General features: G+C 67.7%; 109 protein-coding genes and 2 riboswitches (2 of these 111 cut by a window edge). Of the genes, 66 read left to right on the top strand and 43 right to left on the bottom strand.

Annotation, left to right across the window (positions count from 1 at the left end):
- Positions 1 to 19, bottom strand: the beginning of a protein-coding gene (locus tag ACIQCY_RS04155) for a hypothetical protein (protein ID WP_400482629.1). Its footprint begins 308 nt before the window's first position; 19 of the gene's 327 nt are visible here — the first part of the coding sequence; its start codon is at positions 17 to 19; its stop codon lies beyond the left edge, outside the window.
- 440 nt (positions 20 to 459) lie between these two features.
- Here ACIQCY_RS04155 and ACIQCY_RS04150 point away from each other — a divergent pair, with 440 nt between their 5' ends.
- Positions 460 to 1,476, top strand: coding sequence for a LacI family DNA-binding transcriptional regulator (locus ACIQCY_RS04150; RefSeq protein WP_400482628.1), 1,017 nt, complete (start codon positions 460 to 462; stop codon positions 1,474 to 1,476).
- A 45-nt stretch (positions 1,477 to 1,521) separates the two neighbouring features.
- A complete protein-coding gene (locus ACIQCY_RS04145) occupies positions 1,522 to 1,815 on the top strand; it encodes a DUF503 domain-containing protein (RefSeq protein WP_400482627.1) in 294 nt (97 codons plus the stop codon).
- Between the two features lie 83 nt (positions 1,816 to 1,898).
- On the opposite strand, the gene ACIQCY_RS04140 is transcribed toward ACIQCY_RS04145, so the two are convergent.
- The 6 genes from ACIQCY_RS04140 to ACIQCY_RS04115 form a co-directional block, all read right to left on the bottom strand.
- Positions 1,899 to 2,630: an HAD family hydrolase gene (locus ACIQCY_RS04140; RefSeq protein WP_400482626.1), complete on the bottom strand. Its 732-nt coding sequence runs from the start codon at positions 2,628 to 2,630 to the stop codon at positions 1,899 to 1,901.
- Positions 2,631 to 2,742: 112 nt separating this feature from the next.
- A complete protein-coding gene (locus ACIQCY_RS04135) occupies positions 2,743 to 3,957 on the bottom strand; it encodes an SAM-dependent methyltransferase (protein WP_400482625.1) in 1,215 nt (404 codons plus the stop codon).
- 9 nt (positions 3,958 to 3,966) lie between these two features.
- Positions 3,967 to 4,725, bottom strand: coding sequence for an ABC transporter ATP-binding protein (locus tag ACIQCY_RS04130; RefSeq protein ID WP_400482624.1), 759 nt, complete (start codon positions 4,723 to 4,725; stop codon positions 3,967 to 3,969).
- Complete coding sequence (locus ACIQCY_RS04125; protein ID WP_400482623.1) at positions 4,722 to 5,678, bottom strand: iron chelate uptake ABC transporter family permease subunit; 957 nt, start codon at positions 5,676 to 5,678, stop codon at positions 4,722 to 4,724. The genes ACIQCY_RS04130 and ACIQCY_RS04125 overlap by 4 nt, the downstream gene beginning before the upstream one ends.
- A gap of 46 nt (positions 5,679 to 5,724) precedes the next feature.
- Positions 5,725 to 6,738: an ABC transporter permease gene (locus ACIQCY_RS04120; RefSeq protein WP_400482622.1), complete on the bottom strand. Its 1,014-nt coding sequence runs from the start codon at positions 6,736 to 6,738 to the stop codon at positions 5,725 to 5,727.
- 32 nt (positions 6,739 to 6,770) lie between these two features.
- Positions 6,771 to 7,715 (bottom strand): siderophore ABC transporter substrate-binding protein, encoded by a 945-nt coding sequence (locus tag ACIQCY_RS04115; RefSeq protein WP_400482621.1) that lies wholly within the window; start codon positions 7,713 to 7,715, stop codon positions 6,771 to 6,773.
- Between the two features lie 327 nt (positions 7,716 to 8,042).
- On the opposite strand from ACIQCY_RS04115, the gene groES reads away from it, so the two are divergent.
- Together groES and groL are read left to right on the top strand one after the other, a co-directional pair.
- Complete coding sequence (gene groES / locus ACIQCY_RS04110) at positions 8,043 to 8,339, top strand: co-chaperone GroES (RefSeq protein ID WP_055768411.1); 297 nt, start codon at positions 8,043 to 8,045, stop codon at positions 8,337 to 8,339.
- A 75-nt stretch (positions 8,340 to 8,414) separates the two neighbouring features.
- On the top strand, positions 8,415 to 10,028 hold the full coding sequence (groL, locus tag ACIQCY_RS04105; RefSeq protein ID WP_400482620.1) for a chaperonin GroEL: 1,614 nt from the start codon (positions 8,415 to 8,417) through the stop codon (positions 10,026 to 10,028).
- Positions 10,029 to 10,308: 280 nt separating this feature from the next.
- Here the strand turns inward: groL and ACIQCY_RS04100 are convergent, their stop codons facing one another.
- Positions 10,309 to 11,943 (bottom strand): ribonuclease J, encoded by a 1,635-nt coding sequence (locus tag ACIQCY_RS04100; RefSeq protein WP_400482619.1) that lies wholly within the window; start codon positions 11,941 to 11,943, stop codon positions 10,309 to 10,311.
- Between the two features lie 393 nt (positions 11,944 to 12,336).
- Here ACIQCY_RS04100 and guaB point away from each other — a divergent pair, with 393 nt between their 5' ends.
- The 3 genes from guaB (at position 12,337) to ACIQCY_RS04085 (ending at position 16,751) form a co-directional block, all read left to right on the top strand.
- Positions 12,337 to 13,863 (top strand): IMP dehydrogenase, encoded by a 1,527-nt coding sequence (gene guaB, locus ACIQCY_RS04095; RefSeq protein ID WP_400482618.1) that lies wholly within the window; start codon positions 12,337 to 12,339, stop codon positions 13,861 to 13,863.
- Between the two features lie 121 nt (positions 13,864 to 13,984).
- Entirely contained in the window at positions 13,985 to 15,814 is a 1,830-nt protein-coding gene (locus ACIQCY_RS04090; protein WP_400482617.1) for an ABC transporter ATP-binding protein, read from the top strand.
- A gap of 94 nt (positions 15,815 to 15,908) precedes the next feature.
- Positions 15,909 to 16,751: a hypothetical protein gene (locus ACIQCY_RS04085; RefSeq protein ID WP_400482616.1), complete on the top strand. Its 843-nt coding sequence runs from the start codon at positions 15,909 to 15,911 to the stop codon at positions 16,749 to 16,751.
- A 77-nt stretch (positions 16,752 to 16,828) separates the two neighbouring features.
- Here ACIQCY_RS04085 and ACIQCY_RS04080 read toward each other — a convergent pair whose 3' ends face one another.
- Positions 16,829 to 17,659 (bottom strand): hypothetical protein, encoded by an 831-nt coding sequence (locus ACIQCY_RS04080; RefSeq protein WP_400482615.1) that lies wholly within the window; start codon positions 17,657 to 17,659, stop codon positions 16,829 to 16,831.
- A 167-nt stretch (positions 17,660 to 17,826) separates the two neighbouring features.
- Here ACIQCY_RS04080 and ACIQCY_RS04075 point away from each other — a divergent pair, with 167 nt between their 5' ends.
- From ACIQCY_RS04075 to ACIQCY_RS04060, 4 genes are all read left to right on the top strand, one after another.
- Positions 17,827 to 18,240, top strand: a complete 414-nt coding sequence (locus tag ACIQCY_RS04075; protein ID WP_400482614.1) for a hypothetical protein — start codon at positions 17,827 to 17,829, stop codon at positions 18,238 to 18,240.
- Between the two features lie 541 nt (positions 18,241 to 18,781).
- The gene (locus tag ACIQCY_RS04070; RefSeq protein WP_400482613.1) at positions 18,782 to 19,276 is read left to right on the top strand and encodes an FBP domain-containing protein; all 495 of its coding nucleotides are present in this window, start codon (positions 18,782 to 18,784) and stop codon (positions 19,274 to 19,276) included.
- Between the two features lie 118 nt (positions 19,277 to 19,394).
- The gene (locus ACIQCY_RS04065; protein ID WP_400482612.1) at positions 19,395 to 20,534 is read left to right on the top strand and encodes a GuaB3 family IMP dehydrogenase-related protein; all 1,140 of its coding nucleotides are present in this window, start codon (positions 19,395 to 19,397) and stop codon (positions 20,532 to 20,534) included.
- Positions 20,535 to 20,551: 17 nt separating this feature from the next.
- Entirely contained in the window at positions 20,552 to 21,043 is a 492-nt protein-coding gene (locus tag ACIQCY_RS04060) for a PTS sugar transporter subunit IIA (RefSeq protein ID WP_400482611.1), read from the top strand.
- A 12-nt stretch (positions 21,044 to 21,055) separates the two neighbouring features.
- Here ACIQCY_RS04060 and ACIQCY_RS04055 read toward each other — a convergent pair whose 3' ends face one another.
- Both ACIQCY_RS04055 and ACIQCY_RS04050 read right to left on the bottom strand, forming a co-directional pair.
- Entirely contained in the window at positions 21,056 to 22,801 is a 1,746-nt protein-coding gene (locus tag ACIQCY_RS04055; RefSeq protein ID WP_400482610.1) for an ABC transporter ATP-binding protein, read from the bottom strand.
- Positions 22,794 to 24,515 carry an ABC transporter transmembrane domain-containing protein gene (locus ACIQCY_RS04050; RefSeq protein WP_400482609.1) on the bottom strand — a complete coding sequence of 574 codons (1,722 nt, stop codon included), beginning with the start codon at positions 24,513 to 24,515 and terminating at the stop codon, positions 22,794 to 22,796. Before ACIQCY_RS04050 ends, ACIQCY_RS04055 begins: the two co-directional genes overlap by 8 nt.
- Positions 24,516 to 24,646: 131 nt before the next feature.
- Here ACIQCY_RS04050 and ACIQCY_RS04045 point away from each other — a divergent pair, with 131 nt between their 5' ends.
- The 4 genes from ACIQCY_RS04045 (at position 24,647) to ACIQCY_RS04030 (ending at position 31,872) form a co-directional block, all read left to right on the top strand.
- Positions 24,647 to 25,543 carry an SURF1 family protein gene (locus tag ACIQCY_RS04045; protein ID WP_400482608.1) on the top strand — a complete coding sequence of 299 codons (897 nt, stop codon included), beginning with the start codon at positions 24,647 to 24,649 and terminating at the stop codon, positions 25,541 to 25,543.
- Positions 25,518 to 26,024, top strand: coding sequence for a DUF3817 domain-containing protein (locus tag ACIQCY_RS04040; protein ID WP_400482607.1), 507 nt, complete (start codon positions 25,518 to 25,520; stop codon positions 26,022 to 26,024). Before ACIQCY_RS04045 ends, ACIQCY_RS04040 begins: the two co-directional genes overlap by 26 nt.
- Before the next feature lie 96 nt (positions 26,025 to 26,120).
- Entirely contained in the window at positions 26,121 to 27,707 is a 1,587-nt protein-coding gene (gene guaA, locus ACIQCY_RS04035) for a glutamine-hydrolyzing GMP synthase (RefSeq protein ID WP_400482606.1), read from the top strand.
- Between the two features lie 91 nt (positions 27,708 to 27,798).
- Entirely contained in the window at positions 27,799 to 31,872 is a 4,074-nt protein-coding gene (locus tag ACIQCY_RS04030; protein ID WP_400482605.1) for a DUF4011 domain-containing protein, read from the top strand.
- Positions 31,873 to 31,917: 45 nt separating this feature from the next.
- On the opposite strand, the gene ACIQCY_RS04025 is transcribed toward ACIQCY_RS04030, so the two are convergent.
- From ACIQCY_RS04025 to ACIQCY_RS04015, 3 genes are all read right to left on the bottom strand, one after another.
- Positions 31,918 to 32,589 (bottom strand): RcpC/CpaB family pilus assembly protein, encoded by a 672-nt coding sequence (locus tag ACIQCY_RS04025; RefSeq protein ID WP_400482604.1) that lies wholly within the window; start codon positions 32,587 to 32,589, stop codon positions 31,918 to 31,920.
- Positions 32,590 to 32,676: 87 nt separating this feature from the next.
- Positions 32,677 to 33,024: an FmdB family zinc ribbon protein gene (locus ACIQCY_RS04020; RefSeq protein WP_400482603.1), complete on the bottom strand. Its 348-nt coding sequence runs from the start codon at positions 33,022 to 33,024 to the stop codon at positions 32,677 to 32,679.
- A gap of 86 nt (positions 33,025 to 33,110) precedes the next feature.
- Positions 33,111 to 33,761, bottom strand: a complete 651-nt coding sequence (locus ACIQCY_RS04015; protein WP_400482602.1) for a 5-formyltetrahydrofolate cyclo-ligase — start codon at positions 33,759 to 33,761, stop codon at positions 33,111 to 33,113.
- A gap of 57 nt (positions 33,762 to 33,818) precedes the next feature.
- On the opposite strand from ACIQCY_RS04015, the gene galU reads away from it, so the two are divergent.
- From galU to sigK, 10 genes are all read left to right on the top strand, one after another.
- Positions 33,819 to 34,721, top strand: coding sequence for a UTP--glucose-1-phosphate uridylyltransferase GalU (gene galU, locus ACIQCY_RS04010; RefSeq protein ID WP_400482601.1), 903 nt, complete (start codon positions 33,819 to 33,821; stop codon positions 34,719 to 34,721).
- Between the two features lie 6 nt (positions 34,722 to 34,727).
- Positions 34,728 to 35,357 (top strand): GNAT family N-acetyltransferase, encoded by a 630-nt coding sequence (locus ACIQCY_RS04005; protein ID WP_400482600.1) that lies wholly within the window; start codon positions 34,728 to 34,730, stop codon positions 35,355 to 35,357.
- A gap of 93 nt (positions 35,358 to 35,450) precedes the next feature.
- Positions 35,451 to 36,497, top strand: coding sequence for a hypothetical protein (locus ACIQCY_RS04000; RefSeq protein WP_400482599.1), 1,047 nt, complete (start codon positions 35,451 to 35,453; stop codon positions 36,495 to 36,497).
- Positions 36,498 to 36,560: 63 nt separating this feature from the next.
- A complete protein-coding gene (locus ACIQCY_RS03995; protein ID WP_400482598.1) occupies positions 36,561 to 37,856 on the top strand; it encodes a phosphotransferase in 1,296 nt (431 codons plus the stop codon).
- 65 nt (positions 37,857 to 37,921) lie between these two features.
- Positions 37,922 to 38,049: riboswitch (SAM riboswitch) on the top strand.
- Positions 38,050 to 38,074: 25 nt separating this feature from the next.
- On the top strand, positions 38,075 to 38,248 hold the full coding sequence (locus ACIQCY_RS03990) for a hypothetical protein (protein ID WP_400482597.1): 174 nt from the start codon (positions 38,075 to 38,077) through the stop codon (positions 38,246 to 38,248).
- A 3-nt stretch (positions 38,249 to 38,251) separates the two neighbouring features.
- Positions 38,252 to 38,695, top strand: coding sequence for a PIN domain-containing protein (locus ACIQCY_RS03985; RefSeq protein WP_400482596.1), 444 nt, complete (start codon positions 38,252 to 38,254; stop codon positions 38,693 to 38,695).
- Positions 38,696 to 38,802: 107 nt separating this feature from the next.
- Positions 38,803 to 38,909, top strand: a riboswitch (SAM riboswitch).
- A gap of 102 nt (positions 38,910 to 39,011) precedes the next feature.
- The gene (locus ACIQCY_RS03980; RefSeq protein ID WP_400482595.1) at positions 39,012 to 39,923 is read left to right on the top strand and encodes a methylenetetrahydrofolate reductase; all 912 of its coding nucleotides are present in this window, start codon (positions 39,012 to 39,014) and stop codon (positions 39,921 to 39,923) included.
- A 53-nt stretch (positions 39,924 to 39,976) separates the two neighbouring features.
- Positions 39,977 to 42,346 (top strand): 5-methyltetrahydropteroyltriglutamate--homocysteine S-methyltransferase, encoded by a 2,370-nt coding sequence (metE, locus tag ACIQCY_RS03975; protein ID WP_400482594.1) that lies wholly within the window; start codon positions 39,977 to 39,979, stop codon positions 42,344 to 42,346.
- A 335-nt stretch (positions 42,347 to 42,681) separates the two neighbouring features.
- Positions 42,682 to 43,503: a sigma-70 family RNA polymerase sigma factor gene (locus tag ACIQCY_RS03970; RefSeq protein ID WP_400482593.1), complete on the top strand. Its 822-nt coding sequence runs from the start codon at positions 42,682 to 42,684 to the stop codon at positions 43,501 to 43,503.
- A gap of 149 nt (positions 43,504 to 43,652) precedes the next feature.
- Positions 43,653 to 44,324 carry an ECF RNA polymerase sigma factor SigK gene (gene sigK / locus ACIQCY_RS03965; protein WP_400482592.1) on the top strand — a complete coding sequence of 224 codons (672 nt, stop codon included), beginning with the start codon at positions 43,653 to 43,655 and terminating at the stop codon, positions 44,322 to 44,324.
- A 48-nt stretch (positions 44,325 to 44,372) separates the two neighbouring features.
- Here sigK and opgC read toward each other — a convergent pair whose 3' ends face one another.
- Positions 44,373 to 46,832, bottom strand: a complete 2,460-nt coding sequence (gene opgC / locus ACIQCY_RS03960) for an OpgC domain-containing protein (RefSeq protein WP_400482591.1) — start codon at positions 46,830 to 46,832, stop codon at positions 44,373 to 44,375.
- Entirely contained in the window at positions 46,829 to 48,091 is a 1,263-nt protein-coding gene (locus ACIQCY_RS03955) for a PP2C family protein-serine/threonine phosphatase (protein WP_400482590.1), read from the bottom strand. Before ACIQCY_RS03955 ends, opgC begins: the two co-directional genes overlap by 4 nt.
- A gap of 482 nt (positions 48,092 to 48,573) precedes the next feature.
- Between ACIQCY_RS03955 and ACIQCY_RS03950 the strand changes: the two genes are divergently transcribed.
- On the top strand, positions 48,574 to 49,038 hold the full coding sequence (locus ACIQCY_RS03950) for a GNAT family N-acetyltransferase (RefSeq protein ID WP_400482589.1): 465 nt from the start codon (positions 48,574 to 48,576) through the stop codon (positions 49,036 to 49,038).
- 250 nt (positions 49,039 to 49,288) lie between these two features.
- On the opposite strand, the gene ppk2 is transcribed toward ACIQCY_RS03950, so the two are convergent.
- Complete coding sequence (gene ppk2, locus ACIQCY_RS03945) at positions 49,289 to 50,146, bottom strand: polyphosphate kinase 2 (RefSeq protein WP_400482588.1); 858 nt, start codon at positions 50,144 to 50,146, stop codon at positions 49,289 to 49,291.
- Between the two features lie 170 nt (positions 50,147 to 50,316).
- On the opposite strand from ppk2, the gene ACIQCY_RS03940 reads away from it, so the two are divergent.
- A complete protein-coding gene (locus tag ACIQCY_RS03940) occupies positions 50,317 to 50,724 on the top strand; it encodes a RidA family protein (protein WP_400482587.1) in 408 nt (135 codons plus the stop codon).
- Here the strand turns inward: ACIQCY_RS03940 and ACIQCY_RS03935 are convergent, their stop codons facing one another.
- Positions 50,725 to 51,150: a hypothetical protein gene (locus ACIQCY_RS03935; protein WP_400482586.1), complete on the bottom strand. Its 426-nt coding sequence runs from the start codon at positions 51,148 to 51,150 to the stop codon at positions 50,725 to 50,727. It lies immediately after the preceding gene.
- Between the two features lie 747 nt (positions 51,151 to 51,897).
- Between ACIQCY_RS03935 and ACIQCY_RS03930 the strand changes: the two genes are divergently transcribed.
- Positions 51,898 to 52,419, top strand: coding sequence for an ankyrin repeat domain-containing protein (locus ACIQCY_RS03930; RefSeq protein WP_400482585.1), 522 nt, complete (start codon positions 51,898 to 51,900; stop codon positions 52,417 to 52,419).
- A 441-nt stretch (positions 52,420 to 52,860) separates the two neighbouring features.
- Here the strand turns inward: ACIQCY_RS03930 and ACIQCY_RS03925 are convergent, their stop codons facing one another.
- The 3 genes from ACIQCY_RS03925 to ACIQCY_RS03915 all read right to left on the bottom strand — a co-directional run bounded on the left by ACIQCY_RS03925 (position 52,861) and on the right by ACIQCY_RS03915 (position 55,044).
- The gene (locus ACIQCY_RS03925; protein ID WP_400482584.1) at positions 52,861 to 53,202 is read right to left on the bottom strand and encodes a GNAT family N-acetyltransferase; all 342 of its coding nucleotides are present in this window, start codon (positions 53,200 to 53,202) and stop codon (positions 52,861 to 52,863) included.
- A 484-nt stretch (positions 53,203 to 53,686) separates the two neighbouring features.
- Positions 53,687 to 54,193, bottom strand: coding sequence for a GNAT family N-acetyltransferase (locus tag ACIQCY_RS03920; RefSeq protein ID WP_400482583.1), 507 nt, complete (start codon positions 54,191 to 54,193; stop codon positions 53,687 to 53,689).
- 329 nt (positions 54,194 to 54,522) lie between these two features.
- The gene (locus tag ACIQCY_RS03915) at positions 54,523 to 55,044 is read right to left on the bottom strand and encodes a hypothetical protein (protein WP_400482795.1); all 522 of its coding nucleotides are present in this window, start codon (positions 55,042 to 55,044) and stop codon (positions 54,523 to 54,525) included.
- Between ACIQCY_RS03915 and ACIQCY_RS03910 the strand changes: the two genes are divergently transcribed.
- Positions 54,964 to 55,338: a pentapeptide repeat-containing protein gene (locus ACIQCY_RS03910; protein WP_400482789.1), complete on the top strand. Its 375-nt coding sequence runs from the start codon at positions 54,964 to 54,966 to the stop codon at positions 55,336 to 55,338. The genes ACIQCY_RS03915 and ACIQCY_RS03910 overlap by 81 nt on opposite strands.
- Before the next feature lie 127 nt (positions 55,339 to 55,465).
- On the opposite strand, the gene ACIQCY_RS03905 is transcribed toward ACIQCY_RS03910, so the two are convergent.
- Both ACIQCY_RS03905 and ACIQCY_RS03900 read right to left on the bottom strand, forming a co-directional pair.
- Positions 55,466 to 56,649 (bottom strand): IS3 family transposase gene (locus ACIQCY_RS03905; protein ID WP_400482582.1). Its coding sequence is split into 2 segments (ribosomal slippage): positions 55,466 to 56,367 and positions 56,367 to 56,649, totalling 1,185 coding nucleotides; the frame shifts between segments, so codons are not numbered across the junction.
- Between the two features lie 427 nt (positions 56,650 to 57,076).
- A complete protein-coding gene (locus tag ACIQCY_RS03900) occupies positions 57,077 to 57,829 on the bottom strand; it encodes a DUF998 domain-containing protein (RefSeq protein ID WP_400482581.1) in 753 nt (250 codons plus the stop codon).
- A 54-nt stretch (positions 57,830 to 57,883) separates the two neighbouring features.
- On the opposite strand from ACIQCY_RS03900, the gene ACIQCY_RS03895 reads away from it, so the two are divergent.
- On the top strand, positions 57,884 to 58,450 hold the full coding sequence (locus ACIQCY_RS03895; RefSeq protein WP_400482580.1) for a TetR/AcrR family transcriptional regulator: 567 nt from the start codon (positions 57,884 to 57,886) through the stop codon (positions 58,448 to 58,450).
- A 93-nt stretch (positions 58,451 to 58,543) separates the two neighbouring features.
- Here ACIQCY_RS03895 and ACIQCY_RS03890 read toward each other — a convergent pair whose 3' ends face one another.
- The 3 genes from ACIQCY_RS03890 to ACIQCY_RS03880 form a co-directional block, all read right to left on the bottom strand.
- Positions 58,544 to 58,846 (bottom strand): transcriptional regulator, encoded by a 303-nt coding sequence (locus ACIQCY_RS03890; protein ID WP_400482579.1) that lies wholly within the window; start codon positions 58,844 to 58,846, stop codon positions 58,544 to 58,546.
- Positions 58,839 to 59,306 carry a hypothetical protein gene (locus ACIQCY_RS03885; protein WP_400482578.1) on the bottom strand — a complete coding sequence of 156 codons (468 nt, stop codon included), beginning with the start codon at positions 59,304 to 59,306 and terminating at the stop codon, positions 58,839 to 58,841. The genes ACIQCY_RS03890 and ACIQCY_RS03885 overlap by 8 nt, the downstream gene beginning before the upstream one ends.
- 119 nt (positions 59,307 to 59,425) lie before the next feature.
- Entirely contained in the window at positions 59,426 to 59,722 is a 297-nt protein-coding gene (locus tag ACIQCY_RS03880; RefSeq protein WP_400482577.1) for a hypothetical protein, read from the bottom strand.
- A gap of 99 nt (positions 59,723 to 59,821) precedes the next feature.
- Here ACIQCY_RS03880 and ACIQCY_RS03875 point away from each other — a divergent pair, with 99 nt between their 5' ends.
- Positions 59,822 to 60,172 (top strand): hypothetical protein, encoded by a 351-nt coding sequence (locus ACIQCY_RS03875; RefSeq protein ID WP_400482576.1) that lies wholly within the window; start codon positions 59,822 to 59,824, stop codon positions 60,170 to 60,172.
- A gap of 302 nt (positions 60,173 to 60,474) precedes the next feature.
- On the opposite strand, the gene ACIQCY_RS03870 is transcribed toward ACIQCY_RS03875, so the two are convergent.
- Positions 60,475 to 61,338, bottom strand: a complete 864-nt coding sequence (locus tag ACIQCY_RS03870) for a lysostaphin resistance A-like protein (RefSeq protein ID WP_400482575.1) — start codon at positions 61,336 to 61,338, stop codon at positions 60,475 to 60,477.
- A gap of 226 nt (positions 61,339 to 61,564) precedes the next feature.
- On the opposite strand from ACIQCY_RS03870, the gene ACIQCY_RS03865 reads away from it, so the two are divergent.
- A complete protein-coding gene (locus tag ACIQCY_RS03865) occupies positions 61,565 to 61,888 on the top strand; it encodes a PadR family transcriptional regulator (protein ID WP_400482574.1) in 324 nt (107 codons plus the stop codon).
- A complete protein-coding gene (locus tag ACIQCY_RS03860) occupies positions 61,885 to 62,409 on the top strand; it encodes a DUF2812 domain-containing protein (protein WP_400482573.1) in 525 nt (174 codons plus the stop codon). Before ACIQCY_RS03865 ends, ACIQCY_RS03860 begins: the two co-directional genes overlap by 4 nt.
- A 72-nt stretch (positions 62,410 to 62,481) precedes the next feature.
- On the opposite strand, the gene ACIQCY_RS03855 is transcribed toward ACIQCY_RS03860, so the two are convergent.
- The 3 genes from ACIQCY_RS03855 to ACIQCY_RS03845 form a co-directional block, all read right to left on the bottom strand.
- Positions 62,482 to 62,667 carry a hypothetical protein gene (locus ACIQCY_RS03855; RefSeq protein WP_400482572.1) on the bottom strand — a complete coding sequence of 62 codons (186 nt, stop codon included), beginning with the start codon at positions 62,665 to 62,667 and terminating at the stop codon, positions 62,482 to 62,484.
- A gap of 102 nt (positions 62,668 to 62,769) precedes the next feature.
- On the bottom strand, positions 62,770 to 62,979 hold the full coding sequence (locus tag ACIQCY_RS03850; RefSeq protein WP_400482571.1) for a hypothetical protein: 210 nt from the start codon (positions 62,977 to 62,979) through the stop codon (positions 62,770 to 62,772).
- A gap of 359 nt (positions 62,980 to 63,338) precedes the next feature.
- Positions 63,339 to 63,935: a hypothetical protein gene (locus ACIQCY_RS03845; protein ID WP_400482570.1), complete on the bottom strand. Its 597-nt coding sequence runs from the start codon at positions 63,933 to 63,935 to the stop codon at positions 63,339 to 63,341.
- A gap of 202 nt (positions 63,936 to 64,137) precedes the next feature.
- Here ACIQCY_RS03845 and ACIQCY_RS03840 point away from each other — a divergent pair, with 202 nt between their 5' ends.
- Positions 64,138 to 64,767, top strand: coding sequence for a hypothetical protein (locus ACIQCY_RS03840; protein WP_400482569.1), 630 nt, complete (start codon positions 64,138 to 64,140; stop codon positions 64,765 to 64,767).
- Positions 64,768 to 65,321: 554 nt separating this feature from the next.
- Here the strand turns inward: ACIQCY_RS03840 and ACIQCY_RS03835 are convergent.
- Both ACIQCY_RS03835 and ACIQCY_RS03830 read right to left on the bottom strand, forming a co-directional pair.
- Positions 65,322 to 66,203 carry a metal-dependent hydrolase gene (locus tag ACIQCY_RS03835; RefSeq protein WP_400482568.1) on the bottom strand — a complete coding sequence of 294 codons (882 nt, stop codon included), beginning with the start codon at positions 66,201 to 66,203 and terminating at the stop codon, positions 65,322 to 65,324.
- 46 nt (positions 66,204 to 66,249) lie between these two features.
- Positions 66,250 to 66,732 carry an Lrp/AsnC family transcriptional regulator gene (locus tag ACIQCY_RS03830; RefSeq protein ID WP_400482567.1) on the bottom strand — a complete coding sequence of 161 codons (483 nt, stop codon included), beginning with the start codon at positions 66,730 to 66,732 and terminating at the stop codon, positions 66,250 to 66,252.
- A 166-nt stretch (positions 66,733 to 66,898) separates the two neighbouring features.
- Here ACIQCY_RS03830 and ACIQCY_RS03825 point away from each other — a divergent pair, with 166 nt between their 5' ends.
- The 9 genes from ACIQCY_RS03825 to ACIQCY_RS03785 all read left to right on the top strand — a co-directional run bounded on the left by ACIQCY_RS03825 (position 66,899) and on the right by ACIQCY_RS03785 (position 75,642).
- Positions 66,899 to 68,140, top strand: a complete 1,242-nt coding sequence (locus ACIQCY_RS03825; RefSeq protein ID WP_400482566.1) for an MFS transporter — start codon at positions 66,899 to 66,901, stop codon at positions 68,138 to 68,140.
- 72 nt (positions 68,141 to 68,212) lie between these two features.
- Positions 68,213 to 69,193 (top strand): N-acetylglucosamine kinase, encoded by a 981-nt coding sequence (locus ACIQCY_RS03820; protein ID WP_400482565.1) that lies wholly within the window; start codon positions 68,213 to 68,215, stop codon positions 69,191 to 69,193.
- 240 nt (positions 69,194 to 69,433) lie between these two features.
- A complete protein-coding gene (locus tag ACIQCY_RS03815; protein ID WP_400482564.1) occupies positions 69,434 to 70,585 on the top strand; it encodes an ABC transporter ATP-binding protein in 1,152 nt (383 codons plus the stop codon).
- A gap of 2 nt (positions 70,586 to 70,587) precedes the next feature.
- On the top strand, positions 70,588 to 71,283 hold the full coding sequence (locus ACIQCY_RS03810) for an ABC transporter permease (RefSeq protein WP_400482563.1): 696 nt from the start codon (positions 70,588 to 70,590) through the stop codon (positions 71,281 to 71,283).
- Positions 71,283 to 72,029 (top strand): ABC transporter permease, encoded by a 747-nt coding sequence (locus ACIQCY_RS03805; RefSeq protein ID WP_400482562.1) that lies wholly within the window; start codon positions 71,283 to 71,285, stop codon positions 72,027 to 72,029. The genes ACIQCY_RS03810 and ACIQCY_RS03805 overlap by 1 nt, the downstream gene beginning before the upstream one ends.
- Positions 72,026 to 73,006, top strand: coding sequence for an ABC transporter substrate-binding protein (locus tag ACIQCY_RS03800; RefSeq protein WP_400482561.1), 981 nt, complete (start codon positions 72,026 to 72,028; stop codon positions 73,004 to 73,006). The genes ACIQCY_RS03805 and ACIQCY_RS03800 overlap by 4 nt, the downstream gene beginning before the upstream one ends.
- An 83-nt stretch (positions 73,007 to 73,089) precedes the next feature.
- A complete protein-coding gene (locus ACIQCY_RS03795; protein WP_400482560.1) occupies positions 73,090 to 74,307 on the top strand; it encodes a pyridoxal phosphate-dependent aminotransferase in 1,218 nt (405 codons plus the stop codon).
- A gap of 62 nt (positions 74,308 to 74,369) precedes the next feature.
- Positions 74,370 to 75,194, top strand: a complete 825-nt coding sequence (locus tag ACIQCY_RS03790; protein ID WP_400482788.1) for a PPK2 family polyphosphate kinase — start codon at positions 74,370 to 74,372, stop codon at positions 75,192 to 75,194.
- 76 nt (positions 75,195 to 75,270) lie between these two features.
- The gene (locus ACIQCY_RS03785) at positions 75,271 to 75,642 is read left to right on the top strand and encodes a VOC family protein (RefSeq protein WP_400482559.1); all 372 of its coding nucleotides are present in this window, start codon (positions 75,271 to 75,273) and stop codon (positions 75,640 to 75,642) included.
- A gap of 208 nt (positions 75,643 to 75,850) precedes the next feature.
- Here the strand turns inward: ACIQCY_RS03785 and ACIQCY_RS03780 are convergent, their stop codons facing one another.
- Together ACIQCY_RS03780 and xseA are read right to left on the bottom strand one after the other, a co-directional pair.
- Entirely contained in the window at positions 75,851 to 76,081 is a 231-nt protein-coding gene (locus tag ACIQCY_RS03780; RefSeq protein WP_400482558.1) for an exodeoxyribonuclease VII small subunit, read from the bottom strand.
- Positions 76,082 to 76,247: 166 nt separating this feature from the next.
- Positions 76,248 to 77,564: an exodeoxyribonuclease VII large subunit gene (gene xseA, locus ACIQCY_RS03775; protein WP_400482787.1), complete on the bottom strand. Its 1,317-nt coding sequence runs from the start codon at positions 77,562 to 77,564 to the stop codon at positions 76,248 to 76,250.
- A gap of 211 nt (positions 77,565 to 77,775) precedes the next feature.
- Between xseA and ACIQCY_RS03770 the strand changes: the two genes are divergently transcribed.
- From ACIQCY_RS03770 to ACIQCY_RS03755, 4 genes are all read left to right on the top strand, one after another.
- Entirely contained in the window at positions 77,776 to 78,615 is an 840-nt protein-coding gene (locus ACIQCY_RS03770; RefSeq protein WP_400482557.1) for a hypothetical protein, read from the top strand.
- Between the two features lie 61 nt (positions 78,616 to 78,676).
- Positions 78,677 to 79,774 carry a 4-hydroxy-3-methylbut-2-enyl diphosphate reductase gene (locus ACIQCY_RS03765; RefSeq protein WP_400482556.1) on the top strand — a complete coding sequence of 366 codons (1,098 nt, stop codon included), beginning with the start codon at positions 78,677 to 78,679 and terminating at the stop codon, positions 79,772 to 79,774.
- Between the two features lie 102 nt (positions 79,775 to 79,876).
- Positions 79,877 to 80,542 carry a class F sortase gene (locus ACIQCY_RS03760; protein WP_400482555.1) on the top strand — a complete coding sequence of 222 codons (666 nt, stop codon included), beginning with the start codon at positions 79,877 to 79,879 and terminating at the stop codon, positions 80,540 to 80,542.
- 240 nt (positions 80,543 to 80,782) lie between these two features.
- Entirely contained in the window at positions 80,783 to 81,556 is a 774-nt protein-coding gene (locus tag ACIQCY_RS03755; protein WP_400482554.1) for a hypothetical protein, read from the top strand.
- Positions 81,557 to 81,617: 61 nt separating this feature from the next.
- On the opposite strand, the gene ACIQCY_RS03750 is transcribed toward ACIQCY_RS03755, so the two are convergent.
- Positions 81,618 to 82,946, bottom strand: coding sequence for a DNA recombination protein RmuC (locus ACIQCY_RS03750; RefSeq protein ID WP_400482553.1), 1,329 nt, complete (start codon positions 82,944 to 82,946; stop codon positions 81,618 to 81,620).
- Between the two features lie 82 nt (positions 82,947 to 83,028).
- Here ACIQCY_RS03750 and ychF point away from each other — a divergent pair, with 82 nt between their 5' ends.
- The gene (ychF, locus tag ACIQCY_RS03745; RefSeq protein ID WP_400482552.1) at positions 83,029 to 84,114 is read left to right on the top strand and encodes a redox-regulated ATPase YchF; all 1,086 of its coding nucleotides are present in this window, start codon (positions 83,029 to 83,031) and stop codon (positions 84,112 to 84,114) included.
- Positions 84,115 to 84,195: 81 nt separating this feature from the next.
- On the opposite strand, the gene ACIQCY_RS03740 is transcribed toward ychF, so the two are convergent.
- Positions 84,196 to 84,699 (bottom strand): DUF4188 domain-containing protein, encoded by a 504-nt coding sequence (locus ACIQCY_RS03740; RefSeq protein ID WP_400482551.1) that lies wholly within the window; start codon positions 84,697 to 84,699, stop codon positions 84,196 to 84,198.
- 54 nt (positions 84,700 to 84,753) lie between these two features.
- On the opposite strand from ACIQCY_RS03740, the gene ACIQCY_RS03735 reads away from it, so the two are divergent.
- Complete coding sequence (locus ACIQCY_RS03735) at positions 84,754 to 85,323, top strand: TetR/AcrR family transcriptional regulator (protein ID WP_400482550.1); 570 nt, start codon at positions 84,754 to 84,756, stop codon at positions 85,321 to 85,323.
- Positions 85,324 to 85,774: 451 nt separating this feature from the next.
- Here the strand turns inward: ACIQCY_RS03735 and ACIQCY_RS03730 are convergent, their stop codons facing one another.
- Positions 85,775 to 86,335 (bottom strand): GNAT family N-acetyltransferase, encoded by a 561-nt coding sequence (locus ACIQCY_RS03730; RefSeq protein WP_400482549.1) that lies wholly within the window; start codon positions 86,333 to 86,335, stop codon positions 85,775 to 85,777.
- Between the two features lie 140 nt (positions 86,336 to 86,475).
- Here ACIQCY_RS03730 and ACIQCY_RS03725 point away from each other — a divergent pair, with 140 nt between their 5' ends.
- A complete protein-coding gene (locus ACIQCY_RS03725) occupies positions 86,476 to 87,102 on the top strand; it encodes a hypothetical protein (RefSeq protein WP_400482548.1) in 627 nt (208 codons plus the stop codon).
- Positions 87,103 to 87,258: 156 nt separating this feature from the next.
- Entirely contained in the window at positions 87,259 to 87,921 is a 663-nt protein-coding gene (locus ACIQCY_RS03720) for a CPBP family intramembrane glutamic endopeptidase (RefSeq protein WP_400482547.1), read from the top strand.
- A gap of 268 nt (positions 87,922 to 88,189) precedes the next feature.
- Here ACIQCY_RS03720 and ACIQCY_RS03715 read toward each other — a convergent pair whose 3' ends face one another.
- Positions 88,190 to 88,585: a PLDc N-terminal domain-containing protein gene (locus tag ACIQCY_RS03715; protein WP_400482546.1), complete on the bottom strand. Its 396-nt coding sequence runs from the start codon at positions 88,583 to 88,585 to the stop codon at positions 88,190 to 88,192.
- A 176-nt stretch (positions 88,586 to 88,761) separates the two neighbouring features.
- Here ACIQCY_RS03715 and ACIQCY_RS03710 point away from each other — a divergent pair, with 176 nt between their 5' ends.
- Entirely contained in the window at positions 88,762 to 89,322 is a 561-nt protein-coding gene (locus ACIQCY_RS03710; protein ID WP_400482545.1) for an ion channel, read from the top strand.
- A gap of 415 nt (positions 89,323 to 89,737) precedes the next feature.
- A complete protein-coding gene (locus ACIQCY_RS03705; RefSeq protein ID WP_400482544.1) occupies positions 89,738 to 91,183 on the top strand; it encodes a hypothetical protein in 1,446 nt (481 codons plus the stop codon).
- Here the strand turns inward: ACIQCY_RS03705 and ACIQCY_RS03700 are convergent.
- Both ACIQCY_RS03700 and ACIQCY_RS03695 read right to left on the bottom strand, forming a co-directional pair.
- Positions 91,180 to 92,241, bottom strand: a complete 1,062-nt coding sequence (locus ACIQCY_RS03700) for an LLM class flavin-dependent oxidoreductase (RefSeq protein ID WP_400482543.1) — start codon at positions 92,239 to 92,241, stop codon at positions 91,180 to 91,182. The genes ACIQCY_RS03705 and ACIQCY_RS03700 overlap by 4 nt on opposite strands.
- A gap of 97 nt (positions 92,242 to 92,338) precedes the next feature.
- Positions 92,339 to 92,653 (bottom strand): hypothetical protein, encoded by a 315-nt coding sequence (locus ACIQCY_RS03695; protein WP_400482542.1) that lies wholly within the window; start codon positions 92,651 to 92,653, stop codon positions 92,339 to 92,341.
- Between the two features lie 553 nt (positions 92,654 to 93,206).
- Here ACIQCY_RS03695 and ACIQCY_RS03690 point away from each other — a divergent pair.
- The 3 genes from ACIQCY_RS03690 to ACIQCY_RS03680 all read left to right on the top strand — a co-directional run bounded on the left by ACIQCY_RS03690 (position 93,207) and on the right by ACIQCY_RS03680 (position 97,532).
- Positions 93,207 to 94,811 carry an ABC transporter family substrate-binding protein gene (locus ACIQCY_RS03690; RefSeq protein WP_400482541.1) on the top strand — a complete coding sequence of 535 codons (1,605 nt, stop codon included), beginning with the start codon at positions 93,207 to 93,209 and terminating at the stop codon, positions 94,809 to 94,811.
- A 148-nt stretch (positions 94,812 to 94,959) separates the two neighbouring features.
- Entirely contained in the window at positions 94,960 to 96,501 is a 1,542-nt protein-coding gene (locus ACIQCY_RS03685) for an ABC transporter permease (RefSeq protein ID WP_400482540.1), read from the top strand.
- Positions 96,498 to 97,532, top strand: coding sequence for an ABC transporter permease (locus tag ACIQCY_RS03680; protein WP_400482539.1), 1,035 nt, complete (start codon positions 96,498 to 96,500; stop codon positions 97,530 to 97,532). The genes ACIQCY_RS03685 and ACIQCY_RS03680 overlap by 4 nt, the downstream gene beginning before the upstream one ends.
- A gap of 8 nt (positions 97,533 to 97,540) precedes the next feature.
- On the opposite strand, the gene ACIQCY_RS03675 is transcribed toward ACIQCY_RS03680, so the two are convergent.
- On the bottom strand, positions 97,541 to 98,164 hold the full coding sequence (locus ACIQCY_RS03675) for a PH domain-containing protein (protein ID WP_400482538.1): 624 nt from the start codon (positions 98,162 to 98,164) through the stop codon (positions 97,541 to 97,543).
- Positions 98,165 to 98,253: 89 nt separating this feature from the next.
- Here ACIQCY_RS03675 and ACIQCY_RS03670 point away from each other — a divergent pair, with 89 nt between their 5' ends.
- The 7 genes from ACIQCY_RS03670 to ACIQCY_RS03640 all read left to right on the top strand — a co-directional run bounded on the left by ACIQCY_RS03670 (position 98,254) and on the right by ACIQCY_RS03640 (position 108,671).
- Positions 98,254 to 100,080, top strand: a complete 1,827-nt coding sequence (locus tag ACIQCY_RS03670; protein WP_400482537.1) for an ABC transporter ATP-binding protein — start codon at positions 98,254 to 98,256, stop codon at positions 100,078 to 100,080.
- Between the two features lie 359 nt (positions 100,081 to 100,439).
- Complete coding sequence (locus ACIQCY_RS03665; RefSeq protein WP_400482536.1) at positions 100,440 to 102,077, top strand: ABC transporter substrate-binding protein; 1,638 nt, start codon at positions 100,440 to 100,442, stop codon at positions 102,075 to 102,077.
- A gap of 135 nt (positions 102,078 to 102,212) precedes the next feature.
- Positions 102,213 to 103,139 (top strand): ABC transporter permease, encoded by a 927-nt coding sequence (locus ACIQCY_RS03660; protein WP_400482535.1) that lies wholly within the window; start codon positions 102,213 to 102,215, stop codon positions 103,137 to 103,139.
- Positions 103,132 to 104,151, top strand: coding sequence for an ABC transporter permease (locus ACIQCY_RS03655; protein ID WP_400482534.1), 1,020 nt, complete (start codon positions 103,132 to 103,134; stop codon positions 104,149 to 104,151). The genes ACIQCY_RS03660 and ACIQCY_RS03655 overlap by 8 nt, the downstream gene beginning before the upstream one ends.
- Complete coding sequence (locus ACIQCY_RS03650; RefSeq protein WP_400482533.1) at positions 104,148 to 105,896, top strand: ABC transporter ATP-binding protein; 1,749 nt, start codon at positions 104,148 to 104,150, stop codon at positions 105,894 to 105,896. Before ACIQCY_RS03655 ends, ACIQCY_RS03650 begins: the two co-directional genes overlap by 4 nt.
- Positions 105,897 to 106,112: 216 nt before the next feature.
- Positions 106,113 to 108,029 carry a translational GTPase TypA gene (typA, locus tag ACIQCY_RS03645; protein ID WP_400482532.1) on the top strand — a complete coding sequence of 639 codons (1,917 nt, stop codon included), beginning with the start codon at positions 106,113 to 106,115 and terminating at the stop codon, positions 108,027 to 108,029.
- A 12-nt stretch (positions 108,030 to 108,041) separates the two neighbouring features.
- Positions 108,042 to 108,671: a hypothetical protein gene (locus tag ACIQCY_RS03640; protein ID WP_400482531.1), complete on the top strand. Its 630-nt coding sequence runs from the start codon at positions 108,042 to 108,044 to the stop codon at positions 108,669 to 108,671.
- Between the two features lie 27 nt (positions 108,672 to 108,698).
- Here the strand turns inward: ACIQCY_RS03640 and ACIQCY_RS03635 are convergent, their stop codons facing one another.
- Both ACIQCY_RS03635 and ACIQCY_RS03630 read right to left on the bottom strand, forming a co-directional pair.
- Entirely contained in the window at positions 108,699 to 109,193 is a 495-nt protein-coding gene (locus tag ACIQCY_RS03635; protein ID WP_400482530.1) for an ArsR/SmtB family transcription factor, read from the bottom strand.
- Positions 109,194 to 109,277: 84 nt separating this feature from the next.
- A complete protein-coding gene (locus ACIQCY_RS03630; protein ID WP_400482529.1) occupies positions 109,278 to 109,505 on the bottom strand; it encodes a hypothetical protein in 228 nt (75 codons plus the stop codon).
- A gap of 144 nt (positions 109,506 to 109,649) precedes the next feature.
- Between ACIQCY_RS03630 and fdxA the strand changes: the two genes are divergently transcribed.
- From fdxA to ACIQCY_RS03615, 3 genes are all read left to right on the top strand, one after another.
- Positions 109,650 to 109,976 carry a ferredoxin gene (gene fdxA / locus ACIQCY_RS03625; RefSeq protein WP_105032768.1) on the top strand — a complete coding sequence of 109 codons (327 nt, stop codon included), beginning with the start codon at positions 109,650 to 109,652 and terminating at the stop codon, positions 109,974 to 109,976.
- Positions 109,977 to 111,131, top strand: coding sequence for a succinyldiaminopimelate transaminase (gene dapC / locus ACIQCY_RS03620; RefSeq protein ID WP_400482528.1), 1,155 nt, complete (start codon positions 109,977 to 109,979; stop codon positions 111,129 to 111,131).
- 167 nt (positions 111,132 to 111,298) lie between these two features.
- Positions 111,299 to 111,475, top strand: partial view of a citrate synthase gene (locus ACIQCY_RS03615; protein ID WP_400482527.1) — the 5' end (the start) only. The gene runs 1,107 nt beyond the window's last position; the window shows 177 of its 1,284 coding nt (coding positions 1-177); it begins with the start codon at positions 111,299 to 111,301; its stop codon lies off the right edge, out of view.

The following is a 111,475-nucleotide window of genomic DNA, read 5'->3' as shown; positions in this document are numbered from 1 at the left end:
TCTCGATGTGCTGCGTCATGGTGTGTGTTCCTTTGCAGTGTCGGAAGCAGTGTCGGAAGCGGTGCCGAAGAAGGACCGGCCGGCGGGGGATGTCCGGCTCGGCGCGGTCGGCCCGGTCGGTGCGGAGGCAGTGCACGCTGCGCCTGATCCGTGTCAGCCTGCGGGGATGGCAGGGGAGGGCGGAGGCGTCAGGACGCCACGGGCGGAGCGGGAGTGTGCTCGGGGAGATCGTGCAGGCGGGATGGGAATCCGGCCGCGTGGGGCTGTGGAAGAAGGGCTTCCTGGTTGTTCATGGTGCACGCTCCCTCTCGGGGATGGTGCTCTGCTTTTGGGTACCCGGCGGACGCGCCAGGGTAACGAAGAGAAGAACCGAAGACAGCCGCCTTCTTCTAGACAACTACCCCCACCCTACGCTTTTTCCGCCCCGCCGGCGCAAGGAGGCTCAGCTACAGTACAGATATGCCCTCGATCCGCCCCCGGAACCGCCGGGCGACCATCAACGATGTGGCGACGGCCGCCGGCCTCTCGCGCGGCACGGTATCGCGGGTGGTCAACGGTGAGAGGTACGTCTCCGACGAGGCGAAGATCGCCGTCGAAGAAGCCATCGCGCGTGTCGGCTACGTACGCAATTCGGCCGCCCGGAACCTGGTCACCCAGGAGTCCCGCGCGATCGCCCTGATCATCCACGAACCCCATTCGCTCCTGTTCGAGGACCCGAACATCGGGTCCATCCTCCTCGGCGCCAATGCGGTCCTCTCGAAGGCCGATTACCAGCTCGTCTCGCTGATCATCGACTCCGACCGCGACAGCCGACGGGTAGCCGACTACCTCCGCGGCGGGCTCGTGGACGGAGCGGTGATCGTCTCCGCACGGGCCTCCGACCCGATCGCTTCCGCTGTACGGGACATCGGCGTCCCCGCGGCCTTCGTGGGACACCCGCCGGGGACGCCGGACCTGCCCTACGTTGCCATCGACAACGCCGCTGCGGCACGCGCCATCACGGAACGCCTCGTGGAGACGGGCCGACGGCGGATCGGCATGATCGCCAGCGCCATGGACCGCGATTCGGGGCACGACCGCTTCACCGGCTTCCGGGAAGCGCTGGGCGAGCGCTTCGACGCCTCACTGGTGGTCGAGTACCCGCTGTACACCTATGCGGCCGGTCTCGAGGGCATGCAGGAACTGCTGCACCGCTGCCCCGACATCGACGGCGTCTTCGCCGCATCGGATGCCGTCGCGGCCGGTGCCATGACCGCCCTGCAGGAATCCGGGCGCAAGGTGCCCGACGACGTCGGGATCGTCGGCTTCGACGACAGCAGCTGGGCCCTCCGGACACGGCCGCAGCTCTCCACGGTCAGGCAGCCCGCGGACCTCCTGGGCAGCACGGCGGCCGAGCTCGTCCTGGCGCAGATCAGGGGACTGCCGAGCCCGGTGCAGGTGCTCGACACCGCCGTCGTCTGGCGGGATTCGGCGTAGCCCTGACGGAGTTCGACACGACGGAGTTCGGCAAGGAGGACTGCCATGTGGATCGGGTTCGTCGAGTTCGACGTCCTGCTCGGCGACGTGCACTCGCTGAAGGGCAAGCGGTCCGTGGTGCGCCCGCTGGTGTCGGACCTCCGCCGGACGTTCGAGCTGTCCGTCGCCGAAGTGGGGCACCAGGACCTGCACCGCCGGGCCGTCGTCGGGGTCGGGGTGGTCGGAGGCGACCGGCAGCACGTGGTGGACGTGCTGGACCGCGTGGAGCGATTCGTCGCGGCGAGGCCGGAGATCGAGCTGCTGAGCGCGCGGCGACGGCTCCTCAGCAGCGAGGACTAGCTGCACTCGGCCGGGACGGCCCGGTCGGCAGGCGCGCGGGCAGACAGGTGCACGCTCCGCACCGGGTGCTGCGGCGACCCGGCTCAGGCCCCGGCGGAGGACGTGGCGAGCCGGTGGAGGGCGCCGTCGTCGAAGGCGTCGAGCAGTGCCCGGATGTCCTTGTAGACCTCGACGGCCCCGGCGTCCCGCAACTCCGCTTCGCTCGTGCCCCCGGAGGCCAGGCCGATGGTCGGGATCTTCAGCTCGGACGCCGCGAGGACGTCCCAGACGGAGTCTCCGACGAACACGGCGTTCGCCGCCTCGAGGCCGCCGGCGTGGAGCGCCGCCTCGAGGATGTCGGGGGAGGGCTTGCTGTTCCCGGCGTCGGAGGAACTGGTCGCCGCGCTGATCGCCTCGTCGGCGTCGATGATGCCGCGGAGGACCCCGAGCTCCTGCTGGGAGGCGGAGGACGCGAGGACCACCGTCAGGCCGTCGTCGGCGCAGCGGCGCACGAGCTCCCCGGCGCCCTCGAAGGAACGCAGTCCGGGCCAGTAGCCCGAGAAGATGGCACCGTGCGTCGAATCGAGCTCGGCGTCCTGCTCGGCGTCGCGGTCCTCGCCGAGGAGGTGCGCCACGAGCTTGTCCCCGCCCATCCCGATGGCCCGGTGGATCTCCGCCATGGGGACGTCGTGCCCGAACCGGCGGAAGGCCTGCCACCACGCGATGGTGTGCTGGTAGTTGGAATCGACGAGCGTGCCGTCCACGTCGAACAGCACCCCGTGCCGTGTGTCCGCCGATCCCGCCGATCCCGCCGATTCCGTGGTGCCGTCCGCCATGTGCTCCGCCCTTCGCGCGTCCTGATGCCTGTCCCTCCCGAGTCTAGGAACACGGATACCGGCGCGGGGCGATGACGGGCAGGTTGCGGCGAGGCGGGAAGTGTGGCTCCCGCTACGGCAGCGTGACGGGCTCGACGACGATCGCCACGCGCTCGTCCCCGATGCGCGTCAGCACGAGGGTGGCCTTCTTCCGCCCTTTGCCCGAACCGGTCAGCAGCTGTTTCCTGACCTCCTCCGGCGTCACGGAGGTGCCGCGCTTCTTGATGTCGAGGACGCCGATACCCTCCGAGCGGACCCAGGCCTTGAGCGCCTTGACGTTGTAGGGGCGCACCTCGAGCACCCGGTACGCCCGGGCGAACGGCGTGTCCGTGAACGACGGCGCGCAGATGTACGCGATCATCGGATCGACCAGGTGCCCGCCGAGCTGCGCGGCGAGGTCCGCGACGAGTTCGGCGCGGATGACGGCGCCGTCGGGCTCGTAGAGGTAGCCGCCCGGTTCACCGACGGCGGCGGTGGGTCCCTCCCCGAACTCCGCTCCCGACACCATCTCCGCCGAACCCTGCGCGCCGATGACGAGGGCCGCCCGGCGCACGCCCTCCCGGCGGAGGGCGTTGAACCACAGGGCCACCTCGGTGACGTCGCCGTCCACGGAGACCCACTGCGCCTCGCACGTCGACGGGATCGAGTCGTGCGGCATCCCGGGGCCCATCTTCACGCCCACGGGCTTGCCGCTGTCCGCGAGTTCCTGGACGAAGGACAGGGGAGGGGAGAACGCCTCGGGATCGAAGAGGCGGGACGTTCCCGACGTCGTCGTCGTCCTGCGTGCCGGGTCGAGCCAGACGCCGTCGTACTCCGTGGTGTCCACGAAGGAGGCATCGGCGTTGACCACCCGGGCGTTGGGGAAGGGCAGCAGGTTCATGGTCGCGGCGGCGGCGGTCGCCTCGTCGAGCTCGACGGCGGTGACCTCGCGCTCGAGGGTGGCCAGGGCCATGCTGTCGGCGCCGAGGCCGCAGCCCAGGTCCGCGATCCTCACGAGGCCGGCGTCCACGAAGCGCTGCGCGTGGCGCGCCGCGACGGACAGGCGGGTCGCCTGCTCCAGCCCTGCCGCCGTGAAGACCATGTGCTCGGCGAAGGGCCCGAACTTGGCGGATCCCTTGGCCCGGAGGCGCGATTGCGTGAGGGCGGCGGCGACCACCTCGGGAGGGTGCCCGGCCTTCCGCAGCTGCTCCGTGAGGCGCATGCTGTCGGCTTCGGTGTAGGGGCCGAGCGAGTTCAGCAGCTCCCAGCCCTCGGGGGTCAGGATGTCCGCGATGTTGTCCGAAGCCATGCAGCCAGCCTAGGCGAAGTAGACGCCGATCCTGTTGCCCCGGATCTGCTCCACCTGGATGTCCACGTCGTACACGTCGCGGAGCACCGCGGGCGTCATGATCTGCTCTGGCGTGCCCTGGTGGATGAGGGCGCCGTCGCGCATCGCGACGATCGTGTCGGAGTAGCAGGACGCGAAGTTGATGTCGTGGATGACCAGCACCACGGTCTTCCCGAGCTCGTCCACGAGCCGGCGGAGCAGGCGCATCATGTCCACCGAGTGCTTCATGTCGAGGTTGTTGAGCGGCTCGTCGAGCAGGATGTAGTCCGTGTCCTGCGCCAGCACCATGGCGATGAACGCCCGCTGGCGCTGCCCGCCCGAGAGCTCGTCGACGAACCGGTCCGCCAGGTCCGTGAGGTCGAGGTAGGCCAGTGCCCGCTCGATGTGCTCGCGGTCCACCACGGTGGGGCGGCCGTTGTTGTGCGGGAAGCGGCCGAAGCCCACGAGGTCCCGAACCGAGAGCCTGACCGTGAGCTGGTTCTCCTGGCGCAGGATGGACAGGGTGCGCGCGAGGGCCGGCCCCGCCGTCGTGCTGACGTCCAGCCCGGCCACCTCGACCGTCCCGGCGTCCAGGGGGAGGAGCCTGCTCATCATGGACAGCAGCGTGGACTTGCCCGCGCCGTTCGGTCCGATGATCGAGGTGACGCCGCCGCTCGGGATGGTGCACGTGACGTCGTCGACCACGGTGGCGGTGCCGTAGCGCTTGGTGGCATGGTCGATGGTGATCACCGGACACGGCCTTTCAGGAGGAGTGCGAGGAAGACGATGCCGCCGGTGAATTCGATCACGATGCTGAGCGCGGTGTCGAACTCGAAGACCTGCTCGAGGACGAGCTGCCCGCCCACGAGGGCGATCACGCCGAGCAGGACGGCGATGGGCAGCACGACGGCGTGCCGGAAGGAGCTGCACAGCTGGTACGCCAGGGCCGAGACGAGCAGGCCGAAGAACGTGGCCGGGCCCACCAGGGCGGTGGAGACGGCGACGAGGACCGAGCAGATGACGAGGACGAGCGTCACCGTGCGCCGGTGGTCGACGCCGAGGCCCACGGCGGTGTCCCGGCCGAGGGCGAGGACGTCGAGGCGGTGGCGCAGGCGCCACGCGGGCACGCACAGACCGGCGACGGCGACCGCGGAGATCAGCAGGAGCATCGGGTCCACGCGGTTGAAGCTCGCGAAGAACAGGTCCTGCAGGATGATGTACTCGCTCGGGTCCATCAGGCGCTGCAGCAGGGACGAGGCGCCCCGGAAGAACACGCCGAACACGATGCCGACCAGCAGCAGGAGGTGCAGGCTGCGTCCCCCGCCCGTGAAGAGCCACCGGTAGAGCAGCCACGAGAAGGCGACCATCAGGGTCACCTCGACGGCGAAGCGGAGGGGCGCTCCGAGCGTCAGGAGCGTCGAGGCCCCGAGGGCGAACGCCAGGACGGTCTGGATGAGGATGTAGAGGGCGTCCAGCCCCATGATCGACGGCGTCAGGATCCGGTTGCCGGTGACGGTCTGGAAGAGCACCGTGGACACGCCGACGGCCACGGCGACCAGCACCATGGCGCCGACCCGGTTGAGCCGGCGGGGCAGGACGTAGGCGAGGTTGCCCTCGAGGCCGACGAGCAGGAAGGTGGCGACGAGCGCTGCCGCGGTGATGCCCAGAACCACCAGCCAGACGGCCGGGGGAAGGGCTTTCACGGGCTTCCGTCCGGACTGCACGACGGCGGTCGGAAGTGCAGTGGTCCTAGCGCGCACAGGCGTTCCTCCGGACGAGCAGGGCGATGAACAGGGCACTGCCGACCACCGAGACGATCACGCCGACCGGCACCTCGTAGGGGAAGCGGATGACGCGGCCGAGGATGTCGCACGCCAGGACGAAGCCTGCCCCGAAGACGGCGATCCAGGGCACCGCCCGGCGCACGTTGTCGCCGATCACCAGGGACACGAGGTTGGGGACGATCAGCCCGAGGAACGGGATGGAACCGACCACCACCACGACGACGGCGCTGATGAGGCTCACGAGCACCAGTCCGAGGTTCATGGTGCGCCGGTAGTTCAGGCCGAGATTGGTGGTGAACTCCTCGCCCATGCCTGCGACGGTGAAGCGGTCGGCGCACACGTAGCCCACGACGGCGAGCACCGCGACGATCCACAGCAGCTCGTAGCGGCCGCGGATGAGCCCGGAGAAGTCGCCGATCATCCAGGTGTTGAGCGTCTGGAGCAGGTCGAAGCGGTAGGCGAAGAACGTGGTCACGGCCGCGATGACCCCGCCGAGCATGATGCCGACCAGGGGGACGATCAGCGTGTTGCGCAGCGGTATCCGCCTCAGGACGGACAGGAAGAGCGCCGTGCCGGCCATGGCGAACAGGGCCGCGATTCCCATCTTCGCCACGATGGGGGCGCCGGGCAGGAGCAGGGTCGCCACGAGGATGCCCGCGGTGGCGGACTCCACCGTGCCGACGGTGGAGGGCTCCACGAACCGGTTGCGGGCCATGAGCTGCATGATGAAACCCGCGATCCCGAGCGCGACGCCGGCCAGGATGACGGCGAGGGTGCGCGGGACCCGGCTGATCAGGAAGGTCTGCCACGCGGCCGCGTCGCCCGCGAGCAGGTCGGCGGGAGACACCTCGGAGACGCCGACGAAGAGGCTGACGAGGGCAAGGAGCAGCACGGCTCCACCGGCCGGCCAGAGGGCGGGCGACCGGGTGGAACCGTGCTGCTGTACCGGCTGCTCGGGCCGGAGGGAGAGTGCTGCCATGGGGGCGCCTGCCGCAGGAGCGGTCGGGCGGATCAGGCCGCGACGGCCTCGTTGACGGCCGACACCATGGCGTCGAGGTTGTTCAGGCCGTACCCGATGAGGTACCAGCTCGCGGAGTCGAGGTAGGTGATGGCGCCGTTCCTGGCGGCATCGGTGCCGTTGACGAGCTCGTTGTCCAGGACGGCGGAGCCGGCTGCGCCGGCTTCACCGACGGCGGCGTCGCGATCGATCACGAACAGGTGGGCAGGGTTGATCTCGGCGATGTACTCGAAGGAGACGGCCTCGCCGTGCGTGCCTTCGGTCTTCACCTCGGCAGCGGGCTCGACACCGAGCACGTCGTGGATCAGGCCGAAACGCGACCCGGCACCGTACGCCGTGAGCTCGCCCGCGCTGGTCATCAGGATCAGGCCGTTGCCCGCGGATGCCGCGGCTTCCTTCGTCTGGGCGATCTTCCCGTCGAGGGCTGCGAGGCGGTCGACGACCTCGTCCTCCCTGCCGAAGATCCGGCCGAGGGATTCGGTGTGCTCGGTGAAGCTCGCGATCGGGTCGGCGGCGTCGACGCTGAGGTCGATGGTCGGCGCGATGTCCGAGAGCTCGTCGTAGGAGTCGGCGACGCGCCCCGAGATGATGATCAGGTCCGGAGCCGCGGCGGCGATCGCCTCGAAGTCGGGTTCCTTCATGGATCCGATATTGGTGATGTCCCCACCCTCGTACGCGGAGAGCTGCTCGGGCAGGGTGCCCTGCGGTACGCCGTCGACGTCGACCCCGAGTGCGTCCAGCGTGTCCAGGGCGCCGAGGTCGAAGGTGAAGACCGTCTCGGGGTCGACCGGGACCTCGGTGGTGCCCTGCGCGTGCTCGACCGAGACGCTCGACGCCGCTGCCGGCTCGTCGGCAGCTTCGGAGGAACCGCCGCACGCCGACAGGGCGAGGGTGGCCGCAGCGGCTGCGGAAAGGACGGCGAGGCGCACGTGTGCCATGGGGTGAACTCCGTGGAGGAAGGGCCGGGCTCGCCGGCCGCCGAGGAAGTAAGGAATGCCTTACCTCTCCGAATCTAGAGGGGAGCTCGGGAATTACGCAACCGAAGCGTGATGTATTCGTTGTGTCGCGTGTCACCCCGCGTCCCGGAAGCCGCCAGGATTGGCACTCGCCTTGACCGAGTGCTAGCCGTTGCATACAGTCGGAGTTGGCACTCACTCCTAGTGGGTGCTAATCCCGAGGGAAGCGTTCGCCGGCACCGCGACGACGGTTCACGCCCAGCCCGACGGCCTACATTCCATTGGTATCGAACGCAAAGGAGAGCCCGAGTGTCGGTCTCTATTAAGCCTCTTGAGGATCGTATTGTTGTCCGCCCCCTCGAAGCCGAGCAGACCACTGCTTCCGGCCTCGTCATCCCGGACACGGCCAAGGAGAAGCCCCAGGAGGGTGAAGTCGTAGCAGTTGGACCGGGTCGCGTCGACGACAACGGCAACCGCGTCCCCGTCGACGTCGCCGAGGGCGACATCGTCATCTACTCGAAGTACGGCGGAACCGAAGTCAAGCACGGTGGCCAGGAGTACCTGGTGCTCTCCGCCCGCGACGTCCTCGCAGTCGTCGTCAAGTAGTACCCCGATTGGAAGAGCCCCGGCCCGCAGTGGCCGGGGTTTTTCTCGCTGCACAAGCCTGAAAGGAACCAACAAATGGCAAAGCAGTTGGAATTCAACGACGCCGCCCGCCGTGCCCTCGAGGCCGGCGTGGACAAGCTCGCGAACACCGTCAAGGTGACGCTGGGCCCCCGCGGACGCAACGTCGTGCTCGACAAGAAGTGGGGCGCGCCCACCATCACGAACGACGGCGTCACGATCGCCCGTGAGATCGAACTCGACGACCCGTACGAGAACCTCGGCGCCCAGCTGGCCAAGGAAGTCGCCACCAAGACCAACGACGTCGCCGGTGACGGAACCACCACCGCCACCGTCCTGGCGCAGGCCCTGGTCAAGGAAGGCCTCCGCAACGTGGCCGCCGGCGCCGCTCCCGGACAGCTCAAGCACGGCATCGAGGTGTCGGTCGAGGCCGTCGCCAAGCGCCTGCTCGAGAACGCCCGCGAGGTGGTCGGCCAGCAGACCGCCAACGTCGCCTCCATCTCCGCCCAGAGCACCGAGGTCGGTGACCTCCTCGCCGAGGCGTTCGACAAGGTCGGCAAGGATGGTGTGATCACCATCGAGGAGTCCTCCTCCACGCAGACCGAACTCGTCCTCACCGAGGGCATGCAGTTCGACAAGGGCTACCTCTCGCCGTACTTCGTGACCGACGCCGAGCGCCAGGAAGCCGTCCTCGAGGACGCGCTCATCCTCATCAACTCCGGCAAGATCTCCTCGCTGCAGGAGTTCCTGCCGCTGCTCGAGAAGGCCCTCCAGGCCGGCAAGCCGCTGTTCATCATCGCCGAGGACATCGAGGGCGAGGCGCTCTCCACGCTCGTGGTCAACAAGATCCGCGGCACCCTCAACGTCGTCGCCGTCAAGGCTCCCGGCTTCGGTGACCGCCGCAAGGCCATGATGCAGGACATCGCCACCCTCACGGGTGCGCAGGTCGTCTCCCCGGACCTCGGCCTGAAGCTGGACCAGGTGGGCCTCGAGGTGTTGGGATCCGCACGCCGGATCACCGTCACCAAGGACGCCACCACCATCGTCGACGGCACCGGCAGCGAGTCCGACGTCGCCGACCGCGTGGCGCAGATCCGCGCCGAGGTCGAGCGCACCGACTCCGACTGGGACCGCGAGAAGCTCCAGGAGCGCCTCGCGAAGCTCGCCGGCGGGATCGGCGTGATCAAGGTCGGCGCGGCCACCGAGGTCGAGCTCAAGGAGAAGAAGCACCGCATCGAGGACGCCGTGTCCTCGACGCGTGCCGCACTCGAAGAGGGCATCGTGGCCGGTGGCGGTTCCGCACTGGTCCACGCGGGCAAGGCCCTGGACACCGATCCCGATGTCCTGGCACTCGAGGGCGACGCGGCCACCGCCGTCGGCCTCGTCCGCCGCGCCCTCGCCCAGCCGCTGCGCTGGATCGCCGAGAACGCGGGCCACGAGGGCTACGTCGTCGTCGCGAAGGTCTCCGACCTCGAGGACGGCCACGGCTTCAACGCCGCGACCGGCGAGTACGAGAACCTCGTGGACGCAGGCATCATCGACCCGGTGAAGGTGACGCGCTCCGCCCTGCGCAACGCAGCCTCCATCGCGGCGCTGGTGCTCACCACGGAGACCCTCGTGGTCGAGAAGCCCGAGGAGTCCGACGACGAGGGCCACGGCCACTCGCACTAGGACGCCGGGGCTCCGGCCCGCGCGGTTTCCAGCACGCTGAAGCACCCCGGTTCCTCGGAGCCGGGGTGCTTCTGCGTTCCCGGCCGGTCAGCCCCGGGCCGCCGGCCGGACGTCCCACCCAGCGGCACCTTCCGGTGGGAATGTTCGAACATTCCCACCCGAACAGCCTGTCCAGTGGGATGGTCCGCCCGGCCGGCACTCCAGTGCGCCACCGGACGACGGAGCCCCGGCACTCTGCGCGAGTGCCGGGGCTCCGGGTGGTGCTGGGTGAGGCGCTGCCCTACGCGTCGACGACGATGGCCGTGACGACCGGCTGGCGGTTGTAGTACCGGCGCATCCAGTTGGCCGTGGCCCGCTCGATGATGTCCTCCGGATCCTGGCGGCGGCCGCCCTGGCGGTTCGACGCGGAGTCGCGGAGGGCCTTCTCGACGGCGGCACCGGCCTTGTCGAGGTCCTCGTCCGAGCAGGAGAAGCCCTTCGTGAAGAACTCGGGGGCCTCGGCGATGTCGCCGTTGTCGGGGTCGATGATCGCGAGGACGGTGACGACGCCCTCCTCCGCCAGGCGGCGGCGCTCCACGAGGTCCTCCTCCGTGATGCCGCCGACGCTGTCGCCGTCGACGAAGACGAGCCCGGCCTCCACCTTGCCCGAGAGCGTGGCGCGGCCGCGCACGAGGTCGACGGTGACGCCGTCCTGGGCGATGACGACGTTCCGGGGATCGACGCCGGTCGCGACGGCGATCTCCGAGTTGGCGCGCAGGTGGCGCCACTCGCCGTGCACCGGCATGACGTTGCGGGGCTTGACGATGTTGTAGCAGTACGCGAGTTCGCCGGCGCTGGCGTGGCCGGAGACGTGCACCTTCGCGTTGCCCTTGTGGACCACGTTGGCGCCGATCTCGGTGAGGGCGTTGATGATGCCGTAGATGGCGTTCTCGTTGCCCGGGATGAGCGAGCTGGCCAGCAGCACGGTGTCACCCTCGGTGATGCGGATGGCGTGGTCGTTGTTGGCCATGCGCGAGAGGGCGGCCATGGGCTCGCCCTGCGAACCGGTGCAGATCAGGACCACCTTGTGGTCGTCGCTGCGCTCGAGCTTCTTGAAGTCCACGAGCAGTCCCTGCGGGATGTTCAGGTACTTGAGGTCCGCCGCGATGGTCATGTTCCGCACCATCGAGCGGCCCACGAACGCCACCTTGCGGTTGTGGCGGTGCGCCGTGTCGATGATCTGCTGGATGCGGTGGATGTGGCTCGCGAAGCTCGAGACGATGATCCTGCGCGGCGCCGTGCGGAACACCGCGTCGATCGCCGGGCCGAGGTCCTTCTCGGACGTCGTGAAACCGGGGACGTCGGCGTTCGTGGAGTCCGTGAGGAACAGGTCCACGCCCTCGGCGCCGAGGCGCGCGAAGGCGCCGAGGTCCGTGATGCGGCGGTCCAGGGGGAACTGGTCCATCTTGAAGTCGCCCGTGTGCAGCACCATGCCGGCCGCGGTGCGGATGGCGACGGCGAGGGAGTCCGGGATGGAGTGGTTCACCGCGACGAACTCGAGGTCGAACCCGCCCATGGTGCGGCGGTCGCCTTCCTTGACCTGGACGGTCTTCGGCGTGATGCGGTGCTCCTTGAGCTTCGCCTCGATGAAGGCGAGCGTGAGCCGCGAACCGACCAGGGGGATGTCGGCGCGCTCCTTCAGAAGGTACGGGACGGCGCCGATGTGGTCCTCGTGGCCGTGCGTCAGCACGACGGCGACGACGTCGTCGAGGCGGTCCCGGATGTAGGAGAAGTCGGGAAGGATGACGTTGACGCCCGGCTGGTGCTCCTCGGGGAACAGGACACCGCAATCGACGATCAGCAGCTTGCCGTCGAACTCGAAGACGGTCATGTTTCTGCCGATCTCACCGATGCCACCGAGAGCGACGATGCGCATGGCTCCCTTGGCCAGTTCCCGTGGTGCTTTCAGTGCGGCAGGTCGTTTATTCACAGATTAGGTTTCTCTCAGTCGGTGCGGGGAGGCGGGGACGAGGCCGTCAGACGTACGTCGTCGAGGCCGGCGATCCCGGCGTTGCCGTTCAGGTGGTCCCCGGCGTTCCCGGGGAGATACTCCTCCTAGGATACGTGGTTCGGCGGCGTCCCGGCGGATGGGCCCTCGCGGTACGTCGCACCGCGTCCGGACAGGGGCTGAAGGCCGCGCCGCGCCGGTGACGTGAGCGCTGTCACCGGAATAGGGCGCCACCGCGAATAGTTCTAGACTGACAGGGCCCGCCGGCGCATCCGCCGAAGGCCCCTACCCCCACCCGGTGACACCGAAAGAGGCGCAGCAGTGAGCGAGCAGTCCGGCCAGAACGAGACCCACGACCCCTTCGGATTCATCGGCCTGACGTACGACGACGTCCTCCTGCTGCCCGGCCACACCGACGTCATCCCCTCCGAGGCGGACACGTCCTCGCGCATCTCCAAGCGCATCACCGTGAAGACCCCGCTGCTCTCCTCCGCGATGGACACGGTGACCGAATCCCGCATGGCCGTCGCCATGGCACGCCAGGGCGGCCTTGGCGTGATCCACCGCAACCTGTCCATCTCCGACCAGGCGGACCAGGTGGACCGCGTGAAGCGCAGCGAGTCCGGCATGATCACGAACCCGCTGACCATCGGCCCCGGGGCAACACTGCAGGAACTCGACGAGCTGTGCGGCCACTACCGCGTCTCGGGCCTTCCCGTCGTCGACGCGACCGGCCACCTGCTCGGCATCGTCACCAACCGCGACACGCGCTTCGTGCTCGAGCGCGACTTCCCGCGCACGCTGGTCCGCGACGTCATGACGAAGATGCCGCTCGTCACCGGGCACGTGGGCATCAGCGGCGACGACGCCATCAGCCTCCTCGCGACCAACAAGATCGAGAAGCTCCCGCTCGTCGACGACGAAGGGATCCTCCGCGGCCTCATCACCGTCAAGGACTTCACGAAGGCGGAGCAGTACCCGCTCTCCACGAAGGACGACGACGGACGCCTTCGCGTCGGCGCGGCCATCGGCTTCTTCGGCGACGGCTGGGAGCGCGCCATGGCGCTCGTCGAGGCCGGCGTCGACGCGCTCTTCGTCGACACCGCCAACGGACACAGTGCCGGCGTGCTCGAGATGATCTCGCGCCTGAAGGCCGAGAAGTCCGCGGCGCACGTCGACATCATCGGCGGCCAGGCGGCGACCCGCGAGGGCGCCCAGGCCCTGATCGACGCCGGCGCCGACGGCATCAAGGTGGGCGTGGGCCCGGGCTCCATCTGCACCACGCGCGTCGTCGCGGGTGTCGGCGTCCCGCAGGTCACGGCCATCTACGAATCCGCCAAGGCGGCCATCCCCGCCGGCGTCCCCGTGATCGCCGACGGCGGGCTGCAGTACTCGGGCGATATCGGCAAAGCACTCGTGGCCGGCGCCGACACCGTGATGCTCGGGTCCCTCCTGGCAGGATCCGCCGAGGCTCCGGGCGAGCTCATCTTCGTCAACGGCAAGCAGTTCAAGACCTACCGCGGCATGGGCTCGCTCGGAGCCATGCAGACGCGCGGCAAGAACACCTCCTACTCCAAGGACCGCTACTTCCAGGCCGATGTCACCGGTGACGACAAGCTCATCCCCGAGGGCATCGAGGGCCGGGTGGCCTACCGCGGGCCCCTCGCCTCGGTCGCGTACCAGCTGGTCGGAGGACTGCGCCAGACCATGTTCTACACGGGCGCGCGCACCATCCCCGAGCTGAAGGCCAAGGGCAAGTTCGTCCGCATCACGGCGGCCGGCCTCAAGGAGTCCCACCCGCACGACATCCAGATGACGGTCGAGGCACCCAACTACGGCTCCAAGTAACCCGACCGCCGGCATCAGCCCCCTCTCCGAGGGGGCTGATGCCGTATGAGCGGCCTCCCGCAGCCCGAGGGGGCTGATGCCGTGTGAGCGGCCTCCCGCAGCCCGAGGGGGCTGATGCCGTATGAGCGGCCTCCCGCAGCCCGAGGCCGCCGCCCGCCGCAAGCTCCGCCTCGGTCCCTACGCCCGCGCCGTCGGGCAGGTGCTGGTAGTCAGCGCGAAGGCGTCACCGGGCGCCGTCGCCATGAAGGTCGCCGGTTCGCTCATCTCGGCGGTCCTTCCGCTGGTCACCACCTACTTCGCGTCGCTCACGACGACGGCGCTCGCCGCCGCCTACGCGGGGGACCCCGACGCCGGGCGCTCCGCCGTCACCTACGTGATCGTCACGGCCGTCCTCGGGCTGCTCTGGGGCGCCTTCACGAGCGTGGACCGGTACATCCAGCAGGTGCTGAGCTTCCGCGTCGGCGCGATCGTGGGGGACCGCATGTACGAGCGGTTCCTGGCGCTCGAATTCTGGCGGTACGACGACAAGGAGACGGTGGACCTCTACGACCGCGCCCGCCGGTTCTCCGACTCCTACGCGAGGGTGCTCGACCGCATCGCCGCGATCTTCACGCAGCTGGCCTCCGTGGTCCTCGCCATCGGGGCGCTGCTGCTGGTCAGCTGGTGGGTCGCGCTGATCGTGCTCGTCGCGATCATCCCGAGCGTCTACCTGCAGTTCCGGCTCTCGCGGGAGCAGATGGCGCACTGGAACACCCAGGTCGATTCCCGGCGGCAACGGCGCATGATCGAGACAAACCTCATGAAGCCGCAGCACATCGCCGAGATGCGCCTCTACGGGATCGTGGGCTATCTGATGGACCTGCGCTCGAGCCTGCGGGACGCCGACGAGAAGCGGCGGCTCGACTTCCAGAAGCGGTACATCCCCAAACAGCTCCTCGCGGATGCCCTGCAGTACGGGGCCGAGCTGCTCGCACTCGTCTGGATCGTGGGGCAGATCATCGCGCGCGCCCAGCCCGTGGGCCAGTTCCTCTACGTCCAGCAGATCGTGAGCCGCGCGCTGAGCACCGCGAACAACCTCGTGTCCTCCCTCAGCTCCATCGACGAGGACCTCGCGAACCTCAAGGACTACGAGCAGTTCATGGACTTCCCGCTGTCCACCGGCGCGTCCGGCCGGCTCGCCGAGGTGCCGTCCGTCGTCGAACTCCGGGACATCCACTTCACCTACGCGGGGAGCGAGGCGGAGGTGCTGAAGGGCATCTCCATGTCCTTCGAGCGCGGGACGCACGTGGTCATCGTGGGCGAGAATGGCGCGGGGAAGTCGACGCTCATCCGGGTCCTCGCGGGCCTGTACCAGCCCGGCAGGGGAGAGGTGCTGCTCGACGGGCGGAACCTGCGGGAGATCGGGATCGACGACTGGCACCAGCACCTGGCCGTCATGTCGCAGGACTTCCTGCGGTACGAGTTCGCGACGGCCGCCGACAACATCTACTTCGGGGACGTCCACCGGCCGCGCGACGATGGTCGAGTGCGCCGGGCCGCCGCTGACGCCGAGGCGGCGCAGTTCATCGGGAAGATGCCGAACGGCTTCGACAACTACGTCAGCAACTGGATGGAGGACCCGCGGGGGCGGAAGGGCAGCGGCCTCTCGGGAGGGCAGTGGCAGCGCCTGGCGATGGCGCGGAACTTCTACCGGGACGCACCCTTCGTCGTGATGGACGAGCCCACCTCGGCGATCGACGCCCTCGCCGAGCACCGGATCTTCACGCGCCTCTTCGCCGACCGGTCCCGGACTATCATCGCGATCAGCCACCGGCTCGCCACGATCGAGAAGGCGGACATCGTGTACATGCTCGAGGACGGGCGGGTGGTCGAATCCGGCACGCATCGCGAGCTGGTGGCCCTGCGCGGCCGGTACTACCGCATGTTCGAGAGCCAGCTCCCGGAGGGCTGACACGCGGACCACCCCTGCCGGCGTCCGGCACCACAGGGACGGCCCGGGACCTTCGACCCTATGGGTTGCCCGCGGACGGAACGATCGTGGTTGCATGACGGACAGCGCCCGATTCCCGGCCGACACCTCCGACATCGAGGCGATCCTCGCGCGCCGCCACGACAACGGCGCCGACTACTGGGCGACGCCGGACGGCCGGATCAGCAAGGGCAGTCTGTTCACCACCCTCGACTGCGCAGTGATGCTGGCGGAGCTCGGGATGGACCCACGCGGGTCGGTGCTCAGTGAGACCGCAGCGCTGATCTTCAGCTCGCAGCGGAAGGACGGCCGGTTCAGGATCTCGCCGCAGGGCGCGATCTACCCCTGCCACACCATCAACGCAACGCGGGCATTATGTCACCTGGGGCACGCCGCGGACCCCCGGCTCTCTGCGGCTTTCGACCACCTGTGGCAGACCCCTTACGACGACGGCGGCTGGCGGTGCCGGAAGTTCAGCTACGGGCGGGGACCGGAGACGAATGCCTCCAACCCGGGCCCCACGCTTGCCGCCCTCGACGCTTTCCGGCTGGCAGGGGACACCGCCCGCGCCGAGGGGCTCCATGCGGCGGTGGAATTCCTGCTCGCCCACTGGACCACCCGTGCACCGCTCGGTCCATGCCACTTCGGGATCGGCTCGCTGTTCCTGCAGGTCTCCTATCCGTTCGCGAGCTACAACCTCTTCTTCTACGTGCATACGCTCTCGTTCTACGCGACCGCGAGGAAGGATCCACGATTCCTGGAAGAGCTGGCTGCCCTCGAAGCGACCATGGTGGACGGGAGGGTCGTCGTGCAGCGGTCGCACCCGAAGCTCGCCGGGTTGAACTTCTGCCGGCCGGGTGAGCCGAGCACCGCGGCAACGGCCCGGTACCTCGAGATACGACGCAACCTCGACTCCTGACGCCGGCGCGGACCACACGGGCAGGAATGGACGGACAGGGGACGCGGCGGACCGCGGCGCCGTCGGCCTCCGTCCGCCTAGCGCCCGTCGAGAGCCAGCGCCCGGGCGAACTCCTCGAGCTCGTGCCCGGTGGCGGGCTCCGTCAGCGGTGCTCCCGGTTCGTCGCCGAGGGCGAGCCTCACCGTCCCGTCGGTGTTCCGCAGCAGCGTCGCCACGCGCGCTTCCGTGCCGAAGCCGTGATGCTTTGCGCGGACGGAGACCTTCGAGACCGGATCGGTGGACTCGAGGTAGTGCTTCGCGACGTCGAGCGCGAACAGGAGGATCGGCTTGTCCTGCGGCATCGGATTGAACGAGTGCACGCCATGCGTACCGGCGCTCATGATGAAGCTGCCGCCCGCCGACTGGACCGCGAACAGCATGTAGCTGGTCTGCGGCGTGCTCACGGCGACTTCGAGCCAACCGCCGGCCGTCGCCATGATTCCCGCGATCTGCTGGACGGCGCCCTGCAGCACGAGGTTCTCACCCTGCAGGACGGCCTGTTCCCGCACCAGCAGGGTGGCCAGGCCGGCGCGGACCAGGGTCTCCCGCTGCTCGGCCCCGGACAGGCGCAGCACGTCGCGGGTGTAGGCGGCAGGCTCGGTGTCGTTGAACGCGAGCAGGGCGAGGATCTCGTGTTCCGTGAGGGACACCGTGGTCTCGGACATCAGGACCTTTCGAGGGGGCAGTGATGGCAGGCGCGGTGCCTCGGTCTCAGCCGGAGGCCCGGTCCAGGCGTCCTCGGCGGCGTCCTTCGCCGATTCCCCGGCATCACCGAGCGTATCAACAGCAGTCCCTGCGACATCGGTGCACAGTTCCGTCACGGGCCGGCCGCGGCGCGCAGCAGCAAGGCCCGGCCAGGCTTCGTGCACGCCCTTCAGCGGCCGAAGCGCGTGTCGGGCCGGGACACACCGCATCTCGGGCCGCATCAGGATCAAGCGCGTGCACGACGCCGCAGCGGTGCCCCTGGCGCCGCCGCCGATGCCGTGCTCTCATTGCTGCACCAGCGACGCAGCAGGACCGACCGCAGGGAGCCGTCATGACCGACACCGATCTCGTCGTCGCTTTCCCGACCCGGCTCGAGCGCGCGCGCCTGCTCGCCGTCGTGACCCGGTTCGTCGCCGTGCTGACCTGGCTCGGAGCACTCGCGGTGGTCGGCGTCACCGGTAGCGGGACGCTCCTGGTCCTGCTGCTCCTGCCGCTCGCCCTCACTGCCGCTGCGGTATGGGCAGCTCGGGCACAGCCGGCCCACGACCCTGGAACGGGTTCGCGGCCGGATGCCCTCGTCGTCGTTCCGCTGGCCTACGCGGCCGTCCTCGCCTGGATCGGCATCGTGTCCTTCGCCCTCGTGACCATCGCGTCGGTCATCCTCCTCGCCATTCCGCTCGTGGCGACCGGTGCTGCCTGGGCCGCCCACCGTCGTATGAAAGCGCTGCCCCCGAGCACTTCCTGACGGTCCCTGCGATCCGGCGCGAGCGTCCTCGCACGGCACCCGCTTCCGCATCGCGATACTCGGCCAGGCATCCAGCCCTGCCTCCGCCTCATGACGGCGCGCAGCAGCACGGCCCGGCCCGGCTTCGTGCACGCCCTTCAGCGGCCGAAGTGCGTGTCGGGCCGGGACACGCCGCATCTCGGGCCGCATCAGGATCAAGCTTGTGCACGACGCCGCAGCGGTGCCCCGTTCCCACCCCTTTTTGCGCGGACCCGCACGGGTCTGGGAGGATGGGCGCGCACGAAGCGTCGACGAACAAGGATGAATGAGCATGCTGCGGACCTCCGGGGACGGTATGGCCATGGTGAGCGGGGTGGCCGTTCCGGCCTGCTGTGCGCCTCGGCCCCGGCCGGCTTCCCCATGGGCAGTGCACAGCTCCTGCAGCTGAATCTCCTGACCAGCGCTTCGAGGACATTCCCCGCCTGGGTCCGGAGCTTCCGCACGCCCTCTGCCGGCAGAACCGATCATTTCCGATCCTCTTCCACCGCAAAGGCGATTCCCCATGCAACCGATCTCCATCCAGGCCATCCGCTCCTCCTTCATCAACGCCACCCGCTCCGAGACGGCGAAGCTCACCCCGCCGAAGAACCTCGAATCCCTGAACTGGGACGACCTCGACTTCCTGGGCTGGCGGGACGAGAAGATGCCGCTGCGCGGCTACCTCGTGATGCCGACCGCGCGGGGTCTCTCGGGCATCCTCCTCCGGGCACCGGAGGGCGGAGCGCGCAAGAACCGTTCGGTGCTCTGTGAGCTCTGCCGGGACGTGTTCTCCAAGGAGGACGTCCTCCTGTGGGTCGCACGCCACGCGGGCCAGTCCGGCCGTGACGGCAATACCGTCGGCACGCTCATCTGCGCCGACTTCATCTGCTCCGCCAACGTGCGGCGGGAACCGGCCGCCAATGAGATCCATCCGGACCCGGCCGCCGTCGTGCAGCGCCAGGTGGGTGAACTGCGCGAGCGGACCGAGCGGTTCATGGCGCGCGTGCTGCAGCGGTAGCCGCTCCGCCCGATACGGCGCGTGCCCGTCCGCGGACCTGCGGACGGGCGCGTGCGGTGCTGGTCACGGGGCGGAACGTACAGCGGGTCGGATGGCCGCGCTGGGCTAACCTAGAGCAGTGACTTACGAGATCGAGATTGGCCGAGGCAAGCGCGGGCGCAGGGCATATTCGCTGGACGACGTGGCGGTGGTGCCCTCCCGGCGGACCCGCGACCCGCTCGACGTCTCGGTGAACTGGCAGATCGACGCCTACCAGTTCGAGATGCCGGTGGTCGCAGCCCCCATGGACTCGGCGATGTCGCCCGCCACGGCCATCGCCATGGGCCGACTCGGCGGTCTCGGTGTCCTGAACCTCGAAGGGCTCTGGACCCGCTACGAGGATCCGCTGCCGGTCCTCGAGGAGATCGCCGGCCTGGGCACCGAGAACTTCAGCCCTGCGGCCACCCGGCGCATGCAGGAGCTGTACGAAGCGCCCATCCAGGCCGAGCTCATCACGAGCCGCCTCGCCGAGATCCGCGAGGCGGGCGTGACCGTCGCGGGGTCGCTCACGCCCCAGCGAACCCAGCAGTTCTACAAGACGGTCCTCGCGGCCGGCGTCGACATCTTCGTCATCCGCGGCACCACAGTCTCCGCCGAGCACGTGTCGAAGAACGAGCAGCCGCTCGACCTCAAGAAGTTCATCTACGAACTCGACGTCCCCGTGATCGTGGGCGGCGCCGCCGGATACACGCCCGCACTGCACCTCATGCGCACCGGTGCCGCCGGCGTCCTCGTCGGATTCGGCGGAGGCGCGACGACGACGACCCGCCGCGCACTCGGCATCCACTCGCCCCTCGCCTCGGCCATCGCCGACGTCGCGGGCGCGCGCCGCGACTACATGGACGAATCGGGCGGGCGCTACGTGCACGTCATCGCCGACGGCGGCATGGGCGCGAGCGGCGACATCGTCAAGGCCATCGCCATGGGGGCCGACGCCGTCATGCTCGGCTCCGCGCTCGCCCGCGCCGAGGAGGCACCCGGCAAGGGGTGGCACTGGGGCCAGGAAGCGCACCACCACGAACTCCCGCGCGGCGACAGGGTCAACATCGGCACCGTCGGGCCGCTCCGGGAAGTGCTGTGGGGTCCCTCTCACCACACGGACGGAACGTCCAACCTGATCGGCGCCCTGCGCCGGGCGATGGCCACCACCGGCTACTCCGACCTCAAGGAGTTCCAGCGGGTCGAAGTGGTGCTCTCGCCGTACGTCTCCACCGACTGACCTTCGAAAGGCACACCGTGAGCGACCTGTCCCTCGAGTTGCACGACGCCGAACTCACCACCCCGGACCTCGTGATCCTCGAGATGGAGGCGTCCTCCAAGGAGGACGCCGCGGCCCAGCTGGCCGGGCGCCTGCATGCCGCCGGTCGCATCTCGGACCTCCAGGCGTTCCTCGACCAGGTCAACTCCCGCGAGCACCAGATGGCCACCGGACTTCCCGGGGGCGTGGGCCTCCCGCATGCCCGCAGCGAGTACGTGAACCAGACGTCCATCGCCGTCGGTGTCACGCGGTTCGGTCACAGCCTGGACTTCGGTGCCGTCGACGGCCCGGCCACGCTCGTGCTGCTGATGGCCACTCCGGCGCAGTCCTTCTCGGAGCACCTCGAAGTGCTCGCCACGATCGCGCGCAGCCTCTTCAAGGAGAACTTCCGGGAGTCGCTGCGCCGGGCCCACGACGCCGAGGTCATCGCCGAGCTGATCAACTCGTCGCTGGTGTTCTTCGACCACTAGGCGCCGCTGCGCCTACTCGCTCCGCCAGGAATTCCACAGGGACGCGTAGGCGCCGTCCAGGGCCAGCAGCTCCTCGTGCGAGCCCAGTTCGGCGATGCGGCCCTCCTGCACCACGGCCACGCGGTCGGCGTCGTGCGCCGTGTGCAGCCGGTGGGCGATCGCGATGACCGTGCGTCCCTCGAGGACGGCGCTGAGCGACCGCTCCAGGTCCCGGGCCGCCTGCGGGTCGATCAGGGACGTGGCCTCGTCCAGCACCAGGGTGTGCGGATCGGCGAGGATCAGGCGCGCCAGGGCGAGTTCCTGCGCCCGGGCCGGCGTCAGTTCGTACGCTCCCGAGCCGACCTCCGTGTCCATCCCCTCCGGCAGCTGCTTCACCCAGTCGAGCGCGCCGACGCTGCGCAGGGCGTCCTCGATCTCGCCGTCGTCGGCGTCCGCCCGCCCGAGCCGCACGTTGTCGGAGACCGATCCCACGAAGACGTGGTGCTCCTGCGTCACGAGGGCGACCTCGCGCCGCAGGTTGTCGAGCGGCCGGTCCACGAGGGGCACGCCGCCCACGGTGACGGAGCCGGACGTCGGCGGGTGGATGCCGGCGATCAGGCGTCCCAGCGTCGACTTGCCGGCACCGGAGGGCCCGACGACGGCCAGCCGCTCGCCGCGCACCAGCGTGAGGTCGATCCCGTGCAGGACGTTGTGGCCGGGCCGGTACGCATAGGTGGCCGCGGACACCACGATGTCCTCGTTCGCCGGTTCCGCCGTCGTCGCCTCGCGGTCGGGCTCGACGTCCTTGATGCCGATGATCCGCGCCAGCGAGGCCGCGCCGACCTGGATCTCGTCCGTCCACATGATGAGCAGGTCCACCGGATCGATCAGGCGCACGGCGAACAGGGCCACCGCCGCGACGGCGCCCGGCGTGACCACGCCCTGCCCCGCCAGCCACCCGCCCCACAGCAGCACGGCCGCGGCGGGCAGCCAGAAGGCGATGTCGGCCGCGGGGAACAGGACCGAGCGCAGCCACAGCGTGTACCGCTCCGCCTGGTAGCTCCTGCCGAGTGCCGCGTCGAGGTCATCGCGGCGCAGCTCGCCCAGGCTCAGGGCGTCCACCGTGCGCGCACCCTCGATGGTCTCGGTGATCGTCCCGTTCACGACCGCGTACGTCTCCCGTTCACGCATGTACCCGCCGGCACTGCGCTTCAGGTACCACCGGGTCACGGGCCACAGCAGCGGCAGGCCCACGAGCAGCGCCAGGGACAGGACGGGCGAGGTGACGACGGCGGCACCCAGGGTCAGGATGATGGTCACCACCGACACGACGACCTGGGGCACGCCGAAGCGCACGGTGTGGGACACCGCGTCGATGTCGTTCGTCGTGCGGGCCACGAGGTCGCCGGTGCCGGCCTTCTCCACGGTGGAGAGCGGCAGGGCCGTGACGTCCGCCAGGAAGTCCTCGCGCAGTTCGGCGAACACGCGCTCGCCGAACACCATGCCGGAGCGGACCGCGTAGCGCCGCAGCACCGACTGCACCGCGAGGAATCCGAGCATCCCGAGCGAGACGGACGCGACGAAGCCCGCCGTCGTGCCCGCGGACACGGCGTCGATCAGGATGCCGAGCAGCAGGGGCCCGGCGAGCCCGGCGACGGCCGATCCGACGTACAGGGCGATCACGGCACCGAGGCCCCGCCGGTGGTGGCGGATCAGCCTCGAGGCCTCGTTCCGGACCGTCCTCGGCTCGGCGACGGGAAGCCGTGCGGTGCTACTCACTGCGGATCACCACGTTCCGGTAGGCGGTACTGGCGGCCATGAGGTCCTTGTGGCTGCCCTGGGCGGTGACGCGGCCGTCCTCGAGGAACACCACGCGGTCCATGGCCCGCAGCATGAGGGGGCTCGCGGTCACGACGACGGTCGTCAGTCCCTCGTGCCGGCGCGCGCCGGCCAGGCGGGCGGCGATGCGCTGTTCGGTGTGCGCATCGACGGCGCTCGTCGGTTCCACCAGCACGAGGTTCTCCGCCTCCGTCAAGAAGGCGCGTGCGAGGACGAGGCGCTGCCGCTGCCCGCCGGAGAAGCCCCTCCCGCGCTCGGTGACCTCGTGGGCGAGGCCGCCCTCGAGCCCGTCGAGGATGTCCAGCGCACTCGCTGCGTCGAGCGCCGCGAGGATCGCGTCGTCGTCGTGCCTCCCCCGGGGGTCGAGCTGGCTGCGGAGCGGCCCGCTGAAGAGCTGGGGGCTCGCCTCGCTCACGACGATCCGCGCACGGATGTCCGCGAGGTCGACCTGGCGGAGGTCGACGGCGCCCCACCGGACCGTCGCCTCCTCGAGGACGGCGTCCTCGAAGCGGCCCAGGCGCGTGACGGCCGCCGCCGACTCCGCAGGCTCCCGTGAGACGACGGCGGTGAGGAGTCCCGGTTCGACGACGACGCCGGACCTCTCGTCCACGAGGGCCGAACCAGGCGGCGGAGCGGGGACCGGCGCACTGCTCGCGCCGACCTTCGCGTCAACCGACAGCACGGCGATGATCTTCCGGGCACCCACGTGGGCGCGGATGAAGCGTGCCACGGAGTCCGCGGCCGCCCGGATCGGCGTCATCAGGAAGATCGAGAAGCCGTACAGGGCCACGAGCTCTCCGGGCGTGATCCCGCCCGCCAGGACCAGGGACGCGCCCACCCAGGTGAAGACGACACTGAACGCGCCCGCGATGAACACCTGGGACGCCTCGAGGTCCGCGAGGGAGTGTGCCACGCGGATACCGGAGTCACGGGTCGCCGCCGACTTGGCCCGGTACCTGCCCACGAAGATGTGCTCACCGCCGATGCCGCGCAGCACGCGCAGCCCGGCGACGGTGTCCGCGCCGACCGCGGTCATCCTGCCCGACGCCTCCCGCTGCTCGCGCTGCCTCGCCTGCATGGGCCGCACCACGAAGAGGAGGAGCCCGCAGCACACGGGGACTCCGGCGAGCACGACGACGCCGAGGACGGGGGAGGACTGCCAGATGAGGACGGTGACGACGAGCCACGCGGCTGCCGCGCCGGCCAGGCGCGTCAGGACCTCGTACACCTCGCCGAGGCGGAAGGCATCCGAGGCGGCCGTCGAGACGACCTCGCCCGTCGAGAGGGCGGTGGGCAGGGCGTCACCGGTCCTGCTGATGGTGTGTCCCACGAGCCGCACGGATCGGAAGGCAGCCTGCATCCAGTTGCTGACGCCCGCACGATGCGTCGCGGTGTCCGAGACGGCCTGCACGACCATGAGCCCGAGCAGCGCGCCCGCCCAGCCGAGGAGCGCCCGGCCGTCGCCGCCGATGACGCCGTCGTCGATGGCCCGTCCCAGCACGAATGGCATGACGGCCTGGGAGGCCATCCAGATGGTGCCGAGGAGGATCCCCGCGGCGAGCGTCCCCTTCTGCTGCCCGCCGAGCCACAGCAGGTAGCGCGCGGGGGAGCGCAGGTCCGGGGGACCGGTCAGGGCATAGGGAAAGGAGCGCACGAGGACCAATCGTAGACGGCATCCGGAGCAAGTGATAGGGATTTGCCAATCAGTCTTGCGGGCTGCCGGCGCCGGGTGTCGGGCGCCGGCGGCATTAGCTCTTCTACAGCGGCACGAAGTACCGTTGAGGGGTGTTGAAGACCGCGCTCAAGCCCCGATGGATCCTCATGCTGATCCTCGCGATGGCGATCGCCGCGGTCTTCGTGCTCCTCAGCCAGTGGCAGTTCAGCTCGTCCAGGGAAGCGCCGCCGCCCGCGCCCAGCACCACCGAGACCGTCCGGCCGCTGACCGGCGTCCTGGCGCCCCTCACTCCGCTGTACGCGGCCGGCGCCGACCAGATGGTCTCGCTCGACGGCGAGTTCCTGCCCGGCACACGGGTGCTGGTCGGGAACCGGCTGCTCGACGGCGAGGAGGGCTTCTGGGTCGTCCAGGGATTCGCCGTCGACGGCTCGTCCGGGGCGCCGTCGGCCCCTGGCGCCGAGAACGCCGCCATCCCCGTCGTCCTCGGCTGGGTGCCGGACGCGGGCAGGGCCGCATCCGTGGCGGAGCAGGAGGGGCCCGCGGCCGTCGTCGGACGCCTCCTGCCGCCGGAAGCGCCGGAGGTGGAACTGCCCGTCGAGGGGCAGGTCCCCACGCTGTCCACCGCCGAGCTCTCGAACCGCTGGGACGTGGCGTCCTACGCGGCCTTCGTGGTGGCCTCCGAGGTGACGGCCGACGGCGCGGACGTGCCCTTCGCCGCCGATATGGAGAAGGTGGTCGTCGGCCCGCAGCCGCAGGAGACGCCGATTAACTGGCTGAACATCTTCTACGCCATCGAGTGGGTCGTCTTCGCCGGCTTCGCCTTCTTCCTGTGGTGGCGCCTCGTCGCGGACGACCACCGCCGCACGCTCGAGGACGACGCCGACGAGGCCGCGGCCGCAGAGGAAGCGCGGGCCGGGGACGCCGGCCCGCACTCCGGCGGGCTCGCCGCCGTCGTTCCGCCCACCCGTTCCGTCCCCGATCATGAAAGCGGTGCCCACCGTGACTGAACCAGCCCTCGACCCTTCCGCAGGAACCGGACGCACGCCGGCCCGGGGAAAGCCGAAACGGCGGTTCGGCGGCACGCACGCGCAGATCCGCTCGGCACTGAAGTTCTACAAGGTGCTCGCCTACGCGACCGGTGTGATGCTTCTGCTCGTGGTGGTCGAGATGGTCGCGAAGTACGGCTACGGCTCGGAGATCATCGCAGGTGGCGGGGCGCCCATCCAGCTCCTGCCCGAGGTGGTCGCGGAGACGGCCGGGGGCTTCAACCTCTCGACCGCCGTGCTGATCGTGCACGGCTGGCTCTACGTGGTCTACCTCATCGCCGATTTCCGGCTCTGGCAGTTCCTGCGCTGGCCCTTCGGGCGGTTCATCCTGATCGCGCTCGGCGGCGTGGTGCCCCTGCTCTCCTTCTTCGTCGAGAAGCGCATCCACCGGCAGGCGGAAGAGGACCTCGCTGCGCACCCCGAAGCGGCGCCGAGGTACTGAACGCGGCACGCGAACACGGGTTCGCTCCCGCGCGGACCGCTTCGGACAGGGCCCGCTGATGTGCGGGTCCCGGTACGCGCAGACTATTGTTGATGGGTGACTACCCCCGAGAACGGCTCTGAACACCGCCCTGTCCTCGTCGTGGACTACGGCGCACAGTACGCCCAGCTGATCGCGCGCCGCGTCCGCGAGGCCGACGTCTACTCCGAGATCGTGCCCCACACCCTCAGCACGCAGGAGATCCTCGCGAAGAACCCTGCCGCGATCATCCTCTCGGGCGGTCCCTCCAGCGTCTACGCGGACGGCGCGCCCCGGGTCGAGGCGGACCTGTTCGAGGCCGGCGTGCCCGTGCTCGGCATCTGCTACGGCTTCCAGGCCATGGCGAACGCGCTCGGCGGTACCGTCGCCAAGACCGGCCTGCGGGAGTACGGGGCCACGGACGTGCGCTCCGACGGCGTATCCCGCTCCATCCTCAGCGGCACCCCGGAACAGCAGAACGCCTGGATGAGCCACGGTGACAGCGTCCAGGCCGCACCCGAGGGCTTCGACGTGCTCGCCAGCACCGCGGGCGCGCCCGTCGCCGCCTTCGCGAACGAGGAGAAGGGCCTCTACGGCGTGCAGTGGCACCCGGAGGTCAAGCATTCCCAGCACGGCCAGGCGGTCATCGAGAACTTCCTCTTCCGGGGAGCCCGGATCGATCCGAACTGGACCACACGCAACATCCTCGAGGAGCAGGTGGGGCGCATCCGCGAGCAGATCGGCGATTCGCGCGTCATCTGCGGGCTGTCCGGCGGCGTCGACTCCGCCGTCGCCGCAGCGCTCGTGCAGCGTGCGGTCGGTGACCAGCTCACGTGCGTCTTCGTGGACCACGGACTGCTGCGCGAGGGCGAGGCCGAGCAGGTGGAACGCGATTTCGTCGCCGCCACCGGCGTGAAGCTCTACGTCGCCAACGAGCAGAAGCGCTTCCTGGACGCGCTCGCCGGCGTCTCGGACCCCGAGACCAAGCGGAAGATCATCGGCCGTGAATTCATCCGGGCCTTCGAGGAGGCCGAACGCGCCATCATGCGCGAGGCGGCGGCCGAGGGCGAGCCCATCCGGTTCCTCGTGCAGGGGACCCTCTACCCGGACGTCGTCGAATCCGGCGGGGGAGAGGGTGCCGCCAACATCAAGAGCCACCACAACGTGGGAGGCCTGCCCGAGGACCTGCAGTTCGAGCTCGTCGAGCCGCTCCGTACCCTCTTCAAGGACGAGGTGCGCGCCGTCGGTGCCCAGCTCGGCCTGCCCGCGGAGATCGTGGGACGCCAGCCGTTCCCGGGTCCGGGGCTCGGTATCCGGATCGTCGGAGCGGTCACGGAGGAGCGGCTCGAGCTGCTGCGCAAGGCCGACGCCATCGCCCGCGCGGAGCTCACGGCGGCCGGACTCGACAACGAGGTCTGGCAGATGCCCGTGGTGCTCCTCGCCGATGTCCGCAGCGTCGGGGTCCAGGGTGACGGGCGTACCTACGGGCACCCGATCGTCCTGCGTCCGGTGTCCAGCGAGGACGCCATGACCGCCGACTGGTCGCGCCTGCCGTACGACCTGCTCGCGCGCATCTCGAACCGGATCACCAACGAGGTGGACGGCGTCAACCGCGTGGTGCTCGACGTGACGAGCAAGCCGCCGGGAACCATCGAATGGGAGTAGGCGGACACGAGCGGGCCTGAAGCCGCTCGTGTCTGCCCGGGCCGCGTTGCTATCCGCGGGGTCCGTTCGCTTTTCGGATAGCTTGGAAGACATGCCAATCTGGTCGAGATCAGCACGTGACAATGCAGGGAAGAAGGCGGCCGTGCCGGAGCAGGACCAGCAGGATGCGGCAGGGACGCCGGCGGAACCGTCGCAGGTGGACCGGCAGGGAGCCGGGCCGCAGCAGCAGCGCCCGGGCCAGGCCGCCGAGACGACGTCCGCCCAGGACTTCCTCGTGCCCTGGCTCGAGGGCCTCGGCTCGCAGGCCAGCGGGGACACGCTCCTCCACTTCCGGCCGTCCGCCGGTACGAGCATCGACCTGACCCATGCCCACCCGTCGGGCCTCGCGCAGCTCCTCGCCGGGCGCCGCACGCGCCTGTCGACCCTCCTGCGGGATCCCGTGCAGTACAGCGCCGCCAAGGCCGCCGCGCGCGCCCTGCGGGCGAAGATCTTCGAGCTCGGCACCGAGCGCGGCATCGACGTCGGCTACCTCGCCGCGGGCACGGCCTCCTGGCGGTCCGTGGACGACACCGGACGCTCCGAGACCCTCAACGCCCCGGTGCTCCTCACCGCGGTGTCCCTGACTGTGCACGCCTCGCAGGACGACTACGAGCTGCAGATCACCGAGCAGGCGCGGATGAATCCGGCGCTCGTCCGCCACCTGCGGAACCAGCAGGGGCTGACCGTGGACCCTGCCAGCATCGCGCGCCTGGCCTACGGCACCGCGCGCTTCGATCCCCACCCCGTGCTCGAACGCATGCGGGCCCTCAGCGAAGGTGTGCGGGGCATGTCGGTGGAACACCGGATCCTGGTGTCGACCTTCGCCGACCTCGCCGGCGTCAAGGGCGATCCGGCGCTTCATCCCGAGCATCCGGTGCTGGCTGCCCTCCTGGCCTCGGCCCGGGGGGACTCCGAGGCCGCCTCGGCCCTCGCAGGGACCGCCGACGGTCTCTCCTTCCCGCCGGCCGACGAGCGGGATCCGGCCGACGACCTGCTCATCCTCGACGCGGACCGGGCGCAGCAGGAGGTGCTCGACCTCGTCTCCGCGGGTATCAGCGTCGCGGTCGCGACGCCTCCCGGCACCGGGCAGACCCAGACCGCGCTGAATGTCGCCGCGAAGGCTGCGGCAGACGGCAGGCGCGTGCTCGTCGCTGCCGAGCGTCGCGGCAGCCTCAACGAGTTCGTGCAGGACCTCGACGGACTCGACCTCGGTTCGCTCGTGCTCCAGCTCGGAAGCCAGACGGGCCCCGCGCAACTGCGCGAAGCGGTCATCCGGGCACTCGTCCGCAACGAGAAGGCCACCGAGCCCCAGCTCGGGACGCTGCACGAGACCCTGACCGGGCACAGGCACCAGCTCATGGAGCATGTGCGCAGCCTGCACAACATCCGCAGCCGGTGGGGGTGCTCGCCCTACCAGGCCATGCAGTCCCTTGCGGGGCTCACCGCCCTGGACCCGGCGCCATCCACCACGGTCCGGCTGAAGCGCAGCGTGCTCGACTCGGTCGCCGACCGCTCGGAACTCACCGAGCGGCTCCGGCGGGCGGCGGAGCTGGGCAGCTTCAGCAAGGCCTCGACCGAGAGCCCCTGGTACGGCGCGCAGCTGCTCAACCGCAAGGAGACCGAGCACGCGCACGGCCTCGCCGAGGAGCTCGCCACCGGGATCCCCGAGCTGCGGGGCAAGGTGCAGCACGTCGCCGAGCACTCGCACATCACCCTCGGAGCGACCTTCCGGGAGTGGGGCGAGCAGCTCCAGCTCCTCGTCGCGGTGCGGGCAAGCCTGGACAAGTTCACCCCCGACATCTTCGACCGCCCCGTGACGGACCTCATCTCCGCCACGGCGCCGTCCTCCTGGCGCAAGGAACGCGACATCGAGATGAGCTCGATGACGCGGTCCAGGCTGCGGCGCGTGGCCAAGGAGTACATCCGCCCCGGAGTGCACATCTCGGATCTGCACACGTCCCTCCTCGAGGTCCAGCAGCAGCGCACGCTGTGGACGCGCTACGCGCTCACCGAACGCCACCCGTCCGTCGCGACGGGCCTGGCCGAGATCCACGCGTCCTACCGCGCGGTCGAGGCCCGGCTGGCGGAACTGACCACCATCCTCCGGCCCACCGCCGGCCACCCGGACCTCGCGTCCCTCGACCTGGACGGCCTCGAAGCACTCCTGCGTGACCTCGCCGCGGACAAGGCGACCCTGGAGACGCTGCCCGAGCGCACCCTGCTGCTCGACGAGATGCGCGAGCAGGGCCTGGGCGAGCTGCTCGCCGACCTGGCGCTGCGTGAGGTGCCGGCCGAGCGGGTCGGACCGGAACTCGAACTCGCCTGGTGGCAGTCGGCCCTCGAGGCGATGATCACCGGGGACGACTACCTCGCCATGTCCGACGGCGACAGCCTGCGGAAGCTCGAGGCGGAATTCCGCCTGGCGGACAACGCGCACATCGCGTCCGGGCCGGCGCGGATCCGCTGGACCCTGGGTGAACGGTGGCGCAATGCCGTCGCCTCCCACGCGGAGGACGCGGCGCGCCTCCGGCAGGAGCTCAAGGACGACACGCTGACCCTCGAGGTCTTCGCAGGCCTCCACCAGGACCTCGTGGCCGCCCTCCTGCCCATCTGGGCCGTGAGCCCCCTGACCATCCGGGGTGCCGTCCCGGAGGGGCACACGTTCGACACCGCCGTGGTGCTGGACGGCGAGTCGATGTCGCTGCAGAGTGCCGTGCCGTGCATCGCGCGTTCCGCGCAGGTGGTCGTGTTCGGCGACGACCGCCTGGCCGGCCCGACCCGCTTCAGCATCGAGGTGCAGTCGGCGGACCGCGCCTCCACCCTCGAGCCGCTGCCCAGTGCGTTCGATTCCCTGCGCGACATCCTGCCCGTCCGCGGCCTCACCCAGATCTACCGCGGCGTCGACCGGAGCCTGGACACCTACCTCAGCGAGTCCTTCTACGACGGCAAGCTCTCCCGCCTGCCGCAGGCCTCCGAGGTCACCGGGGAGGGCCGCGGACTCGTGGTCGAGTACCTCCCGAACGGCACCGGGATGCCGAGTTCGGAGCACGAGGGCGTCGAGAGCGTCGCCGTTGAGGTGAAGCGGGTGGTCGAGCTGGTCTTCGACCACATCCGCCACCGCCCGAGCTTCTCTCTGGCCGTCGTGACCGCCAGCGCCCGGCATGCCGCCCGCGTCGGCGAGGCCATCCGGCTGCAGATGGCCGAGTTCCCGTGGGCTGCGGACTTCTTCACGCCCGGCAGGGAGGCGTTCCGCGTGGTCCCCGTCGAACGGGCGGGGGGCTTGGTCCGCGACGACATCATCTTCTCGCTGGGATACGGGAGGACTCCGCACGGGCGCGCGCTGCATTCCTTCGGTCCGCTCTCCGGACCCGACGGGCGACGCAACTTCGTGATGGCGATGACGCGTGCGCGGCGACTCCAGCACGTCCTGACCTGCTTCGAACCGTCGGACCTCGACCCTGACCGTCTCACCGCGGGTGCCCTCGATTTCTTCGAGCTGCTGCAGCGTGAACTCGGCGCGGACACGGGCGGTGCTCCGGCGGTGTCCGGCGGCAACGAGGACCCCCTGGTCGCGGATCTCGTGGACCGGCTGCGGTACCGCGGGGCGGAGGTATGGGACCACTACGCCGGTGTCCTCGACATCGTGGCCGTGCGGCCCGCCGATCTGCGCGCGGACGGGGGCGCCGCCGCCGTCAGGGACGAGCGACCCGCTCCGCTGGCGATCGAGTCGGACGGCACCGGCCGCTACGGCGCCATGTCGGTGCGGGAACGGAGCAGGCTCCGCCCGCAGGTCCTGGAGCGGATGGGGTGGCGCTACATGCCGCTGTGGACCATCGAGGTCTTCACCGATCCGGACGGGTGCGCCGAACGGGCCTCCGCGTTGATCGGGCTGCCGCCGCGCGAGACCGCCGACCAGCCGAGGACACGAAAGGACGCAGCCAGGATGCGCAAGGACGAGCAGCACCCGGGCCGAGGGACCAACGTGGGGCGCGACTCCTCCGAGGATGCCGAAGCGAGGCCGGTGGTCCCGAAGACCGCGGGAGAGGACGATCCGCGGTCCTGGGGCGACGCCGAGGGAGACCACGACGAGTGGCTCAGGGAGCAGCGGCCCCCGCACTGGGGCTGACGCCGTCGGCGCCGCGCTGGCCCGTGCGGGCATCGTCCTGACCGCTCAGGGTGCCGTGGTCAGGACGAGGTGCACGTCCCCCGAGCTGGAGGATCCGGCAAGCGCCGCGGCGGTGTCGGCTCCCGCTGCGACCACCACGAGCCCGCCGTCGTCCTGGGCTCCGGGCCAGGTGCCGCCGGTGCCGCCGGGAGCTGTCCAGAGGACGGCGACGGAGCGCGCCAGGACCGTCGATTCGGCCTCGACGTCGTACCCGTTGCCGGTGCTGAGGATGACGTCCACGAGCTGGCCGGGGGCGAGGAGCTGGACCGTGGCGGGGTCGGCGGGCCGAAGCGGGACCGCGACCGTGCCGGGTTCGGTCCCGGTGAGCAGTCCGTCCCCGACGAGCGCGGTCGCCTGCACGAGGGAACCCTGGGAGAGGGGAGCGGCCAACTGCTGGCCCACCACCTGCCGCGGCTGCTCGAAGACACTCCCGGTCACGGCCTGCTCGGGAAGCTGGATGATCGCGACGTCGGGCTCCGTCAGGACCGTCCCCACGGCGAGGTCGGCGGCGGCGACGACCACCGGCGTCGTCGGGTAGTCGGTGCCCGTTGCCGCCTCGACGGCCACGCCCGCGGCGGCACTGAGCAGCAGGCAGGCGAGGAGCCGCCTGCGCCGGTGTACCAGCCGGCGGAGGCGGTAGCGGAGCGGGGTTCCCTGGGGACGGCCGGTCGGGTTCATGGACCGACCCTAGGCAGGGCGACCCGGCCACCGTCCGGAAGGCCGTGCTATGTGGACATCAGGCGCGGCGGCGGACGAGCGGCAGCCTCAGGACGCCGCGGCGGACCCGCCGGTCGTCGCGGACGCCGTGCTCCCCGTCGACGAGGCGGAGGAGCCCGAGGATGCCGCTGCTGCCGAGCCGGCCGTGGCCGAGCCCGAGGAGTCGGAGGACGATGCCGACACGCTCGACGATGAGCCGGCGTCCGTGCTCGTCGTCGTCGCCCGGGAATCGTTGCGGTAGAAGCCGGAGCCCTTGAACACGACACCGACGCTGTTGAACTTCTTCCGCAGCCCGCCGCCGCACTCCGGGCAGACGGCCAGCGAGTCGTCCGAGAACGACTGCTGGATGTCGAAGGCGTGGCCGCAGTCCTTGCAGGCATAGGCGTACATGGGCATGGAAATCCTCCTGGACAGAACGTCATGGGCCCCGGATGGCTCTTCCGGGCGACTGCTCTTGGCACTCTCCGGGGTCGAGTGCCAGTCTACACGGGGCGGGCGTCCGCTCCGAAGCGCACCAGACCGTCCGGCGTGAAGGCTCCGGCGAGCGGCTGGTCGTAGGATTCGGCCGGAATGGTGCCCGCGGGCAGGACCTCGGACCGGTATACGACGCCCAGCCGAGGTATCGCTCCCGGCGCGTCCATCGGAAGGTGGGCGAGGAAGCGGTCGTAGTAACCCCCACCCTGGCCGATGCGATGCCCTGATCGATCGATGCCCAGGGCGGGCACGAGGATGAGTCCGACGTCCGGCACCTCGTCGAAGGGGCGTCGAGGCCCGGTCGGCTCCTCCACGGGAGCACGCACGGAGCGCTGCAGGGCGACGCCGGGGTGCCAGGTGGCCCAGGACAGCTGGTAGGCGGGCTCGCAGACGGGCACGACGACGCCGAACCCGAGCCGGTGCAGGTCCTCGAGCAGCGGGACGGTCTCGGGTTCCGGTGCGACGCCGAGGTACGCGGCGACCGTCGGACGTCGCCCTGCCGTGCCCTGGCGGGAGGGGAGGCCGGTGAGGTACTCCACCACCGCGTGGCCGAGTGCCTCCGACTGGCGCTGCCGGTCTGCCGGATCCAGTGCGGCCCGCGCGGTACGCAGCGCCTCGCGCAGGCGGTCCTTGTCCGTATCACGAGGAGAACGAGTCATTCCACCATTGTGCGCATCACCCCGGGAGTTCCGCGCCCGTTATGTAGTGTGGTGGTCATGACTCTGCAATCACGCGTGACGAAGGCCGTTATCCCTGCGGCCGGCCTGGGGACCCGCTTCCTTCCTGCAACCAAGGCGATGCCGAAGGAAATGCTTCCCGTGGTGGACAAGCCGGCCATCCAGTACGTCGTCCAGGAGGCCGTCGACGCCGGCCTGTCCGACGTCCTCATGATCACCGGGCGTAACAAGCGGGCCCTCGAGGACCACTTCGACCGCGTTCCCTTCATCGAGCAGACGCTCGAGGCCAAGGGCGACCACGAGAAGCTGGCCGCCGTCCGCCGCCCGTCGGAGCTCGGAGACATCCACTACCTGCGCCAGGGCGATCCCAAGGGCCTGGGCCACGCCGTCCTCCGCGCGAAGCTGCACGTGGGCCAGGAGCCCTTCGCGGTCCTGCTCGGTGACGACCTGATCGACGATCGCGATGCGCTGCTCGAGACCATGATCGAGGTCCAGGCCAAGACGGGCGGCTCGGTGGTCGCCCTGATCGAGGTGGATCCGCAGCAGATCAGCGCCTACGGCTGCGCGGACATCACGGCGATCGAGGGCGAGGAGTACGTCCGCGTGAACCACCTGGTGGAGAAGCCCGCCGTCGAGGACGCGCCCTCCAACCTCGCCGTGATCGGCCGCTATGTCCTGCACCCGCGCGTCTTCGAGGTCCTGGAGACCACCGAGCCCGGGCGGGGCGACGAGATCCAGCTGACCGACGCCCTGCAGACCCTCGCGGCAGCCGACGGCGAAGGTTCCGGCGTGTACGGCGTGGTCTTCCGTGGCCGCCGCTACGACACCGGCGACAAGCTGAGCTACCTGAAGGCCGTGGTGACGCTGGCGTCGGAGCGCGAGGACCTCGGTCCGGACCTCCGGGCCTGGATCAAGGACTTCAGCAAAGACATCTCGGACTAGCACGCCGTGCGGTCGGCAACCAGCTGGCCCGTGACGCTCAGGGCCGGATCCCTGGTCCTGCGGCCCATCCGCCACAGGGACAAGGCGGACTGGACGGCGTTGCGCCACCGCAACGCCGCATGGCTCGCGCCCTGGGAGGCCTCCAACCCCGATCCGCAGGGTTTCCTTCCCACCTATCACCAGATGGTGAGGTCCCTGACGTCGCAGGCACGGGCAGGTTCGGCGCTTCCGTTCCTCATCGCCGAGCAGCAGCCGGGCTCCCGCGACGCGCGCCTCGTCGGGCAGCTGACGGTGTCCGGGATCACCTGGGGTTCAGCGATGACGGCGACGCTGGGGTACTGGGTGGATTCGGCGCGGGCCGGCCGGGGGATCGCCCCGACGGCGGTGGCCCTGGCCACCGACTACTGTTTCGGGGACCTCGGGCTGCACCGCATGGAGATCAACATCCGCCCCGAGAACCGGGCGAGCCTGCGTGTCGTCGAGAAGCTGCGCTTTCGCGACGAGGGGCTCCGTCCGCGGTACCTCCACATCGCGGGCCACTGGGCGGATCACAGGAGTTTCGCGCTGACGGCTGAGGAAGTCCCGCGCGGCCTGCTGACGCCCTGGCTCGAGCGGGCCCGGCCTTACCAGGGCTGATCGGGCCGTCCAATGCCGCGGCGAGCATATTAGGCTCCGACACGCCCGCCTGAATGCCGCGGCCCGGCGGCACCTGCTCCTACGGTTCTAGGTGTGGTCTTCTCTCTGGATAGCTCGTTGGTGCTCGTCGCGATCGTCGGCCTGTGGCTGGTGTGGGTGGCTCCCTTCGTCCTCCGGAAGACCGCGCCCGCAACTGCCGGCGGTACCCGCCGATCACCCAAGACCGGGACCCGCCGTCCTGGAGGGAGCATGATGACCATGACCGCGCAGGACGAGGCAGACCGTTCAGGAACCACCGTGCAGTCGCACGCCCCGATCCCGCCGAAGGCTACTGTCCCATCCGGCGGGACGTCCGGTCCGAGCCCGTCCTTCACCCCGCGGTGGGGGCGCATCAGTGCTGCCCTCGTGGGCCTCGTCGCCCTCGCCGCCGCCCTGGTCACGCTCGTGCTCGGGGCCTTCGGGATCGTATCCCTCCTCGTGCCCCTGGCGTGCTTCGCCGTCGCCGTCGGCGCCGTGGCCATGTTGAGGTTCCTCGCCGTCCGCGGCCGGGCCGCGCGCGTCAACCGCGCCTTCGCGGCCGCCATGGCGCCGGTCCGTGAGGCCGCAGCGGTACCCGAGGTGCCGGTCGAGCACGCGGCGCCGGCAGCGCCCCGGCGTCCCACCTCGCTGTTCGACGCCGAGGAGGCCGGCGCCCGCCGGTTGAGCCCCATGGAACTGCGCACGGCTGCTCTCGCCGTGGCGCACGGTTCGTCCGTGGTCGACGTGCGCGCGGGGTTGCTGAGCGTCACCGGGACGGAGGCACCCGAGGCAGCCGAGACACCCGAGGCAGCCGAGACACCCGAGACACCCGAGACACCCGAGACAGCCGAGACGCCCGGACCCGCAGGGTCCACTGCCTGGGCTCCGGTCGAGGTGCCGCGGCCCACCTACGTGGACGCAGCGAAGGCCGAACGGCAGGCTCCGGCCCCGCTGGACCTCCCCGAAGCGCCGAAGCCCACGACCCGGACTCCCATCAAGGCCTCCGAGGCTGCTGCCCGCGTCGCTGCGGAGGCGGACGACGCCGCGGACGAGTCGGCGAACCCCGCCCCCTCCACGGGGCGCATCAACCTCGACGACGTCCTGCAGCGTCGTCGCGCCTGACCGGTACCCATGCCACGGGCAGCCGGATGCCGGCCGCGCCCGTGACCGACCCCTGAGGTTCGCATGAGGGCGAAGGACGCACGCATCATCCGCGAGCAGGAGACCATCGCGCTCCTCGAGTCGGACGCGCCGGGCGGGATCCTGCAGCGGGCGCTGGCTCCCGCCGGATGGGAGCTCGAGTCCTGGCAGCTCGGGGCCGTCCACCACCGTCCCGGCGCCGGCGTCACGGGCGTGTACTCCATCGACGTCCGGCCGGCCGGCGACGCCTGCGGCGCGCAGCGCCGCAGTTCTCCGGTCCCTGGCCCGGCACCACTGCCCGTCCCGACGCACGCCTGTATCACCTCCTGCGTCATCCAGCAGGGGGCGGACGCCGTCGCGGTGGTCCACCGCCGCGGCGCCGGGGCGCTCTCGGTCTGGGTGCATCCCTTCGATCCGCTCCTGCCGGGCCTGCCCCTGGCCCTCGACCCGGAGCGCAGCACACCCTTCGCCTTCGGCCCCGGGCTCGAGCCGGGAGACACCCTCCTCGAACTCCGCAGCTACCGCCCCCTGCGCCGGGCCGTGGTCCTGGCCCGGAACGGGGACGAGCGCCGCTACCTGAAGGTCCTGCGGCGCCAGGGCGCGGCGTCGCTCGCGGAACGGCACCGGATGCTCCGGGCCGCCGGCGTGCCCGCGCCGGTCCTCGCCGGCGAGCCGATGCAGGACGTGGTGGCCATGCACCCTGCCCCGGGCACGCCCCTCGCCGAGCTCCTCATGCGGGACGGCGCGACCGACGTCGACCCCGCCGCCCTGGTGCACGTCCTCACCTCCCTGCCGCCCGCGGTCCTCGCCCTGCCCGTACGCCCGCCCTGGGCCGCCCGCGTCAGGGACTACGGCGAAGGTGCGGTGGCGGCCCTGCCCTCCGAGGCCGCCCGGATCCGACGCCTCGCCGCGGCCATCGACGACGCCGTCCGTTCGAGCGACGCCGGCCCGCTCGTGCCCACCCACGGTGACTTCTACGAGGGAAACATCCTCATCACGGACGGCGCCGTGTCCGGGCTGCTGGACGTCGATGCACTCGGACCCGGGCGCTTCGTCGACGACCTCGCCTGCTTCCTCGGCCACGTCGCCGTCCTGCCGGGACTCCACGCCGGATACGCCCACGTGCCGCAGGCCCTCCTGCGCTTCCTGCGGGCCTTCGACGAGCAGGTGGACCCGGCCGCGCTCAGGAGCCGGGCCGCCGCCGTCAGCCTCACGCTCGTCGCGGGAGCGCGGAGCCGCACGGGGGGCGATGACGGTGCCGCGGAGGCGCTGTCCCGGCTGGCCGTCGCCGAACAGTTCCTCACCGAGGCGCGCGCCGTCGCCGGCCGGCGACGGTCCTGACGCGTGCAGCACCATGACCGGGGGCGTTGATGCTGGCGGCCCCTGCGTGGTTATACTTCCAACAGCTTCAAGAACTGCGGCCGCCAAGCTCCGACTGGGCCGCATACCAACCCCGCGCTCATAGGGTGGTTCGGATGACGAAGCGGCCCGCATTCGCCCCTCCCGGGGTATCTGGTACGGGCAAGAGCTCGCGAAAGGACGCGGCCCCGTGCCGTCCCATGACACCCTTCCCAGTCGACGCATCCGCCGCAGAGATCCCGATGGTGGCCCTCAGCATCCAGGACTACGAGGTGCTCACCGCTCCGCGGGAGGCGTTCGTCGCCTTCCTCCTCGTGCCGCCGTCCGGAGGCGGCTCCGCGGTGAGGGCCGGCCGGGGACCGACGGGTAGCTGAGGAATGGCACCGCCGAGCGGGCTCCTCCTGGACACCGACGTCATCGCGGAGCTGCGGAGCCCGAGCCCTCATCCCGCCGTCACCGGTTTCCTCCACCGGCGCCGCCACTTCCGGATCTTCGTCTCCGCGCTGAGCCTCGGCGAGCTGCATTCGCTGGGCCGCCGGAACGAGCACTTCCCGGACCTGGAGGCCTGGCTGCACGAATTCGCTGAGCGGTTCGGGCCCAACATCCTGTCCGTGGATGCCGACGTCGCCGTGGCGTGGGCGCCCCTTGCCGACCACGCCGACGTGGCCCTCGCCGATTCCCTGATCGCGGCGACGGCCCTCCACAGGGGACTCGCCGTCGTGTCGGGGAACACCGAACCGTACCGGAGGCTCGCGGTCCCGGCGATCAATCCCTGGACGGCGGGCGAGCAGCCCGCGGGTCCTCCCGGCGTCGTTCCATGACGTAACGATCGCCCTTTGTGACGGACGCCTGGTCTCACAACGTCACGGGACGCCATGTTGCGTCAGGTTTGCCGCCCGGCACGGCTCGCTGCTTAGAGTGATCCCACCAACCATCAAGAGCGGCCGAGAGATCTGGCTTGTTGACGCCGCAGCAACCATTCGGCTGTGCCCTCGGGGGCAGCGGAACCGGTGCTAATGCCAGAACCGATGGAGACACATCAGTGAACCCACGTGAGGACCCGGCGCGCCCGCGCCCGGTACCACTGGGCCGCGGCATCCTGCTGGTGCACTCCCTCGGCCCTACCGAGGAGTTCGAATGGCATTTCCTGGACACGGAGCGGTACCGCCGTCGCTCTCCTACGAGCTGTACCCGCCGGCCACCCCGGAGGCCGGCGACGCCGTGCTGCGGACCATCGACGAACTCGGAGCCACCCGTCCCGACTACGTCTCGGTGACCTACAGCGGCACACCGGCACGACGACGGGCGTCCGTCGAGCTCATCGGGCACCTGGTCACCAGCACCCGGCTCCGACCGGTGGCCCACCTCTGCTGCGTGGGGGAGACGCGGGAGGGCCTGGACCTGCTGGTGCGGCAGTTCGTCGGGCTGGGCGTCAGGGGCATCCTGGCGCTGCGCGGTGACCTGCCGGCGGATCCAGGGGTGTTCCGCGGCGAGCTGCCCTTCGCCCGGGACCTGGTGGAACTGATCCGCGGGGTCGAGGCCAGGCACGGCGCCTCACTCGCCGGTGGCCGGCTCGCCGTGGGGGTCGCGGCCTACCCGACCAGGCACCTCGAGTCGCCGTCGTTCCTGCACGATGTCGAGGTGCTGATCTCGAAGCAGCGTTCCGGCGCCGATTTCGCGATCACGCAGGTGTACTTCGACCCCGCCGAGTACGTGCGCCTGGTCCTCGCAGCCCGTGCGGCCGGCGTCAGCATCCCGATCATCCCCGGCGTGATGCCCACCGTCAGTGTCCGGCGGCTCGAGCGGCTGGCCCTCATGACCGGCGTACGTCCCGACGCCGGGCTGCTGCACCGCCTGGAAACGGCCTCGAGCGAGGCCGAACGACGGCGGATCGGCGTGCGGGCAGCGGCAGTGCTGGCCCGTGCGGCCTTCGAGGCAGGAGCCCCCGGCCTCCATCTGTACACCTTCAACGACTTCCGCGCGTCCGTCGACGTCGTCGAACAGCTCGACCTCCCGGCGGCTCGCCTCGCCGGCGCCGTCCCGGCCTGAACGCCCCGGACCCACCAGATCCAGACCCGACACCACCTTCGAAGGAGCACCACATGAGTACCACCTTCCCCGCCGCCACGATCCTCGGCTACCCGCGCATCGGGCCGGACCGGGAGCTGAAGAAGGCCCTGGAAGCCTACTGGGCAGGCCGCCTGGACGAGGCAGGGCTGCACCGTGCGGCCGAGCAGCTGCAGGACCGCACGGTCTCACGGCTCGCCGAGCTGGGCCTGAAAGAGGCAGATTCCTCCATCCCCGCGGATTTCGCCCTCTACGACCAGGTGCTCGACGCCACGGCCGCCCTGGGCGCGCTGCCGTCCCGCTTCGCGGACCTGGCCGGCGAGGACGGTTCCGTGGACACCGCGGCCTACTTCACGCTGGCCCGGGGCGACGGCGACCGCGCGCCGCTGGAGCTGACCAAGTGGTTCGACACGAACTACCACTACCTGGTCCCCGAAATCGGCCCGGGGACCACGTTCGCCGCGGTGGCCCACCGCCTGACATCCATCGTTCGCCGGCAGAAGGACCGCGGCGCCGTGCTGCGCCCGGTGCTGGTGGGTCCCGTGACCTACCTGCTGCTGGCCAAGGCCGAGGAGGGGGCGCCCGCCGGGTTCGACCCGCTGTCCCGGATCGACGACGCCGTGGCGGCCTACGCGGGGATCCTCGCTGCGCTGGCGGAAGCGGGCGCCGCATGGGTGCAGCTGGACGAGCCGGGCCTCGTGGGCGACCGCGGCGGCGAGCTGGCGGCGCCGGGCGGGCCGGTGGAGCGGGCGTACCGGCAGCTGGCGGGTGCCGTGGACCGGCCGGCCCTCCTCGTGACCACGGGTTACGGTACCGCCGGTGATCCGGCGGAACCGGGCCAGGCACTGGCAGTGCTCGCCGCGGCAGGCGTGGAGGCGGTGCACGCGGACCTGGTCCGGGGGGCCCGGCCCTCGGTCGGGGCGCTGCGGGCACTGGGCGGCACGCGCCTCGTGGCCGGCGTCGTGGACGGACGGAACGTCTGGGGGAACGACCTGCAGTCCTCTCTCGCCGTGCTGGAGGGGCTGCAGTCTGAGACCGCGCATGCGGTCAGCACGGCGACGTCCACCTCGCTGCTGCACGTGCCGCACGACGTCGCGGCCGAGTCCGCCCTGCCGGACCACCTGCCGGCCTGGCTCGCCTTCGCCGACCAGAAGGTCCGCGAGGTGGTGGTCCTGGCGCGCGGACTCGCCGAGGGCCGCACGGCAGTCGCCGATCACCTCCAGGCTGCGGAGGCGGTGCTGCGCGAACGCGCGCTGTTCGACGGCGTCGTCGTGGACCGGGTGCGTACGCGCACCGGCGGACTGACCGAGGAGGCGTTCACCCGCGGCTCCGCCGCACACCGGGCCGAGCTGCAGCAGGAGAGGCTGGGGCTGCCCCTGCTGCCGACCACCACCATCGGTTCCTTCCCGCAGACCGGTGAGGTCCGCGCCGCCCGTGCCGCGGCCCGCAGCGGCAACATCCCGCAGGCGGGGTACGAGCAGTTCCTGCGGGAGGAGATCACCCGCGTGGTGCGGCTGCAGGAGGGACTCGGCTTGGACGTGCTGGTGCACGGCGAGCCGGAACGCAACGACATGGTGCAGTACTTCGCGGAGAACCTCGACGGCTTCGCGGCGACGGAGCAGGGCTGGGTGCAGTCCTACGGCTCGCGCTGCACCCGCCCGTCCATTTTGTGGGGCGACGTCACGCGCCCGCAGGCGTTCACGGTCCCGTGGATCAGCTTCGCCCAATCGCTGACCGAGCGGCCGCTCAAGGGCATGCTCACCGGCCCGGTCACCATCCTGGCCTGGTCCTTCGTCCGCGACGACCAGCCGCTGGGCGAGACGGCCAACCAGGTGGCGCTCGCCCTGCGGGACGAGATCGCGGACCTGGAGGCGGCCGGCATCGCGATCGTGCAGGTGGACGAGCCGGCCCTGCGCGAGCTGCTGCCGCTGCGCGCCGCTGATCAGCGGGCGTACCTTGACTGGTCCGTCCGCGCGTTCCGGCTGGCGACGTCCGGTGCCGCCGACCACACCCAGGTCCACACCCACCTGTGCTACTCCGAATTCGGTGAGGTCATCTCCGCGATCGACGGACTGGACGCCGACGTCACCAGTATCGAGGCCGCCCGCTCCCGGCTCGAGGTGGTCGCGGACCTGGCCGGCTTCGGGTACTCGCGCGGGATCGGCCCGGGGGTCTACGACATCCACTCGCCACGCGTGCCCTCCGAGCCGGAGATCTCCGGCCTCATCGAGACGGCGCTGGCCGCCCTCCCGGCGCAGCAGTTGTGGATCAACCCGGACTGCGGCCTGAAGACCCGCGGCTACGACGAGACCGTCCTCTCGCTGCGGAACCTCGTCACCGCAGCGAAGGCGGCGCGCGCGAGCACCGCCGTCCAGCGGGCGGAGCAGGCCCTGGCCGGCTCCTGACCGCCGCGCGGCACACGGATCTCCCGGGTGCCGCGCCGCTTCCGGGCAGGACCACGGTCGTGGCCCTGCCCGGGGCCGTTCGGGCCGGTGGCTGAGGGGGCCTTCGCTGTCGCGGCGCGTGGACGGTGAAGGGGCAGCACGCCGTTTCGCCGTCCGAGCAGCTGGAAAGTGGTGGAATGTCGCAACCTTCGCTCAGTTTTGGGTCAACTCGTCACCTGGCGACAGGGTGGTGACAGGACGGCTGTTAGCGTCACTTTGAAAGATGCCGCCGGACAGCGCCACGGACTGCGCGAGCTGGTTCGCATGTCCTTCGAAGCCAGCTGGGGAGCTTGCTCATGCATTCACGTGACCGTGAAGAACTCATCGTCGACAACCTGCCACTGGTCGGGTATCTCGTCTCCGCCCTGTGTGCGCGTGCGACGCACCTGTCCAGGGAGGATCTCGCCTCGGTGGGTGCCATCGCGCTCATCACCTCGGCGGATTCGTTCGATCCCACGCTGGGCGTTCCCTTCGGCGCCTACGCGCGCCGCCGGATCACCGGCGCCTTCGCGGACGAGATGCGCGCCAACGACTGGGCCCCGCGATCGGTCCGCCGGCGCATCGGCGACACCCTTGCCGCCCAGGGTTCCCTCGCCGCCTCGCTCGGTCGCACACCCACGACCGATGAGCTCGCCGTCACGCTCGGCCTGAGCCGCCAGGAGGTCCAGTCGGCGCTCGACGACGCCGGCCGCTCCGTGCAGACCCTCGACGAGACCGTCCTCGACATCGTCCCCGCCGTCGATCCGCTGCCCGAGGCGTCGCTCCTGGCCGACGAGCAGGTACGCCACCTCCGCGCCGCCGTCGCCCACCTGCCGGGCCGCATGCGTCACATCATCGAACAGGTCTTCTTCGAGGGCCGGTCGGTGACCGAGGTCGCGGGGGAGCTGGGGACCACGCACTCGGCGGTGTCCCAGCAGAAGTCCGAGGCGCTCCGCCTCCTGCAGGATGGCCTCGCCACGCATTATGCCGACGGCGCCGATGCCGCACCTGGTCCGGTGTCGCGGATCTCGCCGAAGCGCCGGGCCGAGTACCTCTCGACGCTGGGGGCCGCGCTCACACCGCGAGCCCATGACTACACGACCAGCGCCCGGCCGCGGGCCCTCACCCTGGCGTCCTAGCCGGTTTCGAACGTCTTTCAGCGCTTCGCTGTTGAAGATGGGACAGGTGTGGTTGGATTTACCTAGGTTACTTAGCAATCAGATGGTTCCGTGCCTGCGGTGTCGTGATCATCGGGTTGAACGCGGGGGTCCCAGAAGGTCTCAGTCATATGCTCACTGCTCAACTGCCCATCCTTTCCGCCCACGTACGTCCCGCTACTCCAGGTGCCTCGAAGGCGTCGGCCCGTACCGGCGCCGACGGGCAGGCGTGTGATGTAGGGGCTTTGCTACTCCGTGTGGCCGACCGCGAGGTGCAGGCGTTCGACGAGCTCTACGCGTGCACCTCACGCCGGGTGTACGGGCTTGTGCGCAAGGTACTGGTGGATGCGGAGATGAGTGCCGAGACGACGCAGGACGTGTTCCTCGCTCTCTGGCTGGGCGGTGCAGCCCGGTTCGACCCCGCCGTGGGCTCGGGGATGTCCTGGATCATGACGCTCGCGCACCGCCGCGCCGTGGACAAGGTCCGGGTCGAGGAATCCCATCGCGCCAGGGATCTGCGGTGGGGTATCAAGAACCACGACGTCGACTACGACCAGGTCGCGGATACCGTCGTCCAGCGAGCTGAGATGGACGCAGTCAGGGCATCCTTGAGCGTGCTCTCCGGGGTGCAGCGTGAAGCCATCGATCTCGCCTACTACGCCGGCATGACCTATGTCCAGGTCGCCGACCATCTAGGCGTCCCTGTTCCGACAGCGAAGACCCGAATCCGTGACGGCATCGCTCGCCTTCGCGCCTGCCTGCAGGATCCCGCGCCCGATCCCCTGCCGCCAGCGCCCCGATAATGAGGGAGCGGTTCACTTCAACCACCTCACCAGCCGTGGCGTGAATGATCAGCGGGGGATGACGCGGAACAGGAAACGGGTCCTGACCATGGTCCACAGGAGGGCGAGGATCAGGATGTAGGCGGCGGTGTTGAGCCAGATGTCACCCTGTCGCAGGGCCGGGATGTTCGCTGCGGCGAGGATCAGGAAGACGTGGAGGATGAACACGTAGAGGGTGGCTTGACCCAGGGGTGCGAGGAACCAGCCCAGGGTCCGTTCGAGGGGTTTCCAGTAGGCGGTGAGCAGGGCATATCCGGTGATGATCACCAGCACAACATTCAGTAGCCGGCCGGGTCCCAGGTAGGTGCGCTCGAAGAAGCCGTCGTAGACGGTGCGGAAGGTCTGCTCGGGTAGCAGCGCGAGCCTGACGTCGTAGGCGTTGGTGAAGTAGGGGCTGGTCCAGGAGAACACGGCGAGGGTCACTGCGAGGAGCGCACAGGTCCACAGCAGCACTCTTCGGTGGGGATGGGAGAACCAGGCCACGATCCGGCGGCGGTGGTAGCCGGCAGTCATCCCCAGGACGAACAACACCTGCCAGACCAGCAGGGGGAAGGAGTCCTCGAACTGCGAGGGCAGCAGCCGGACTTTCGTGACGGTGCCCACGGCGTAGAGGGCCAGGCTCGAGGCGAGCACGAGCCACGTCCTGCCACGGCTGAGCGCCAGCAGCACTATCGGGCTCAGGGCCAGCAGGATCACGTACAGGCCCATGATGTTGAACTGCCAGGGCCCGACCTGCAGCAGGAACAGGTCCGGGACGAGGTGTGAGGGCACGGGGAACTGGAACAGACCCGCCATGCCGGCGTAGAGGTCGTAGACCGTGCCGGCGCCCCCGGTCCCGGCCGCTCCCGTGCCCTGGTCCGTGAACGTGGTCACAGCCGTGGCATCGAGGAAGGGCAGGCGGCTCAGTGCCAGGACGAGCAGCACCACGACCAGGGCGGTGACGTAGAGCTTCCAGGCCCGTTTGCTCGTCCGGTCCACCACGTCGCCCAGCTGGTCCCTGATCCGGGGCCCGTACACCAGGCCCAGGACGGCTCCGGAGAGCAGCACGAACAGTTCAGCACCGGAGACGACCCCGATGGTCTCCTGCGTCAACAGCTGGAACAGCGAGGTGAGCCCGACATGATTGACGACGACGAAGATGATGGCCACTCCGCGCAGCATGTCGATGCGCGGGTCCCGGGAGGCGGAGCCCGCATAGGCCCACTGCCGCGCGGGCCCTGACAGGGGCAGCAGGCACAGGGCCAGCGCCGTGGCGAGGACAGCGGCGGCCGTTGTCCACGCGGCGGTCCCGTTCAGTACGGTGCCGGTGGCGGGAGGTGCCACGCCGTCGAGGGCGGACTCGGCGATCACGGGTCCGGTCACGGTGTCGCTGTCCTCGACCCGCTGGGCGAAGGCGGATGCAAGGCCCGGCTCGGCAGTGACCCGCCAGTCCACGCTGACCGCGCCGTCCTGGCGCTGTTCGATCGTCTCGTTCCACACCACGGCGCCGATCCGGTCGTACCCGTTCCCGGGGGTGGCGAGCACCTGATCCCACCAGGCACTCTTGACCTCCGCCTCCGAGGCCCCGTCCTCGACGTCGGGGCTGTAGAAGGCGGCTGTCTCCACCAGCAGCGGCCGGTCACGACCGGCCGCATAGGTGGCGTAGAAGTCCTCCGGCAGGGGCAGCCCGGCCGGGGAGGCGGGGCCGAGCAATGCCTCGAACTCGCCGCGCTCGGGAACAGCGTTCGCCATGGAGGCCCCGTCCGTCTCGTCATGGTAGGCGGACAGGCCGACCCAATCGACGACGTCGTCGCCGGGGTAGTAGGGGGCGTACGCGTCGTCGTCGAAATCCCAGGTCCCGTTGCCGTCGGTATCCAGCATCCCGAGGGCGCCTCCCGACGGCGATGTCTTGGCTTGGTCGCGGAAGGGGTAGTCCTCGGCGGCGGTCGGGGACCAGACCATCACCGGATCCTCGAGCTCATCGTCCATCGCGGCCGCGAGGATGCGGAATGCTTCGCGGTAGGCCTCGGGCTGTTGCCCCCACGGCACCCAGGGGGCGTTCATCTGCGGGGCGAAGCGCACGAATACGATGCCCTCGTAGCCTTCGGTGACGTCGGCTACCTGTGCTGCCAGGGCCGAGGCACGGGGATCGTCCACGTCGCCCAGGGGAACGTCGGGGCGGACGGTGAGCAGGGCGTGAGCACCTTGATCGGCTACCTGCCCGACGTAGGCGCGCAGGTAGCCCTGCTCCTGCTCACTCATCGGCAGCGGTACCGTCCGCCCGTACAGGGCAGCCGGCGTCCCGAGGCGCTCTGCATGGTCGGTGGTCGAATCGGTGGCCCAGTCCAGCAGTGCCCCCAGGAATGGGCCCTCCTCCGATGGCATGAGGGTCTCGGCAGGGTCGGCAGCATGGGCTGGAGCCGCGACCATGAGGAGTAGTGCCACGAGCAGCGGCGCGAACAACCGCGTCCATCCCCATGTGCTCTTCACAGTCGATCGCTTTCGGGAGAGGTGGTCCACAGGGGCAGCGGAGCCGGCAATTCAGCGGTCGGCCCCTGCTCCGGTGGCTGATGCAGGCTCCGCCGTACCACGAGGAGTGTGAGGTCGTCCGAAGGGTGGGATGGGGCGTCGATGAGCGCGTGGATCGACGCCTCGATGTCGGCGCCGGCTCTCGTCACGGCCTGCAGATCCGACTGGAGCTGGTGCAGGTCGTCGTTCGCCAGTTCGAGGATGCCGTCGCTGGGGATGATGAGGCTGCCTCCGGGCTCAAGGACGAGGGTGGTCGTCTCCCAGTGGCAGTCCGGGATGATCCCGAGGGGAGGGCCGCTTGCCGGCAGCTTGGAGACTGTCCCGTCGGCCGTGACGTGATGGGCGATGCTGTGCCCGGCATCCGAATAGCGGACCGCTCCCGTCCGGACATCGAGAGTGGCGGTGAAGGCGGTGACGAAGACATCCTCGAGGGCCAGGTCGTTCTCCAGCGCCTCCGAGACTGCGGTGAGGGCCTCACCGGGCTCCACAGGTCCGGTCGAACGCAGCCGCGACTGGACGGTGGCGGCGAGGATCGCGGGACCGGCTCCTTTGCCCATGACGTCCGCCACGGTGAACCGCAGGAACCGGCCGTCGAACTGCCAGTCGTAGAAGTCCCCGGACAGGTCACCGGCAGGCCGGGTGGCGGCGTGCACCTCGTACCCGGGAAGACCGGGCAGCGGAGCCGGCCGATGCGCACGTTGGATCTTCGCCGCGTTGAGCATGTCGGTGCTGACGGAGATCTCGCGTTGAACGATCGCTGCGAGGTCGCGCAGTATCTGTTCCTGCTCGGGAGTGAAGGCCCGAGGGTCCTGATCGATGAGGCACAACGTCCCGATGTTCCACCCGCCGGGACCCTGGAGGGGCTGGCCGGCGTAGAAGCGGATATTCGGTTGCCCCAGGACGAGGGGGTTGGAGCGGAAGCGGTCGTCCTGCCGGGCGTCCTCGACCACCAGCGTGTCCCTGGACGCGATGGTGTGGGAGCAGAAGGCGGCAGCTCGAGGGATGACCGTGTCCAGCGTGCCGGCCAGGGACTTGAGCACCTGGCGGTCATCCGCGATGAGGGCTACGGTCGCGGTGCTGACACCGAAGAGTTTCTGCGCCAGGCGGGTGACCCGGTCGAATCTCTCCTCGGGGGGACTGGCGAGGAGTTCGGTGGACGCCAGCGATGCCAGGCGTTTCTGTTCATCCCCCGGCGCTATCCCGGATGCCGGACCGTTCATGGGGCATGCCTTCCTGCGCCGACTTGCGCGGCGCCCTCATCTCACCCCCCATCCCGTTCCCGCCTCGAGTAGTCCGATGAACCGGCGGCAGATCATCCGGAACACCAACTCCCGCCCGGTGCGCAGGGCTTCAGTCACTTACTCAGCTATGGACACATGTCGGCCCTCGTCAGCGTCCTGGTCCGCGGTTTCTGCTTCATAGCCCTCACCCTAGAAGCTCGAGAACACCGGCCGTGCAGTAGGTGATACCCGATTCCAGCCATTGACCACCTGTGCCACCTCGACTAGCAGGACACCGAACTTCGAGGCAACCGGGAGGTAACGGGGGTGGCCTCTACCGGGCAGTAGCGGAAGGAAGGAGCTCGATCGGGAAGGGAGAGCGCGGTGGAGACCGGCTTTCGGACAGATTGAAACCTCTTAGCGCTATCACTCCACAGTCAATCAGGACTGCGGGTGACCGCAACTGCGCTTATCGTCGTGGCATGGAACTCGCGTCCCTGACTCCGGAGAACCTCGGTAAGGCCGTCAGCATCATCCTTCGACCCGAACAGGAAGCGTTCGTTGCACCAGTTGTGCAATCGATCGCCGAGGCCTACGTGAACCCCACGGCCTGGCCGCGACTCGTGATGGACGGCGACGACGTACTGGCCTTCATCATGGGCAACTTCGATCCCAACCACGAAATCGAAGCATTCCGTGCCGGCATCTGGCGACTCAACGTGGCCGCATCCGCGCAAGGGCGCGGCGTAGGACGGTTTGCCGTCGCGGAGTTAGAAGAGGAAGCACGTGCCCGCGGTGTGAAGCGCATCTCTGTGTTGTGGGAACGCGGCGAACACGGTCCGGAAGGCTTCTACCTCAAACTCGGTTTCGTTCCCACCGGAGAGGAACTCTTCGGAGAGGTAGTCGCGTTCAAGGACCTCAGCGCCCGCGGAACAGAGTTCCCCTGACGGATCGGGTGTCAAACATTTTTTCGTCGATTGTTCTGGGTGCTGACCGGTAGGCAACGGCCGTGTTGAGCCGCCTACAGGAGACTGGGTTGTTGCTACCCGCGGGCATCCGGCGAAATGGAGATAAGTCGTCCGACGGTATGGTCATCTTCGGCACAGTCTTCTGCGCATGTTCGTCGCGTGTTCAGCGTCGGCACGAACGAACCAGCGCGCCAGGCATCTATATACAGCCAGTAGTCGACCGCTGAGGCTAGGTGGAATTTGTCCTCTTGCCCTTCCGGGCTTCTTCCGACTTCCCGATCTCGTAGCGTTGGGGTACGAATCGTTGGCGGTCCAATGGCGGCCGCTCATAGGGCCGGTCCTGGCGCTCGGGCAACTCGATGTCCGGCAACTCCGGCTGCTCATAGGGCAACAGCGACAACAGATGGGCTATCAGGTTGAGCCGGGCTTCCTTCTTGTTGTCGGCGTCCACCACATGCCACGGGCTGCGCTCAGTGTCACTGAACTCAAACATCTTGTCCTTCGCCTCGGCGTAGTCGACCCACCGGGCCTGTGCCTCAAGGTCCATAGGGCTCAGCTTCCAACGCTTCGCCGGGTTATCAATGCGGGCTTGGAATCGACGTCGTTGCTCAGAGTCGGACAGGCTCAACCAGTACTTCACCAGAACGATTCCATCGGAGATCAGCGCCTCTTCAAGCATGGGCACGGTGTCGACGAAGTCGGCATACTGTTTGTCGGTGCAGAACCCCATCACCCGCTCCACCCCGGCCCGGTTGTACCAAGACCGGTCGAACAGCACAATCTCACCGGCCGCCGGCAGATGGGGAATGAAACGCTGGAAGTACCACTGCGATCGTTCGCGTTCCGTCGGCGCCGGAAGTGCAACAACCCGGCACGAGCGCGGGTTCAGCGCACCGCTGATGCGCTGGATCGTTCCACCCTTACCGGCCGTGTCGCGTCCTTCGAAAAGGACAACCAAGCGCGTCCCGGTCTTGCGCACCCACTCTTGCAAGGCGACGAGTTCATCCTGCAACCGCAGCAGTTCCTTGTCGTAGTCCTTCTTGGAGAGGACCTGGGGGCTCGCCTCATCGGGCGTCTTCTTGACCACACCCCACATCCTGCCTTAGACCACACCAATTGAGGAGGGTGCTTCCCGGAAACAGGGGCGGCATCTGTGCGATTAGAGGCGCCCGAGCAGACCCCACACGGATCCTCGTCGGTGTTGCGCGGGAGGTGGGAAGCTGGAGCTTCGTCGGTACAAGGGAAAGTTGGGCTCCAATGGCTTCAGCAGTGACTTTGATTCGGTCCACCGTATTGCCTGAGGCTGCGCAGTATGCTTACGCGGCCACTGCGCCGGCAGATGCGCGACTCATCTTCCTCGCAGGGTCCTGCCCCCTCGACGCAGCCGGAGCGACGGTGGGTAAAGGCGATTACGCACTCCAAGCAGAACAATGCATCAGGAACATGACGACAGCTCTCCGAGAAGCTGGAGCCACTACCGAGGACGTGATCAGTACTCGCGTGCTCGTGGCATCGACTGATCGGAGTGATCTTGTCAGTGCATGGGAGGTTGTACGCCGAGCGTTCGGTGCCCATGATGTCCCGAGCACCCTGTTAGGTGTGACAGTTCTTGGCTACGAGTACCAGCTCGTAGAGATTGAAGCCGTGGCCGCTGTTCATGATTGATCATTCATCAGCAGCGTCCCGCTGAAGGATCCTTGGGTTCTTGCGGTGATTGCAACACTTAGCGGATGGGTGTTGAAATGGCGGGCTATTCCATCTTCTTGAGACCGGATCTGCTGCAGGTGTTTTGGGCCGGGATGCAGGCTGGTGATCAGCGTTGCTGTCCTTCGGCGACGGGACGAGACGGATCACGTCGTCGGTGTTGACGCTGACTATTCCGCCCCAGCTCTCTCCGTCAGAATCAAGAACCGAAACAGAACCGTTGGACCAGCCCCACTTCTCTGATTTGTGACGGCTGATATTTGCGCTCAAGATGAAGGTCTTCGCTTCGCCCGTTGGCTGCTTAATCGGCGCGTGAACGATCTGTGCCAGGCTCACGACATCGCGGCGCAGTTCGAACTGGGTATCGACGACCTTGTAGCTGCTCATCCGGTCATTGTGCACCACACAGGTTGCCACCGTGCACGCCTAATCGCCCCAACCGCGCCCCACTGGGGGATCCTGCAGCGGGCACTCTTCGTTGCGAGTGCGTCACGCTTGTGCCGAATTGAAACCGCAGCCCGTGGCGTTCGGTACTCTCAGCGAATGAGAGGCCGGGGTACAGGGTTTGCCTTAGTTGCCCTTGTCGCGTGCGCCCTGTCGGGGTGCGGGTACGGGTCCAACAGTGTTTCTTGCCCCAGCTGGGCTGGCTTTCCCACAACGCAGGAGAAGTACGACGCCGCCGACCTCGTTGTTGTAGCGACCACCACCGTGCGCGATGGAACAGCGCCGATCTTCAAGACCTCACCCACTCGCACGAGATCCGCGTGGGTGAGGTCTTGAAGGGCGATGTTGACGGAGGTAGCGTACGCATCTCGTCGATGCCCGACTCCTGCAGCGGAGTGGCGGAGTATCCGGAGGGCGACCCCCTGAATACATCCCAACCTCTTCTCGTCTTCGCCACTCAGCAGGATGGCGAATGGTTCACCTTGACGCCTATCGACGGAACAGTGCCCTTCACGCAGGAAACAGTCGACGCCATCGCGTAACTGACCCCATCGCCGCGAGGTGCTGTTCGTTTGTCGATCCACTTACGGACGGCGTGTACTTTTCTGGGTGTTGACTCACCCACCTGCAGCCTGGGCGGCCCCGCCAATTGTGCAGCAGGCTGCTGCATAACTGCCGTGGGGTCACATCATGGTCCTCATCGGTAAGCTCATTCATAGCTTCGTCACGCAGGCACCGCCTCGCGGGGCCATTCGCGGCGTAGTTGCGGAGGTTGAAGGGTATGGATTCGGGCGAGAGGGCGCGGGCAAGATGAACGAAACCACGGCGAAGCCCGACTTCACCGACGCCGAACTGCAGTTCCTGGACTCGGTTTTCCAACTCGCAAGGGAAGGACACACACGTGAGCTCATGAGTCTTGTGAGTTCGGGTATACCGGTCAACCTGACGAACTCTCGAGGTGACACACTGCTCATCCTCGCTGCATACAATCGACGCGCGGACACGGTCTCAGCGCTCCTCAGTGCAAGCGCGGACACCAGCCGGGTGAATGACATGGGTCAGACCGCACTTGCAGCGGCGACGTTCCGCCGCGATGCGGGGACAGTCAACGCTCTGCTCCGAGCCGGCGCAGATCCACACCTCGGACCCCAAAGCGCGATCGCTGTCGCCCAGCAATTCGGTCTGACAAACATGGCGACCCTATTCACTTGATCGCCGGTGCAAGAACTAGGCATCGCCAGGAAGTATTGACTGTTTCTAACCCTCAGCCCTCCCAGGACGCAATATCCCTGCTAGTGCGCGCAGGTGGATCCCCTTTAGTTCCTCAACCGCTCTGCGATGATGATCGGTGAGTCTTCCAGAGCAGAGGAAACACAGCAATCGTGGACTTTCCCCCTACCGCGTTCGAGCGGCAGCGCAGAATGAAGCGCGTGGCGAGATGCTTCTTCGCTTTGGCCGCGTTGACGGTATTAATGCCTTGGATTCTTGGGCTCTTCGACCAGAACACAATGCTGCCGATCGGTCTCATCGTCACAGCTCTGATGATGATCGGGGTTGTCATTCGAGCCAGGTCGGACCCGGCTTACGCGCGGCGATCGGCGGACACAGAGTAATCCACACGGGGATCCTTAGCGGGACACTTTCGCCCCGTTATCAGTTGAGTTGATTCCGAAGCGTGCGGCGCATGACAACGCGAGGCCAGGCATCTAGCCCAGCAGATGCTTCGTGTTGCCGAATCTCCCGCAAGCCAGGAGTGATCTTGTCCGATGGGATGATTTCGAAGCCCAGGCGCGCATAGTAGGGCGCCTTCCAAGGGACGTTAGCGAAAGTGGTGAGCGTCAGCATCGCGTGCCCCTGCTGTTTCGCCCAATCCGCTGCGGCCTCGATGAGCTGGTGGCCCTTGCCCCGACCTGCATGGGATGGATGTACCGAGACTTGCTCGATGTGTGCAGAGCTGTCGATGACATGTAGGAGGAGGTAGGCGATCGACCTCATCGGTGTCGACCCATACTCTGCCCGCACGTTGGTACCGGAGCAGTTCGGGAATCGGCATCGTGTCGCCGTCAGCGACGGTCGCCATTCCTTCACTATGGAACAGGGCATCAGCGGCCCGCTCGATGTCGGACAGCGACTTGATGTCGTCCATCTGCGCGAGTCGGATCATTGACCCATTGAACCGCACGGCCCCTAGTGACTCCTGCCCGCAAAATGATCGTCCGTCGTGCTACTTCCTTGGACGCCGCCCCCTGGCCTTATCGACGCGATCGACGACTAGTGCCCCAACTACGACCAGAACGATCACGGCTACGCCTATGCCTGTGATCAGAAGAGCAAGGTTGACCGGCATCGCATCCGTGTTAATCCGAGTGGGGTACATGAACTGATCCAAGCCTGAGGGGCCTCCAAACACAAGCAACGGAGCATGAGCACCTATCGCCGGGACTGGAGGAACCCACTTGGCCATCTCTTTACCGCTTGATTAGCTTACGGACGATGTGTCGATCCAAAAGCGAAGCTCACCCTCGTCGTTTTCTCCATCAGCAACTCCTCCATTGCGGCGCATCACCACAAGTGAAGCGGCGTTCTCAGGAGCAATCGTCAGGAGGGCACTCTCAATACCCAGAGCCGAACACTTCAGGAGAGCATCCCGAAGCATCTGGGTGGCATGGCCCTGGCGCTGCCACGGGTAGACGACGTGATAGCCGATGTGGCCGCCGCCCGCGTCGTCAGTCAAGTGGTGACGGATGACAAGGGAGCCGATGTAGTACTCACCGGAGGTGAACCAGAACAGCTCAGAAGGAACGCCCCACCTTTGTCGTATACCCACTCTGTCTGCCACGAACCCATCGAAATCGCGACTTGCCGCCGCTAGCCAAACCGTGTCTGATCCTCGGTGCAATGTGTCAGCTTGCTCGCCGATAAGGTACGACGTCTTGACCGTCCTTGATGGACGAGACAGCGTAGGCGGCACTGGCAGGTTGATCATGAAACAAGACGTTACCGAAGGATTTCATCAGTGATCGGCGGACCGTATGCCGATCTCTCAGCGCCCCGCGGAGGACCGGCTATCGGGGCAGGTCGGACGCAATGCTAAATTGACGGCAGTGACATTCTTACTTTCTCTGTGACCCAGAGTCGACGTAGCGTTTCCCGCTCGCTTCCCTCGGAAGCGGTGATTCCGTGCGCCCTCGGAGGGAACTCCGTCGTCGAGTTCCCCACGCACCCGGTCCTTCACCGAACTCCTCCAGAGAAGATCACATGCCCTTCACTTCGAACGACTCCACCGCGCCCTCCTCACCCGTCCTTGATCGGGGATCACTGCGTCCCGATTGCGGTAACTGCTTCGCTCTCTGCTGCACCGCCCTGGGCTTTTCCCGCAGCACGGACTTCGCCATCGATAAACCAGCAGGAACTCCCTGCCAGAACCTGGCCTCCGACTTCTCCTGCACGATCCACGACAGCCTCCGCCCGCGAGGCTTCCGAGGCTGCACCGTCTTCGACTGCTTCGGAGCCGGACAGAACGTCTCCCAAAACCTTTTCCAAGGCATCAGCTGGAAAGCCGACCCAAGAACAGCGAAGACCATGTTCCCGGCGTTCAAGGTCGTCCGGCAACTCCACGAAATGCTCTGGTACCTGACAGAAGCCACCGATAGGACCTTCGACCCGGACACCTCGACCCAGGCCGATGACCTTCGACTGGCTATCGAGAAGGCGATGGGCGATGCGCAGCAGGTCCTGACCCTGGACCTCGGCGACATGCACGTCCGGGTTCGGTCCGTGCTGATGGACGTCAGCGAAGAAGTCAGGTTTTCCTACCTCGCCACCGGGGATGATCACCTGGATGCTGCGCTTGTCCCGGGAGCGGACCTTATAGGAAAGAGGATGAGGTCTAGGTCACTGTGTGGGGCGGATCTTCGAGGCGCCTATCTCATCGCCACGGACCTGCGAGGTTGTGACCTTTCCGGCGCTGACCTCCTCGGCGCTGACCTCAGAGACGCCCGCCTCGAAGGGGCCGATCTTTCCAAAGCCCTCTATCTGACACAGGCCCAGCTCAACGCCGCTCAAGGCAGTGCACACACGCGCCTACCTTCCGGCCTTGACCGTCCTACCCACTGGCCCAACGACAGCTAAGGACAACGCGTCGGTGCTCACCGGCAGGCAACTGCATACGGCAGTTGCCTGCCGGTCAGTACCTAAAAACATCGACAAGAAAGTGTTCGATAGCCGATCGGCGTGAGGACATGGGACTGCTGAAGGTTTAGTTTCCAGTTGGGTGTTGTTGGTTTCGGGCCGCTGTGGTGGCGGCTTGTCCTAGTATCTCGAACTCGACCGGGGTCATTCGGCCGAGTGCTCGCTGCCGGCGTTTGCGGTGATAGGTCCTCTCGATCCAGGTCATGATGGCGAGCCTCAGGTCTTCTTTCGTCGCCCACCTTTGTCGGTCGAGGACGTTCTTCTGCAGGAGCGCGAAGAACGACTCCATCGCGGCATTATCACCGCACGCTCCGACCCGCCCCATCGACCCGGTCAGTCCATTGTTCTTGAGCGTCTGCACGAAGACCTTCGATCGAAATTGCGACCCTCGATCCGAATGCAGAATCGTATCGACCGGTCCGCGGAGCCGGAGCGCATTGCGCACAGCGGACACGGCCAACGCCGAGGTCATCCGATCATCCATCGAGTACCCGACGATGCGCTTGGAATGCACGTCCTTGATCGCGCAGAGGTAGAGCTTGCCTGCATCGGTCCTGTGTTCCGTGATGTCCGTGAGCCAGAGCTGATTCGGACGATCAGCCCGGAACCGGCGGAGCACGAGATCATCGTGCACGGGAGGCCCTGCTTTCCTGGTGAGTCCGCGTTTCTTCGCGTGCAGGGACCACAGGCGCTGCTGCGAGCAGATCCTCCAGATGCGCCGCTCGGACGCTCTCGCGCCCTGCTCGGCGATCTCGTCGGACACGAACCGGTACCCGAACGTCGGGTCGTCATGGTGAATGTCGTGGGCGAGGTTCGTCAGGTGAGCATCCTCCCAGTCCCGCTGTGACACGGGATTCCGCCGCCACTTGTTGAATCCCTGGGGTGAGAAGCCCAGCACCCGACAGGCCACCGCGACGGGGATACCGTCAGCGGCAAGATCGCGGACCAACGGGTACGTCATTTTGGGGGCAGCTCACGGGCGAAGAACGCCGCCGCCCTGCGCAGGATCTCGTTCTCCTGCTCAAGCAGGCGGTTACGCTTCTTCAGCTCGCGGAGCTCGCGGAGCTCGGCCGCGTCGGCCTGCGTCACTCCTGGCCGGACACCGTCCTCAACGTCCGCGCGTTTCAGCCAGTTGTTCAGAGTGCCCTCGCTGATCCCGAAATCCTTCGCGATCTGAGCCAGCGGGGCTTCGTGCTTCCGCGCGACGGACACGACGTCGCGACGGAACTCTTCCGGATACGGCTTTGCCATGATGGCCATCCTTCCAGGAGGACACAGTCCTCAGAGGCTAGATGGAAACCGAACCTTCAGCAGTCCCGGGGCCCCGCCTGTCCTCCGATCAGGACCTGCCCACCCAGGGCCGCAATGATCCCTACGATTGCGACCAGTCTCATCATCCTCAACGGGGGAAGGGCAGCCCGATGACCGGAAACCCAGGCCTCGTCGGATGCCTGCGTGTACCTGGTACGGATTCCCGCTGCTGCCTTCCGGCCGATCAAACCGGAAGCGGCTTGGCGGGTGACGAACAGGCAGATGACCGGCAGGAAAACCACGGTAAGGAGCAGGATGCTCAGGGCGATGTACTCTTCAGGCACAACCCACCGGCCCTGACATTTGCCCCCCCTTGTCATGCTCACGAGTCCAACTAGTGCCCCCAGCGGTCCCACAAGGCGATTCTCTACACGGCCGAAAACTCCCCGGCGCTAGTGCGTGGCATGGTGGCGTGATGTCTGGGCGTTGAAGAGGACTGCTGCTCGCCTTGGCTTGAGGTGGTGTGATTCTTGCTGAGTGTTGTCATGAGCAGGATCAACCCCAGTGCGGCGCCCCATATCGTGAAGGTATCGAAGGCGAGGCGTTCGGTGATGCCGAGGCCCAGTGAGATTGATGGTCCGCCTCCGATTGCGTCGATGAATAGGATGAATCCGGCGATCGAGAATGTGAGGCTGACCAGGGTCAGGGCTGATGCCCACCGTGCTGCCGCACCACCTTTGAGTGCCGTTGCGAGGATGAGCATTCCTATCCATTGGACTGCGGCCTGGGCCAGTGCCGCTACGTTGTGACCTTCGGGCTGCAGGTTCCAAGGCAGGAGGCCGACCGCTGCCACGAGAAGACCGCCCAACGCGAGGAAGACCATCGCCGCCCGCCCGGTTCGTCGTCTTGGCCATGCGGACCAGAGAAGGATCGCTCCCACGGCCAGCAGGACGCCGTTGGCAACAGTCGCTCCGTTGGCTAAAAGGTTCGCAGGTGAGCAGATGTACCGCTCGACACGGGTGCCGGTGTCGTAGATGCCGCAAACAGTCACGCCGAGATCGCTGATGAGGTTCGATGACCACGAGTACGGGCTCGGCCACTGGGCGGCAGCGATCACTTGCGCTGGAAATGTCAGAAGGCAAAGGACCCATAGCGTGGCACCCAGGCGAAGTCGCGTCATGCCAACGACCATACAATACGTTTGTATTGTTTTGATGTGCAGTAGCCTCGGTTCATGACCTCCGCGGGCGCCCAGCGCATCCTCACGGCCGTTCAGGACATCCTGATCGAGCGAGGCATTGAGGACGTGACAATCCGCAACGTCGCTGCAGCCGCTGGCCTCTCTATCGGCGCTGTTCAGCATCACCACAAGACAAAAGACGATCTGATCATGGCGGCCATGAACGAGGTCTCCAGGAATTTCATCGAGCGGGTGAGCGCCGCGCTGCAGCCGGAAGCGCCAGCGCGGGAGAACCTGGGCGCGGTATGCAGGATCCTCGGTGGCGTGGATGATGAGTCCCGCACCGCTTCGGTCATCTGGTTGGCGTACGCCTCGAAAGCTACAACAAGCAGCGCAGTTGCCGACGCTCATAGAGCGTCCTGGCGCCTTATGGAGGAAGGCCTGACAACTTTGCTGCGGCGATGGAATCCGGCCCTCGGCCATGATGACGCCGCCATGCTCATGGCGCTACTCGATGGAATCGCCATCGCCAGGGCAACCGAGACCGATCGCATGACATTCGACCGAGCTCAGCTCCTCATCGACCAATACCTCGACAGGCTCAAACCTCCGCCTCGCTGAAAGGCTGGTCCAGGAGCGACTACAGCACCTCGCAGCATGCCTCGGATTCCCAGTTGATGTTGAGGCGCCCGCTCATGCATCGGTCATGGCGCATCAGACCGTGCCGGCTATCTCCCGAAGGGCCCGTATATGGGCGTCGAAAGCCGACTTGCCAGCCCGAGAGAGCGAAAGCCACATCACCCTGCGCGCATCAGCCCGGTCCACTGACGCGGTTTTGTCGGAGACAACATATCCAGCCACGATCAACGTCTTCACGTGCTTGGACAGAGTGGCATCTGAGATGTCCAGCGCGTCCCGCAGAACCGCGAAGTCAAGTCGGTCTACCGGACGGAGAAGCCCGCAGATCCGCAGGCGCAGCGGCGCGTGAATGACTTCGTCGAAGTGCGCCTCATCCACGACGGAGTTTGCGGGCTGCGGAACGATACGCCACTGAAGCCAGCCATGTCGTGAGAGCGAACGCCATAATGCTCGTGAGAGTGACGGCCCAGTGCAGGCCGAAGGACACCAAGCCGAGTGAGATGCTGAACAGCGCCAGGCAGCTGGCGACGATTCCGGCCAGGGCCAGCCCGGCCTGCAATCCCATACTTCTGAACCGCACACCTGTCTCGCGCTGAATCAGATAGAGGATCACGAGCACGATGGCCAGGACCAGCCCACCCATTGCCGGCGGCTCGTAGTTCTCGCCGGGAGATGTCGCAGCGGCAGCGCTGACCCACCACGCAGCCACTGCCCCAAGACCTGCAAGGAGTGACCAGGGGGCCCGGATACTTGCCGCGAGTCGATCGCGGTCCGCTGAGAGCCCACTCAGCATTTCAATGGCCTCGTCGCGTGAAGGTCCCTGAAAGTTAGTTTCCATGATGGAAAGACTAAGGAATTGTTTCCGATACGGCAAGCGAATCGATGACTACACGAGTGGCATCTACCGCGCCGCGGAACATGAAGTGCGATGGGACCCTCATGCCGATCCGCTGGCGGTCACTGGCGGTCGCGGGCCCGGATATGGTCCGGCCAGGTCTCACCGATGCCTCCTGGTTCGTACACGTGCTCGACGAACCCTCGTACTTCCGCCACGAGCTCTTCTCGTGTCATGCGGGCTGCATCGTCCGAGGTGATCCCTCCCGTCCCGAGAATGGACCGTCCGACCGTGAAGCCGTATGTCCCACCGGATGGTCCGTTGACCCACAGCAAGTCGTAGGACAGCGCCCCACCGGACTGGCGTCGCTCGCTGACGCGGAACACTCCGTGCTCGACCGTGACGTCAAAGGAATCCATCCGGTGATCCTAGGACCCGCTCCTGCATACTGGGGCACTATGGGGAAGAACTGGATCATTGCTGTCCTGGTGGGAGTGCCACTGATTTGTGTAGCGGGCATGATCTATTGGTTCACACACCCCCAACTCACCCTCACGCTCGAGGACGTGATGGACGCCGGATATACCGGGAAAGACGTCACCACCGACGTCGTGGAGATCACCGATACGGCGTGTAACAGCGACATCAAGTGCGTCGAGGCGTACAGCACGGCTGAAGCCAACTACTACCGCTTCCGGACCCACGCCGCGGCGACGGACTACGAGGCAACCCTCGACGACGGATTCAGCGTCAACTACTTCGTCATGGACTTCGCTGGCAAAGACGCATCCGTGGACGACCAGCTGTTCGCGATGCAGATCCTGGCCGGCATGTGGAACGACTACGAAGGCGACTTCCCCACCCGCTGATCGATCCCTCGGCGCGCGTCTCGAAGCGAGCCAAGGGTCGGCTTCCATACGCTATTGCTCGAGCGCGGCTCGTAGGAGGCGAATGGCTTTCGGCCCAACTCCGTGAAGCGCCGCGAGGTGATCAAGACCGACGCCCTCCGCATCATCCAGGCTTCGTACCCCCGCCGCCGCTAAGGCCCTGACAGCGGGAGCACCAATGGCCGGGAGAGGTCGCGGGGCGTCCATAGATTGGAGAATACGCTTCGTATCGACCGCCGGTACGCCGATCGCTCTATGAGCACCATGGGTGGGGTTCGTTCTGGTTATCGGAGCAATGCTGCGGCTACGGCCCAACCATTGCTGATGATATGAACAGTGATGATGGCGGTGAGGTTGCGGTATCGCCACCACATCACACCCACGAATAACCCGAATGACCCCTGAACGACGATGACGCGGGCTAGGTCCACAAGCGGGGCACCGGTGCCGTGGGAGCCCAGGTGCATGAGCGCGAAGGCAAGAGAAGTCATCACGATCCCCGGCCAGGCCCCCAGAAGGGCCTCCAGACGTGTTTGTAGCCAGCGGCGGTAGAAAAGCTCCTCACCCACGCCCGCGGTGATGGCCGTCGCGATCGCCGCCGTGAGAATGAAGGCCATATCGAAACCCACCGGGTCGAAGACCGGATTCCACGGGGCGACCTGAGACAACAACGTCCACACCACGATCACGATGGCCGGGGCCCACCAGCGCGAAGAATCTCTACGCCCTGTGATGCTTACGCTCCCCCGCACGACGAGCAGCAGGATCGCCGGCACGATCACGAACAGGACCAGCTTGCCCAGAACATAAGCCTCACCCATCAGGGGTACAGCCACCGTTGCCAGCGGAAACAGGACAGCCAAGACAACGAGACCGGTTGTCGTCACACGAAAGGACTTCCAAGAACTGACTTCGACGGGCCGAAGTGGTGAGGAAGAACCAGGAAGGATGAGAGTAAGGGCGATCCCTACGGCAAGAGGTGTCAATGTCACCCAGTACGGCACCGCCTGTGCGCTCGGATCACTGGATATCTCCGTACCTGACGGTGACGTGACGATGAGTGATATGAGGCTCAGGAGCCATAGAACAGCTCCACCAATAACGATTCCCGATGCCGTAGCGCGTCCGGTATTCCCCCAAGTTTTCATGGGACCGACTGTAGATCCTTTCAAAACCTCAATCTGCCCTGCGGAGTTATGAATACACCCCAGCCACCTGAAGTCTCCACGCACGCTCGAGGATGGGCTTGCGGACACCACGGTGATGCTCGGAGAGCATCGAGGTGATCTTCGGTCTGGCCTCCGGCAGGCTTTCGTGCTTATATATCAATCATGGATACATCATTTAATGATGCTTCGACTACAGGGTGCGAGCATGGCGCGTAGCTCAGGCTTCGAGAGTGGCGATCTGGCCGATGCTGCTCTATACGTCCTGCTCGCCCTGGTCCGACCACGTCATGGCTATGCCGTGATGCAGTTCCTTGACCGGGAGAGCAGGGGAACCATCGCGCTCGGACCCGCCTCGCTCTACACGACGCTCAAGAAGCTCATCGGGGCTGGCCTCATCGAGGAACTCGACGGTGACGATTCGCGACGCATCTACAACCTCAATGCGAAGGGCCACGAGGTCCTCGTCCGCAACATCGAACGTCGTCGCCAGCTACTGGCGATGGCCGACCACATTATGGAGGAAGCATGACCACCACCAGCAGGATGGGCAACGGTCTGGCCTTTAGTCCGGAAAAGGATCTGGCCATGTTCGCGGACATGGCCCGTCGGGGACAACACCTGAACGGCGTCGCGAAGCTGGGACACGGATGGAGCTTCGTCGACGGAGCCCCCGAAGAGGCCGTCTTCGACCTTGCCTACGAAAGCAATGCATCGTCGGACTACTTTGATATCTTCCACGCGGCCGGCTGGGCGCCCGTGCTCTCACTGGGAGACGCACACATCTTCAAGGCAGCACCGGGAACGGCGCCGATTCACACCGGCACCGATTCACGGCGCGACGAACTTACCCGAAATCGAGATCGTTACCTTCGCTACAGCGCAATCGCGTTGGCTGCCTTCCTGCTCGTCAATCTGGGGACCCATACGGGTTCGTGGAATGAATGGCTGGAACTGGTCCTGCTGGTGGTGTTCGTAATGCCCGTCGCCTACACCATAGTTCCGCTCGTCGGATACTGGCGTCACCTCAACAAGCTAAATCACTCAAGCTGATCAACTCGGTTCGATTGATCATCACCGTCCACTGAGGGATCGCGCAGCGGGCGGTTGGCCGAGCTCGTCGCTCTAGAGCAGATCGGCGATTTCCTTCTCGGTGAGTTCGATTTCTTGGCCGTTATCGCCCAGCCAGTAGTAGGCATGCTGGTCAGGACCAGAGCGTCGTCGCTTGACGACCGTGTACGTTGCACCGTTCTGCACTTTCACGCGACGAGCAGCTTCATTGTGTGCCTGTTCATCTGTCCCCATATCCATGCCCGTGAGTCTAGCGACGCTCTCGGGGTATGCCACTGAAACTGCGGCAACTGGGCCCGGTTCCGCTGCCGGTGTCGGATCTTTGGAGGGGGACGCCCTGGACTACCGGGGGAGCAAATGCTCAGAAGTATTGACCATCACGCGCCCGCGTCGGTATTCCAGGGCGGAGCTGACGAGGAAAGCGGAAGCACCCAGAACCATGACGAGAATCGACACGGGCCCACACCATTCCGGCACCTGCTCAGCGAGCATGGTCGTGCCCACGCCGAAGACGATCGAGGCCCCAAGCAGGTAGCGGCTCCACTCAGTCATATTCACAGCCTAGTTGCGGCAGAGATTCCAAGACGATGCGCCCGCAAGCCCGTCCTTCAAGGGGTTCTGCTGATAGGACCACGACGAGTTAGGCAGAAAGTGAGTCGAAAGCTAGGTAGAGCCCAAGGACGATGAACAGAGCGCTGCCTTAACAACACAAAGTTCATCACCGTCGCCCAACACCTCACCAGCACCGGCGAACTAGCCCTCCAAAAACACTGACCTCGCTAAGATATCGCAAGTGAACACCTTCAGAATCACTTGGCAACAACGGCCGAAAAAGAAGAGTGCCTGCCCCTCCTAAAACTGAGGGGCAGGCACAGAAACAAAGACTATCTCGTCGGGGGGGGGGGCAGGTTTCAGTAATTCTGAGCTGCACCAACATTCATTTGATACATAGTGTCGGTAGTTTTTCCTGGCCCCATGGTCCACGGGGCCGAGCTTCCGATCTCATACCAACGTGCGCTCATGCCAGTGGCCGTGCTGACGCGGTACACATTGTACCAAGATCCGTAAGTGAGCTCGTACCCGTTAATGCCGACGGCATTGGCGACTCTCCTGTACATGCAGAAGTTACCTCCCGGCGAGCATCCCCAAGGACTTACGCTCATCATGATCATGTCAGTAGCTGGATCGACGTATGTGACGCCTTGCTCTGCGTATAGAGCTTTCTTTTTGTCCTTGAATTTATCTACGGGGCCTGTGCCCATGTAGTAGGTCTCCCCGGTGCGGTTGTTGATAACGAAGTTATGCGTCTCGCCTTCCACTGGTGTCCCAAATTGATCGGACGTCAGGAGCTCAGGAGCACCCTTTAGGACATAGTGTTTCGATTCCGGCTCGGTTTTCGAGGCCGCTGATGCGGGCACGGACGCTGTTCCAAATGTCATCGCAAGAACCGCCGCGACGGCAGCCAGACGAGTGGAAAACTTACGTACAACTAACTGCTTACTATTCATCTCTCCCCCATGGAGTTGGTTATACGGAGCGGACACCCCAGGGAACGGTATCGGGAAGCTGGCTACTAGGGAATGGTTCGACATCGAATTGACCCATGAATCGTGTGCACTCTCAACCCCCCGGTGTTTTGAGAGTAGTGCGGGGAACACGCGGAAGGCGCGGTTCCGACCGCACTCGTCGTACGCCGCTTACTGTTGATTGATGGGTGAGAGTACAGATTCGAGCGACACTGGGTTGCGGCCGGCCGTTAAAATTGTTGATCTTGGAGCGGTACCCGACACTGAGGACCCGGGTGATGTCTCTGAGCAGGACCGCCCAACTTCGCGTCGACGCATTGCTTACGTCCTGAGTGCCGCTGTGGTCTTGCTCAGTGCGATGGCTTTGTTGCCTGATGGTGGTGCTCCAGATGCCTCTAGCAGCTCTAAGTCAGCGGGGAAGAAGCCTGACGTTTGCGAAGTGGTAATGCGAGCGAACGAAGCTGAAGCGAACCAGGGCGAGCCGGATCAGGCCGCCGTGGGACCGGATTCCAGCAGATACCGACTCATCGCGACATGGCCGCAGGGCTCGACCTATGCCGTTAGCTATGGCTTCATCTACTCGGATGAGAGCATCCAGATTTGTGGGAATCCGGAAGATTTGGCGAACGTTGGAATCCCTTCACAAGTGCGCCATGAGGAACTGGGCGACCTGCCCGCGGGCATGTCCTATGCATATAAAATCCGCTCATCAGGTTCACCCAATCAGGAACTGGAACTCTTGGGAGTTCGCCTGCCCGATGACTCAGTAGTCGAAGAGGTTGTTCTACCTAACGGCGAAGTAAGACCGCTATGAGTGGCTGGCAGCATATCCGTGACAGCACGGGGTATCTGGTGAACCTCAAGTTGGGGTTGAAAGCATCAATCGGATTATGAGAAGGCGTCGTCGTCAAGTGGTTGTCCCGCTAAGCAGTACCTGCGGACGTTTACATACAGCGCGATGATGCAAGGGATCGGCAGGGAACACGAAGTCGCCGCGCCTTTGGGTGAACCAGATGAAGAATCCCCAGCTAATCGGTTCTACCGCCCGCAAGCCGGTCCTCGAGCGCGACGCCTATGACTGGTTCTGAGCAAATTACTTTGCTCTACTCGCGCCTGTACGGAACCATTCCCATAAGACCCGCCCGAGAAAATGCCCGGTGAAGGGGCGCTAAGAGCAACACCTGAAAACCCTTATTCCCTGTCACACCGAGTCGCACCCCCAGGAGCCTTCTGCGTGCCAAGCCTGCTGACCGAAGCCAGGAAGCCCCAAAACCTCAGGGGGGTCTTCGGCCAGATGCGTAGGACACCTGACAGCAGAACTGGGGCAAAGCCGACGAAGGCGCGCCCCTCCACAAGGCAATCCCGACCTCAGGCAGGAACGGGCACGCCGACCCGCGTGTCCATCCGCAGCACGGGAGTCCCGTCCGCGTCGGCCAGTTCGAGCCGCACGGTGACGTCGGTCCCGGCGAGGGAGCCCAGGTGCGTGCCACCGCAGGGGATTTCGGCTCGCTCCCCGGGGAGGTCGCAGATCCACCGGCGACGGTCCGTCAGGCCGGGGCCGTCCACCGCGATGCCGATGGATGCCTCCGTCGCCGTCCATTCCGCGAGCGTCGCGTTCACGGCGGCGGCCGTCGCCGCGGTGTCCAGGTCCGCCGTGCTGAATCCCTTCCGCCGCAGGGACTTGCCGAGGCGATAGGTGTCGACGGAGCCGAACTCGCCGATGACCGTCGTCTCGATCGCGAGCGCGTCGAAGTTCGGAGCCCCGAGGGCATCCGGCGCCACATCCTTCTTCCACCGATCCGCCAGGGCGCGGTTCAGGGCCAGCGAGGCGAGGTGGCAGCCCGTGTGCCCGGCGGATACCGCTGCGCGGTACGCGGAATCGACGCGGACGACGACGTCGTCGCCCTCCGCGGGCCCGTCCCCGTCCGTGCCCTCGATCAGGTGCACGACGACGAACGCCCACCCCTCCGTGCCCTTCCGTACGGGCGACTCCGCGCCGAGGTGCAGGGCCGTCCCGTCCGTGGCGCCGACGACGCAGTCGACGACGGTCCACCGACGGGCGCCGGTCACGAGTTCACCGCGGTCGGGGCCCTGGTCGGGCCACGCGTGGTCCACCGGGTGGAAGGCCGTGGTGTCGAGCAGGACCGCGCGCCGGCCGTCGTCGCGGACCTCGACGTGGAGCACGCGGGACGCCGACTCGACGGCGCCCTGCGGGTAGGTGACGCGCGTGTCGGTGATGGGCAGGGCCATGGTGCGCTCCTCGAAGGTGGTGCGTGGTCGGTTGTCGGATGCCCGTTCAGGCGTCGGAGGGAAGCTGCGCGAGTCGCTCGAGCAGCGGTTCGGTGCGGTAGGGGATGTGCTCGTGCAGGGCGAGCACCGTCTCGGTGCGGATGACGCCCTTGATCCTGAGGACGGACCGCAATGCGGCCTGCAGGTTGTGGGTGTCGGTGGCCGCCACGCGGCACCAGACGTCGCCACGGCCGGAGATCTCATGCACCTCGAGGACCTGGGTCAGGGTACGCAGCCCGGCGATCACGGCGTCGAGCTCGCGGTGCGACACCTCGATGGTGATGAAGGCGACGACGTCGTACCCGAGGGCCTCGAGGTCGAGTTCACGCCCGTTCCGGCGCAACGTCCCCGCGCGGAGGAGCCTGCGGATCCGGCTCTGCGCCGTGTTGCGGGCGACGCCCAGCCGTTCGCTCAGCTCGCTCACCTGCGCACGGGGGTCGCGCACCAGTTCGAGCAGCAGGCGGAGATCGAGATTGTCCAGCTTGCTCACGAAGCTCACTTCCCGTCAGTCGGCGCCGCCCGTGTTGCGCAGGGCGCTCAAAAGCGGCACCAAGATCACTGCAGGGCGGTCAGTCGATCCCATCCTATAGACATCCGGGCAGAACGGCGCCCGGTGCAGCGCCTAGTCTGGGCGCGTGCGATCGAGGAGGAGTGGGATGAGCGTCATCAACGAGCTGCGCATGAGGCCGGCCGCCGCCGAGCGGCGCAGCTGGGATGCCTCCCTGGCCGTCCGACTCGCGCTCGCCGTGACCGTGATCTCGACCCTCCTGGTGGGAGCCAACCTCGCCACACCGATCTACCCGCTCCTCCAGGCGGACCTCGGCCTGACGCCCTTCGCCGTCACGATCGCCTTCGCGTCCTACGTCGTGGCGCTGATCGGCGGACTCGTCCTCGCCGGACACTGGTCGGACCACATCGGGCGGCGTGCGGCGCTGGTCCTCGCCGTCGTCCTGGGCCTGCTCGGAGCCGCGCTGTTCGCCGTCGCCACCTCGCTGCCGATGCTCGCCGCCGGACGGGCGCTCCAGGGCGGCGCGGTGGCCCTTGCCACCGGTGCGAGCGCCGCAGCCCTCCGCGACCTGCTCCCGACCCGGCCCGACTGGGCGTCCCGCTTCACACTGATGGCCTCCGCCGGGGGAGTGGCGGCGGGGCCCGTGATCGGCGGGCTCCTCTCCCTCCTGCCCGCGCCCACCAGGACGCCCTTCATCGTCTACCTCGTGCTGCTCGGGAGCCTCCTGGTTCCCCTCGTGCTGCTCCGGGCACGGCCCGCGATCAAGCCGGCTGCCGCCGACAATCCGCTGGCCGCGCTGCGCCCCCGCCGGCCGGCGGTGTCGCGGGACGCCCGCCGATCCTTCTGGACGGCGTCCTCCGTCGGGTTCCTGAGCTTCGCCGTCTTCGGCTTCACGCTGAGCCTCGCGCCCACCTGGTTCGCCGGGATCGCCGGCACGTCGTCGCGACCGCTCATCGGCCTGCTCGCGGCCCTCGTCCTCGGGTCGTCCGCCGTCAGCCAGCTGGTGTCTCCGCGCGGCCGCTTCGTGGTGCCCGTGGGCCTCGCGGCCATGGCGCTGGGAGTCGGCCTGTTGCCCCTCGCCGAAGGTACCGGCAGCCTGCCCCTGCTCGTCGGCGCATGCGTCGTCGCCGGTTTCGGTCAGGGGATGGCCTTCCGGGTGGTCTTCAACGAGGTGTCCGTGAAGGTCGATCCGGCACTGCATGCCCAGACCATCAGCGCCGTGTACGTGATCACCTATCTGGGCAGCGCCGTCCCCGTCCTGGGGCTCGGCGCCGCTGCCGGGATCTGGGGCCTGAACGCCTCGGTGACCGTCTTCGCGCTCGCGGTCTCCGGGGTCTGCGCGGTGCTCGCGGCGGGATCGCTCGTCGCCCGCCTCCGCGCTGCTCGATAGGATCCGCGCTGTCAGACAGGATCCGCGCTGCTCGCTAGGGCAGGCCGTCCCTGCTGTTTGTAGGCTGGAGGCATGTCGAACACCCCTGAGACCTCCGGTCCGCGCGCTTCCTCCGGCGCACGCCAGCTGGACGGAGGAGAGCCGGTCGGACAGGGTGAGCAGGTCGTGGTGGGTCTCGATATCGGAGGTTCCAAGACCCACGGAGCCCTTTGGCGCGGCGGGGTGCTCGTTGCCGAGGCCAGGGCGGGAAGCGCGAACGTCCAGAACGTGACGCCGGATGCAGCCGGGCGGAACCTCGGCCGGCTCTTCGGTGATCTCCTCTCCCGCGAACCCGGCGGCACAGCCGGTGTCGAGCGCGTCGTTGCCGGGTCGGGTGGAGTGGACACGCCCGCGGACGCCGATCGCCTCCGCGCCCTCATCGCTCCCTACGCGCCGGGAGCCCCCGTCGACGTCGTGCACGACACGCGGCTCATCCTCGCGGCCGGCGGGGCGAGCACGGGTATCGCCGTCATCGCAGGGACAGGCTCGGTGGCGTGGGGCGTGGGGGAGGACGGCAGGGAGGCGCGTTCGGGCGGCTGGGGCTACCTCCTGGGGGATGAAGGCAGCGGCTACTGGGTGGCCCGCGAAGCCGTGCGCCGGGCACTCCACCGGCATGACATCGGCGCGCAGCCCGATGCCCTGGACACGGCGGTCCTCGCACGGAACGGCATCGCCACCCCGACCGAACTCATCGGGCTCTTCCACTCCGGAGCAGGCCGGACCTACTGGGCCGCGCAGTCCGGCGCGGTCTTCGACGCCGCGGCCAAGGGCCACGGGGACGCGGCAGGCATCATCGACCGTGCCGCAGCCGACCTCACGCGCCTCGTGCTCGACGTCGTGGGCGTGATCGGCGTGTCCGGTCCGGTGGTGCTCGGTGGAGGCCTCGCCATGCACCAGCCGGACCTGCAGGCGAACCTCCGGACACGTCTGGCGGCCGAGGGCATCACCGACGTCGTGTTCCTGCACGAGGACCCGGTGATGGGCGTCCGGTTCCTCCTGACCGGGCGGAAGTAGCCGCGGTCCCGAGCGCGCAGGCTTCCCGAACCGCCGCTGCCACAGCGGAACGAATCCCCGACCCATATGCACCCTTGCCTGCTCCGAACACATGGTTAGACTCAGAACTCCGACAGCTTGAACTGACCGCTGCGCTCCGAGCCCAGCACACGACCAGACGGCAAGCCGGAACCGCATCTCGTGCGGCCCGTGCGGGCGCAGCCCGGCCGAGAAGCTCCTGCCATGAAAGGCGCTGCTGCCATGACCACCCCCGAGCACTCCTCCGGCCGCTCCATGATCCAGTTCCGCAACGTCACGAAGACCTACGACGGCGGGCGCCCGGCGGTGGACGACCTCAGCATGGACATCGACCGCGGGAAGATCACCGTGTTCGTCGGTCCCTCGGGCTGCGGCAAGACCACCTCCCTGCGGATGATCAACCGGATGGTCGAGCCGACCTCGGGCCGGATCCTCCTCGACGGAGAGGACGTCTCCCGGCAGAAGGCGGCAGAACTGCGGCGTTCCATGGGCTACGTCATGCAGTCCTCCGGGCTGCTGCCGCACCGGTCGGTCCTGGACAACATCGCCACGGTCCCGCGTCTCAACGGCGTCGGGAAGGCGGAGGCGCGCAGGCGGGCGCAGGAACTGCTCGACGTCGTCGGCCTCGCCCCGGAGCTGGGCCGCCGGTACCCCGGGCAGCTCTCGGGCGGACAGCAGCAGCGCGTCGGCGTGGCCCGCGCCCTCGCCGCGGACCCGCCCGTGCTCCTCATGGACGAGCCGTTCAGCGCCGTGGACCCCGTGGTACGCGCGGAACTGCAGGAGGAGCTGCTGCGCCTGCAGCGGGACCTCGCCAAGACCATCGTCTTCGTCACCCACGACATCGACGAGGCCACCATCCTCGGCGACAAGGTGGCCGTCTTCGCCGTCGGCGGGCGGCTCGCGCAGTTCGCGGCACCGGAGGAGATCCTCCGCGCGCCCGTCGACGACTTCGTGGCGGGCTTCGTGGGACGCGACCGAGGCTTCCGTCACCTCTCCTTCCAGGAGGGTGACCGGGTGACCATCCATCCGATCGAGACCATCGAGGTGGACCGCCTCGCCGATCCGACCGTCTCGGTGCTCTCGCCCTGGGCACTGCTGGTCGACGCCGAGGGCCGCCCGCACGGCTGGGTCCCGCGGGCCACGCGCGGAAGCATCACGCGGCAGGCCGAGGCGGTTCCCGGAGGTTCCCTGTATACACGCGGGGACACCCTGCGGCGCGCGCTGGACGCCGCCCTGTCCTCGCCCTCGGGCCTCGGCGTGACGGTCGACGACGACGGCCGGGCTGTCGGCGTCGTGCGTGCCACCGAGATCCTCGAACTCATCGAAGCCGCGAGGCTCGACCGGGGCCGGGCCGACCACAACACGGCGGTGTAGGCGTGGACTGGTTCGTCTCCAACCTCGACTTCATCTGGCTGCACACCCGCCTGCACCTCTTCCAGGCCATCGTCCCGTTGATCCTCGGCGTCCTCGCCGCGGTGCCGCTGGCCCAGCTCGCACGGCTCAATCCGGTGGTCGGGTCCGTCCTGCTGACGGGTTCGTCCATCCTGTACACCATCCCGTCGCTCGCGATGTTCGTGTTCCTCCCGGTGGTCCTCGGCACCAAGGTGATCGATCCCGTCAACGTCATCGTCGCGCTGGCCGTCTACGCGTTCTCGCTGCTCGTCCGGTCCACGCTCGACGCACTCGATTCGATCGACGACGACGTGCGGCAGGCCGCCGTCGCCATGGGCTACCGGCCCGTGCGGCGGTTCCTGACCGTGGACCTCCCGCTGTCGCTGCCCGTGCTGTTCGCCGGGCTGCGCGTGGTCTCGGTCACCAACATCTCACTCGTCAGCGTCGGCGCGCTCATCGGCGTCCCGAGCCTCGGGACGCTGTTCACGGACGGCCTGTTCCGGTCCTTCCCCACCGAGATCGCCGTCGGGATCGTGATCATCCTGCTGCTGGCCCTCGTGATGGACCTCGCCCTCGTGCTCGCGGAACGCCTGCTGACCCCCTGGGCGCGCAGGGCCCCGGGCAGCGGCAGGCCCGGCGAGGAGATCGTGGCGCTGGAGGCGAAGGTGGCGGGCGCCTGATGGACTACTCGAGCAACAATCTCCTCGTCCAGATGGGGGAGTGGCTGACCGCTCCCGCCAACTGGGAGGGCGACCGCGGCATCCCCACGCGCGTCGTCGAGCACCTGGGCTACACCGGCCTGACCATGCTGATCGCCCTCGTGATCGCGGTGCCGATCGGGCTCTACGTGGGGCACACGGGTCGCGGCCGCGTCGTGATCGTCTCCGGCGTGGGGATCCTCCGCGCCCTGCCGACGCTCGGCATGGTGTTCCTGTTCGTGCTCCTCGCGGGCCTCGGCCTCATGCCGCCCATCTGGGCACTCGTGCTCCTCGCGGTCCCCCCGCTGCTGAGCGGGATCTACGCGGGGATCTCCTCCGTGAACCGCACCGTGGTGGATGCCGCACGGAGCATGGGCATGAGCGAACTCCAGATCCTGTTCCGGGTCGAGGTGCCCAACGGCCTGCAGGTCATCCTCGGCGGGGTCCGCGCAGCGGTGCTGCAGGTCATCGCGACCGCCGCCGTCGTCGCCTTCATCAACCTCGGCGGGCTCGGGGTCTTCCTCGTCGAGGGAACACAGCTCGCGGACTACGGGCGCCTCTTCGGCGGCGCCGTCGTCATCACGGTCCTGGCGATCGCCGTCGATCTGCTGCTGGGACTGCTGCAGAAATTCGCCATCCCACGGGGACTGCGCGTCTCCGGCCCGGGACGGGCCCAAGGATCTGGCCGGCAGAAGGCCGTCGCCAGTGCACAAGGAGGAACAACATGAAGAACCTGTCAGCACAACGCGCCAGGCGGCGCGCTTTGATGGGACTGGCTGGCGGCCTGACGGCCGCGCTGGCGTTGACTGCCTGCGGTGCCAACAGCGACCCCCAGGGTGAATCAGAGGATCCCGCGTCCGCGTCCGCCGAGGCGGGCGGCTCCGTCGTCGTCGGTTCGGCTGATTTCCCGGAGAGCCAGATCATCGCGGAGATCTACGCCGGAGCGCTCAACGCAGCCGGCGTCGAAGCGACGACCCAGCTCAACATCGGGTCGCGGGAGATCTACTACACCGCCCTCGAGGACGGGTCGATCGACATCATCCCGGACTACAGCGGCAACCTGCTCTTGTTCGCTGATCCTGCCGCCACGGCGGAATCCGCCGAGGACATCGTGGCGGCACTGCCCGATGCGCTCGCGGCGAAGTCGCCCGACGTGAAGCTCGGCGTGCTCGAGCCCTCCGAGGCCGAGGACAAGGATGCCCTCGTCGTGACGGCGGCCACGGCCGAGAAGTACAGCCTGAAGTCGATCGCCGACCTGGCGAAGGTGTGCGGCGAGATCACCATCGGCGCGCCGAGCACCTTCCAGGAGCGCGCCTACGGCCTGCCCGGCCTCAAGGCGAAGTACAACTGCGAGCCCGGCGGCTTCGAGGCCATCAACGACGGCGGTGGGGACATCACCCTGCAGGCGCTGCTGAACGACGACGTGCAGGCGGCCGACATCTACACGACGACGCCGTCCATCGCCGACAACGACCTCGTGGTCCTCGAGGATCCGGAGAACAACTTCATCGCCCAGCAGGTGCTGCCGCTCATCAACACCGACACGGTGGCCGAGGAAGCGCGGAACGTCCTCAACGAGGTGTCGGCACAGCTGACCACCGAGGACCTGCTGGCCCTGAACCGCGAAGTCAGCGGCGACGAGAAGCGGAACCCCGCGGACGCCGCGGCCGACTGGCTGGCGGAGAAGGGGCTCGCCGACCAGTAGGCGCTGCCCGATCCGTCAGCAGGGGCCCGGCGCACGGCATTGCTATGCCGCGTGCCGGGCCCCTGCTGTGGCATCCTGATCCAATGGCCACGTACAAGCAGTCGGAAAAGCTCCGTAACGTCCTCTACGACATCAGGGGGCCGCTGCTCGAACACGCCATGATCATGGAGGCCCAGGGCCACCGGATCCTCAAGCTCAACATCGGCAACCCGGCGCCCTTCGGCTTCGAGGCGCCGGACGCCATCCTCGTGGACATGATCCGTAACCTGCCCAAGGCGCAGGGCTACAGCGACTCCCGTGGCATCTTCTCGGCACGCACCGCCGTCGTGCAGTACTACCAGGGCCGTGGCATCAACTCGATCGACGTGGACGACGTCTACCTCGGCAACGGCGTGAGCGAGCTCATCACCCTCTCCATGCAGGCGCTGCTCAACGCCGGTGACGAGATCCTGATCCCCACCCCGGACTATCCGCTCTGGACCGCCTCCGTGGCGCTCGCCAGCGGTACCCCCGTGCACTACCTCTGCGACGAGGACAACCACTGGTGGCCGGACCTCGAGGACATGGCGTCGAAGATCACGCCGAACACCAAGGGCATCGTCCTCATCAACCCGAACAACCCCACCGGCGCCGTGTACCCGCGGCCCATCCTCGAGGGCATCGTCCGCCTCGCCCGCGAGCACGGGCTGATCCTGTTCGCGGACGAGATCTACGAGAAGATCCTCTACGACGACGCCGTCCACATCAACGCGGCGTCGGTCGCCGGTGACGATGTCCTGTGCCTGACCTTCAGCGGACTCTCCAAGGCCTACCGGATCGCCGGGTTCCGCAGCGGCTGGATGGCCATCTCCGGGCCCAAGCGCGACGCCGCGAACTACATCGAGGGCATCAACCTCCTGGCCAACATGCGCCTGTGCGCGAACGTCCCCGCGCAGCACGCCATCCAGACGGCCCTCGGCGGGCACCAGAGCATCAATGACCTGATCCTGCCAGGTGGGCGCCTCAAGCAGCAGCGCGACAAGGCCGCCCAGATGCTCAATGCGATCGACGGCGTGAGCTGCGAGGTGGCGCAGGGCGCGCTGTACCTCTTCCCGAAGCTCGACCCCGAGGTCTACCCGATCAAGGACGACGAGAAGTTCGCCCTCGACCTCCTCAAGCAGCAGAAGATCCTGATCTCGCACGGCAGCGCCTTCAACTGGATCAATACCGACCACTTCCGCATGGTCACCCTGCCGAGCGTGGAAGTCATCGAGGACGCCATCGAACGGCTCGCCGACTTCCTGTCGACCTACAAGCCCTGACCGCTGCCCGCCCGATCGCAGGAGGACCCGTGGACCCGAGCGCTGACAGCACTGCCGCCGAGATGCGGCGCCTCCTGATGGCGGGGCCGGACTTCTCGCTGGCGGCGGTGGATCCGCCCTCCACGCCGGGGTTCGACGGCGGCAAGAAGGAGGGCGCAGCGGCGCTCGCCGCAGGGGCGGACGTGCTCTCGTCCCTTCAGGAGAAGCTGTTCGCTGAGAGCCGGGCCGGGCGCGAGATCGCCGTCCTGCTCGTCCTGCAGGGCATGGACACCTCGGGCAAGGGCGGGATCCTCCGCCACGTCGTCGGGCTCGTGGACCCCCAGGGCGTGCAGCACCACGCCTTCAAGGCACCGACCGAGGAAGAGCAGCACCACGACTTCCTGTGGCGCGTCCGCCGGCGGCTCCCGGAGCCCGGGGTGATCGGCGTCTTCGACCGGTCCCACTACGAGGACGTACTGATCCACCGCGTGCGGGGTCTCTCGGCGCCGGACGAGGTGGAGAAGCGGTACCCCGCCATCCGGAGCTTCGAGGAGGAGATCGCCACCTCCGGTACGCGCGTGCTGAAGGTCATGCTGCACATCAGCAAGGACGAGCAGAAGGCACGGCTCGCCGAACGCCTCGAACGCAAGGACAAGTACTGGAAGTACAGCCCGGGCGACGTCGACGAGCGCGCGTACTGGGAGCAGTACCAGGAGGCCTACGAGGCGGTCGTCGAACGGACGAGCACGCCGGACGCACCCTGGTATGTCGTCCCCGCCGACCGCAAGTGGTACGCGAGGCTCGCCGTGCAGCAGCTGCTCACCGCCACGCTGGAGGACATGCAGCTGAGCTGGCCGCGGGCGACGTTCGACGTCGAGGCGGAGAAGCGGCGTCTCGCAGCGTCCTGATGGCCTTGCTCGGCAGCGGACCGAAGCTGACCGCGTTGCGTCCTACCGTGGAGGCTCCACCGATACGGAGGCTCTCATGGACTGGAAGATCGAACTCATCGCCGTTCCCGTCAGCGACGTCGACCGCGCCATCGCGTTCTATCGCGACCAGGTCGGCTTCACCCTGGACCACGACCATCGCGTCAGCGAGGGCCTCCGTTTCGTGCAGCTCACTCCGCCCGGTTCCGCCTGTTCCATCGCCCTCGGGGAGGGGATCAGCGACAGGGCGCCGGGCTCGCTGGGCGGCATCCAGGTGGTCGTGGCAGATGCAGCGCGGGCGCGATCCGAACTCCTCGAGCGCGGCGTCGAGGCCAGCGAACTCGACGAGCAGCCGTGGGGGAGATTCCTGTACTTCGCGGACCCTGACGGCAACACCTGGGCCTTGCAGGAGCTGATGCAGCGCTCCTAGCACCGGTGCAGGTGGAGTCAGGGCTGTGAGCCGTGCGCGGACAGCCGGGCCAGAACCATCGCCTGGTCGTGCCTTTCCCCGTCACGAGGGCTCCGGACGAGGGTCGCCTCGATCAGGAATTCCTCCGGGTGCGAGGACGCGGCGGAACTCCGCGAAGACCTCCGGCAGGCCGTCCGGATCGGCGCTGAGGGCAGCTGGGGCGGACCTGCTACTGGCCTTCGGCCTTGTCCCGCGCGGCCGCCAGCCTTGCCTTCGCCCCTTCGAGCCATGCCTCGCACCGGTCAGCGAGCGCTTCTCCCCGCTCCCACAGCGCGAGTGATTCCTCGAGGCTCACACCGCCGGCCTCGAGACGCGCCACGACGGCGACGAGCTCTTCCCGCGCCTGCTCGTAGGACAGCGTCTGCACGTCCGCCGGCTGCGTCTGGTTGTTCTCCGTCATGGCATGTTCCTCGTTCCGTGAGTGGCTCTCACCCTGGGCAGGGTCATCGACACGCTGGCTGGTCGATGGAGCGGTTGGCTTCCTGGACGCCATCGGGCGGCTGCCGCGGCGGGGCTTCTCGGCCGGACGCCTCGCGGCCGGACGATCAGTCGTGACGGGGGCGCCGTCATGGCGGTCCTGCCTGGGTGTGAGTTTCGGGTGCCGGTGCCTCCGGCGTCCGTGCCTCCTGGGACACAGCACCGAACTGCCCGCCGGCAACGCGGACCCGCAGTCCCTCCCCGGGCCTGACGTCGGCTGGAGTCCGGACGACGTGGCCGTCGGCCTTCTGCACCACTGCATATCCGCGATCCAGGGTCTTCTGCGGGGACAGCGAGCGGACGCGTTCGCGCAGGTGCCGGACGGAGTCCGCTTCCCGCTCCACCGCTGCGGACATGCACCGGAGGGCACGGGACCGCAGCCGCTCGACGTCGGCCTCCCGCACGTCGATCATGCCTTCCGGCTTGGCCAGCGACGGGCGGGATCGCAGATTGGCGAGGCTCTCACTCTCGCGGTGCACGAGCATGCGGATGGACCGCTCCAGCGCCGAGCGCGCCTGGCCGATGCGGCCGAGTTCCTCCGTTACATCCGGAACGACGCGCTTCGCGGCGTCCGTGGGCGTCGAGGCGCGGAGGTCGGCCACTTCGTCGAGCAGGGGCCGGTCCGCTTCGTGCCCGATGGCGCTGACCACCGGCGTCACGGCCAGGGCGACTGCCCGGACCAGCGACTCGTCACTGAAGGGCAGGAGGTCCTCGAGGGCGCCACCGCCGCGCGCAATGATGATGACGTCGACGTGCGGGTGTGCGTCGAGCTCGGTGAGTGCCGCGGTGACCTGGGCGACGCTGCTCACGCCCTGCACCGCGACCTCGCGCACCTCGAATTCGACGGCCGGCCAGCGCAGCGCCGCGTTGCGCATGACGTCCTTCATCGCGTCCGAATCGCGGCCGGTGATGAGCCCGATCCGATGCGGGAGCAGCGGCAGTTGCTTCTTCCTCGCCGCTGCGAAGAGCCCCTCCGCCGCCAGTGCCTGCCGCAGGCGTTCTATCCGTGCGAGGAGGTCCCCGATGCCCACGGGCCTGATATCGATGGTCTGCATCGAGAGGCGCCCCGTCTTGACCCAGAAGTCAGGTTTGAGGCGGGCGACCACGCGCGAGCCCCGCTCCAGCGGTGAGGACACCCTGTCCATCACGGAGCCGTAGACCGAGAGGGACAGGGAGACTTCCGTGTCCACGTCGCGCAGCGTGATGTAGCACATGCTGGAGCGTCGGTTGAGTTCGATGACCTGCCCTTCGACCCACGCGGCGGGCGCGCGGTCGATGTGGGCCTTCAGCTTCTCGGACAGCAGGTGGAGCGGCCAGGGGGAGTCGGGTGAGGTCTCGGCCGCCGTCACGGGCAGGGTGGTCGCCTGCCGGGGCGTGCCGTCGATGCCGGCGGGTTGCGCCCGCATTCCCTCGCTCGTCATGGCCGTCCTGTCCTCGGGAAGATCCGTGCTCCCGTTCTTGGAGATTGCACTGTCCATCTCTACCACTCCCGACCCCCAGGGGCTGTCCCGAGCCGTGCCATGTGCGTTGCGGTAGCGGTGGAACACCGGGGACCCGCCATGCCGCCGAACGGGGGAACAGGCATAATCGGGAGTTCGCCCCCAACACGAGGACTCCATGCGCACTGTCGTCTCTGCCTTCCTGGCCCTGCTCGCGCTCGTCGTCATGGCTGCCGGGCTGGCGTCGGCCTGGCTGGACGAGAACCTCGTGGAGAAGTCCGGTTTCGTCGCGCTGGCTGCGCCGCTTGGCGACGACGCCGACTTCCAGACGGCGCTCGCCGATTCCCTCGCTCAGGACTTCGCGGCGAATACCGGGCTGCCCGAGCAGTTCGACTCCTTCGTCGAACCACTCATCCGCGATGCCGCGGGCACGGTGACGGGGGCCCCCGGCTATCTGGTGGCCTGGGCGGAGACCCTGCGTCTGTCGCACGCCGTCACCTTCGCGAAGGCACCCGATCCGTCGGAACCCGCGCCTGCCGTCCTCACCCTCGACCTCGCGCCGGTCGTGGGACTCCTCGCGGACAGCCTGGACGGAAGCCTGGGCCTGGAGGTCCCGATCCCCGAGGACACCACGATCGACATCGGCTCCCTGGAAAGGGGAGGGCTGCTGAGCGGTGCCGCCGCCTCGGTGCAGCCATGGCCCCTGTTCCTCGCGGGCGCGGCGGTGCTGGCATTGCTGGCACTCGTCATCGCACGACGGCGCGGCACCACGCTCGCGCTTCTCGGCCTCGGAGTGGTGGGGATCGGCGTGCTCGGATACCTCGCCGCGGACTGGGTTCCCGCGATGGCGGCCAGGGCGCCCGGGACGAGTGCGGTTGCCGATGTGTTCATCCGGGGCCTCGCGCAACGGGCCGGAGCGGACATCGCCGCTTCCAGCGCACCCGTGATCATCGGCGGCCTGATCGCGGTCGTGATCGGCGTCGTCGGGCAACTCGCCCTCCGCCGGCGTAGGGCTTAGCTCACAGCGGAGCAACGCCGGATCAGCCGGTCGCGAGTGGCCGACCCGGTAGAATCGGCTCATGACCAGTACCACCGTTCAGGTCCCCATGCCCACCATTCCACGCAGGCGCCGCTCCCCGGAGGACGTGCTCGCTGCTGCGCCGGTAGCGGGGGACAAGAAGGTGCTGCTCGCGGCGCCCCGCGGCTACTGTGCGGGCGTTGACCGCGCCGTCATCGCCGTCGAGAAGGCGCTGGAGCACTACGGCCCGCCCGTGTACGTGCGCAAGCAGATCGTGCACAACCTGCATGTCGTCTCGACGCTCGAGTCCAAGGGTGCAATCTTCGTCGACGAGACCGATGAAGTCCCCGAAGGCGCGCTCCTGGTCTTCTCCGCGCATGGTGTCTCACCCGCCGTGGTCCGGTCCGCGGAGGACCGCGGCCTGCGGACCATCGATGCCACCTGCCCCCTCGTGACGAAGGTGCACAAGGAAGCGCAGCGCTTCGCGCGCGACGACTTCGACATCCTCCTGATCGGCCACGAAGGCCACGAGGAAGTGGAGGGAACCGCCGGCGAGGCTCCCGACCACATCCAGATCGTCAACGGGCCGGAGGACGTCGACAAGGTCCGGGTGCGCGATCCCGAACGGCTGATCTGGCTCTCGCAGACCACGTTGAGCGTCGACGAGACCATGCTGACGGTAAACCTCCTGAAGGAGCGTTTCCCGACGCTCCAGGACCCGCCGAGCGATGACATCTGCTACGCCACGTCGAACCGCCAGGCGGCCATCAAGAAGATCGCGCCGGAGACGGACCTCGTCATCGTCGTCGGCTCTGCCAACTCCTCGAACTCCGTGCGCCTGGTGGAGGTCGCCCTCGAGTACGGCGCGAAGGCGGCGCACCGCGTCGACTTCGCGAACGAGGTGGACGAGTCCTGGTTCGAGGGAGTGTCCACGGTCGGCATCTCCTCGGGTGCCTCGGTTCCGGAGAACCTCGTGCAGGACGTGCTGAGGCTGCTCGCGGAGTACGGCTACGGCCAGGTCGAGGAGGTCGTGACGGCCGAGGAGGACATCATCTTCTCGCTGCCGAAGGAGATCCGCGCCGCGCTCAAGGCGATGGGTGATCCATCGCAGGGCCGCGGCGGCCGCGGCCCGCGGCAGGACCGCACCTCCCTCAACTGAGGATCCGGACGAGTCCACCATCGGGACCTGCGACGGGGGCAGGCAGCTATCCTCGGGAGTACCAGTAACAGCAGTACGCACTGATCGGACGCCCCTCATCCCATGATTGGTCCACGCAGTGACGGCGGCAGGCTCTCCCTGGTGTCTGCGGCCGTCACCCTCCTGATTCTCACCGGCTGCGCGAACGCCCCCGCAGAAACCGGCATCGGAGCTTCAGGTGGCGCATCGCCCTCGGCATCGGGCCAGGCGTACCCGGAAGCCGACGGCAGCGCTGCGCCACCACAGGTCGCGGCGTCGGACCTGCCCGCGGTGCTCACCGAGTCACCGCCACTGTCCTTCGCGATTCCCTCCACCGGCGCATCCTCGAAAGTCTTGAGTACCGGGCTGCGGGAGAACGGGACGCTCGAGGTGCCACCTGATGGTCCAGGCGCCCCCGCGAGCTGGTACAACCAGTCGCCGACACCAGGCGAGCGAGGGCCCGCGGTGTTTCTGGGGCATGTCAACGCCACCGATGGCGGCCCCGGCGTCTTCGCCGACCTGCGGGCCCTGAGGGCGGGGGACACCATCGAAGTACTCCGGGATGACGGGACAACGGCGGTCTTCGCCGTGGACCACGCCGAGCAGTACCCCAAGGACTCGTTCCCGACCGCCACTGTGTACGGCAATACGGAGGGTTCCGAGCTACGTCTCATCACGTGTGACGGCTACGATCCGGACACCGGAGAGTTCGATGACAACTACGTCGTCTATGCGAAGCTCGTCACCTGACAGGGCCGGCCCGGCCAGCGGAAGCTCGCGAACGAGAAATCGGTGTTTGTAAAGAGGCTGTCCCGAACCGGGCGGGATCTGCCACGTTCCGAGGTGCTGATGGAGGATGAGGCACGAGGGCGCTACGCGGCGGGATCCTGAGCAGGGTCCGCAGGTCGAAAGCATCATGCAGTGGCGAAGCGCCCCCATGCGGACCCGGTCCGGGTCCGTCCTCATCGCACAGTGAAGGATGTATATCCCATGAACAAGATGCGCCTCCTTGCAGTACCCGCCCTCGCCATCGGCGCCGTCGCCCTGGCAGGCTCCCCAGCAATCGCCGCAGATGGCAGCTACTCGTCCACCCTCGGCCAACTCAACGGCACCACAGGCACCGGTACCGTCACCCTCGATGTCGTCGGTGACCAGGCCACCATCAACCTGCAGGTGTCCGGCCTCGCCCAGACCTTCCAGGGCGCGCCCTACCCCCACGTACAGCACATTCACGGCGGAGCGGCGGGAGTATGCCCGACGGCGGCGAACGACGTCAACGGTGATGGCATCATCAGCGTCACGGAGAGCGCCGCCGGCTACGGTGGCATCCTGGCGACGGTGACGACCTCGGGACCGACGACTCCTGCTGAAGCACTGAACCTCCAGCTCGGCGGCCAGGGCGGGACCTACGCCGTCCAGCGCTCCTTCACCATCGATGCAGCGACGATGGCGGCGCTGGAGAACGGTACGGCGGTCTTCAACGTGCACGGGCTGGACCCAGCGACCACGCCGGCCACACCGGAGGCCTTCAACGCACCCAGCGACCTGGATCCGGCGCTGCCCCTCGGAGCGACGTCGCCTGCACTGTGTGGCACCCTCGTCAGGACGCAGATGGGACAAATGCCGTCCGGCGGGGCCGACACCGGTGCCGCCGTCGAGCCTTCGTCTAGTTGGACCGGGATGATCGCCCTCGGAGGCGGCCTGGTGCTCGCGGCGGCAGCCGGCGGTACCTACGCAGTCCGTCGGAGCAACGCACGGGCGTAACGCCTGACCCCGGTGCGATTCCTTCCCCGGGCGCCGGTAGCCGAGCACTGACGGCACCGGGCTACCCGTCGGTGCCGTCGAGCAGTTCGTGGGCGGTCAGGGAGCGGGGCGTCGCGTCGATCGCCGCCGCTGCCTGGCCGGCCGGTCCTGCGGTGCTGCCGGCACGCTGCGCGCGGGCCGCCCCGAGGAGGCTCACATCGGCGCCGTCGGCACCTTCCGCCGCGGCGTCGACGACGTCCAGGGACGCCGAATCGAACGCGCCGATCCGGCGGGCCGTCGGAAGGACCCTTGATTCGAGCGCGCCGACGAAGGAGTTGTAGCGCTCCACCGATGTCTTCAGGGACGCCCCGAGCCGCGTGACGTGTCCGCCCATGGTGCCGAGGCGCTCGTAGAGCTGCTTCGAGAGGTCGAAGAGCTCGCGGGCGTTGTCCGTCAGCACGGCCTGCCGCCAGCTGAACGCTGCACCCTTGAGGATGCCGAGCAGCGACACCGGCGACGCCAGGGCGACGTTCTGGGAGAAGGCGTAGTCGAGCAGTTCCGGATCCGCCCGCAGTGCCTCCGAGAGCACGGACTCGACCGGGATGAAGCAGATGACGAGCTCGGGGGAGTTGGCGGCGCCTTCCCAGTACTTCTTCCGTGCGAGGGCGTCGATGTGCGCGCGGAGGGCCTTTCCGTGCTGCTTGAGCAGTTCGGCGCGTCGGGCGCCGAGGGCACCGACGTCCTCGGCTCCTGCGGAACCGTCACCCGGGGCCGCGAGTTCCTGTGCGGAGAGGAACGCGCTCAGGGGCACCTTGGCATCGATCACGATCTGCTTGTCGCCCGGCAGCTGGACCACCATGTCCGGCCGCGCCCGCTCCCCGTCGTCCCCGGCGGCGAAGGACACCTGCTCCAGGAAATCGACGCGGGAGATCATGCCGGCCGCTTCGACCACGCGCCGCAGCTGGACCTCGCCCCACTGACCGCGGGCGCTGTTGCTGCGGAGGGCGCCCGCGAGCGAGTGGGTCGTGGAGAGGAGCAAGGCATCCGCCTCACGTGCCTCCTCGAGCTGCCGCGCGAGCTGACCGTACTGCTCCACGCGGTCGCGTTCGAGCAGACCCACCTGCCGCTGCACCTGGGTCAGCTTCTCGGCCACGGGGGCCAGGGCACGCAGGACGTCGTTGTCGGTCGACGTCTTGCCCGTCAGCTCGCGGTTGTGCTGCTGCAGCAGGTCACGCTGGGCGACGGCCGCCGCGAGGTTCGTCGTCGTGCTTCCGAGGCGTGCCGTGGCGTCGTCGAGCTCGGACCGGAGTTCGAAGGTGCGGGCACGGAGGGCGCGCGCCACCACGAAGGCGCCGACGGCGCATCCGAGGACGAAGGCGAGGAGGACGAGGAGGACGGCTGTGGTGCTCATGACCACACTGTCGCAGGGACCTCCGACATTCAGGCCTCGCTACCGCCGGACGGTGTGTCGGCGCCCGGTAGACTTGTCTCCCGTGGCTCTTACTATCGGCATCGTCGGACTGCCCAACGTCGGCAAATCAACCCTCTTCAACGCGCTGACGCGCAACAACGTCCTGGCGGCGAACTACCCGTTCGCAACCATCGAGCCGAACGTCGGCGTGGTCAACCTGCCCGATCCGCGCCTCGCGCAGCTGGCCGAGGTCTTCGGGTCCAAGCAGATTCTGCCCGCGACCGTGTCCTTCGTGGACATCGCCGGCATCGTGAAGGGTGCATCCGAGGGCGAGGGCCTCGGCAACCAGTTCCTGGCGAACATCCGTGAGGCCGAGGCAATCGCCCAGGTCATCCGCGTGTTCGACGACCCCGATGTCATCCACGTCGACGGCAAGGTGGACCCGCGCTCCGACATGGAGACCATCAACACCGAGCTGATCCTCGCGGACCTCCAGACGCTCGAGAAGGCGATCCCGCGCGTCGAGAAGGAAGTGAAGATCAAGAAGCGCGAGGCCGCACAGCTCAGCGCCATGCAGGCCGCGCAGACCGTCCTCGAGCGCGGGGATACCATCTTCGCGTCCGTCACGAGCGACAAGCTCGAGATGGAGCACCTCCGCGAGCTCAGCCTGCTCACCGCCAAGCCGTTCATCTACGTCTTCAATGTCGACGACGCCGTCCTCGGCAGTGCGGAGCGCCAGGCGGAACTGCGCCAGCTCGTCGCACCCGCCGACGCCATCTTCCTGGACGCCAAGCTCGAAGCCGACCTCGTGGAACTCGACGAGGCCGAGGCCCGCGAGATGCTCGAGATGAACGGCCAGGAGGAGTCAGGCCTCGACCAGCTCGCGCGCGTCGGCTTCCACACCCTCGGCCTGCAGACCTACCTCACGGCCGGTCCGAAGGAGAGCCGGGCCTGGACCATCAAGAAGGGCGCGACGGCGCCCGAGGCCGCCGGCGTCATCCACTCCGACTTCCAGCGCGGCTTCATCAAGGCCGAGGTGGTGCACTTCGGTGACCTGATCGACGCCGGGTCGATGAGTGAGGCCAAGTCTCGCGGCAAGGTGCGCATCGAGGGCAAGGAGTACATCATGTCCGACGGCGATGTGGTGGAGTTCCGCTTCAACGTGTAGCGGCAGCCGGGCGGCATGAACTGTGGCTCGCGTGCGCCGAACTGACCCGGGGCATGCTTCGCCAGGCCTCGCGGAGACGGCTCATTCGGGCACACGCCGCCTGACCTGGTCCGCCTTCAGGCGCTGGCGTGCGGTGTTCAGTCCCGCTCCTATCGGTACGTGGCCCATGGCCGTTGCCAGCCCGAAGACCGGCATATCGCTGTACACGCTTTCCCTGCCGCCCGGCATCGTCTCGTAGGTCTCGTGCCATACGCCGACGTCGCCGGTGCCGGCGGATTCGCGCATGAACCGGCGCCAGGGCTCGAGGTGCGGCGCTGACCGGTCGGCCGCGAACCGCTGCAGATGCTCCGGGCTTTTCCAGTAGCTGACCATGATGGTCGTCCGCCCGAACCATTGCTGGTAGCTCAGCAACCCGGCCTCCGGCGTCGCGGCCAGGTGGGCAAGCATCTTGGGCATGGCCGCCCCTACCCGCGCCACCTTCCCGAACTTCCACCACCGGTTGGCGCGCATCCCGATCAGGAAGACCGTCACCGGGCCACCTTCGGGATCGGCGGTGAAACGTCCCGTGTGCACTTGCTTCGACATGGAATTGTCCTTTCATAACGCTGTTACGGAACAGTGTTATGGAATACTGGTCCTATGGCAAGACCCGTAGTCCACGATGAGACCCTGCGTCGCAGGCTGCTCGACACCGCTGCCTTCCTCATCGCCCGCGACGGCGCCGGCTCAGTATCGCTGCGCACTATTGCCGCTACCGCCGGAACGTCGACGACGGCGGTGTACTCGCTCTTCGGTGGCAAGGCGGAACTGTTGACTGCCGTGCTCGACGACGGCTTCGCTTCCTTCGCCGCCTCCCAACAAGATGCCGCCGCCGCCGGCCTCGAATCCTTGGGCCGGGCCTACCGGGCCTGGGCGCTGGAGCATCCGATCCTTTACGGTCTTATGTTCGGCGGCTCATTGGCCGGTCGGGTGCCGTGCCAGCCGACGCCGGGTGCCGCTGAGCCATCGATCGCGCCGCTGTTCGGAGCGGTTGCCGCAGCGCTGCCTGGAGCGGCTGATGAGGAGATCGCCGCCATGGTCGGCGTCGTGTGGGGCCAGGTCCACGGGTTGGTGTCACTTGAGCTGGCCGGCGCGCCGGCGGCGGGCTGGACCTGGGACGCAGCCTACGATGCCGCCATCCGGCAGATCGGCTGCTCGCTGGGGCCCTAGGGACGATCAGTCCTCGGAGAGCCGGTGGGCCAGGTGTCGACCGGAAGCCATCCTGGGGGCCTACCTGCTTTTGATCGCCGTCGTCGGCCTCATGCTCTATGTAGTGGTCCGCTTCGCTGTGAAGCACGGCACGCGGTCCTATCATGCAGAGGCTGCCCGTCGCCCTGGTTCGGGAAGCGAAGCGTGACGGGATGCCGACCGTGAATGTCTCCGGCATCCTGGTATTCGGGCTCGCTATCGCGCTGACGTTTCTCATTCCCTTCGCGTTGGTCAAGCTGGCACGGAAGCCCGCAAGGACTAAGACATCGCGGGGACGGGACGACGGCGGCGGCGGGCCGGCCGCGGCTGTGGGAGCTGCAGCCTTCTTCGGTGGTAGCGATGGAATAAGCGGCGGTGATGGAGGCGGCGGTCGAAGGTGTCCTCGAGTGATCCGCCAACTGCCATCGAAGTGTCAGTCGCGCACGCTGGAGTACAGCAGCATGTCGCGTCGTCGACCGGAAATCTCCTGGTGGGACCTGAGCAGGCCTTCGCGGAGGTACCCGGCTCGCTCCGCTGTCCTGATGGAGGGCGTATTCCAGGGCTCGATGTAGAGCTCGAGGCGATGCAGCTCGGGAAGTGTCCAGGCGAAGGTCGTGACCGCGCAGAGTGCATCAGATGCACGATGCCGGCCCCTGCAGGACGGGGCAATCGCGTAGCCGATCTTCGCGCGGCCGGCGGGCAACTCGCGCACCCACAACCCGACGAATCCAGCGCAGCGTCCTTCGTCGATGGTGTCGACGACGGCGAACGAAAAGCCGGTGCCGGCTGTGTGCCGGGTCTGCTGGCGGTATATCCATCGCTGTGCCTGAGAAGCAGTGGCGTTGAGGGCCAGGGTCCCCATCGCGGGGACGTAGGGATCCCGGGAAAGCTCCATGGCCATGCTGGCGTCCTCAGGGCGGAAGGCGCGTAGGGTCACGGTCCCGAAGGCAGGGTCAAGAGCAGGCCACCGGTCAGCGATCTCGGGCACGTCCATCGTCTGAGTCTGTCAGAGGAGTGCCGTCGGAACGGGATCCGACGGCCGAAACCGGACCAAAGTCCCTGTTCCGCATGATCACGCAGGCGTAGCTTCGAAGTGCGGTCCCGCAACGGGGCAGGGCCGCACCAAGGAGCATCATGAGCAGGCTGTCGGCATTCCGCGTTCTCGGGCTCTCCAGCCTGATCGTGCTCACGGGCTGTTTCGGCCCACCCACCGCTGCCCCGACAAGCAGCCCCGCTGCTCCAACCACAGTTGGCCCGTCCGTCACGACTGCACCGACACCCACAGCTGCCGTGCCGTCCTCCCCCGCGAGCCCGCCCGCGACGGAGGACACAACACCCTCGGGACTCCCGGAGCAGGTGGCTCCGCTCACCATCTACTACGTGGCCGTCGGTGACAACGGTGTCTCGGGAACCATGATCGGCTGCGGTGACAGCCTCATCGCCACGACCACGGCCCCCGTCCGATTCACGGACCAGGTGGGTCCCAGCATGGAGACCCTGCTTGCGAACAGGAGCCGCGACGTCGGCATGTCGGGGCTCGTGAACGTCCTGTACCAGTCGAGCCTCACGTACGTCGGCGGCGAGCTGAACGGCAGTACGATCTCGATCTGGCTCACCGGGCAGTTCCTGCTCGGGGGTGTCTGCGACATACCGCGCGCGAAGGCGCAGCTGGAGTACACCGCCATGGGCGCTGCCGGTGCCACAAGTGCCCAGGTGTTCGTCAACAACCGCCCGATCGACGAGGTGCTCAGCCTCAAGTGATGCACGGCTTCGGGATCGGCGGAAGGAGGCAGTGATGCTGGGACGCGGGGTTCGCGGCGATGACGGCTGGAGCGGATGCCCCAGCCCTGAGCACTTCCACCTGGCAGGATCATCACTGTCCGGCCCCTGCCTCCCCGCGTCCGTTGAAGGCCCACCATGAAGAAAGCGGCCACCTGGCGCCGCGCCGCGGCGACAGTGGTGCCGGCAGCGCTTCCTGCAGTGATGCTGCCGGTTTTCAGATACACGGTCCGACGGTTCGGACAGGAGCGCGGGTACCAGGCAGGGTTCGCCGTCTACTGGGCCCTGTGTTGGTGCCTGGCTCTTCCAATCGCGGGGAACAGCCGGCTCGTGGGACTGTGGCGGGCGGGCAATGGTTCCCCGGCCCAACCCGCCGTGCTGCTGTGGAGCGTCCTTGTCATCCCGCCGGCCGGCGCCGTCGCCACCGAGCTGATCCCGAACGCCAGGAAGACCAGCCTGCCGATAGCGCTCGTGGCAGTGGGTGTTGGCCTCACCAACGCCCTCGCTGAGGAGGTGCTGTGGCGGGGTGTGCCCCTGGCGGTCTTCCCGGGCCGGAGAGTTCTTGGTTGGCTCTGGCCTTCCCTGTGTTTCACGGCGTGGCACCTGGTCCCGTTGTCCGTGCGTCCCCATCCCCACGGACGCTGGCCGGTGTTGCTCGGCGCGGGCCTGATCGGACTGGGGTATGGCTGGGCCGCCCAACGCACCCGGTCCCTGCTGGCGGTGTCCATCGCCCACGCTGCAACGGACGCCTGTGGCGTCCGCGTCGCCCGCGATGTCTGGCTTCCCGCGATCAGGGACTGAGGAAGGAGGTTGCGAACCGATCCTGCCCCACAGCGCTGAACGTACGGCGGTGCAGTTCCTTGCCGCTGTCCATGACCGACACCGCTGTCCATCACCGACCCCGCCCTGGCCGCCGAGCGGGTGCTGGTGCAGCTGGCGCCACCCCGATCATGATCGGCGTGATCATGGCCAGGGTGGGCACCTCGGCCTGGCTGACGAGTTCCGGGCCTCACGGCCCTCCTGAGGAAGGAAACGTCTGTGTCGCGGATTCGTCGTCGTCGTCGGGGGCTTACGCTTTGCCGGCGAGTGCCCGGTCCTTCAGTACTGTGAACTCCGGCCCGGAGATGGTGCCTGAGTCCAGAAGCGTCTTCGCCCTCGCGATCTCCTCGGCTGAACTCGGTGCCGACAGGCCGCGGATGTAGTCCTCCGCCGCCTCCTGTGCAGCCCCGGCACGTGCCGCCTCGCGGCTGACCATTCCCGAACCGCGGCTCAGGAGGTAGGCCAGGACAGTCAGGAACGGGAGGAAGACGAGGAAGATCACCCACAGCGCCTTCGCCCATCCACTGATACTCCGATCCCGGAAGAGATCGATGACGACCTGGAAGAGGACGATCAGATAGGCGAACATCGCAAAGAACCAGAAAAACAGCCAGAAGACATCCCAGATATTCTCCACAACATTCATTGCTCTACTCCTGTTGACTGTGTCACCATGCCGCGCCACGGGGAGGTGGCCGACTCTGATGCGTCAAGTCTGATGACCCGCGGAATCGGTCAGAAGGGCCCAAAGTCCCCTCGCCGCACGTCCCCCACCCGCCGCATCGGACCGGCTGGGCGGCGAAGCCGGCGTTATCATCGTCCATGGATTCGAACAGCGGGTTCGAGGACCGTCCGGTGTATTTCCGTGAGCTCGACCGCGCCGGACGTCGTCGGGCGGTAGTCCGCGCGCTCGTCCGCTCGCTGGTCGTGACGGTGGTCGTCCTTGGCTGCTATTTCCTCATCCCCGTCGGGGGGTTCGATGGGGGTGGGGCCGTGGGCGCGTGGATCAGGCTGGCCGGTGTCGTTCTGGTCTTCACCGGCGCCCTGGCCCTTCAGCTGCAGATGATCATGGCGGCGCACGTCCCCCAGATCAGGGCTGCAACGGCGGTCGGTGAATCCGTCCTGATCTTCCTATGCCTCTTCTCCCTGCTCTACCTCTCGATCTCCGTGACAGACCCACTGTCCTTCAGCGAGTCGCTCGGCAGAATCGATGCCCTCTACTTCACGACGTCTACGTTCGCCACGGTGGGATTCGGTGACATCACGCCGTCGGACCAGCTTGCGCGCACAGTCGTCACTATTCAGATCATCGCCGACCTGGGCGCGCTCCTCCTGATCGCGAAGGTGACCTTCTCCACGGCGTCGCGGAGACTTCACCGATGACCCTGCTCATCTTCGGATCGTCGCCACGGCTTCGACGGTGGGTGTGGTCGATGACCAGCAGGATCACGGGCGGTGGCCGAACGGTTCGTGCGCGAGCTGACGGACCCGCGGAGTCCCGCGACACGCCCGCGACACCGCAGGTCGGGCACCACGCATCCAAGGAGGGGCCACGTCAGGTCTTTCGACCCTAGCGGCGAAGAGTGACGAGTGGGATGGTTCGGTCATCCTTCGAATAAGGGGGGCCATCATGGCCGGCCTTGGTGATCTTCGACCTGGCCGCCGCTCCCGGGCATCGACGCTCCGGTTCCTGGCGGTTCTGCTTGTGCTCGCACTCGGCGTGCTGTTCGCTGCACCCGCCCGAGCAGCCGACTACGGACATGACGTTTCATGGCCACAGTGTCCGGGCGGTCTTCCGATGCCGCCGGAAAGCACGGAGTTCGTGGTCGTGGGGCTGACGAACGGACTTGCGTTCACCGAGAACCCCTGCCTGGACGGGCAGTTCCAGTGGGTGCTCGATCGAGGCGTCCGGGCTCAGGCCTACGCCATGGCCACGTTCCCCACCACAGCGCAGTACGACACCTACGGCGACGACGGACCCTGGCCCGCGAGCACCAGACCGGACCGGCTGCGCAACGTCGGGTACGCCGAGGGCCGTGCGGCTCTCGCGTCACTCAATGGGGTGGGCTGGCGCCCGGAGAGAATCTGGGTCGACGTCGAGCCCCGCCCGCGACAGCCCTGGCCCAGCTCGACAGCGGGCCAGCAGCAGGAGAACCGGTACGTCATCTCCGGGCTCCTTGCCGCACTGGCGGACGCGGGGTATCCGTACGGGATCTACTCCTATTCGAGCGGTTGGGAGGCCATCACCGGGTCGTGGCAGCTTCCCGACGTGCCGGTCTGGTCACCGGCAGGGCGTCTCGACTTCGCCAGCGAAGCATCCGACCTCTGTGTGAACCGCAGCTTCTCCGGCGGCACCGTCCACATCGCGCAATGGACCGACGGCACCTACGACTTCGACATGACGTGCATCGGGGTCTACCAGGCCCACGTCGCGACCGTCGGCTGGCAGTCGAGCGTCTCGGACGGCGCCACCGCAGGAACGACCGGCCGATCACTGCCGATGGAGGCGTTGCGCCTGTCGGTGGCAGGAGACCGCCTGTCGGGCGACATCCTGTGGAGGGGGCACGTGCAGAACATCGGCTGGCAACCATGGACGACGTCGGCGTCGCCGATCGGAACGACCGGCCGCGGTCTGCGCCTGGAGGCGTTCGAGCTGCGGTTGACGGGGGAGCTGGCCTCTCAGTACAGCATCAGGTATCGGGCCCACGTGCAGAACGTCGGCTGGCAGCCGTACGGGCTCGACGGAGCCACGGCCGGCACCGTCGGGCAAGGTCGGCGGGTGGAGGCCGTCACGATCGAGCTGGTTCCGAAGGTCGCACCGACTTTCACTGCCGTGTACGCCGCCCACGTCCAGAACCTCGGTTGGGTGGCGAACGTTTCGGATGGAAACGTCGCCGGGACCACGGGTCGGGCCCTTCGGGTCGAGGCGCTGCGCCTCAACGTGTCCAGCACGGCCTATACCGGTGACATCCAGTGGCGGGGGCATGTGCAGTCGATCGGCTGGCAGCCGTGGACATCCTCGGCCAATGCCATCGGCACGGCCGGGCAAGGGCTGCGCCTGGAAGCATTCCAGATCAGGCTGACCGGTGAGATGGCGAACCGTTACAGGATTCACTACCGCGCCCACGTGCAGGATCTGGGCTGGCAGTCATGGGTCGCCGACGGCGGAACGGCGGGCACGTCGGGTATGGGCAAACGGATCGAGGCCGTGCAGATCCTGCTCGCCCCCAGAACCGGTGGCTAGCACGGCGGTGTCTTCCCGATGCCGTTCGGAGTCCATCCCAGCGCAGGCCCCAGGTTCTCGGCGATGTCGGTGAGGATCTGGACGTAGTCCTCGTGGTCGAAGCTGAAGGGCAGGGCGAACGCCACCTCGTCGACCTCCTGGAACCCGGCGTGCGCGTAGAGCTGCTCGGCGATCTCGTTGCTGGTGCCGATGATGTCCGGGGCGAACAGCATCCCCTTGGGTCCCTGCGGAGACCGGGTGCGGGGCAGTCGCTGATCGACGTACCGCTGGTACTTCTCCCGCTGGTTCGACGACGCCGAGTCGGTCGGGATCACCACCAGGCCCTGCGAGACCCGTGCCGGCCCATGGGCCCCGGGTGACGCGCTGGCCGCATCGCGATAGGCGCGGATCTGCGACTGCTGGATCCGGGCGAAGTCCGGTTCCTGGTCCTCGTCGGGGAAGATGACGCTGCTGGAGAGCAGGTTGAAACCATTCGTCCCGGCCCACGCGGCCGATCTGCTGCTGCCGGCCCCGTACCAGAGGCGTTGACGCAGCCCGGGGGAATGCGGTTCGACACGGTTGGAGAACTCCTCGACGACTCCCTGCCTGCCGGAGAATTCGCGGACCGGTTCCCCTGCGATCAGGCGGGCCAGCCGTTCCACACGGGCGTAGCTGAAATCCTCGAGGTCCGCCGAGTCCGGGTACAGCTCGTCCTTCACCGTGTCGTAGTGCATGGGTTCACCGACGCTCAGGCCCGGGTTGATCCGCCCGCCGGCGAGCAGATCGACGGTGGCGAGGTCCTCAGCCAGGCGCAGGGGATTCTCCCAACCCAGCGAGGTCACGGCGGTTCCGATCTCGATCCTGGAGGTCCGCTGGCTGGCGGCGGCCATCATCGCGATGGGGGAGGAGATCCCGTACTGCAGATGGCGGTGGCGGAGCCAGGCGCTGTCGAACCCGAGCCGCTCGCCGAGTTCGATGACCTGCAACGTCGATTCGTGCCCCGCGGCCGGGTCCGCGGGATCGAACAGGCCGATCGTGAGGAAGCCGAGCCTGCGCAGCGGGCGGGTGGAGTCGGGCATGGGCTTCCTTCTCGGGAGGGGCGTAGGGCTGGTCCCAGACTAGGCGCCGGACGCATGCTCCTCGATCCTCCGACGTCACGGAAACCCCGCCGCAGCGTCACCACATCCGGCTGTTCGTCTCCGAGACGAAGCCCCGGCCGTCCGAGAACCAGTGGATGGTGGAGCTGTTTCGCGCGGTCGGTGTGGTCAGTGCGGAGAAGAGGTCCGCGTTGAAGCGGTTGCTCAGTTCCGGAGAGCTGAGCACGGTCTCCTTCGTGATGACGAAGACCGGCCCCTTCAGCCCCCTGCTCTGGATCGACAGGTGAACCTCTGCGTGCTGGTCGAGCCGGACCTTGAGTGCGCCGATGGCGGCCTGGACGTCGGCGTCGTCGTCCCAGACCGCCGCGTGCTTGTCGACGAAAAGCCAGGCCATGATGCTTCCCTCTGTCTGAGCGCCAGTCCGCGTTTCCAAGCGGTACTCGGGTATTGCCGCAACCGCTCCGCCGGGTTCCCCTAGCAAAACATCGACGCCAGCGCCCGATCAAGCATCGGTTCGTCCAGGATCGAGCCTCCAGCGAGGAGGGGATGCGCTGCTGGGGGGAAGCTGGAGCAGTCCGATGAACGTTTGGTTGCAGCTCGGTAACAACCCGCGGTGGCCTTCCCCATCGATACCTGTTGGTAACAAAGTGCACTTAGGCTTTTGCTCACGTGAGTGGCGTCACCCTTCCGGTGGCGTATCGGCTCTCATGCAACACCGCGTGAAGCTGGAACCACACTATGAAATAGGAGGCGGAATGCGTTTCGGACGTACTTCCAAAGCTTTGGGAGTTGCTGCTGTCGCAGCACTCGCATTGAGCGCCTGCGCTGCCAACACGGGAACTGAAACACCCGAGGAGAGCGCCGAGGGCGAAGCAACGGGCGGAAACATCCGTGTCGTAGAAGTGAATGCCTTCAGCTCGTTCAACTCGAGCACATCCGAAGGCAATGTGGACATCAACGGAAAGATCGCCTACGCGACCCACTCCGGTTTCGTCTACATCAACAACGACCTCGAAGTTGTGAAGAACGAGGACTTCGGCTCCATGGAGGTCCTTTCCGAGGATCCGCTGAGCGTGAAGTACACGGTCAACGAAGGCGTCAACTGGTCCGACGGCGAACCGGTTGATGGCGGAGACCTGCTGCTGGCCTGGGCCATCGAGTCCGGCTACTTCAACGATGCCAAGAGCGACGACGCCGGTGAAGTCGTGTCGGGAGCCACCTACTTCGACTACGCCGGTGACACCGGTGGCCTCGGGCTCACCGAACTTCCGGAGATCGGCGAGGACGGCCGCTCGATCACCCTGAACTACTCGGAGCCCTTCGCCGACTACGAGGTCGCCTTCGGTTTGATGAGCGAGGGTGGCATCGATACGCCCGCCCACGTCCTGGCCGACAAGGGTGGCCTGGCTGATGAGGATGCGCTGATCGAGCTCATCAAGACGACGCCCGCCGGCGATCCGGAGAAGCCTGTAGAGCGTCCCGAGATCCAGGCTCTGGCGGACTTCTGGAACACGGGCTTCGACACCAAGTCGCTCCCCACCGATCCGTCCCTGTACCTCTCCAACGGTCCGTTCATCGCCTCGGACATCACGCCGGACCAGTCGATGACGCTGACCCGCAACGAGGACTACAGCTGGGGTCCGATGCCGAAGGTGGACGAAATCACCGTCCGCTACATCGGTGAGGCTCCCGCGCAGGTCCAGGCGCTGCAGAACGGTGAGGTGGACATCATCGCGCCGCAGGCATCGGCCGATACGGTCGAGCAGCTCGAAAGCCTCGAGGGCGTCACTGTGGAGCAGGGCAACCAGCTCTCCTACGACCACCTGGACCTCAACTTCAGCGGCGTCTTCGAGGACGAGAGCGTCCGCGAAGCCTTCATGAAGACCGTCCCGCGCCAGCAGCTCGTCGACACGATCGTCAAGAAGATCAACCCCGACGCCGAGCCGCTCGACTCGCAGCTCTTCCTCACCGACCAGGAACCCTACGAGGAGTCCGCCGGCAACAACGGGTCCGAGGCCTACGCCGAGGTCGACATCGAAGGGGCCAAGGAGCTGCTCAAGGGAGCGACCCCCGAGGTCCGCATCATGTACAACCGCGACAACCCGAACCGCCTCAACTCCTACACGCTGATCGCCGAATCCGCCGCTCAGGCCGGGTTCAAGATCGTCGACGGCGGCCTCGGATCCTCGGACTGGGGAGCCGCGCTCGGTAACGGGACCTATGACGCCACGATCTTCGGCTGGATCAACTCGGGCGTCGGCGTGTCCGGCGTGCCGCAGATCTTCAAGTCCGGCAACGGGTCCAACTTCAACGGGTTCTCGAGCCCCGAGGCGGACAAGCTGATGGACGAACTCATCGTGACCACGGATCCGGCCGAGCAGGACAAGATCCAGATCCAGATCGACAAGCTGATCTGGGACGCGAAGTACGGACTGCCGCTCTTCCAGGTGCCCGGAGTCGACGCCTACAGCGACAACGTCACCGGCATCGAGTACATGCCGAACCAGACCGGCGTCTGGTGGAACTTCTGGGACTGGCAGGTCGTCCAGTAGTTCCGGTTCCGGAACACGTTCGACGGTAGACGGAAGGCGCCGGGACGGGGAACTCGCCCGTCCCGGCGCCTTTCTCTGTGCCCCTGAACTACACTTCTGCGATATCACGGGAATCCCCCACCCGATCCAATCTTGAGGCCTGAGACCTATGGTGACCTACATCGTTCGGCGTCTGGTGACTGCCGTCCTCATCCTGTTCGGCGCATCGTTCGTCGTGTACCAGCTCACCGCACTGTCGGGCGATCCGCTCGAGGACCTGCGGGCGAGCAACGCACCGAACCGGGACGAGCTCATCCAGGCGCGCACCGAGTTGCTCGATTTGAATACGCCTGCACCCCTGCGGTACTTCGGCTGGCTCGCCGGAGCGGCCAAGTGCATCATCCCCTTCGCCGCCACCTGCGACCTCGGGGCCAGCATCCAGGGGGAGGCCGTCACCACCTCACTGGCCCGCGCCATGGGCAACACGATCACGCTCGTGACCACCGCCACGGTGCTCGCGATCATCATCGGGATCTCGCTCGGCATCATCACGGCCCTGCGCCAATACAGCGGCCTGGACTACGGCGTGACCTTCATGTCCTTCCTGTTCTTCTCGCTCCCCATCTTCTGGCTGGCCGTCCTCCTCAAGGAGTTCGGGGCCATCGGTTTCAACAACTTCCTGGCCGATCCCGACATACCGGCCTCCACCATCGCCGTCGTCGCACTGGCGAGCGGGCTGATCTGGGCGCTCTTCGCGAGCAGGTCCTGGAAGCGCAAGGGCATCGCGTTCATCCTGGGAGCCGTCGTCGCGGCTGCGCTGCTCTTCCTGCTCGACCTGGTGGGCTGGTTCGCGAACCCCGGTCTGGGTCCGATCATCATCCTCCTCACGGGCGTCGGCGTCGCTTTCGGGATCGTCCTGCTCACGGCCGGCCTGCGCAACCGCAAGGCCCTGTACTCCTCGCTGATCATGGTGGCCCTCGGCCTCGTCGCCTACTACGTCGTGAACCCGATCCTGAACGCCGCGACCGTCTGGATGATCCTCATCTTCGCGGTCATCACGGTGCTCGTGGGCGTGGCGGTCGGCTACTTCATGGGCGGCTATGACCGGACCCAGAGCATGCGTGCGGCGGCGCTGACCGGCCTGCTCATGGGATTCCTGATCATGATGGACCGCTTCATGGTCACGTGGCCGTCCTACGTGAGCAATCCGCGTGTCCGTGGAAGGCCGATCGCGACGGTCGGCGCTGAAACACCAGGGCTGGACGGGACGTTCTGGATCAACGGCCTGGACACCTTCACGCACCTGCTGCTCCCCACCCTCGCGCTCCTCCTCGCGTCCCTCGCGAGCTACAGCCGCTACTCCCGCGCCTCCATGCTCGAGATCATGAACATGGACTACATCCGCACCGCCAGGGCAAAGGGCCTCAGCGAGCGGACGGTCGTCATGCGCCACGCGTTCCGCAACGCGCTGATCCCGCTCGCAACCCTCGTGGCCTTCGACATCGGCGCGCTGATCGGTGGCGCCATCATCACCGAACAGGTCTTCGCCTTCTCCGGCATGGGCCAGCTCTTCGTCCAGGCCCTCCAGCGGACGGATCCCGACCCCATCATGGGGTTCTTCCTGGTGGCCGGCATCCTGGCACTGGTCTTCAACCTCGTCGCCGACATCGTGTATTCGTTCCTCGATCCTCGCGTAAGGGTGAAAGCATGAGCATCCAAACTCCCTCCGACTTCCCGAACAGTGAGACGGCAACCGTCACGGGACCCGGGCGTCCGGTGAACGAACACGAGGCGAAGGGGCTGTCGCAGGGGCAGATCGTCCGCAGGAAGTTCTTCGACAACACGGCGGCCATCATCAGCCTCGTCGTGTTCGCCATCGTGTTCCTCCTCGCGTTCACGTCGGTCGGATTCGCCGGCATCCCCGGGTGGTGGAAGTACAACCACACCGAGTTCCTGCCCCTGGTCGACGGTGGCGCGCCGACCGTGACGGGCCCCTTCAGCTGGGGGGATCACCCGTTCGGGCAGGACTCGATCGGCCGCGACTACTTCGCCATGACGATGCGCGGCACCCAGAACTCGATCATCATCATGATCATCATCGGCGCCCTCGCCGGACTGGTCGGGGTCATCATCGGTGCCTGCTCCGGCTACTTCCGGGGCTGGCCCGAGGCCGTGCTCATGCGCTTCACCGACGTCATCATCATCATCCCCGTCGTGCTCGCCGCCGCGACCCTGGGCGAAGGGGTCAACCGCCTCGTGGGCGCCGGCGCGCAGATCTGGCTCCTGGGGCTGTTCCTCGGACTCGTGCTCTGGACCGGCCTGGCGCGCCTGGTGCGCGGCGAGTTCCTGACGCTGCGCGAGCGCGAGTTCGTCGACGCGGCGAAGATCGCAGGGGCATCGAACGCACGGATCATCTTCAAGCACATCCTGCCGAACGCCGTCGGCGTCATCATCGTGAACACCACGCTGCTGATGTCCTCGGCCATCCTGCTCGAGACCGCGCTCAGCTACATCGGCTTCGGTGTGAAGGCGCCGGACGTGTCCCTGGGCCTGATCATCAGCCAGAACCAGGAGGCGTTCCAGACCCGGCCGTGGCTGTTCTGGTTCCCGGGCCTGTTCATCGTGCTCATCTGCCTGTGCATCAACTTCATCGGCGATGGCCTGCGTGACGCCTTCGACCCGCGGCAGAAGAAGTTCAACGCCGGCCGGGCCAAGGAGTCAGAGAAGCCCGCAGCCGCGTGAAGGTGACCCTAGGAGCCGAGGCCCTGCGACACGGCGCCGACCGCCAGCAGTACGACGGCTGCCGCGATGTGCGACCAGTTCCAGGTCCGGTGCGCGCGGCCCGGATGGTCGACGTCGAGCATTCCGCCCTCCACCAGCTCCTGCCAGCGCGAGCGGACGAGGTAGGCGGCGTAGCCCGAATCGGTGTTCTTCAGGTCTCCCGGGCGCACGGACCCGCCGGGGCCGTAGCTCGTGGACGGCAGGTTGGTGACGTGTTCGGGCTTCCCGGCGTGGGTGCCCCAGACGCCGGGAGCCGGTGCCGCCCAGGCCGTGAAGGCGCCGGACGGCGTGACCAGCTTCAGGGCGTACTTCGTGTCGACGTCGATGAGCGCGGACCAGGGCACCCGGATGGTCGCCAGGGGGTTGCGGAGGGTGACGGAGTCCTCGGCGATCACCACCGCGGGGTACCAGAAGAGCCACCAGCCACCGTAGGCGATGCCGATCAGCGGCCAGCCCGCGAGCAGGCCGGCGGCGCCCCCGGTCGCCACGACGGACACCAGCCCTCCCGCGGCGACGAGAACCGCGCCGCCGGTGAACCAGACACTGGTGCGCGGCTTGAAAACAGTGGCCCCGGCCACCTTCGAGCTTTCCATGGCTCAATAGTCCCAGCACCGCTGCCGCTCGCGGCAATCCAGGAGTACCCGCCATCCCGCGGGACCTCCATCACGAAGGAGAACCCCTCATGAGTACTCAGGTAATCGGCGGCACCGGAGGCACCGGCGCGGATCGGCCGGCGTCCCAGGGCCCCGTACTCGAGGTCCGGAACCTCAGCGTCGATTTCGGCGTCGACAAGAAGTGGGTCCCGGCTGCGATCGATCTCAACTACGAGGTTCGGGCCGGCGAGGTGCTGGCGATCGTGGGTGAGTCCGGATCCGGCAAGAGCGCCAGTTCCATGTCGCTGCTCGGGTTGCTGCCGTCCAACAGCCGGGTCACGGGCGAGGTCCTGCTCAACGGGAAGTCCGTCCTGACGATGTCCCCGGCCAAGCTGCGCCAGATCCGCGGCAACGACGTCGCGGTGATCTTCCAGGAGCCCATGACGGCGCTGAACCCCGTGTACACCGTGGGCTTCCAGATCGTGGAGACCCTGCGCCTGCACAACGAGATCTCGCCCGACGAGGCCAGGCAGCGCGCCCTGCGGCTGCTGCAGATGGTGGAGTTGCCGGATCCGGACAAGGCGTTCAGGTCCTACCCCCACCAGCTGTCCGGCGGCCAGCGCCAGCGCGCCATGATCGCGCAGTCCCTGTCGTGTGATCCGAAGCTCCTGATCGCGGACGAGCCGACGACCGCCCTCGACGTCACGGTGCAGGCCGAGATCCTCGACCTCATGCGCAACCTCCGGAACCAGCTCAACAGCGCGATCGTCCTGATCACGCACGACATGGGCGTGGTCGCGGACCTGGCGGACCGGATCGCGGTGATGCGGAAGGGCCGCATCGTGGAGACCGGCACCGCGGAGCAGATCTTCAACAACCCGCAGCACGAGTACACGAGGGCACTCCTCGCCGCCGTGCCCCACCTAGGGCAGGGGGACGGGAACGACGACGTCGACATCACCGCCGCCCTGGCCGCGGCCACCCACACCGAATTGCAGACGGTGGACCGCGACGAACTGGAGCGGCGCGAGCAGGAGGTGCTCGCCCATCTGGGGGAGGGCGCGGCGGCGCGGCCGGCTGCCGATCCGGTGCTGGAGCTCATCGACGTCGCCATCGAATACCCGAAGCAGGGCCGTGTTCCTGCCTTCCGGGCGGTCGAGGGGGCGAACCTGACGGTCTACCCGGGCCAGGTGATCGGGCTGGTCGGAGAGTCCGGGTCCGGCAAGACGACCATCGGTCGGGCCGCGGTCGGCCTGCTGCCGGTGGCCCACGGCTCGCTGAAGGTCGTGGGGACCGACATCTCGGGTTTCCGGCCCACGTCGAAGGAACTCGTGAAGGTCCGCCGGCACGTCGGCATGGTGTTCCAGGACCCGTCGTCGTCGCTGAATCCCCGGCTCCCCATCGGTGAGAGCATCGGGGAGCCGATGTTACTCGCGGGCGAGGCCAAGGGCGGCGAACTGCAGAAGCGCATCGAGGTGCTGCTCGACCAGGTGGAGCTGCCGCGCTCCTACCGCAACAGGTATCCGCACGAGCTCTCCGGCGGCCAGAAGCAGCGGGTGGGGATCGCGCGGGCGCTGTCACTGAAGCCCAAGCTGATGGTCGCGGACGAGCCGACTTCCGCGCTGGACGTGTCCGTGCAGGCCAAGGTGCTGGAGCTCTTCCAGAACCTGCAGCGGGAACTCGGCTTCGCCTGCCTGTTCGTCACCCACGATCTCGCCGTCGTGGACGTGCTGGCGGACTACATCTGCGTGATGAAGCGCGGCCGCATCGTGGAGCAGGGAACACGCGAGCAGATCCTGCGCAGCCCCCAGGATCCCTACACCCAGCGTCTCCTGGCCGCTGTGCCCCTGCCCGATCCGGCGAAGCAGCGCGAGCGTCGCGAACTCCGCGCGAAACTCATGGCCTCGACCGACTAGGCGCCTGCGCGAGCGTTCGCGAGGGAAAGCCCGTCCTGCAGGTGAGCAGGGCGGGCTCTCCTGTATCACCATCCCTCGGCCCGGGATAGGTGGTCCGGCTCCCGATGTACAGTGCTCGAGGACCTTTTCGCCGACTCGTTATCAAAGCGTGATGCTTTCCCGGACCTCCGTGCTGGCCTGCGGAAACGCGCTCGTCCTGCATCAGGCTGAAAGCTTGCTGGGAGCCCCTCCCACCGGGATGTTCAGGGAAGCAACAGAACGGGCATATGATTTTCCGGTGTGAGTTGGCTCTCGCTCTCTGCGGGACCACTAATCCGGCAACATCAGCGCCGGAACGACCCAGATAACTAGGAGGCGGAATGCGTTTCACGCGCACTTCCAGAATGCTCAGCGTCGCGGCCATCGCCGTCCTGTCGCTGAGTGCATGCGGCGGCGGAAGCACTGAATCCAGCACGGGTGGCGGCACCACCGACGCCGTCATCGTGGTGGATGGCTCCGAGCCCCAGAACCCGCTGATCCCCACCAGCACCAACGAGGTGGGTGGCGGAGCGATCCTCGACCTGATCTTCGCGGGCCTCGTCAGCTACGACGCCGACGGCAAGCCCCAGAACGAGATGGCGGAGTCCATCGAGACCGAGGACGCCCAGAACTACACGATCACGCTCAAGGAAGGCAAGACCTTCACCAACGGCGACCCCGTCACCGCGAGCTCCTTCGTGGACGCCTGGAACTACGGCGCAGCCGCGAAGAACGCGCAGCTCTCGAGCTACTTCTTCGAGAGCATCGAAGGCTACGAAGAAGCCAGCGCCGAGGGCTCCACCGTGGAGACCATGAGCGGCCTCGCGGTCGTCGACGACCGGACGTTCACCGTCAAGCTGTCGCAGCCCGAGTCCGACTGGCCGCTCCGCCTCGGCTACAGCGCCTTCTTCCCGCTGCCCGCCGCCGCGCTCGAGGATCCCGCCGCCTTCGGCGAGAACCCGATCGGCAACGGACCCTACAAGTTCGCCTCCGAAGGTGCCTGGCAGCACAACCAGCAGATCGAACTCGTCCCCAACGACGAGTACGAGGGCCCCCAGGCCGCGCAGAACGCCGGCGTCACGTTCAAGATCTACCAGAACGACACGACGGCCTACCAGGACCTGATCTCGGACAACCTGGACGTCCTCAAGACGATCCCGACGAGCGACATCAAGAACTTCAAGAACGACCTCGGCGAGCGCTCCATCGAGTCGCCGTACGCAGGCAACCAGACCATCGCCATTCCGTACTACCTCCCGAACTGGGACGGCGAGGCCGGCAAGCTCCGCCGCCAGGCGATCTCCATGGCGATCAACCGCGACGAGATCACCGAGGTGATCTTCAACAACGGCCGCACCCCTGCCAAGGACTTCACCGCACCCGTCCTCGACGGCTACAGCGAGGACCTGCCCGGCAGCGAGAACCTCGAGTACAACCCGGAGAAGGCCAAGCAGCTCTGGGCCGACGCCGAGAAGATCGCACCCTACGACGAGTCGCAGCCCCTGACCATCGGCTACAACGCCGACAAGGGCGACCACAAGACGTGGGTCGAGGCCGTGGTGAACAACGTGAAGAACAACCTCGGCATCGAGGTCGCGGGCAAGCCGTACGCGACGTTCAAGGAAGCCCGTACGGAGGCCACGGAGGAGACCCTCACCGGTGCACTGCGTGCCGGCTGGCAGGCCGACTACCCCTCGCTGTTCAACTTCCTCGGACCCATCTACGCCACCGGCGCCGGGTCCAACGACGCCCGCTACAGCAACCCCGAGTTCGACCAGGAGCTGACCGACGGACTCGCCGCCAGCTCTGTCGAGGAGGGCAACGAGGCCATGAACAAGGCCCAGGAGCAGCTCCTGGAAGACCTCCCGGCCATCCCCCTCTGGTACCAGGTGGCCCAGGGCGGCTGGAGCAACAACGTGGACAACGTCGAGTTCGGCTGGAACGGTGTTCCGCTCTACTACGCCATCACCGGCAAGTAACCCGTAACGGTCTCGGGGCCTGCCCGGCACAGGGCAGGCCCCTTTTCCGTGCTCCAACGAAAAGGTCCAACACCCCATGAGCAACCCCCACCCGCGTCCCGTCCGGACGCACGCCGCGCCGGGAGGTGCGCACTGATGGCCTGGTACATCGTCCGACGCTTCCTGCAGCTCATCCCGGTCTTCCTCGGCGCCACGCTGCTGGTGTACTTCCTCGTCTTCAGCCTTCCGGGTGACGCCACTGCCGCGATCTGCGGTGAGCGGGGCTGCACCCCCGCCGTCGTCGCCGGCCTGCGCGAGCAGTACAACCTCGACCAGCCCTTCTGGATCCAGTACCTGCTGTACCTCAAGGGCGTGCTGACGTTCGATCTCGGCACGAACTTCTCCGGCCGCCCCATCGCGACCATCATTGCCGAGGTCTTCCCGACCACCGCGAAGCTCGCCGTCATGGCCCTGGTCATCGAGGCCGTCTTCGGGATCGTCTTCGGTCTCATCGCCGGCCTGCGCAAGGGCAGGATCTTCGACTCGTCGGTCCTCGTCCTGTCGCTGATCGTGATCGCGGTGCCCATCTTCGTCCTCGGCTTCCTGATGCAGTTCCTGATCGGCGTCAAGCTGCAGTGGACCAACCCGACCGTGAGCGGCGACGCCACGTTCACGGAGCTCCTCCTGCCGGCCGTGGTCCTCGGGCTCGTGTCCTTCGCCTACGTGCTGCGCCTGACGCGCACGAGCATCATCGAGAACGTCAACGCCGACTACGTGCGCACGGCCACGGCCAAGGGCCTCAGCCGCCGTCGCGTCGTCGTCGTGCATGTCCTGCGCAATTCCCTGATCCCCGTCGTGACGTTCCTCGGAGCGGACCTCGGCGCCCTCATGGGCGGCGCGATCGTGACCGAGGGCATCTTCAACGTCAACGGCGTGGGCAACACCCTCTACCGTGCCGTGCTGAACGGTGACGGACCGATGGTCGTCTCGATCGTCACGTTCCTGATCCTCATCTTCTGCCTCGCGAACCTGCTGGTGGATCTCCTGTACGCGTGGCTGGACCCAAGGATTCGATATGCCTGAACCACTTTCCCCCCTCGACGCGGCCGCCCCCCGGGAGGCTCCCGTTCCGGCAGCACGCACCAAGACGTCCGCGTACCCGATCGAGCACTTCGTCGCCGACCCCGACGAGACGCCGGTGCGGGCCACGGACAGCGCCGTGTCCGACGCCGCGCCCCGCAGCCTCTGGAGCGAGGCGTGGCGCAGCCTGCGGAAGCAGCCGCTGTTCATCATCAGCGCCATCCTGATCCTCGCGGTCATCTTCGTGGCACTGTTCCCCGGTCTCTTCACGAACGAGCCGCCGAACGAGAACTGCCTGCTCGAGAACTCGGACGGCGGCCCGGCTCCCGGGCACCCCCTGGGCTTCACGGTGCAGGGCTGCGACATCCTCTCCCGCGTGGTCCACGGCACGCAGTCCTCCCTGACCGTCGGCCTGTTCGCCACCCTCGGCGTCGTCCTCATCGGCGGCCTGATCGGTGCGCTCGCCGGGTTCTTCGGCGGCTGGGTGGACGCGGTGCTCGCCCGCGTGGGTGACATCTTCTTCGCCCTGCCGCTGATCCTCGGGGCGATCGTCGTCGTGCAGCTCCCGGTCTTCCAGCAGAACCGCAACGTGTGGACGCTCGTCGTCATCCTCGTGGCGTTCGGCTGGCCGCAGATCGCCCGCATCACGCGCGCAGCGGTCATCGAGGTTCGCAACGCGGACTTCGTCACGGCAGCGCGCTCACTCGGCGTCTCGCCCCTGGGCGCCCTGGTCAAGCACGTCATCCCGAACGCGCTCGCGCCGGTGATCGTCATCGCGACGATCTCGCTCGGCACGTTCATCGTCGCGGAGTCGACGCTGTCGTTCCTCGGCATCGGACTCCCGCCGGATGTCATGTCCTGGGGGAACGACATCTTCTCGGCGAAGCCGTCGCTGCGCAGCAACCCCATGGCCATCTTCTGGCCGGGCCTCGCGCTGTCGATCACCGTTCTGAGCTTCATCATGCTGGGCGACGCCCTGCGTGACGCTCTCGATCCGAAGGCACGCAAACGATGAGCCACAGCACTGGAAACGAGAAGGGCGGCCGCCGCGCCGCCCGCACCGCAACGGTGGCGGATACCTCGGCGTCGGGAGGCGTCCGGCCGCTGCTCGAGCTCCGGGACCTCGCCATCACGTTCTCGACGTCGAACGGGGACGTCCCGGCGGTGCGCAACGCGCACCTGACCGTGATGCCCGGCGAGACGGTCGCGATCGTGGGGGAGTCGGGCTCCGGGAAGTCCACGACGGCGCTGGCCGCCATCGGCCTCCTGCCCGCCAACGGCAGGGTCTCGAACGGCAGCATCATCTTCGACGGCGAGGACATCACCTCTGCCTCGGAGAAGCGGATCATCGAACTCCGCGGCTCCTCGATCGGCATGGTGCCGCAGGATCCGATGTCCAACCTGAACCCCGTGTGGAAGATCGGGTTCCAGGTGAAGGAGACCCTCCGCGCCAATGGCCTGCCGAGCGGTCCCCAGGACGTCGCGAAGGTGCTCTCGGAGGCGGGGCTGCCCGACGCCGCATCCCGCGCCAACCAGTACCCGCACGAGTTCTCCGGCGGTATGCGCCAGCGTGCCCTGATCGCCATCGGCCTGTCCTGCCGGCCGCGCCTGCTCATCGCCGATGAGCCGACGTCGGCCCTTGATGTCACCGTGCAGCGGCAGATCCTGGACCACCTCGACACCATGACGGAGGAGCTCGGCACGGCCGTGCTGCTCATCACGCACGATCTCGGCCTCGCCGCCGAGCGCGCGCACAAGGTGATCGTCATGTACAAGGGACAGGTCGTGGAGGCCGGCCCGGCCCTCGAGCTCCTGACGAACCCGCGCCACCCGTACACGCAGAAGCTCGTGGCATCGGCACCCTCGATCGCGTCGCGCCGCATCGAGTCGGCGAAGAAGGCCGGCATCGAGACGGAGGACCTGCTCGCTCCCGCAGCGCCGAAGGGCGCCTCGCTGGACAGGGTCATCGAGGTCGAGGACCTGACGAAGGTCTTCAAGATCCGCGGTAGCTGGGGCAAGTCGACCGATTTCACCGCGGTCGACAAGGTCTCCTTCTCGATCGCGCGCGGCACCACCACCGCCGTCGTCGGCGAGTCCGGCTCGGGAAAGTCGACCGTGGCGAAGATGGTGCTCGGACTGGAGGGCGCGACGTCGGGCAGCATCCGCTTCGACGGCGTGGACATCACCACGCTCGGACGCAAGGAGATGTTCGACTTCCGCCGCCGCGTCCAGCCGATCTTCCAGGATCCCTACGGCTCGCTGGACCCGATGTACAACATCTACCGGACCATCGAGGAGCCCCTCCGTGTCCACGGGGTGGGCGACGCGAAGAGCCGGGAGAAGAAGGTCCGGGAGCTCCTGGACCAGGTGGCACTGCCGTCCGCGATGATGCAGCGCTTCCCCAACGAGCTCTCCGGCGGGCAGCGCCAGCGCGTGGCCATCGCCCGCGCACTGGCACTCGACCCGGAGGTCGTCATCTGCGACGAGGCCGTCTCGGCGCTCGACGTGCTGGTGCAGGCCCAGATCCTGAACCTGCTCGCGGACCTGCAGTCGGACCTCGGCCTGAGCTACCTGTTCATCACGCACGACCTCGCGGTGGTCCGCCAGATCGCCGACCACGTGGCCGTGATGGAGAAGGGCAGGCTCGTGGAGCAGGGCACCACCGACGAGGTGTTCGAGAACCCGAAGACCGCGTACACGCAGGCACTGCTCGCAGCGATCCCCGGCGCGGGACTCGTACTGCCTCCCGAGGTCGCGTAGCGGCAGGACCCGCGGCGCGCACACCGCGCGGATCGGCGGAACGACGGCGGCGACCCCTCGGAGGGACCGCCGCCGTTGTGCGCCCACAGCTGATTCGGGCCGTCCTTGACACCGTCCATTAGGTCTGTTTTTGTCCAGCGCCTAGACTGGTAAGAGGGCGTGCACTGCAGCCGCCGTCAATTTTCCCGCAGTAGATACTGAATTGAGTCATTACGCATGTCTGAAACCACAGGCAACACCGCTGTCCGCAGCGATCTCCGCAACGTAGCCATCGTGGCTCACGTTGACCACGGAAAAACCACCCTGGTCGACGCCATGCTGAAGCAGACCAACTCGTTCGCTGCGCATGGCGACGTCGCCGACCGCGTCATGGACTCGGGCGACCTCGAGCGCGAGAAGGGCATCACCATCCTCGCGAAGAACACCACGGTGTTCTACGACGGCCCCGCGGCCAAGGGCGAGACCATCACCATCAACGTCATCGACACCCCGGGCCACGCCGACTTCGGTGGCGAGGTGGAGCGCGGCCTGTCCATGGTCGACGGCGTCGTCCTCCTCGTCGACGCGTCCGAGGGGCCCCTGCCCCAGACCCGCTTCGTGCTCCGCAAGGCCCTCGCCGCCAAGCTCCCCGTCATCCTGCTGGTCAACAAGACCGACCGCCCCGACTCCCGCATCGAGGAGGTCGTCAGCGAGTCGATGGACCTCCTCCTCGGCCTCGCCTCGGACCTCGCCGACGAGGTCCCCGACCTCGACCTCGACCTGATCCTGAACGTGCCCGTCGTCTACGCCGCAGCGCGTGTCGGTGCCGCGTCGATCGAGCAGCCGGCCGACGGCACCGTGCCGACGAACGACAACCTGGAACCGCTGTTCCAGACGATCGTCGACCACATCCCGGCGCCCCGGTACAACCCGGACGGCGTGCTGCAGGCACACGTCACCAACCTCGACGCCTCGCCGTTCCTCGGCCGCCTCGCGCTGCTGCGCATCTTCAACGGCACGCTCCGCAAGGGCCAGACCGTCGCCTGGGCCCGCCAGAACGGTGAACTCAAGACCGTCAAGATCACCGAGCTGCTCGCCACCAAGGCACTCGACCGCGTACCCACCGATTCCGCCGGTCCCGGCGAGATCGTGGCCGTCGCCGGCATCGAGGGCATCACCATCGGCGAGACGCTCACCGACGTCGACAACCCCCAGCCGCTGCCGCTGATCACCGTCGACGATCCCGCCATCTCGGTGACGATCGGTATCAACACCTCGCCGCTGGCCGGCAAGGTCAAGGGCGCCAAGGTCACCGCGCGCCAGGTCAAGGACCGCCTCGACAAGGAGCTCATCGGCAACGTGTCGCTCCGCGTCCTGCCCACCGCGCGCCCCGACGCGTGGGAGGTCCAGGGCCGTGGAGAGCTCGCGCTGGCCATCCTCGTCGAGCAGATGCGCCGCGAAGGCTTCGAACTCACGGTCGGCAAGCCCCAGGTGGTCACCAAGACCATCGACGGCAAGATCCACGAGCCGATGGAGCACATGACCATCGACGTCCCCGAGGAGTACCTCGGCGGCGTCACGCAGCTCATGGCCGCCCGCAAGGGACGCATGACCAACATGGCCAACCACGGCACGGGCTGGGTCCGCATGGAGTTCATCGTCCCCGCGCGAGGCCTCATCGGGTTCCGTACGCGCTTCCTCACCGACACCCGCGGTGCCGGCATCGCGGCGTCGATCTCCGAGGGCTACGAGCCGTGGGCCGGCGACATCGAGTACCGCACCAACGGTTCGATGATCGCCGACCGCGCCGGAGTCGTCACCCCGTTCGCGATGATCAACCTCCAGGAGCGCGGCTCCTTCTTCGTGCAGCCCACCTCCGAGGTGTACGAGGGCATGATCGTCGGCGAGAACTCGCGCGCCGACGACATGGAGGTCAACATCACGAAGGAGAAGAAGCTCACCAACATGCGAGCGGCCTCGTCCGACACCTTCGAGAACCTGACCCCGCCGCGCAACCTCACGCTGGAGGAGTCCCTCGAGTTCGCCCGCGAGGACGAGTGCGTGGAGGTCACCCCGGAGAGCATCCGCATCCGCAAGGTCATCCTCGACGCCAACGAGCGCATGCGCGCATCGCGTTCACGCGCCCGCGCATAACGCCAGCAGCACGTGGCACACGACGACGCCGGCACCTCCCCAGCAGGGGCGGGCCGGCGTTCGGCGTCCGGGGGCCATGACGCCGGCGGCCGCAGCCTTCGACCGGGCGTGCGGGCGCCGGCGGCCCGGCTGCCGCGGACCGTTGCCTCCGGACCGGCCGACGATGCCGGACCGGCCGACGACGCCGGATCGCCGGCAGGGCCTGCAGCGGCTCCGGGCAGCGGGCGCGGTCGGCCCGTCGCGGCGACCGCACCGCGGCGGCCCGTGGCTGTGGTCGGGGCAGTAGGGGCCGGCATCGCGGCGGGGGTGTTCGGAACGCTGCTCCACGCGCACCTCGTCGTCGTCGCCGGCACGGCCCTTCCCGCGGGTGCCCTGGCAGCTCTCGTCCTCGCCGGCAGCCTCTTCCTGCTCTGCGGGCTCTGGGCGCGGAACATCGTCATGACGGCGGTCGCGGGAGGTGTGGCCTACAGTGTGGTGGCCCTGCTCTCGACGTCGTCGAAGACGCTGATCCTCACAGGCTCGTCGGAGGCCGCGCCGGGCACGGCCCTGGCAGGCAATCTCTGGCTCTTCGGGGTGCTCGTGGTGACGCTCGCCGCGGTGGTGGCCGGGGCCGTCGTCCTGAGGCCTGCGCGGCGCCGATAGCACTCGGGCCGCCCTCCTCGGCAGCAGTCAGTCGGCCGCGCGGTCCAGGTGGTGCGCGAGCATGATCGAGGTGGCGGTGCCGTCCTCGTCCGGACCGCGTCGGGCGTAGTCCTCGAGGACCTCCCGGATGCGCTCCATCATCTCGGCGCGGTGCTCGTCGTTGAGCCGTACCCCGAGGCGCCAGACGTCGATCTCCGAGGGCTGCAGCCCGTCGATCTCCTGCAGGAACGTCTCGATCAGGACGGGCGCGGAGTTGGGGATGCGGCTGTGCCAGGACAGCCCGGTGGCACGGTAGGGGATCTCCTTCGCCCCGCGGTTGCCCGTCCGCGCGTCGTCGGCGGCGAGGAAGCCCGTGGAGAGCAGGGTGCGCACATGGTGCAGGGCGGTGGCGGGATTGAGGTCCAGCGTCTCCGCGATCTCCTTGTTGGTCCGGGGCCTGTGCAGGCACAGCCGGAGGATGCGGAGCCTGACGGGGGAGCTGAGCGCCCGGCCGCGGGCCTGGAGGTCCTCGTCTGTTTCCATGCCCCGATTCTACGGGAGACGACCCTATCGATTGACAGGTCCCAATCACTGTTACGCCCCGCGACGGGGGCGCGTCGTCCCTGCCTAGCGGCGCGGCGCGCGGCGGGGCGGAGCGGGCGGGACGGGTTTCGCGGCCGTGATATCGGCGAGGAGCACGACGTCGTCGCCCTTGCGCGTACGGATGGTGCAGGTGACCCGGTCGAGCGCCACCAGGTCGCCCAGCGAGTCCGTGAAACCGTCGTCGAGCCGGCGCCTCACCACCACCCTCGTGTCCAGGGGGAGTGATGCGAGAAGGGCCGCCGGAGTCTGCACCCGTCAAGGGTAGGCTCTTCCCCCGGCCGGTGGGGCGGTGACCGGACCCGGGCCGGTGGTCCTGCCGCCGCGGGCCGTTGCGTTAAGCTGGAAACCGCACCGAGGGTGCGGCAGTCGACCCGGTTCCACAGAAAGGCGTGGGAAGTGACCTACGTAATCGCGCAGCCATGCGTGGATGTCAAGGACAAGGCCTGTATCGAGGAGTGCCCTGTCGACTGCATCTATGAGGGCGAGCGGTCGCTCTACATCCAGCCCGACGAGTGCGTCGACTGCGGCGCGTGCGAACCCGTGTGTCCCGTCGAGGCCATCTACTACGAGGACGACACCCCCGAGCAGTGGGCCGAGTACTACAAGGCGAACGTCGAGTTCTTCGACGACCTCGGCTCGCCCGGCGGCGCGGCGAAGGTCGGCAACACGGGCTTCGACCATCCGATCATCGCGGCCCTCCCGCCCCAGAACCAGCCTGCATAGGTGGCGGCCGGGGAGCCGAAGCCTTTCGGCCTGCACCTGCCCGACTACCCGTGGGACGCCATGGCGCCCTACCAGGACATCGCGTCCAGGCATGCCGACGGCGTCGTCAACCTGTCCATCGGCACGCCCGTCGATCCGACGCCGCAGCTGATCAGGTCCGCCCTCGCCGCGGCGTCCGACGCGCACGGCTACCCGACCACGCACGGCACGGTGGCCCTGCGCGAGGCGATCAGCTCCTGGTTCGCGCGCCGCCGGGGAGTACCCGGGCTCGATCCCCTGGACATCCTGCCCACCGTGGGGTCCAAGGAGCTCGTCGCCTGGCTCCCCCTTCTGCTCGGACTGGGCGCGGGCGACGTCGTCGTCCGCCCCACCGTCGCCTACCCGACGTACGACATCGGCGCGCACCTCGCCGGCGCGACGCCGGTGCCCGCCGATTCCCTCGCCGAGCTTCCCGAGGATGTCCGGTCCCGTGTCCGCCTCGTGTGGATCAACTCGCCGGGCAATCCCACAGGTGGGGTGCTCGACGTCGACGGACTGCGGGCCATCGTCGACGACGCCCGCTCGCTCGGAGCCGTCGTGGCGTCCGACGAGTGCTACGGCGAGCTCGGCTGGGGCCGGTGGGACCCCGCCGAGGGCGGCGAGCCCGTGCCGAGCGTCCTGGATCCGCGGGTCTGCGGCGATTTGCACGAACTCCTCCTCGCGGTCTACTCGCTGAGCAAGCAGTCCAACCTCGCCGGGTACCGGGCGGCCTTCACGGCAGGGGATCCCGCCATCATCGCCAACCTCGTCAACTCGCGGAAGCACGCCGGCATGATCGTGCCCTACCCGGTGCAGGAGGCGATGCGGGTCGCGCTCGGCGACGACGCGCACGTGGCCGGGCAGAAGGACCTGTACCGCCGTCGTCGTGCGGTGCTCGTCCCCGCGCTCGAGGCCGCCGGCTTCACCATCAGCGGCTCGGAAGCCGGACTCTATCTCTGGGCGTCGAACGGGAAACCCACCTGGGAGACCATCGGCTGGCTCGCGGGTCTCGGGATCCTCGCCGGCCCCGGGACCTTCTACGGCGAGGCCGGTGAGGGCTTCATCCGCGTGGCGCTCACGGGCAGCGACGAGAGGATCGAGGCGGCGGCGGACCGCCTCGCCGCGGCGGTCCACTGACCTGCAGGCCCTGTTGCCGTTCCACGACGAAGGACAGCAGGATTAGTGCTCAGGGCTCGCTGACGGTAGCGTTTCAGCTGAATGTGCTTACGCAGGGGTGACGTGTGTCCTCCTGCGGGGCGATGATTTGTGGCGACGACCTCGCTCCAGCTCCTGAAGGAGAATCAATGACCGAGCAGAATGCTGCTTCCCTGCACTACGACGGCGGGGAACTCAGCCTGCCGCTGGTGCCCGCTGTCGAAGGCAACAACGGCTACGACGTGTCGAAACTGCTGAAGCAGACAGGCCAGGTGACCTTCGACCCCGGCTTCATGAACACCGCGGCCACCAGCTCCGCGATCACC

The sequence above is a fragment of the Arthrobacter sp. NPDC092385 genome (assembly GCF_044755105.1).
Classification (GTDB): Bacteria; Actinomycetota; Actinomycetes; order Actinomycetales; family Micrococcaceae; genus Arthrobacter_D.
This window is presented reverse-complemented; position numbering and strand designations above follow the sequence as displayed.

Excerpts from the sequence above, each read along its gene's own strand:
- ACIQCY_RS03760 (WP_400482555.1), top strand. The coding sequence starts at position 79,877 with ATGATTGGTCCACGCAGTGACGGCGGCAGGCTCTCCCTGGTGTCTGCG.
- ACIQCY_RS03765 (WP_400482556.1), top strand. The coding sequence starts at position 78,677 with ATGACCAGTACCACCGTTCAGGTCCCCATGCCCACCATTCCACGCAGG.
- ACIQCY_RS03880 (WP_400482577.1), bottom strand. The coding sequence starts at position 59,722 with ATGGATTCCTTTGACGTCACGGTCGAGCACGGAGTGTTCCGCGTCAGC.
- ACIQCY_RS03720 (WP_400482547.1), top strand. The coding sequence starts at position 87,259 with ATGAAGAAAGCGGCCACCTGGCGCCGCGCCGCGGCGACAGTGGTGCCG.
- ACIQCY_RS03665 (WP_400482536.1), top strand. The coding sequence starts at position 100,440 with ATGCGTTTCACGCGCACTTCCAGAATGCTCAGCGTCGCGGCCATCGCC.
- ACIQCY_RS03780 (WP_400482558.1), bottom strand. The coding sequence starts at position 76,081 with ATGACGGAGAACAACCAGACGCAGCCGGCGGACGTGCAGACGCTGTCC.
- sigK (WP_400482592.1), top strand. The coding sequence starts at position 43,653 with ATGCTCACTGCTCAACTGCCCATCCTTTCCGCCCACGTACGTCCCGCT.
- ACIQCY_RS03985 (WP_400482596.1), top strand. The coding sequence starts at position 38,252 with ATGGCACCGCCGAGCGGGCTCCTCCTGGACACCGACGTCATCGCGGAG.
- galU (WP_400482601.1), top strand. The coding sequence starts at position 33,819 with ATGACTCTGCAATCACGCGTGACGAAGGCCGTTATCCCTGCGGCCGGC.
- ACIQCY_RS03755 (WP_400482554.1), top strand. The coding sequence starts at position 80,783 with ATGAACAAGATGCGCCTCCTTGCAGTACCCGCCCTCGCCATCGGCGCC.
- ACIQCY_RS03710 (WP_400482545.1), top strand. The coding sequence starts at position 88,762 with ATGGATTCGAACAGCGGGTTCGAGGACCGTCCGGTGTATTTCCGTGAG.
- ACIQCY_RS03800 (WP_400482561.1), top strand. The coding sequence starts at position 72,026 with ATGAAGAACCTGTCAGCACAACGCGCCAGGCGGCGCGCTTTGATGGGA.
- ACIQCY_RS03920 (WP_400482583.1), bottom strand. The coding sequence starts at position 54,193 with ATGATCAACCTGCCAGTGCCGCCTACGCTGTCTCGTCCATCAAGGACG.
- ACIQCY_RS03845 (WP_400482570.1), bottom strand. The coding sequence starts at position 63,935 with ATGAATAGTAAGCAGTTAGTTGTACGTAAGTTTTCCACTCGTCTGGCT.
- ACIQCY_RS03850 (WP_400482571.1), bottom strand. The coding sequence starts at position 62,979 with ATGACTGAGTGGAGCCGCTACCTGCTTGGGGCCTCGATCGTCTTCGGC.
- metE (WP_400482594.1), top strand. The coding sequence starts at position 39,977 with ATGAGTACCACCTTCCCCGCCGCCACGATCCTCGGCTACCCGCGCATC.
- xseA (WP_400482787.1), bottom strand. The coding sequence starts at position 77,564 with ATGCGGGCGCAACCCGCCGGCATCGACGGCACGCCCCGGCAGGCGACC.
- typA (WP_400482532.1), top strand. The coding sequence starts at position 106,113 with ATGTCTGAAACCACAGGCAACACCGCTGTCCGCAGCGATCTCCGCAAC.
- ACIQCY_RS04150 (WP_400482628.1), top strand. The coding sequence starts at position 460 with ATGCCCTCGATCCGCCCCCGGAACCGCCGGGCGACCATCAACGATGTG.
- ACIQCY_RS04135 (WP_400482625.1), bottom strand. The coding sequence starts at position 3,957 with ATGGCTTCGGACAACATCGCGGACATCCTGACCCCCGAGGGCTGGGAG.
- ACIQCY_RS03860 (WP_400482573.1), top strand. The coding sequence starts at position 61,885 with ATGACCACCACCAGCAGGATGGGCAACGGTCTGGCCTTTAGTCCGGAA.
- ACIQCY_RS03740 (WP_400482551.1), bottom strand. The coding sequence starts at position 84,699 with ATGTCGAAGCAAGTGCACACGGGACGTTTCACCGCCGATCCCGAAGGT.
- ACIQCY_RS03685 (WP_400482540.1), top strand. The coding sequence starts at position 94,960 with ATGGTGACCTACATCGTTCGGCGTCTGGTGACTGCCGTCCTCATCCTG.
- ACIQCY_RS03900 (WP_400482581.1), bottom strand. The coding sequence starts at position 57,829 with ATGACGCGACTTCGCCTGGGTGCCACGCTATGGGTCCTTTGCCTTCTG.
- ACIQCY_RS04040 (WP_400482607.1), top strand. The coding sequence starts at position 25,518 with ATGAAAGCGGTGCCCACCGTGACTGAACCAGCCCTCGACCCTTCCGCA.
- ACIQCY_RS04090 (WP_400482617.1), top strand. The coding sequence starts at position 13,985 with ATGAGCGGCCTCCCGCAGCCCGAGGCCGCCGCCCGCCGCAAGCTCCGC.
- ACIQCY_RS03700 (WP_400482543.1), bottom strand. The coding sequence starts at position 92,241 with ATGCCCGACTCCACCCGCCCGCTGCGCAGGCTCGGCTTCCTCACGATC.
- ACIQCY_RS03735 (WP_400482550.1), top strand. The coding sequence starts at position 84,754 with ATGGCAAGACCCGTAGTCCACGATGAGACCCTGCGTCGCAGGCTGCTC.
- ACIQCY_RS03750 (WP_400482553.1), bottom strand. The coding sequence starts at position 82,946 with ATGAGCACCACAGCCGTCCTCCTCGTCCTCCTCGCCTTCGTCCTCGGA.
- ACIQCY_RS03795 (WP_400482560.1), top strand. The coding sequence starts at position 73,090 with ATGGCCACGTACAAGCAGTCGGAAAAGCTCCGTAACGTCCTCTACGAC.
- ACIQCY_RS03995 (WP_400482598.1), top strand. The coding sequence starts at position 36,561 with ATGAGGGCGAAGGACGCACGCATCATCCGCGAGCAGGAGACCATCGCG.
- ACIQCY_RS03820 (WP_400482565.1), top strand. The coding sequence starts at position 68,213 with ATGTCGAACACCCCTGAGACCTCCGGTCCGCGCGCTTCCTCCGGCGCA.
- ACIQCY_RS03990 (WP_400482597.1), top strand. The coding sequence starts at position 38,075 with ATGACACCCTTCCCAGTCGACGCATCCGCCGCAGAGATCCCGATGGTG.
- ACIQCY_RS03935 (WP_400482586.1), bottom strand. The coding sequence starts at position 51,150 with ATGAGCAGCTACAAGGTCGTCGATACCCAGTTCGAACTGCGCCGCGAT.
- ACIQCY_RS03770 (WP_400482557.1), top strand. The coding sequence starts at position 77,776 with ATGCGCACTGTCGTCTCTGCCTTCCTGGCCCTGCTCGCGCTCGTCGTC.
- ACIQCY_RS03675 (WP_400482538.1), bottom strand. The coding sequence starts at position 98,164 with ATGGAAAGCTCGAAGGTGGCCGGGGCCACTGTTTTCAAGCCGCGCACC.
- ACIQCY_RS03835 (WP_400482568.1), bottom strand. The coding sequence starts at position 66,203 with ATGGCCCTGCCCATCACCGACACGCGCGTCACCTACCCGCAGGGCGCC.
- ACIQCY_RS04145 (WP_400482627.1), top strand. The coding sequence starts at position 1,522 with ATGTGGATCGGGTTCGTCGAGTTCGACGTCCTGCTCGGCGACGTGCAC.
- ACIQCY_RS03715 (WP_400482546.1), bottom strand. The coding sequence starts at position 88,585 with ATGAATGTTGTGGAGAATATCTGGGATGTCTTCTGGCTGTTTTTCTGG.
- ACIQCY_RS04100 (WP_400482619.1), bottom strand. The coding sequence starts at position 11,943 with ATGCGCATCGTCGCTCTCGGTGGCATCGGTGAGATCGGCAGAAACATG.
- ACIQCY_RS04030 (WP_400482605.1), top strand. The coding sequence starts at position 27,799 with ATGCCAATCTGGTCGAGATCAGCACGTGACAATGCAGGGAAGAAGGCG.
- ACIQCY_RS03655 (WP_400482534.1), top strand. The coding sequence starts at position 103,132 with ATGCCTGAACCACTTTCCCCCCTCGACGCGGCCGCCCCCCGGGAGGCT.
- ACIQCY_RS03660 (WP_400482535.1), top strand. The coding sequence starts at position 102,213 with ATGGCCTGGTACATCGTCCGACGCTTCCTGCAGCTCATCCCGGTCTTC.
- ACIQCY_RS03840 (WP_400482569.1), top strand. The coding sequence starts at position 64,138 with ATGGGTGAGAGTACAGATTCGAGCGACACTGGGTTGCGGCCGGCCGTT.
- ACIQCY_RS03705 (WP_400482544.1), top strand. The coding sequence starts at position 89,738 with ATGCCGCCGGAAAGCACGGAGTTCGTGGTCGTGGGGCTGACGAACGGA.
- ACIQCY_RS03940 (WP_400482587.1), top strand. The coding sequence starts at position 50,317 with ATGGCTTCAGCAGTGACTTTGATTCGGTCCACCGTATTGCCTGAGGCT.
- ACIQCY_RS04140 (WP_400482626.1), bottom strand. The coding sequence starts at position 2,630 with ATGGCGGACGGCACCACGGAATCGGCGGGATCGGCGGGATCGGCGGAC.
- ACIQCY_RS03670 (WP_400482537.1), top strand. The coding sequence starts at position 98,254 with ATGAGTACTCAGGTAATCGGCGGCACCGGAGGCACCGGCGCGGATCGG.
- ACIQCY_RS04020 (WP_400482603.1), bottom strand. The coding sequence starts at position 33,024 with ATGCCCATGTACGCCTATGCCTGCAAGGACTGCGGCCACGCCTTCGAC.
- ACIQCY_RS04085 (WP_400482616.1), top strand. The coding sequence starts at position 15,909 with ATGACGGACAGCGCCCGATTCCCGGCCGACACCTCCGACATCGAGGCG.
- ACIQCY_RS03695 (WP_400482542.1), bottom strand. The coding sequence starts at position 92,653 with ATGGCCTGGCTTTTCGTCGACAAGCACGCGGCGGTCTGGGACGACGAC.
- ACIQCY_RS04075 (WP_400482614.1), top strand. The coding sequence starts at position 17,827 with ATGACCGACACCGATCTCGTCGTCGCTTTCCCGACCCGGCTCGAGCGC.
- ACIQCY_RS03825 (WP_400482566.1), top strand. The coding sequence starts at position 66,899 with ATGAGCGTCATCAACGAGCTGCGCATGAGGCCGGCCGCCGCCGAGCGG.
- ACIQCY_RS04115 (WP_400482621.1), bottom strand. The coding sequence starts at position 7,715 with ATGGCACACGTGCGCCTCGCCGTCCTTTCCGCAGCCGCTGCGGCCACC.
- ACIQCY_RS04025 (WP_400482604.1), bottom strand. The coding sequence starts at position 32,589 with ATGAACCCGACCGGCCGTCCCCAGGGAACCCCGCTCCGCTACCGCCTC.
- ACIQCY_RS03885 (WP_400482578.1), bottom strand. The coding sequence starts at position 59,306 with ATGGAAACTAACTTTCAGGGACCTTCACGCGACGAGGCCATTGAAATG.
- ACIQCY_RS03930 (WP_400482585.1), top strand. The coding sequence starts at position 51,898 with ATGGTCCTCATCGGTAAGCTCATTCATAGCTTCGTCACGCAGGCACCG.
- ACIQCY_RS03980 (WP_400482595.1), top strand. The coding sequence starts at position 39,012 with ATGGCATTTCCTGGACACGGAGCGGTACCGCCGTCGCTCTCCTACGAG.
- ACIQCY_RS04120 (WP_400482622.1), bottom strand. The coding sequence starts at position 6,738 with ATGGCAGCACTCTCCCTCCGGCCCGAGCAGCCGGTACAGCAGCACGGT.
- groL (WP_400482620.1), top strand. The coding sequence starts at position 8,415 with ATGGCAAAGCAGTTGGAATTCAACGACGCCGCCCGCCGTGCCCTCGAG.
- ACIQCY_RS03895 (WP_400482580.1), top strand. The coding sequence starts at position 57,884 with ATGACCTCCGCGGGCGCCCAGCGCATCCTCACGGCCGTTCAGGACATC.
- ACIQCY_RS03865 (WP_400482574.1), top strand. The coding sequence starts at position 61,565 with ATGGCGCGTAGCTCAGGCTTCGAGAGTGGCGATCTGGCCGATGCTGCT.
- ACIQCY_RS03790 (WP_400482788.1), top strand. The coding sequence starts at position 74,370 with ATGCGGCGCCTCCTGATGGCGGGGCCGGACTTCTCGCTGGCGGCGGTG.
- ACIQCY_RS03635 (WP_400482530.1), bottom strand. The coding sequence starts at position 109,193 with ATGGAAACAGACGAGGACCTCCAGGCCCGCGGCCGGGCGCTCAGCTCC.
- ACIQCY_RS03870 (WP_400482575.1), bottom strand. The coding sequence starts at position 61,338 with ATGAAAACTTGGGGGAATACCGGACGCGCTACGGCATCGGGAATCGTT.
- ACIQCY_RS03725 (WP_400482548.1), top strand. The coding sequence starts at position 86,476 with ATGAGCAGGCTGTCGGCATTCCGCGTTCTCGGGCTCTCCAGCCTGATC.
- ACIQCY_RS03955 (WP_400482590.1), bottom strand. The coding sequence starts at position 48,091 with ATGAACGGTCCGGCATCCGGGATAGCGCCGGGGGATGAACAGAAACGC.
- ACIQCY_RS03910 (WP_400482789.1), top strand. The coding sequence starts at position 54,964 with ATGCACGTCCGGGTTCGGTCCGTGCTGATGGACGTCAGCGAAGAAGTC.
- ACIQCY_RS03680 (WP_400482539.1), top strand. The coding sequence starts at position 96,498 with ATGAGCATCCAAACTCCCTCCGACTTCCCGAACAGTGAGACGGCAACC.
- ACIQCY_RS03785 (WP_400482559.1), top strand. The coding sequence starts at position 75,271 with ATGGACTGGAAGATCGAACTCATCGCCGTTCCCGTCAGCGACGTCGAC.
- ACIQCY_RS04070 (WP_400482613.1), top strand. The coding sequence starts at position 18,782 with ATGCAACCGATCTCCATCCAGGCCATCCGCTCCTCCTTCATCAACGCC.
- ACIQCY_RS03970 (WP_400482593.1), top strand. The coding sequence starts at position 42,682 with ATGCATTCACGTGACCGTGAAGAACTCATCGTCGACAACCTGCCACTG.
- ACIQCY_RS03730 (WP_400482549.1), bottom strand. The coding sequence starts at position 86,335 with ATGGACGTGCCCGAGATCGCTGACCGGTGGCCTGCTCTTGACCCTGCC.
- ACIQCY_RS03950 (WP_400482589.1), top strand. The coding sequence starts at position 48,574 with ATGGAACTCGCGTCCCTGACTCCGGAGAACCTCGGTAAGGCCGTCAGC.
- ACIQCY_RS03855 (WP_400482572.1), bottom strand. The coding sequence starts at position 62,667 with ATGGATATGGGGACAGATGAACAGGCACACAATGAAGCTGCTCGTCGC.
- ACIQCY_RS03925 (WP_400482584.1), bottom strand. The coding sequence starts at position 53,202 with ATGAGGTCGATCGCCTACCTCCTCCTACATGTCATCGACAGCTCTGCA.
- ACIQCY_RS04015 (WP_400482602.1), bottom strand. The coding sequence starts at position 33,761 with ATGACTCGTTCTCCTCGTGATACGGACAAGGACCGCCTGCGCGAGGCG.
- ACIQCY_RS03815 (WP_400482564.1), top strand. The coding sequence starts at position 69,434 with ATGACCACCCCCGAGCACTCCTCCGGCCGCTCCATGATCCAGTTCCGC.
- ACIQCY_RS03650 (WP_400482533.1), top strand. The coding sequence starts at position 104,148 with ATGAGCCACAGCACTGGAAACGAGAAGGGCGGCCGCCGCGCCGCCCGC.
- ACIQCY_RS03805 (WP_400482562.1), top strand. The coding sequence starts at position 71,283 with ATGGACTACTCGAGCAACAATCTCCTCGTCCAGATGGGGGAGTGGCTG.
- ACIQCY_RS03875 (WP_400482576.1), top strand. The coding sequence starts at position 59,822 with ATGATCTATTGGTTCACACACCCCCAACTCACCCTCACGCTCGAGGAC.